General features: G+C 60.8%; 99 protein-coding genes and 3 tRNA genes. 59 read left to right on the forward strand and 43 right to left on the reverse strand.

All coding sequences use genetic code 11. The features are described from left to right. The 4 genes from Q7P63_12210 to Q7P63_12225 form a co-directional block, all read left to right on the forward strand. Positions 1-181 (forward strand): hypothetical protein (locus tag Q7P63_12210; GenBank protein ID MDP0500851.1); only part of this gene is annotated, 181 nt, incomplete at its 5' end. A 10-nt stretch (positions 182-191) separates the two neighbouring features. After that, positions 192-1,034, forward strand: coding sequence for a TIGR02391 family protein (locus Q7P63_12215; GenBank protein MDP0500852.1), 843 nt, complete (start codon positions 192-194; stop codon positions 1,032-1,034). Positions 1,035-1,387: 353 nt separating this feature from the next. Next, positions 1,388-4,198 (forward strand): MobF family relaxase, encoded by a 2,811-nt coding sequence (mobF, locus tag Q7P63_12220; GenBank protein ID MDP0500853.1) that lies wholly within the window; start codon positions 1,388-1,390, stop codon positions 4,196-4,198. Beyond that, positions 4,195-4,572 (forward strand): hypothetical protein, encoded by a 378-nt coding sequence (locus Q7P63_12225; GenBank protein MDP0500854.1) that lies wholly within the window; start codon positions 4,195-4,197, stop codon positions 4,570-4,572. Before mobF ends, Q7P63_12225 begins: the two co-directional genes overlap by 4 nt. Positions 4,573-4,582: 10 nt before the next feature. Here the strand turns inward: Q7P63_12225 and Q7P63_12230 are convergent, their stop codons facing one another. Genes Q7P63_12230 through Q7P63_12240 form a run of 3 tightly spaced genes read right to left on the reverse strand, consistent with a single transcriptional unit; the run spans position 4,583 to position 5,636 of the window. Next, entirely contained in the window at positions 4,583-4,765 is a 183-nt protein-coding gene (locus Q7P63_12230) for a hypothetical protein (GenBank protein MDP0500855.1), read from the reverse strand. Continuing rightward, the gene (locus Q7P63_12235; protein MDP0500856.1) at positions 4,762-5,058 is read right to left on the reverse strand and encodes a hypothetical protein; all 297 of its coding nucleotides are present in this window, start codon (positions 5,056-5,058) and stop codon (positions 4,762-4,764) included. The genes Q7P63_12230 and Q7P63_12235 overlap by 4 nt, the downstream gene beginning before the upstream one ends. Positions 5,059-5,117: 59 nt before the next feature. Beyond that, entirely contained in the window at positions 5,118-5,636 is a 519-nt protein-coding gene (locus Q7P63_12240) for an antirestriction protein ArdA (protein ID MDP0500857.1), read from the reverse strand. Between the two features lie 349 nt (positions 5,637-5,985). Between Q7P63_12240 and Q7P63_12245 the strand changes: the two genes are divergently transcribed. Then, positions 5,986-6,471 carry a hypothetical protein gene (locus Q7P63_12245; GenBank protein ID MDP0500858.1) on the forward strand — a complete coding sequence of 162 codons (486 nt, stop codon included), beginning with the start codon at positions 5,986-5,988 and terminating at the stop codon, positions 6,469-6,471. A 6-nt stretch (positions 6,472-6,477) separates the two neighbouring features. Here Q7P63_12245 and Q7P63_12250 read toward each other — a convergent pair whose 3' ends face one another. Both Q7P63_12250 and Q7P63_12255 read right to left on the reverse strand, forming a co-directional pair. Further along, a complete protein-coding gene (locus Q7P63_12250) occupies positions 6,478-7,089 on the reverse strand; it encodes a hypothetical protein (protein ID MDP0500859.1) in 612 nt (203 codons plus the stop codon). After that, positions 7,082-7,714, reverse strand: coding sequence for a helix-turn-helix transcriptional regulator (locus tag Q7P63_12255; protein ID MDP0500860.1), 633 nt, complete (start codon positions 7,712-7,714; stop codon positions 7,082-7,084). The genes Q7P63_12250 and Q7P63_12255 overlap by 8 nt, the downstream gene beginning before the upstream one ends. Before the next feature lie 163 nt (positions 7,715-7,877). Between Q7P63_12255 and Q7P63_12260 the strand changes: the two genes are divergently transcribed. The 3 genes from Q7P63_12260 to Q7P63_12270 are packed head-to-tail and all read left to right on the forward strand — an operon-like array spanning position 7,878 to position 8,660. Next, positions 7,878-8,090 carry a hypothetical protein gene (locus Q7P63_12260; GenBank protein MDP0500861.1) on the forward strand — a complete coding sequence of 71 codons (213 nt, stop codon included), beginning with the start codon at positions 7,878-7,880 and terminating at the stop codon, positions 8,088-8,090. After that, positions 8,074-8,301, forward strand: coding sequence for a hypothetical protein (locus tag Q7P63_12265; protein MDP0500862.1), 228 nt, complete (start codon positions 8,074-8,076; stop codon positions 8,299-8,301). The genes Q7P63_12260 and Q7P63_12265 overlap by 17 nt, the downstream gene beginning before the upstream one ends. After that, positions 8,298-8,660, forward strand: coding sequence for a helix-turn-helix transcriptional regulator (locus Q7P63_12270; protein ID MDP0500863.1), 363 nt, complete (start codon positions 8,298-8,300; stop codon positions 8,658-8,660). The genes Q7P63_12265 and Q7P63_12270 overlap by 4 nt, the downstream gene beginning before the upstream one ends. A 54-nt stretch (positions 8,661-8,714) precedes the next feature. On the opposite strand, the gene Q7P63_12275 is transcribed toward Q7P63_12270, so the two are convergent. From Q7P63_12275 to Q7P63_12285, 3 genes are all read right to left on the reverse strand, one after another. Next, a complete protein-coding gene (locus tag Q7P63_12275) occupies positions 8,715-8,915 on the reverse strand; it encodes a hypothetical protein (GenBank protein MDP0500864.1) in 201 nt (66 codons plus the stop codon). A 257-nt stretch (positions 8,916-9,172) separates the two neighbouring features. Beyond that, on the reverse strand, positions 9,173-9,325 hold the full coding sequence (locus tag Q7P63_12280) for a hypothetical protein (GenBank protein MDP0500865.1): 153 nt from the start codon (positions 9,323-9,325) through the stop codon (positions 9,173-9,175). A 46-nt stretch (positions 9,326-9,371) separates the two neighbouring features. Then, the gene (locus tag Q7P63_12285; GenBank protein MDP0500866.1) at positions 9,372-9,701 is read right to left on the reverse strand and encodes a site-specific integrase; all 330 of its coding nucleotides are present in this window, start codon (positions 9,699-9,701) and stop codon (positions 9,372-9,374) included. A 27-nt stretch (positions 9,702-9,728) separates the two neighbouring features. Between Q7P63_12285 and Q7P63_12290 the strand changes: the two genes are divergently transcribed. The 3 genes from Q7P63_12290 to Q7P63_12300 all read left to right on the forward strand — a co-directional run bounded on the left by Q7P63_12290 (position 9,729) and on the right by Q7P63_12300 (position 11,452). Then, positions 9,729-10,649, forward strand: coding sequence for a PEP-CTERM sorting domain-containing protein (locus Q7P63_12290; protein ID MDP0500867.1), 921 nt, complete (start codon positions 9,729-9,731; stop codon positions 10,647-10,649). 19 nt (positions 10,650-10,668) lie between these two features. Beyond that, on the forward strand, positions 10,669-10,890 hold the full coding sequence (locus Q7P63_12295) for a hypothetical protein (protein MDP0500868.1): 222 nt from the start codon (positions 10,669-10,671) through the stop codon (positions 10,888-10,890). A 115-nt stretch (positions 10,891-11,005) separates the two neighbouring features. Then, on the forward strand, positions 11,006-11,452 hold the full coding sequence (locus tag Q7P63_12300; protein MDP0500869.1) for a DUF6082 family protein: 447 nt from the start codon (positions 11,006-11,008) through the stop codon (positions 11,450-11,452). On the opposite strand, the gene Q7P63_12305 is transcribed toward Q7P63_12300, so the two are convergent. The 4 genes from Q7P63_12305 to Q7P63_12320 form a co-directional block, all read right to left on the reverse strand. Next, positions 11,341-12,900 carry a site-specific integrase gene (locus tag Q7P63_12305; protein ID MDP0500870.1) on the reverse strand — a complete coding sequence of 520 codons (1,560 nt, stop codon included), beginning with the start codon at positions 12,898-12,900 and terminating at the stop codon, positions 11,341-11,343. The genes Q7P63_12300 and Q7P63_12305 overlap by 112 nt on opposite strands. Before the next feature lie 359 nt (positions 12,901-13,259). After that, positions 13,260-14,201 carry a hypothetical protein gene (locus Q7P63_12310; protein ID MDP0500871.1) on the reverse strand — a complete coding sequence of 314 codons (942 nt, stop codon included), beginning with the start codon at positions 14,199-14,201 and terminating at the stop codon, positions 13,260-13,262. After that, positions 14,198-14,947, reverse strand: a complete 750-nt coding sequence (locus tag Q7P63_12315; GenBank protein ID MDP0500872.1) for a hypothetical protein — start codon at positions 14,945-14,947, stop codon at positions 14,198-14,200. The genes Q7P63_12310 and Q7P63_12315 overlap by 4 nt, the downstream gene beginning before the upstream one ends. Positions 14,948-14,950: 3 nt before the next feature. After that, positions 14,951-15,670, reverse strand: coding sequence for a hypothetical protein (locus Q7P63_12320; GenBank protein MDP0500873.1), 720 nt, complete (start codon positions 15,668-15,670; stop codon positions 14,951-14,953). Positions 15,671-16,053: 383 nt separating this feature from the next. Here Q7P63_12320 and Q7P63_12325 point away from each other — a divergent pair, with 383 nt between their 5' ends. The 6 genes from Q7P63_12325 to Q7P63_12350 all read left to right on the forward strand — a co-directional run bounded on the left by Q7P63_12325 (position 16,054) and on the right by Q7P63_12350 (position 28,394). Further along, positions 16,054-16,533 carry a hypothetical protein gene (locus Q7P63_12325; GenBank protein ID MDP0500874.1) on the forward strand — a complete coding sequence of 160 codons (480 nt, stop codon included), beginning with the start codon at positions 16,054-16,056 and terminating at the stop codon, positions 16,531-16,533. Further along, positions 16,517-18,973, forward strand: coding sequence for a hypothetical protein (locus tag Q7P63_12330; protein MDP0500875.1), 2,457 nt, complete (start codon positions 16,517-16,519; stop codon positions 18,971-18,973). The genes Q7P63_12325 and Q7P63_12330 overlap by 17 nt, the downstream gene beginning before the upstream one ends. Before the next feature lie 7 nt (positions 18,974-18,980). Then, positions 18,981-19,793: a hypothetical protein gene (locus Q7P63_12335; GenBank protein ID MDP0500876.1), complete on the forward strand. Its 813-nt coding sequence runs from the start codon at positions 18,981-18,983 to the stop codon at positions 19,791-19,793. A gap of 10 nt (positions 19,794-19,803) precedes the next feature. After that, complete coding sequence (locus tag Q7P63_12340) at positions 19,804-20,157, forward strand: hypothetical protein (protein ID MDP0500877.1); 354 nt, start codon at positions 19,804-19,806, stop codon at positions 20,155-20,157. Positions 20,158-20,187: 30 nt separating this feature from the next. Beyond that, on the forward strand, positions 20,188-27,342 hold the full coding sequence (locus Q7P63_12345; protein MDP0500878.1) for a glycohydrolase toxin TNT-related protein: 7,155 nt from the start codon (positions 20,188-20,190) through the stop codon (positions 27,340-27,342). A gap of 530 nt (positions 27,343-27,872) precedes the next feature. Beyond that, complete coding sequence (locus tag Q7P63_12350) at positions 27,873-28,394, forward strand: hypothetical protein (protein ID MDP0500879.1); 522 nt, start codon at positions 27,873-27,875, stop codon at positions 28,392-28,394. A 655-nt stretch (positions 28,395-29,049) separates the two neighbouring features. On the opposite strand, the gene Q7P63_12355 is transcribed toward Q7P63_12350, so the two are convergent. From Q7P63_12355 to Q7P63_12365, 3 genes are all read right to left on the reverse strand, one after another. After that, complete coding sequence (locus Q7P63_12355) at positions 29,050-31,326, reverse strand: polysaccharide biosynthesis tyrosine autokinase (protein ID MDP0500880.1); 2,277 nt, start codon at positions 31,324-31,326, stop codon at positions 29,050-29,052. A gap of 48 nt (positions 31,327-31,374) precedes the next feature. After that, the gene (locus Q7P63_12360) at positions 31,375-32,043 is read right to left on the reverse strand and encodes a polysaccharide biosynthesis/export family protein (GenBank protein MDP0500881.1); all 669 of its coding nucleotides are present in this window, start codon (positions 32,041-32,043) and stop codon (positions 31,375-31,377) included. Between the two features lie 110 nt (positions 32,044-32,153). Further along, positions 32,154-33,374: an outer membrane beta-barrel protein gene (locus Q7P63_12365; protein ID MDP0500882.1), complete on the reverse strand. Its 1,221-nt coding sequence runs from the start codon at positions 33,372-33,374 to the stop codon at positions 32,154-32,156. Positions 33,375-33,617: 243 nt separating this feature from the next. On the opposite strand from Q7P63_12365, the gene Q7P63_12370 reads away from it, so the two are divergent. Continuing rightward, the gene (locus Q7P63_12370) at positions 33,618-35,387 is read left to right on the forward strand and encodes a hypothetical protein (protein ID MDP0500883.1); all 1,770 of its coding nucleotides are present in this window, start codon (positions 33,618-33,620) and stop codon (positions 35,385-35,387) included. A gap of 15 nt (positions 35,388-35,402) precedes the next feature. Here the strand turns inward: Q7P63_12370 and Q7P63_12375 are convergent, their stop codons facing one another. The 5 genes from Q7P63_12375 to Q7P63_12395 all read right to left on the reverse strand — a co-directional run bounded on the left by Q7P63_12375 (position 35,403) and on the right by Q7P63_12395 (position 39,085). Next, complete coding sequence (locus tag Q7P63_12375) at positions 35,403-36,749, reverse strand: hemolysin family protein (protein MDP0500884.1); 1,347 nt, start codon at positions 36,747-36,749, stop codon at positions 35,403-35,405. A gap of 36 nt (positions 36,750-36,785) precedes the next feature. Then, on the reverse strand, positions 36,786-37,880 hold the full coding sequence (gene hisC / locus Q7P63_12380; GenBank protein ID MDP0500885.1) for a histidinol-phosphate transaminase: 1,095 nt from the start codon (positions 37,878-37,880) through the stop codon (positions 36,786-36,788). An 81-nt stretch (positions 37,881-37,961) separates the two neighbouring features. Next, complete coding sequence (locus Q7P63_12385) at positions 37,962-38,249, reverse strand: hypothetical protein (protein ID MDP0500886.1); 288 nt, start codon at positions 38,247-38,249, stop codon at positions 37,962-37,964. A 10-nt stretch (positions 38,250-38,259) separates the two neighbouring features. Continuing rightward, a complete protein-coding gene (locus Q7P63_12390) occupies positions 38,260-38,472 on the reverse strand; it encodes a hypothetical protein (protein MDP0500887.1) in 213 nt (70 codons plus the stop codon). Positions 38,473-38,569: 97 nt separating this feature from the next. Further along, positions 38,570-39,085 (reverse strand): N-acetyltransferase, encoded by a 516-nt coding sequence (locus Q7P63_12395; protein MDP0500888.1) that lies wholly within the window; start codon positions 39,083-39,085, stop codon positions 38,570-38,572. Positions 39,086-39,256: 171 nt separating this feature from the next. Between Q7P63_12395 and Q7P63_12400 the strand changes: the two genes are divergently transcribed. Next, positions 39,257-41,026: a glycosyltransferase family 39 protein gene (locus Q7P63_12400; protein ID MDP0500889.1), complete on the forward strand. Its 1,770-nt coding sequence runs from the start codon at positions 39,257-39,259 to the stop codon at positions 41,024-41,026. Between the two features lie 48 nt (positions 41,027-41,074). Here the strand turns inward: Q7P63_12400 and Q7P63_12405 are convergent, their stop codons facing one another. The 3 genes from Q7P63_12405 to Q7P63_12415 form a co-directional block, all read right to left on the reverse strand. Then, positions 41,075-42,073 (reverse strand): NAD-dependent epimerase/dehydratase family protein, encoded by a 999-nt coding sequence (locus Q7P63_12405; protein MDP0500890.1) that lies wholly within the window; start codon positions 42,071-42,073, stop codon positions 41,075-41,077. 39 nt (positions 42,074-42,112) lie between these two features. Next, complete coding sequence (locus Q7P63_12410; GenBank protein MDP0500891.1) at positions 42,113-43,765, reverse strand: FAD-dependent monooxygenase; 1,653 nt, start codon at positions 43,763-43,765, stop codon at positions 42,113-42,115. A 65-nt stretch (positions 43,766-43,830) separates the two neighbouring features. Continuing rightward, a complete protein-coding gene (locus Q7P63_12415; GenBank protein ID MDP0500892.1) occupies positions 43,831-45,450 on the reverse strand; it encodes a peptide ABC transporter substrate-binding protein in 1,620 nt (539 codons plus the stop codon). Positions 45,451-45,551: 101 nt separating this feature from the next. On the opposite strand from Q7P63_12415, the gene Q7P63_12420 reads away from it, so the two are divergent. The 6 genes from Q7P63_12420 to Q7P63_12445 all read left to right on the forward strand — a co-directional run bounded on the left by Q7P63_12420 (position 45,552) and on the right by Q7P63_12445 (position 49,405). Then, complete coding sequence (locus tag Q7P63_12420; protein ID MDP0500893.1) at positions 45,552-46,454, forward strand: cation diffusion facilitator family transporter; 903 nt, start codon at positions 45,552-45,554, stop codon at positions 46,452-46,454. Between the two features lie 269 nt (positions 46,455-46,723). Next, positions 46,724-46,799, forward strand: a tRNA-Ala gene (locus Q7P63_12425). Positions 46,800-47,054: 255 nt separating this feature from the next. Next, the gene (locus Q7P63_12430) at positions 47,055-47,345 is read left to right on the forward strand and encodes a hypothetical protein (protein ID MDP0500894.1); all 291 of its coding nucleotides are present in this window, start codon (positions 47,055-47,057) and stop codon (positions 47,343-47,345) included. A 381-nt stretch (positions 47,346-47,726) separates the two neighbouring features. After that, a complete protein-coding gene (locus tag Q7P63_12435; protein ID MDP0500895.1) occupies positions 47,727-48,518 on the forward strand; it encodes a hypothetical protein in 792 nt (263 codons plus the stop codon). Beyond that, the gene (locus Q7P63_12440) at positions 48,506-48,889 is read left to right on the forward strand and encodes a hypothetical protein (protein MDP0500896.1); all 384 of its coding nucleotides are present in this window, start codon (positions 48,506-48,508) and stop codon (positions 48,887-48,889) included. The genes Q7P63_12435 and Q7P63_12440 overlap by 13 nt, the downstream gene beginning before the upstream one ends. Before the next feature lie 153 nt (positions 48,890-49,042). Next, a complete protein-coding gene (locus Q7P63_12445; protein ID MDP0500897.1) occupies positions 49,043-49,405 on the forward strand; it encodes a hypothetical protein in 363 nt (120 codons plus the stop codon). A gap of 643 nt (positions 49,406-50,048) precedes the next feature. Here the strand turns inward: Q7P63_12445 and Q7P63_12450 are convergent. Continuing rightward, positions 50,049-50,468 carry a hypothetical protein gene (locus Q7P63_12450; protein ID MDP0500898.1) on the reverse strand — a complete coding sequence of 140 codons (420 nt, stop codon included), beginning with the start codon at positions 50,466-50,468 and terminating at the stop codon, positions 50,049-50,051. A 322-nt stretch (positions 50,469-50,790) separates the two neighbouring features. Continuing rightward, positions 50,791-50,867, reverse strand: a tRNA-Val gene (locus Q7P63_12455). 169 nt (positions 50,868-51,036) lie between these two features. Here Q7P63_12455 and Q7P63_12460 point away from each other — a divergent pair. After that, positions 51,037-51,113, forward strand: a tRNA-Arg gene (locus tag Q7P63_12460). Between the two features lie 698 nt (positions 51,114-51,811). On the opposite strand, the gene Q7P63_12465 is transcribed toward Q7P63_12460, so the two are convergent. From Q7P63_12465 to Q7P63_12475, 3 genes are all read right to left on the reverse strand, one after another. Continuing rightward, the gene (locus Q7P63_12465) at positions 51,812-52,237 is read right to left on the reverse strand and encodes a YciI family protein (GenBank protein MDP0500899.1); all 426 of its coding nucleotides are present in this window, start codon (positions 52,235-52,237) and stop codon (positions 51,812-51,814) included. Between the two features lie 139 nt (positions 52,238-52,376). After that, positions 52,377-53,912, reverse strand: a complete 1,536-nt coding sequence (locus Q7P63_12470; protein MDP0500900.1) for a HEAT repeat domain-containing protein — start codon at positions 53,910-53,912, stop codon at positions 52,377-52,379. A gap of 128 nt (positions 53,913-54,040) precedes the next feature. Then, positions 54,041-57,838 (reverse strand): pectinesterase family protein, encoded by a 3,798-nt coding sequence (locus tag Q7P63_12475; protein MDP0500901.1) that lies wholly within the window; start codon positions 57,836-57,838, stop codon positions 54,041-54,043. Between the two features lie 259 nt (positions 57,839-58,097). On the opposite strand from Q7P63_12475, the gene Q7P63_12480 reads away from it, so the two are divergent. Both Q7P63_12480 and Q7P63_12485 read left to right on the forward strand, forming a co-directional pair. Next, positions 58,098-59,381, forward strand: coding sequence for a class I SAM-dependent RNA methyltransferase (locus tag Q7P63_12480; protein MDP0500902.1), 1,284 nt, complete (start codon positions 58,098-58,100; stop codon positions 59,379-59,381). A 201-nt stretch (positions 59,382-59,582) separates the two neighbouring features. Beyond that, entirely contained in the window at positions 59,583-62,705 is a 3,123-nt protein-coding gene (locus Q7P63_12485) for an SNF2-related protein (GenBank protein MDP0500903.1), read from the forward strand. A 210-nt stretch (positions 62,706-62,915) separates the two neighbouring features. Here the strand turns inward: Q7P63_12485 and raiA are convergent, their stop codons facing one another. Beyond that, a complete protein-coding gene (gene raiA / locus Q7P63_12490) occupies positions 62,916-63,290 on the reverse strand; it encodes a ribosome-associated translation inhibitor RaiA (protein MDP0500904.1) in 375 nt (124 codons plus the stop codon). Between the two features lie 236 nt (positions 63,291-63,526). Between raiA and Q7P63_12495 the strand changes: the two genes are divergently transcribed. The 3 genes from Q7P63_12495 (at position 63,527) to Q7P63_12505 (ending at position 67,588) form a co-directional block, all read left to right on the forward strand. Continuing rightward, complete coding sequence (locus Q7P63_12495) at positions 63,527-64,360, forward strand: SDR family NAD(P)-dependent oxidoreductase (GenBank protein ID MDP0500905.1); 834 nt, start codon at positions 63,527-63,529, stop codon at positions 64,358-64,360. Between the two features lie 81 nt (positions 64,361-64,441). Continuing rightward, entirely contained in the window at positions 64,442-65,212 is a 771-nt protein-coding gene (locus Q7P63_12500; GenBank protein ID MDP0500906.1) for an RNA pseudouridine synthase, read from the forward strand. A gap of 87 nt (positions 65,213-65,299) precedes the next feature. Next, complete coding sequence (locus Q7P63_12505; GenBank protein ID MDP0500907.1) at positions 65,300-67,588, forward strand: ATP-binding protein; 2,289 nt, start codon at positions 65,300-65,302, stop codon at positions 67,586-67,588. Here the strand turns inward: Q7P63_12505 and Q7P63_12510 are convergent. The 4 genes from Q7P63_12510 to Q7P63_12525 all read right to left on the reverse strand — a co-directional run bounded on the left by Q7P63_12510 (position 67,539) and on the right by Q7P63_12525 (position 70,818). Next, positions 67,539-68,342, reverse strand: coding sequence for a M14 family metallocarboxypeptidase (locus Q7P63_12510; GenBank protein ID MDP0500908.1), 804 nt, complete (start codon positions 68,340-68,342; stop codon positions 67,539-67,541). The two genes, Q7P63_12505 and Q7P63_12510, sit on opposite strands and share 50 nt — an antisense overlap. A 48-nt stretch (positions 68,343-68,390) precedes the next feature. Next, on the reverse strand, positions 68,391-69,263 hold the full coding sequence (locus Q7P63_12515) for an NAD(+)/NADH kinase (GenBank protein ID MDP0500909.1): 873 nt from the start codon (positions 69,261-69,263) through the stop codon (positions 68,391-68,393). Next, the gene (locus tag Q7P63_12520) at positions 69,260-70,033 is read right to left on the reverse strand and encodes a TlyA family RNA methyltransferase (protein MDP0500910.1); all 774 of its coding nucleotides are present in this window, start codon (positions 70,031-70,033) and stop codon (positions 69,260-69,262) included. The genes Q7P63_12515 and Q7P63_12520 overlap by 4 nt, the downstream gene beginning before the upstream one ends. A 107-nt stretch (positions 70,034-70,140) precedes the next feature. Further along, complete coding sequence (locus Q7P63_12525) at positions 70,141-70,818, reverse strand: methyltransferase domain-containing protein (protein ID MDP0500911.1); 678 nt, start codon at positions 70,816-70,818, stop codon at positions 70,141-70,143. A 398-nt stretch (positions 70,819-71,216) separates the two neighbouring features. Here Q7P63_12525 and Q7P63_12530 point away from each other — a divergent pair, with 398 nt between their 5' ends. The 16 genes from Q7P63_12530 (at position 71,217) to Q7P63_12605 (ending at position 89,412) form a co-directional block, all read left to right on the forward strand. Continuing rightward, on the forward strand, positions 71,217-71,678 hold the full coding sequence (locus tag Q7P63_12530) for a hypothetical protein (protein ID MDP0500912.1): 462 nt from the start codon (positions 71,217-71,219) through the stop codon (positions 71,676-71,678). Positions 71,679-71,689: 11 nt separating this feature from the next. Next, on the forward strand, positions 71,690-71,887 hold the full coding sequence (locus Q7P63_12535; GenBank protein MDP0500913.1) for a hypothetical protein: 198 nt from the start codon (positions 71,690-71,692) through the stop codon (positions 71,885-71,887). A 74-nt stretch (positions 71,888-71,961) separates the two neighbouring features. Continuing rightward, entirely contained in the window at positions 71,962-72,882 is a 921-nt protein-coding gene (gene rsmH, locus Q7P63_12540; protein ID MDP0500914.1) for a 16S rRNA (cytosine(1402)-N(4))-methyltransferase RsmH, read from the forward strand. Between the two features lie 13 nt (positions 72,883-72,895). Then, positions 72,896-73,303 carry a hypothetical protein gene (locus tag Q7P63_12545; GenBank protein ID MDP0500915.1) on the forward strand — a complete coding sequence of 136 codons (408 nt, stop codon included), beginning with the start codon at positions 72,896-72,898 and terminating at the stop codon, positions 73,301-73,303. A 6-nt stretch (positions 73,304-73,309) separates the two neighbouring features. Continuing rightward, positions 73,310-75,097 carry a penicillin-binding protein 2 gene (locus Q7P63_12550; protein ID MDP0500916.1) on the forward strand — a complete coding sequence of 596 codons (1,788 nt, stop codon included), beginning with the start codon at positions 73,310-73,312 and terminating at the stop codon, positions 75,095-75,097. After that, a complete protein-coding gene (locus Q7P63_12555; GenBank protein MDP0500917.1) occupies positions 75,094-76,683 on the forward strand; it encodes a UDP-N-acetylmuramoyl-L-alanyl-D-glutamate--2,6-diaminopimelate ligase in 1,590 nt (529 codons plus the stop codon). The genes Q7P63_12550 and Q7P63_12555 overlap by 4 nt, the downstream gene beginning before the upstream one ends. After that, positions 76,683-78,140, forward strand: coding sequence for a UDP-N-acetylmuramoyl-tripeptide--D-alanyl-D-alanine ligase (murF, locus tag Q7P63_12560; protein ID MDP0500918.1), 1,458 nt, complete (start codon positions 76,683-76,685; stop codon positions 78,138-78,140). The genes Q7P63_12555 and murF overlap by 1 nt, the downstream gene beginning before the upstream one ends. Continuing rightward, positions 78,134-79,240, forward strand: coding sequence for a phospho-N-acetylmuramoyl-pentapeptide-transferase (mraY, locus tag Q7P63_12565; protein ID MDP0500919.1), 1,107 nt, complete (start codon positions 78,134-78,136; stop codon positions 79,238-79,240). Before murF ends, mraY begins: the two co-directional genes overlap by 7 nt. Before the next feature lie 76 nt (positions 79,241-79,316). After that, on the forward strand, positions 79,317-80,459 hold the full coding sequence (locus Q7P63_12570; protein ID MDP0500920.1) for a LysM peptidoglycan-binding domain-containing protein: 1,143 nt from the start codon (positions 79,317-79,319) through the stop codon (positions 80,457-80,459). Between the two features lie 54 nt (positions 80,460-80,513). Then, positions 80,514-81,641, forward strand: a complete 1,128-nt coding sequence (locus tag Q7P63_12575; protein ID MDP0500921.1) for a putative peptidoglycan glycosyltransferase FtsW — start codon at positions 80,514-80,516, stop codon at positions 81,639-81,641. 3 nt (positions 81,642-81,644) lie between these two features. After that, entirely contained in the window at positions 81,645-82,775 is a 1,131-nt protein-coding gene (locus tag Q7P63_12580; GenBank protein ID MDP0500922.1) for a UDP-N-acetylglucosamine--N-acetylmuramyl-(pentapeptide) pyrophosphoryl-undecaprenol N-acetylglucosamine transferase, read from the forward strand. After that, a complete protein-coding gene (locus Q7P63_12585) occupies positions 82,772-83,719 on the forward strand; it encodes a D-alanine--D-alanine ligase (GenBank protein ID MDP0500923.1) in 948 nt (315 codons plus the stop codon). The genes Q7P63_12580 and Q7P63_12585 overlap by 4 nt, the downstream gene beginning before the upstream one ends. 6 nt (positions 83,720-83,725) lie before the next feature. Beyond that, entirely contained in the window at positions 83,726-84,652 is a 927-nt protein-coding gene (locus Q7P63_12590) for an FtsQ-type POTRA domain-containing protein (GenBank protein ID MDP0500924.1), read from the forward strand. Between the two features lie 25 nt (positions 84,653-84,677). Continuing rightward, positions 84,678-85,901 (forward strand): cell division protein FtsA, encoded by a 1,224-nt coding sequence (gene ftsA, locus Q7P63_12595; GenBank protein MDP0500925.1) that lies wholly within the window; start codon positions 84,678-84,680, stop codon positions 85,899-85,901. A gap of 20 nt (positions 85,902-85,921) precedes the next feature. Continuing rightward, complete coding sequence (locus Q7P63_12600) at positions 85,922-87,256, forward strand: cell division protein FtsZ (GenBank protein ID MDP0500926.1); 1,335 nt, start codon at positions 85,922-85,924, stop codon at positions 87,254-87,256. 302 nt (positions 87,257-87,558) lie between these two features. Next, the gene (locus Q7P63_12605) at positions 87,559-89,412 is read left to right on the forward strand and encodes a TonB-dependent receptor (GenBank protein MDP0500927.1); all 1,854 of its coding nucleotides are present in this window, start codon (positions 87,559-87,561) and stop codon (positions 89,410-89,412) included. Between the two features lie 147 nt (positions 89,413-89,559). On the opposite strand, the gene Q7P63_12610 is transcribed toward Q7P63_12605, so the two are convergent. The 3 genes from Q7P63_12610 to Q7P63_12620 form a co-directional block, all read right to left on the reverse strand. Continuing rightward, entirely contained in the window at positions 89,560-90,189 is a 630-nt protein-coding gene (locus tag Q7P63_12610) for a hypothetical protein (protein MDP0500928.1), read from the reverse strand. A 125-nt stretch (positions 90,190-90,314) separates the two neighbouring features. After that, on the reverse strand, positions 90,315-90,959 hold the full coding sequence (locus Q7P63_12615; GenBank protein MDP0500929.1) for a 3'-5' exonuclease: 645 nt from the start codon (positions 90,957-90,959) through the stop codon (positions 90,315-90,317). An 86-nt stretch (positions 90,960-91,045) separates the two neighbouring features. Beyond that, positions 91,046-91,468 (reverse strand): thioesterase family protein, encoded by a 423-nt coding sequence (locus Q7P63_12620; protein MDP0500930.1) that lies wholly within the window; start codon positions 91,466-91,468, stop codon positions 91,046-91,048. A gap of 104 nt (positions 91,469-91,572) precedes the next feature. Between Q7P63_12620 and Q7P63_12625 the strand changes: the two genes are divergently transcribed. Then, positions 91,573-94,059, forward strand: a complete 2,487-nt coding sequence (locus Q7P63_12625) for a DEAD/DEAH box helicase (protein ID MDP0500931.1) — start codon at positions 91,573-91,575, stop codon at positions 94,057-94,059. Between the two features lie 343 nt (positions 94,060-94,402). Further along, positions 94,403-95,107 (forward strand): phosphate signaling complex protein PhoU, encoded by a 705-nt coding sequence (gene phoU, locus Q7P63_12630; GenBank protein MDP0500932.1) that lies wholly within the window; start codon positions 94,403-94,405, stop codon positions 95,105-95,107. A 61-nt stretch (positions 95,108-95,168) separates the two neighbouring features. Here phoU and Q7P63_12635 read toward each other — a convergent pair whose 3' ends face one another. From Q7P63_12635 to Q7P63_12650, 4 genes are all read right to left on the reverse strand, one after another. Beyond that, on the reverse strand, positions 95,169-96,389 hold the full coding sequence (locus Q7P63_12635; GenBank protein ID MDP0500933.1) for an APC family permease: 1,221 nt from the start codon (positions 96,387-96,389) through the stop codon (positions 95,169-95,171). A 27-nt stretch (positions 96,390-96,416) separates the two neighbouring features. After that, on the reverse strand, positions 96,417-97,133 hold the full coding sequence (locus Q7P63_12640; GenBank protein MDP0500934.1) for a serine/threonine-protein phosphatase: 717 nt from the start codon (positions 97,131-97,133) through the stop codon (positions 96,417-96,419). 72 nt (positions 97,134-97,205) lie between these two features. Then, positions 97,206-98,669: a response regulator gene (locus Q7P63_12645; protein ID MDP0500935.1), complete on the reverse strand. Its 1,464-nt coding sequence runs from the start codon at positions 98,667-98,669 to the stop codon at positions 97,206-97,208. Positions 98,670-98,810: 141 nt separating this feature from the next. Next, positions 98,811-100,898, reverse strand: a complete 2,088-nt coding sequence (locus tag Q7P63_12650; protein ID MDP0500936.1) for a helicase C-terminal domain-containing protein — start codon at positions 100,896-100,898, stop codon at positions 98,811-98,813. Positions 100,899-101,188: 290 nt separating this feature from the next. On the opposite strand from Q7P63_12650, the gene Q7P63_12655 reads away from it, so the two are divergent. Together Q7P63_12655 and Q7P63_12660 are read left to right on the forward strand one after the other, a co-directional pair. Continuing rightward, the gene (locus tag Q7P63_12655) at positions 101,189-101,902 is read left to right on the forward strand and encodes a C4-type zinc ribbon domain-containing protein (protein MDP0500937.1); all 714 of its coding nucleotides are present in this window, start codon (positions 101,189-101,191) and stop codon (positions 101,900-101,902) included. A 118-nt stretch (positions 101,903-102,020) separates the two neighbouring features. After that, positions 102,021-103,835, forward strand: a complete 1,815-nt coding sequence (locus Q7P63_12660) for a polysaccharide lyase 6 family protein (GenBank protein ID MDP0500938.1) — start codon at positions 102,021-102,023, stop codon at positions 103,833-103,835. Positions 103,836-103,928: 93 nt separating this feature from the next. On the opposite strand, the gene Q7P63_12665 is transcribed toward Q7P63_12660, so the two are convergent. Both Q7P63_12665 and Q7P63_12670 read right to left on the reverse strand, forming a co-directional pair. Further along, positions 103,929-104,924, reverse strand: coding sequence for a stomatin-like protein (locus Q7P63_12665; protein ID MDP0500939.1), 996 nt, complete (start codon positions 104,922-104,924; stop codon positions 103,929-103,931). A 19-nt stretch (positions 104,925-104,943) separates the two neighbouring features. Next, positions 104,944-105,399, reverse strand: a complete 456-nt coding sequence (locus Q7P63_12670) for an NfeD family protein (protein MDP0500940.1) — start codon at positions 105,397-105,399, stop codon at positions 104,944-104,946. A gap of 279 nt (positions 105,400-105,678) precedes the next feature. On the opposite strand from Q7P63_12670, the gene Q7P63_12675 reads away from it, so the two are divergent. The 8 genes from Q7P63_12675 to Q7P63_12710 all read left to right on the forward strand — a co-directional run bounded on the left by Q7P63_12675 (position 105,679) and on the right by Q7P63_12710 (position 112,426). Next, positions 105,679-106,320, forward strand: a complete 642-nt coding sequence (locus Q7P63_12675) for a hypothetical protein (GenBank protein MDP0500941.1) — start codon at positions 105,679-105,681, stop codon at positions 106,318-106,320. 65 nt (positions 106,321-106,385) lie between these two features. After that, positions 106,386-107,051 (forward strand): DUF433 domain-containing protein, encoded by a 666-nt coding sequence (locus Q7P63_12680; protein ID MDP0500942.1) that lies wholly within the window; start codon positions 106,386-106,388, stop codon positions 107,049-107,051. Then, on the forward strand, positions 107,048-107,449 hold the full coding sequence (locus Q7P63_12685) for a hypothetical protein (GenBank protein MDP0500943.1): 402 nt from the start codon (positions 107,048-107,050) through the stop codon (positions 107,447-107,449). The genes Q7P63_12680 and Q7P63_12685 overlap by 4 nt, the downstream gene beginning before the upstream one ends. Before the next feature lie 65 nt (positions 107,450-107,514). Beyond that, positions 107,515-108,525, forward strand: coding sequence for a DHH family phosphoesterase (locus tag Q7P63_12690; GenBank protein MDP0500944.1), 1,011 nt, complete (start codon positions 107,515-107,517; stop codon positions 108,523-108,525). A 64-nt stretch (positions 108,526-108,589) separates the two neighbouring features. Next, positions 108,590-109,309 (forward strand): tRNA pseudouridine(55) synthase TruB, encoded by a 720-nt coding sequence (truB, locus tag Q7P63_12695; protein MDP0500945.1) that lies wholly within the window; start codon positions 108,590-108,592, stop codon positions 109,307-109,309. Between the two features lie 15 nt (positions 109,310-109,324). Continuing rightward, a complete protein-coding gene (gene ribF / locus Q7P63_12700) occupies positions 109,325-110,323 on the forward strand; it encodes a riboflavin biosynthesis protein RibF (GenBank protein MDP0500946.1) in 999 nt (332 codons plus the stop codon). Between the two features lie 218 nt (positions 110,324-110,541). Beyond that, positions 110,542-111,342: a tryptophan synthase subunit alpha gene (gene trpA / locus Q7P63_12705; GenBank protein MDP0500947.1), complete on the forward strand. Its 801-nt coding sequence runs from the start codon at positions 110,542-110,544 to the stop codon at positions 111,340-111,342. A gap of 1 nt (position 111,343) precedes the next feature. Further along, positions 111,344-112,426, forward strand: a complete 1,083-nt coding sequence (locus Q7P63_12710; GenBank protein MDP0500948.1) for a sugar phosphate nucleotidyltransferase — start codon at positions 111,344-111,346, stop codon at positions 112,424-112,426. A 238-nt stretch (positions 112,427-112,664) separates the two neighbouring features. Here the strand turns inward: Q7P63_12710 and Q7P63_12715 are convergent. Then, positions 112,665-112,985: hypothetical protein (locus tag Q7P63_12715; GenBank protein ID MDP0500949.1), on the reverse strand; the 321-nt coding region annotated here is incomplete at its 5' end.

Here is a 112,985-nt window from a genome sequence, read left to right on the forward strand (position 1 = left end):
GCGGATCGGATGCTTCGCCGGAATCAACGACTCCAGGTTGATCAACGCCACCGCATCCAACTGTCTCGACACCTTACCGCGCATACCCACAGCTTATCTATGCCGCTGCCCCGGAAAAGGACTTTTTCAGCAGGGTGTTAAATCTCGCAATCATAAATTTATCAGCCGCCTTGCGGCATAGCTTCACAAATATGATTAACCAATCTGCCTCAGAAGATATCGAATACGTCGGACAATTTGGAATCACCCAAAGTTGTATCGATGCCATCTTACGCTACCTTCAGTTTGACGAGCCTATTCGTGAGGCAAAGCTTATTACGCATTCCGATCACCATGCTTTCTTGTTCTACACTGAGGAGCCCCGGAGCAAATTCGTAGTTCGGGCAGGTTTCGCATCTGGTTATTATGGTGAAGGTTCAGCTGGACTGGCCTACGTGCTCTCTCTACTCGAGGAATTCGAAATCAAGACGGAGGAATACGAGGTAGGCGACCGTCTCTTTCAGCAGCTCAACCGAGGTCAACTCACGGACAAGGACCTTGAGAGTATAGACTCCATGCGTCCAGTTCGCCCACTCCGAATTCACGATTACATTTACGAGTACGGCCGAGACCAGACTTTGATTAATCGAAGCATCCCAATTCCGATACCGCTAGGACTCATTGATAAGCGTATTCGCGATTTAGTGGTGAATTTTTGGACAGATCCAGATAGCCGAATCAACTCCGGCTTCAGACGCATTGAGGATGCCATCAGGCAACGCTGCAACTCGGATGAGCACGGAGCCGGCCTATTCCAAGCGGCCTTCATGGGGCCAAAATCGATTCTGGAGTGGGAAGGAGTCCATCAGAAGGAACAGGCTGCGCGCGCCGATTTATTCAAATCCGTTTACGGCAGCTTCCGCAACCCAAGAGCCCATAAGGAACTTGACTACTCGCGCGAAGAGCTACTCTCGGAGTTTCTCCTACTGAACCAGCTGTTTCGATTTGAGCGAGATGCTAGAGAGCGGCCAATTTGCGAGACAGAAGAGTCATGAAAACCGTGCGGCATCTCACCCGCTGAATTGCCTGGGCCCATCCTAAATACACGGCAGTATTCACTCTGCACCATCAGAGAAATTCCGTTGTTGGTGGAAGAACGAAGCTGCCTCCCCTGCAATCTGCTAAACCTTGCCCCCGTCCCCGTAAATCTCCGCCTCCGCCATGTATCCTTGTATGCCGGGCGTCACCTTACCCTAAGGAGAGACGTCTGGTAACTCACTGGGAATGCGGGAACGATGGACAATTCGGGGGCAGAAACTCTGTTGGGAACAAGCCGGACAGGGTATGGGTTCGAGTGCTATGACCGTCGGCGGATGGCTTTGGTCGAAGCCGTTCGGAAAGGGGGTGCGTGGTGCTGAGGATCACGGCCAGCAAGTCGGTGGATGCGGCGGTCAATTACTTCCGCGATGCGTTGTCGAAGGGCGACTATTATCTGGAGGGTCAGGAGGTCGCCGGAAGCTGGGGCGGCAAGGGTGCGCGTATGCTTGGGCTGGACGGCCCGGTGACGAAAGACGCCTTTCTGAATCTGCTGCACAACCGCCTGCCGGATGATAGTGACAAGCTGACCCCGCGCAATCCGCCGAACCGCCGTCCTGGCTATGACTTCACCTTTGATGTGCCAAAGTCGGTGTCGCTTCTGCATACGATCGCGGGGGATGAGCGGATTGAAGCGGCGATGAAGCGCGCGGTGGCCACCACCATGCAGCAGATTGAACAGGATATGCATACCCGCGTGCGTAAAAGTGGGGCTTTTCATGATCGGCAGACGGGTAACATGATCTGGGCGGACTTCACGCACTATACCTCCCGCCCGGCACCATCGGATGACAAGATGCTGGAGGGTTTGCCCGATCCACAGTTGCACATGCATGTCTATGCGATCAACGCGACCTATGACGAAGTGGAGACATGCTGGAAGGCAGGCGAGTTCAGCCGCATCAAACAGGATGGTCCTTATCACCAGGCGGTGTTTCATACGGAGCTGGCAGGCGAGCTGCAAAGAATTGGCTATGACATCACGCCCACGAAGGACGCCTTTGAAGTAAAGGGATTCGAACGCGACTTGCTCAACAAATTCTCCCGTCGCACACAGGAGATTGAAGCAAAGGCGCGCGAACTTGGCATTACCGATGCGAAAGCGAAAGCAGAACTGAACGCCCGCATTCGCAAGGTGAAGGACAAAAACATTCCGCTCTCCACCCTGCGCAAGGTCTGGAAAGCCAACCTGACGCCCAAAGAAGCGAACCTGCTGCAATCGTCTATGGCGAAGGCACATTTGCAAGAAGGGCGGGAAGCATCCAATGATCCCCGCGCGGCCAAAGAGGCGATTGAGTATGCGTTGTGCCACGAACTGGAACGCTATAGCGAAGTGCCGGAGCGCCGTCTCTTGGCCACAGCTTTGGCGCAGTCGATTGGATCGGCCAAGGTGGAAGCGGTAAAGGATTCCTGCGCCAATCGGCCAGATATGTTGAGGGCGGAGATTGAGGGGCGCACGCATGTGACGACGCAAGCGGTGCTGGCGGAAGAGACGAAGCTGTTCGATCTGGTGAAGGATGGGCGTGGCAGTGTGCGGCCTCTGACCAGGGGCAAATATGAGTTCCAGAATCCGCTCTTTACCGATCCGGCGAAGGACACGCGCGAACAGCAGGACGCCGTGCGGCTCGTGATGGAAAGCCAGGACTGGGCGGTGGGCGTGGTCGGCCGGGCCGGCACGGGCAAGACCACGCTGTTGCAGGAAGTGGCGGACGGCCTGAAGCGCGAGAACACCCCGCTGATACTGTGCGCGCCCACGGCGGAGGCCTCGCGCGGGGTGCTGCGGCAGGAAGGATTTCAGCAGGCGGAGACGGTGAAAAAGCTGTTGACCGATGAAGACCTGCAGAAGCGCCTGCGCGGTAGCGTGTTGTGGGTCGATGAAGCGGGCATGGTGGGCAATCAGGACTTGTTGCAGTTGCTGCGCTTGGCCAAGGGCAATGGCGCGAAGCGCGTGGTGCTGGCCGGAGATTCGCGCCAGATTCGTTCGGTGCCGCGCGGGGATGCCTTCCGTCTGCTGGAGGAAAACGGCCTGAAAGTGACGCGCCTCGACCAGGTGCGCCGTCAGAAAGACCCGCAACTGAAAGCGGCGGTGGAAGCGATCAGCAAGGGCGAGGTCGGTAAAGGCTTCCAAACGCTGGACAAGATAGGCGCGATTCATGAGGTGCCGGAACCGCAAGACCGCCACCGCGATCTGGCCCGCGACTATGTGAAGGCATCTTATGGCCGTCGTCCGGGGGCTTGCCTGGTGATCTCGCCGACCCACGCGGAAGGCGAACGGGTGACGGCGGCCATTCGTGAAGAACTGGCCGAACAAGGCATCCTGAAGGGCCGCGAACACACCTACATCCGTCATGTGCCGACCGGCTGGACGAACGCGGAAAAGACCAACCCCATCTCGTACGAGCCGGGCATGGTGGTGCAGTTTCAGCGCCACGCCAAGAGCTTCAAGGCGGGAGAGCGCCTGAACATCCGCAAGGTGTTGCCCAACAAGGGTTGGGTGATCGCGCAGCGCAGCGATCTCGCCCCGGTGTTGCTGCCACTGAAGCACGCGGAACGCTTCACCGTCTACCGCCCGCAGGAAGTGAAACTGCGTGAAAACGACACCATCCGCATCACCCAGAACGCCTACCTCAACGGCGGTAAGACGCAACTGACCAGCGGCGCGCGGCATCAGGTCAAAGGCTTCACCATGGACGGCGATATCAGGCTGCAGGGCGGACAGGTGCTGCCGCGCAGTTTTGCCCACTTTACGCACGGCCACTGCATCACGGCAGATGCCGCCCAGGCGAAGACGGTCGATCACGTGTTTGTGGCCATCGGCAGCGAGTCGACGGCGGCCACCGACATGCGCCGGATGTATGTGGCGGTCAGCCGCGCGCGGTATGGCGCTCACATTTACACCGACGACCGGGAGGAGCTTCTGCAGGCCGCCATGCGCGACCAGCCCCGGCGCTCCGCCACCGAAATCGCCCGGCTGGCGGAGAAGCAACAGCGGGGCCGCCAAGCTTCCTTTGAGCTGGTCCGCCGCTCGGTTGCGGAGCGCTTTCTGGATGGGCTGCGGCGTCAGAAACAGCGCCGCCTCATCCGCGACCGAGGTCTTGAACGTATCATGGAGATGGAACGATGAACCCAGACAAATACGCCTTCCTGCGCAAACCCGGCACGACCGCACCTTACTTGCCTTCAACGACTTCCAGCTGTCATGAGGAGGTTTCCACCGCTGAAGCGGTGGCCATTCGGCTGGTGCTGGTCCAGAAGAGCGGCCAGCGCTTTTCCTACCCCTATGGCCAGATCGGGCTGATCTCGATGCCGACCGCGGAAACGCTGGTGCTGCACTGCAACTGCGGGCTGCTGGATGCCATCACGATCCGGGGGCGCTCGCTCCAGCCCCTGGCCCACCTGCTGGACTTGCAACGCCTCGCGCTCGTGCGCGAGGCCGCGCATGATTTTTCAGGCGAGGGGCCGCACGTCAGCTTGATTGAGCTGACGGCGGCGGAGTGAAGTAGGTCCGCTATTGGACCTTCTCGCGGAGGGTTTCCAACGTCCAGCCGCACACATAGGTGAACGCGAGATTGACGGCGGCCTGTTGATCGTTGGGCAGAGAGTCGAACCAGTCGATCAGACGCTCGCTTTCGCGGTCCGTATCCACTTCATCGGTGGCCATTTCAGATTGGATCAGTTCGAGGATGTTCATGATACCACCTCCCAGCCTGCGAGATCTTCCCGCACCATCACCGTCGTGACGCCGCAGTCCAATTCAGTCATGATCCAGAAATGGACACCTTTTCGATCGATGAAGGCTGACATGGTGCGCCTATCCCCGGCTGACATAAGTGAGGCTGAATTGAGCTCAACATCTTTCTGGCAAACCAAACCCCAGTTGCCCGACCAATGGAGTTGCAAGCCCGCACAGAGGTCGTATGGATGTAGAGACATAGCCGCGCCTTCAGTTATATCTAAAAGTTTTCGTTTTGACTCGTCTGTCATAGTAAAGCTCCTTTCGTTAGGTTAAAGATGCCCCGCCGTAGCGGGGCGGTGAGGGTAAATCAATAGCTCAAGAAGATGTGAACCTTCTCGAAACCTTCTTCGATGGTCAGAAGGTCGCCGTTCATTTCCATGTCGCGGGCCATGGATTGGTAATCGATATAAAAACTCAGGTTGGCCGGAATCTCCGTGGTTTCTTCGGTCAGCTCCTGTGCGTAGTCTGCCAGCGAGGCGTATACACCTAAGTAATTTTCTATCAGACGCTCGGCATCTTCTAGGTCACCGCTGGTGTGCTCTAGCAACAGCACGCCTAAATCGGCATGTTTGGCAATGAAGGCGGCCAGCTTGGCGACGGTCTCAATGCCCGTGTATTCTTCAATGACGCCACGGCCCAAGCCTTCGTAATCATGAATCGCCCACTCCTCGGCATGGGGAATGGGCGAGGTCTTCAAGACTTCGCTTATCTCGGCTTGGATGTCTTCGGCATCTTGATTGGCATTGATCCATTCACCGTGCAAATAACCGGCGTTATAGGCGGCCAGACAGGCGACATAAATTCTAGGTTCAATATGGTGCGACATGGTCTGTTCTCCTTCTTGGTTCAGGTTGTCTGCGACAGCTCCTGCTGCTGCTGTAACCTTGCCCTTCGGCGAGAACGGGGGGTGAAGGGGCGCAAGGGAGGGGGATCGCCCGGCCTGCAGCGCGGCGCAGCAAGCGAAGGTTGGGGATACCCTTGTGCCACGGCAGGGGGAAGGCACCCCCTCTACTTCACGTGACTGAAGACAAGCCAGTAAGGGGCCTGTGGATAGCCGCTGCGTTATCCACGGCGTTTCGATGCGATGGCATGGAGTCGGCAGACCATCGCGCGTGGCGGAAACCCTGCCGGGAACATCCGTTGTGCAGCTGCGAACAGGCTTTCAAATGGGTGCCATGAAACTCTCTGAATACCTGATCCTGAACCGGATCGCGCCAGCCTCCTTCGCGAAGCAAGTGGGCCTGCGCAGCCGCACCTCCATCCACCGTTACCTGAGTGGGGAACGGTTTCCTAACCCCGAAGTCATGGCACGAATTACAACCTCTACCGGAGGCACCGTCACGGCGGAAGACTTCCAATACCCTTTGCCTGACAATGACAATGATGCGGACTATCCCTGGTCGCGCGAGTGGCAGGAGGAACTGCGGCGCTGCGACCACGTCTTCCGCCAGATGCTGCGCGAAAAGGCCGAATGGGACACGCTCAGCCCGCCGGTGCGCCGCGCGGTCAATATTCTCGGGAACCGCGTTCAAATGGACGTCAGCGAACGACACTTTCGCCTCGATGGCCGGCCGGCAGGGGCCCGCGATATTGTGCGCCTGGCCAATCGCTTCCTGAGCGAAAGCGGGCTGGAAACAATCAAGTATCCGGGGGTTGGATAGCGAGAGTTAGGCGGCAACGGCCTGCGCGAGGCTCGAGCCTGCCGCTTTGCGTCGGTAACTCAGGCGGCAGAAGGGTTTGTTCGAAACCAAGGCCATCGAATGCAATTGCCCGCCCGGATACAGCATGACGGCCTCGTAGGTTTCGTTGAAGATCAGCTCCACCGCCAGTTCTTCCAGCAGGAACGCGCGGCAGGCGGAGGCTTTGAGGCTGGGGTTGCGCGCGACAAAGTCGCTCAGATCCTGAGTGACGGCCTGCGCAAAGACGGGATCGACGTGCAGGCGGCGATCGATTTCGGCGCGGGCCAGCGGGTAGGTCGGATGATTTCGCCAGTCATCCCAGCGAATGAGCATCATCCGCCCCTCCAGCAAGCGCAGGGCGGCAGCGTTGCGCTCCAGCCAGGCATCGCCCGCCGCGCGCGCAGTCTCGGCACAGCCATCGGGCAGGTAATGACGCTGCAGGGTGTCGCCCACGTTTACCAGCACCTGCGGGAAGCGTTGGGCAGCCCATCGGCAGGTGTCTTCAAACTTGCGGCCCTCGTGATAGTCTTTGCCCACGCTGACTTCGAGGCTGCACATTCGGTAATTCTGCCAACCACCGGTCGATCTGATCTTATACATAAACTTCCTTTGCATCCGTTTCATTCGGCATCGATCCCTGTAACCAAAGCATTTCAAAGCTGTTGCGTAAAGCAACGGCTACGTTCGCATCATGGATCAACGTAATTTTCTCGCGTGTCTCGATCGCGGCCTTGCGACCATAGATCACGACCACATTGTTGATAAAGAAGCGCTCAGGAATATAACGATACTCCTGGATCGGGTAAATCAGGTTCTTTGAGCCATCCTTGACCAGCGAACGGAACTTGATGCCCGCTCGGCGCAGGCGCAATTCACGTTCGATCACTTCCGGGGCAGAGCAGGATTCGTCCACATACATATAGAGCAACTCATCGCCGTCCTGCAGGGTATTATAGATGTCATCCAGCAACTCCAGAAACGCTTGCTCACCATAGAAGAAGCTGACCGTCCTGGATGCCTGGCGCACGCCTCCATCCATGAACTCCACCCCCTCCGCCTCAAATGCCTGTACCAGAGCCGCCACCGTGGAACGGCGCGGCTGGGTCTTCTCGTTCTCCAGGTTGGAAAGGTTCGGCACGGCGATGCCGCAGGCACGGGAGGCTTGCTCCAGGCTCCAGCCTAAAAGCGCTCTAGCGGCTCGCAGTTGCTTGGCTTCGATCTTCATAATGATAAGTATCTTATCGAATCCATACTCCAGTACAAACGATATGGTCACATCTTTAATTAAATAGTAATATTATTCACGTAACTGTTGACATTGTGCCACAACAAGTATACAAAAGAGCACAATATAGATAGAGGAAGGAGACAGGATAATGATCCAGTCAATGACAGACGGGCAGTGGTGCAGCTACATGACCCGCAAATATGGGGAAGCCAAAGCGCTGGAATTATACGCGCAGTTTCCCGACCGCGACGGAACTGCCCCGGCACACTTTGCCGACTATGCCGCCAGCTTTGGCGCTAAACATAGCAGTGGCAGCGGACCGATTTATACCAACCGCCCACGCTGGGGTGCCGACCATGTCGCCGCCGCATGATCACGAGGAAGCGGTCTTCTATTATCGGTGGCTGATTCGGGCGGCGGTGCGCCGCAAGCGCGCGGGTGGAGACCCGCAGAAGGCGCGAGAGACGATTCAACGCTTCCTGCCAATCTATCGCCAGCGCTGGCGGGCATTGCTCGATTCAATCGCGACCGAAGGCGAAGCGCGGCCTGCGCACAACGACAACCAGAGAGGAGGCGACTCATGATCGAATTGGACGAATGGAACCGGCAGATTGCGCGGCAGCTGAGAGCGAAGCGCTATTTGCGCGGCGAATCCCAGCAGGACGTGGCAGAAGTGCTCGCGGTCACCTATCAGCAGGTGCAGAAATATGAGCGCGGGACCAATCGGATCTCGGCCGCCATGTTGCTTTACCTCTGCGACCAATGGGAAATCTCGCCGCTGGAGTTTTCACTTTCAGGGCGAAGCGGTCAGCGAGATGATCTGCAATTGACCGCGCGGGAAACCGCTCTGCTGCTCGCCCTGCGCGGCCTGGAGCCCAAGATGGCTTCCGCCATTCGCCGGTTGACGCACTTGTGTGCGGAAAGAGCCCAGCTTGCCGCGTAAAAAGAAGCGCCACCCGGTGGGGCGGCGCTCAAGTTACGTAGGATAAATCAGAGTTTAGGCCTGCGCTTCAGATTCCTTGGGGCGACGCAGGACGATTTTGCGCTCCATCGGCAGCGCATTCAGCACCAGATTGAAGCCTTGGCCGTCCTCGTGGGGGAACGCGACGCCGATTTCCGTCCAATGAGCTTTGCCGGTCTGGCTGTTCTCCCGCACGCTATTGGCGATGAAGTAAGGCTGTTTGTTGTTCTCGGTCATAAAAAGTCTCCTTTTTTAGGTTTGAGACCGCGACCTTCGCGGCCTGACGGAGACCTCTTCGCCACTGGATTCAGCGGGCAGCGTGTCCACCGAAAGACGGAAGCTTCGCCGCAGGTGAAAACCGTCTTGGCAGGTTGACCGCCCGCGCCGGGGGCCAACGTCACCGTCAACCAGGCCGCGGGTGCGCCGGGACTCACCTAAAAGGTTCAGACTCGTTCGAGAAAACAGATCGCCTCACGTTGCTTACCAGCGCGGGGTCAGTGCAGCTCGTCCGACTCGCGGCGTTCAGTCGAAAGCAGGCGTCCGTGTTCGGCCACGCACCACAAGGCGTAGCGCAAAGGGGTAATCGTGGCAAACGCCTCGGGGCGTTCGTCCTCCGCGTCATCCCAAGGGTCAGGCAGGTCGTTCATGACTCATCTCCGGGTTTGAGTTGTGCCCGCCGTGAAACAGAATTACCTATTCTGTTTCACGCTCAAGGCTAGATACTTCCGGCATCTTAGCAAGTTCAAAGTCGCGCCACAAGCGGCTTGCAAGGCGCCGTTCTTCTGCGCCGGTCGCGTTCAGGTAGATGCCGGTGGTTTTCACGCTCGCATGGCCCATCCAGGTGCTGATGATCGGCAGTGGCACCCCGGCCTCCACGCATGCAATCCCGAACCCGTGCCGCAGCCCCTTGGGACAGGCTTGCGGTCCTGCAATTTTCGCCTGCCGCATCACCTCTTTCACCAGCCGATAGGCCGTCGTGCGCGAAAAGCTCCAGAACCGCTTTTGCGGGTGGTCAGCGGCAATTTCCTCACTCTTACCTGCGATTCATTTATGAAACTCTCATCCGTTAGTAATAGTCTCCTTGGCCTGAGCATCTTGGGCCTTTGGCCTTCGCTTTGCGCCCAGGTCGTCGACGTCGAAATGGAATTGTCCGAGCTTGCGGGCGATCCTCAATGGCGCGCCATCGGTCCCCTCGATTCGTCCGAAGGCAGCACGTATTACCTGAGCGCCGACTACCAGTCGATTAACGCCAATGCCAGCCTGAGCGACGTCTACTACACGCTGAATTTCTCCCACGTTTGGCAAGGCACCAACGGGCGCGGATTTCTCGTCGAAGACAGCTATTTTCCGGATAGCCTGGGCTTCAATATCCATGTGCACGAGACCTCTTCCGACGCTACTCTGACGATGCGGAATGTCAGTGTCGGAACCTCTGCCAACGCGGTGTTTGGTCAAAACATTCTGACGACTGGTGGTGCGGATGCCTGGCTGGAAAACGTCACCTTTGACATCCGCACCGGCCTGGGTGTCGGCACCGCTCCGGGCTACTCCTCCGATACGTTTGAAAGCAAAGGCCACATCCAGCTCGTCAATAGCACCTTTACCTCCAATTACCTCGATAACAACAGCCTGCTCACTTTCTACACCGGCGCGGCGGGCATGACGATTGACCTGATCGGCGGCCACACCTTCGCCGACACCTTCAGCCTCTCCGGCTACGATCCGTCGGCATTCCTCGATACCTATGGCTTCGATCCTGACGCGAGCGACCTGAGCATCCACCTCGTGACCAACGGCACGGGAGACGGCTCCATCCGCGTCTTGGAAGACGGCACTATCCTCGGCGGCTCGGACGGCCTCTCGCCTTTCACCATCACCGCCACGGCCCTCGTGCCCGAGCCCGGCACCTACGCCCTGCTTGGCGGCCTTGGCGCCCTCGGCCTCATCCTCTGGCGTCGCCGCGCGGCCTGAATTCCTGCCCCTCCTCACCATGAAAATCACCCGCATCATCGGCGAAGACGGCCCGCGCACGGAACTCTGTGCCGGTTCGGCCTGTCCCGCCTTCATTCTCACGGAATCGGGCGAGGCCTTTGTGCAAGGCACCCGCCTGAGTGCCGACGAAGCCGCGCAGCTTTCCGCCCCGGCGCATGAGACCTTCGTCAAGATCCCTGTGGCCGTGCTGCAACGGCTCGCGGCTCAGTTGGATCAGTAGAGGATCTCGCGCTACAAATCCCCTTTCGCGGCACCTATATTTTGCACGCGAAAGGGGATTTTTTGTGCTGTTACCGTGGGCTGATCTTGTCGATTACGCGGCTGATCTGCTAACCGTGCTGGCGGTCCCCACGGTCGTGTTTCAGCTCCACTACGTGCGCAAGGATATGCGCCTCAAGGTCTTCACTCAAATTCAGGACACCAACCGCGCCTTGGTCGAACATGCGCTTGATGATACATCACTCGCCCGACTCCTGGAAGGCGGCCGACCTCGCCCGCCAGCCAAAGCCAAGGCCTACGCGCAGCTCTGGTTCAATCAAATCTACCTGATCCACCACGCCACCCGCGAAGGCCACATCACCCGCGCCCAAAGCCACGGCTACACCGCAGATTTCCGGCAGTTCCTGCAACTGCCCTTCATGCGCACGCACTGGCCGCAATTCCGCCCCACCTACGCCGCCTCATTCCAGCGATTCGTAGACGACCTGCTGAAGGACTCTCCCTCTTCGTCCAAGCCTTCGCCCAAAACCGCTGGGCTCGGCGGCAAGACGAAGTCCTCATAAGCGACTTTGGCTATTTCGTCATAAAGCCGCTTGAGCGAAAAGCCACTCCCATAGCTATCTCCAACTTTACCGGAGCTATGTCCCATCAAGGCCTCCTGAATCTCACGAGGGATTTCCGCCTCGCGGCAGGCGTCCTTGAAGGTATGCCTGAAACTATGGAAAACCTTGCTTTCATCACAAATGCCGCAGGCGTTGATCTGCCGGTTGATCCATTTTGAGAAACCGCGCGTGCATTTGTCGGTATGATGGGATAGCTCCGGAAACACATGCGTAGCGCCTTGCCTCTGCAAACGTTCTATCTCCAGGAGGAAGCCAGCTTCGATCAGTTTAGGATGCAGGGGCACTCGTCGGGCGCTGTTTGGATTCTTCAGCGATTTACCCGATTCGTGACAGTTGATATCTAAAAAATGGATACCTTGGCTATGACGAATATCCGTTAAGCGTAACTGCCCCAACTCTTCCAGGCGCGCGCCGGTGTAAAGCGCCAGCAAGGGCAGCCAGTATCCGGCCTCCCCGGCGCAGCCTCGCTTGCGTTCTCCAAAGCGATAGACGGGCGACCGGCTAAAGAACAGTTGCAGGTCTTGCGGCTCAAAGGGAAGACGAACCTTGCTGGGACTATCACACAAGTTTAAGCCCTGCGCCGGATTCTTCACCAGAATCTCTTCCTGCAACGCAACCTCCAGCACGGATTTCACCGCATTGACGTTCTTGTTGACCGTTGCGGCGCTCATCCGCTTCACTTCCCGCTTGCGATAGCGTTGCACAATTTCCGTCATCGGCAGCGCGCGCTCTGCTTTGGTGAGATGCAACGGCAGCAGACGGCACTGTTCCATATAATCGCGCACATCCTTGCGCGTGATCTCCCTCACATCCATATCGCCCTTCAGGTTGATAAAACGCTCTACGGCGGTGCGCCACTCGTTGATGGTCTGCTGGTGGCGCGGCTGTAGCGACTCCCATTTCTTCAGCATAGCGCTTAGTTGGTTCATGTTTTCCGACGGGGGCGACTCTTCGACCGGCAGGAAAACCATCTCGCGATTACCGGTGCGGTCGCGGCGCATCACTTCTTCACAAACCTGTAGCTGGGCTTGCATCAATTGGTAGGCCAAGTGCTTCCAGTCCATACTGCCGGGGTCGAGCTGAAGGCCGTGATCCTTTTTCACTTGCTCTACCAGCCCCGCGTCGGCGGAAAAATCCATCTGCTCCAGGGATTGCTGCAGACGGGCCGAAAGCGTGTGCAGGGGCCGGTCTGGCTTCTGACCGTTCAGGCGCTGTTCAAAATCTTCGTTCAGTGCCCGCTTGCGCCAGCGTTCGGCGATTTCAAGGGCTTGGCTATGCTGCAATTGTCCTGTCGTCAGTTCAACCTCCTCAAACAACGCTTGCACCTGCGCATGGACAACGAGAAGTCGCCGTCTGGCCTCCTGCTGGCACTTGGTCCGCAGCGACACCCCCACTGTCTTACGCCTGAAGTAGCCTTGTAGCGCAACCGGAATGCGCCGTCTATACTTGTACCCATTTGGGGTGAGTTGCAGATACTCCGAGCCCATTCGAATCCTCCTCTGTGTGCCAGAACACACGTTGATGTGTATCAGTGGCATCGGAGGGGCGGCTGCCCTACGCTCAAGTCCTTGAAAAGATGTGATTTTTTGACTGGATGGCGCACCCGAGAAGATTCGCCGCCAAAAATTACATACGTAAGCATTTCAAAGAGTTAGCGGCTTCGATGCCGTTCATCATTGGCTTCGAGTGTAGCAGTCGTGTGTATCAGTTTCCACTTGTATTCGGGAAGTGCGCCCGAGTTCGTCTATTACCGGTCGAGATCGCGATCCTGATCCTGCTGCCGGTCTCGTAATTGAGAGGGTGAACTCTTGCGGCTAGTCATGCGTTGAAAAAGGCTGCGTTTTTCTTCCAGTGATACACGCTTTTCAGGTTTTTGGACGGCCTCTTTTGAAAAGGCCTTGATGTTTTTTTTCAGCTGCTTGGCCTCGCGCTGATGATGTGCACTCCGCAGGCGATTATTTGCGTCAATCACCCGTTGAGCTTTCTGGGTGAAATAGCGGTTGCTGACGTCGATAATGTTCTTGGGCTCTTCCTTACTTTTATCCTTATCCTTTTCTTTCTCTTTCTGTTCGCGCTCCTTCGGCGGCGAGGCTTTGCCAAATCCATCGCGAGTGAGGATGTCCTTGGCAGCCATGCTGGCCAGACGCTGGTGTTCCTTATCCTTGAGGATTGAACGATCCGAAACGAGCAGCTTGTCGATTTTAGCTCCGTCGAGTCGATCAACCGTAGTCGCATAGCCATAGGTCCAGGCGCCGAAGCGTTCGTCCATCTTTTGACCTGCGGCTTTCAGTTCTCCCTTTTCGCGATCGTGATCTTCAATGGTGCGAAACGTGTTTTTGGAGAACACGTGCTCTTTCCGCTCGGTGCTGAAGCCGGTAAACGCCGCCTCGGGATGCCGATGGTCCTCGGTGAGCTGGATCCGCTCCCCCTTGCACAGCTCTCGCGTCGGTGGGCTCAAGTCTCCCGGAGCCCGCGGGTCCTCCTTTACGCCGAGCTGCTTGCCCTGCTTTTCCAGTAGGCCGAGCCGCTTCATCTCGGCCCGAGCCAAGGTGTCGAGCTTCATCTTGTGGTGCTCGTCCCGGGCCAGCATGACGGGAAACCGGCCCGACTGGAGCTGAGAGATATACTCGCGAACGAGCTCTTCGTCGTCGCGCTGCTGGCCGCGTAGATAAGGATGGTCAACCGTCATGGCAGGGGAGGTGGAGGTAGAGAGTTCAAGCCCCATGGAGCAGGGGCAGCGGAAACCGGCAACGAAACGCGGCCGGTGTAGCGGCCAAGGTCGCTGGTGCTGCTGCCGCCAAACTCCAGCATCTCCTCTTCGGCATCGAGGATGCGGTCCTTGCGGTCCAGCCACTTGCGGCGCTCAAGGGCGGCCTGGAATCCGTGAAAGAGCAGCGTGGCCAGAAAGGCGAACCAGAGGGCAAGGCTCAGTGCCGGGGCCGCATCTGTCACCAGCAGGCTTAGAAACAACAGCAGCAGCGGCTCGCCGATGGTCTTGATGAAGTCGCTCCGGTAGCGCAGGCGTTTTTGCAGGCGCGTCAGGGGCTCGAAAAACGGCAAGTGCTTGCCCGGGAAGCGGCTGTGCACGTAGATGTCCTGACGATCTCGCAGGTAGCTGCCCCAGCGGATTTGCAGCAGGCGGGCGACGAAAAGCAGGAGGATGGCCTGGAAGGTGAACACGCCCAGCAATTCGGAGGGGCCGGCGTGGTTTTCGGCCCAGAAGTAAATGAGGGCCGTGTAGAGCAGGAAGGTGGAAATGACGGTCAGGGTGCTGAAGTAGCGTTCGCCGAAGCCGGTGCGCAGAAAGCTCTCGAAGGGAGCCCGCGCGCCCTGAATCATGACGAACACGAGGGCGGTGACGATCTTCCCCACCGCCCCCAGCACCTTGTCGGGTGGGGGGAGCTTGGGGAACTTGATTTGGGTGTCGTCTTCCATGGCTCAGCGTTGGGAGAAGCGGGTGCGCAGGGCGTTGAGGCCGCTGCCGGCAAAGATCTTGCCGCCCTGGTGAACGATCGCTTCGACCCCGAAGTCGTGGAGTGGGCCACCCTTGGCGAGGTTGGTGAAGGCGCGCGGCGGCACGGTGTAGACCAGTTGCTGCGAGTTGTTGAGGTTGACGGAGGCCCCTCCGTCCTTGGGGCCAAGACCGATGGAATGCCCGCTGATCTGCTGCCAGTCCTGGGCGAAGAGTTCGGCGGCCCACTTGTTCGTCGTCGTGTCGGAATTGTTGTGGAAAAACTTGGTTGTGAGGTTGCCGACCAGCGAATCGACGAAGGCCCGCTTGGCGTCGCCGCCTCCGATCATCGCGTAGTAGTTGGGAATGTTCTGGGTCAGGAAGACGGTGCACGCTCGCGCCGAGCGCGCGGTGGTCTGGAAGGAGGCGTCGTGCTCATTGACGAAATACTGGCTCTCGTCGGCCCAGAGGAAGACCGGACGGCTTTGCGGGGTGATCTGCCGTCGCTCGACCCAGCGCTGCCAGAGATACTTGAACAGCACCTGCGCGGCGCGACCCGCCTCGTTGAACTCCTTCACCGGCAGGTCGAGGATGATGATCTTGCCCGCCTCACTGACTTCCGGGGTGAGGGTCGTTTCGGTGCAGAAGAGCTGGTAAAGCGGCGAGCGCAGAAAGCCGCTGGCGATGCCGGTAAAGGTGCTGATCACGGTGCCGCGCCTTATGCAAAAGCAGCCCCTTCTGCCTCATCTTCGCCTGCGGGAACTTCTGGTAAACGAACACCCACAACTGCTGCGCCAGGTCTTCCCCCAACTGGTAATCTCCGACTCGATCCGGAAATACTACAGGATCATTCCGCCAAACTCGTCAAACGCTTCCTCAAAGGCCCGGTCCCGAGCCTGACGGGCCGAAGATAGTGAAGTTTGTGAAGGCGCAGGCATCGCCTAGCACCTGAAGGCATAGAGCGGAGATCGTCAAGACTGGGAGGAGTCAAACGCTCAGACTGTTTGAGTTGATCGTAAGGCCAACGGCTTAGGAGATTATTGAAGAATAAGCTTGAAAAACGGCTGCGAAAACTGGCTATGTGGAAAACATGAAGCTTATCTCTCTGCGTTGTTGGTCGTTGCTGATATTACTTTCCAGTTTCGGAGTGCCTGGATTTTCACAGGTAAGCTCCGTTCAAGGCCAATCTGCACAGGAGGCAGACACGCCGGCGCGCACACGGCAAGTGCAATTGGAGCAACAAGCTCAGGTTCTGCAGCAGCAATTGGCGCAGGATAGGGCTCAATGGGACAGCCAGCTTCAGGCGTATCTGGCCACTGCTCCCGATGCTACCTATGATGAGTTGGGCGCGATGCAAGCGGCATTCATCCGTGCGAATTTTGAACAATACCTCGAACTCGAGTCGAAAGAACAAGAGGTTCGCATTCTCCAAAAAGCAGTTTCTCGTGCTGCCAAACGCTCTAGCATGGAGATTATTGAAGCCAACGCTGAAACTCAGCAACTTGGGAGCCTAAAGGAAGCTTATATTAACGCTTCTCGCAAACTGCTGCGCCTTGAATCTGAACAATAAAAACGCTTTCACAGTGAATCATTTCTCTAATCTCTTCACGCTTGCCTTGTTTACGCTTACCGGAGCTTCTTTGGCTGCGCAGACGCAAACAACGGTGGGTAGTTCGGGGCAGCCGACCGTCATCAACGGTAGCAGAATTGAATTAAACGATGATACGTTTCTAAAACAAGTTGAAGCGAGAGCTTTGGTTGTAGCTTCTGGATTTTTCTACACCGGATGGGATAATTTTCGGCACGCGGCAATCAACTACAACGGGTTGCAGTATACCGCGAATCAAGCGAACCCTTCCCAACTGCTGGGGAACTATTATAATCATCCTGTAAGCATGATGCACATGGTGATCAACCGGAGCACCGGGCAGGTTGAGGTTGTCGGCGGTTATCCCGTTCAAGTTCACAATAATGCGGCTCAATTGTTAGCAGGAATCAACTCGCGGTTCGATGACAACTATATCCATATCATTGTCTCTCGGGCGAAATCTATTGATTTTACTGCAGAAAGTGACCTCAAGGACCGGATGCTGTCTTTGGGTGCTAGCCGAGAGGCGCTGGAGTGGGTGCGCCAAGAGGTAGCCATTGATCCAGTTGATTCAACCCATGGCAATCGCTGGGCGTTTGGGTATGCCTTAATTGGCATTCCTGGATTGGGTGCTGGCAACGGCCTAGAGGCTACACAAGAGTTCTACGATTCCGAAATTGATACCTACGGTCTCCCAGTCATCACTACGATCCTCCTCAAGGGCTTTGGAACTGGATCTGACCACTATAATCGATACTTTACACCCTCTGGCTTGCAGAATAATTCATTGATACAAGATGACGGCGACCTTTGGGCCGCGCGAGGAATTGAGGCAGGCGCTGGAAGCCACACCAATAATAATGGTGGTATATCTATCGGTAGTAACGCCGTGGCCAGTGGACAATATGCGGCTGCATTTGGTAAGAATACGATGGCGGCCCCTGAAATGTCATTTGTCGCCGGCAGTAATGTAAAACTTGATGCCGCATATGCTGGCCCTGGTGCAGTGGCTTTTGGTCAGTATAACAAGGCGGGAGCAGTCGACCAAGGCGATCCTCGGAAGCCGATCTTCGTGGTCGGTTCAGGTAATTCTGGCGCCCGAAAGGACACATTTGTCATTTATTCCGACGGGACTTATCAACTCGGAGAGCAAAATGGAAACGAGGCGTCTTTCCGCCAAGATTGGGTCTGGTCCGATGATATTTCTGGAGGTGGAAATCGATCAACTACATTCGAAGGTGCGATTTCTCTTGGAGATGGGCATATTGAGAACGTAAATGGCGATGCTGGCGACCCGTATGACGGCGGATCAATGGTAGAGGATAATAAGACGCGCGGGGTGTATTTCAATGTTAGCAACATCAAACCATCTTCTGTGGTTAATGGAGAGGCGTTTTATCCGTTGCACGCTGGCGCACGTATTTATTCAACGAATAAAAATCCTGTAGCTGGTGATGGCTATCCAATGACTGCATTAATCTTGGAAGCTGCTAATAGCTGGAATGGCTATTCAGAGAATCAACTAGTCCTGCGGAGTAATGGAAGGGTAGGGATTGGAACTGATGAGCCAAGTGCACGCCTTCATATCAGTGGAAATGCGAGGATCAGCGGGCCAATCGCAATTTCAGGTGGTAATCCCGCCCCAAACCGAGTGCTGACGTCTATTGATAGCGCAGGTAACGCCGAATGGAGAACCCTAAATCTCAACAATATTTCAGGGAGTTGGTCGACAGCTCAAATATCCCAAATCGAGCCCTTCGTGATTAGAGGCTCAGGAAATGAGCGTTTCAACGTATCGGAATTGGTCAAAATTGGCAGCAATAACTACTCTAATTCCACTGGCAGAGGGCTGACGCTTACTATCCTTTCGAGGGTAGATCATAGCAGAATCGTGCCTTCGCCTTCGTCTTCACCTGTTTATGATGTATTTGCTTCCAATTCTGAATGTGAAAGGTTAGCCAGTGCTCTGGACGCATTGGATTCTACACAAATCGGAATTCTCACAAGCCGAGATGCATGGGAGGGTCAAGCAAAGCTCTCTGATAGGCTAAAGATGGCGTTCATTCGGTTGGGACTGTACAAGATCGCCAGTGTCGAGGCGTCGGACCCAGCCTATCGCCAACCCTACGCCGCTATATTTGAAGGAGTGGAGCCGGGAGGTGCCCCTACGAAAGCAGTCGAATCGCTCGTTCAGTGGGCAGGAAACTTAGGCCCCAATACTCCCAATCCAGCTCAAGCATTGGCTGAGATTAGAGGGTTCCTGATAGATGGCAGCATCGTTGCCACTGGCAGTGGAAGCTCGAACGTTCTTACGAACTTTGATGGATCCGAGCCGGCCGTTGTTGTCGACCATGAGGGCTATGTGTCTTCAATGAAGGTAAGGAAGCAAGGTGACATCTCCATGGGGGCGTTCAGCAATTAGGCATACCATGTGGATTTCAAATGCTCATACGTTGAAACGCATTGCTGGAACTGGATTGTGCCTTTGGGGGACTGCCATCGTTACCTACGCCGATTACCCCTCGTGGTGGCAGGAAATGGGGCTGGTCCTTCCGAGTGAAGAGCCAAATAACTACGGACCTGTCAATCAGGGGCAACTGAAGAACTTCGGCCTGCGGGCAGCGCACTACCTACGCTTCATGTTGGAGCTGGATCAGCCCGCTTGGAACTCACAGTGGCTTGCCGTTTATGGCGGTTCCGCACCCGACTTCCTCAATACCGGCAACAATTTTGCGGTGATGAATCAAGGCCAGGGCAAGTTCATGGCCAATGGATTCTATGAAATGATGGAACTGCACCCAAGCAAGCTGCCGGGTGAGTTTCCAAACGCTTCTGCGGCTATAGCGGTAATGCTGGATCTACATCACCCGGGAATCTGGACCTACGATCGCCCTTGGAGCGGGCAGGACACTGAGCACTATGCGCCTCTTTTGATCGGCCAGCTCAAGTTCATGTTCTCTTTCGACCTCGGCGCAATCGGCCCTTGGATGGATCTGGACGGGGATGGGATCGATGACCGGCTCGAATGGAAGGTATTCAACGGATTGGGTGCTATGAGCGATTCTGGTGCTTTGGTGGCAGATTCTACGGGTGATCTAACGCCGCACCTGATTGATGTGCTTGAATCGCAACCAGAGATTCAGGAGCAAATCGGTCATGCGATTGACGGAGTTACCATCGTGTTGCCTGACAAGGGCGTCTATGGGATTGCCCCAGATGACCTTGAGATTTCCAAACTTTAGCGCGTATACGATGAAAAGAGCTTTAATTGCGGGCCTGATCCTTGGAGTTTTAGCCCTAGGAGTTGGATTGCTTGTTTCTCTTTCCGATAAGGAAAGTGATGTTCCTGTTGCTGCTGAATTCCCTGTGAAGCAGGAGAAATCCAGCATGACTCCACCCCATGAGGCGGAAGTGCAAGAGGATTTTGGAAGCGCTGGTGCACCCGTTACGCCAAGGCTTGGAGAAGTCCAGTTGGAGAAGGAGGTGGAGGCTGATTTGAAGCCGAGCAAGCTCCAGATCATGCTGCAAGAAACTCGTGAAATGTCTTATGACACGAGTGAAGCAAGGCTCGAAAATAGAAGGCTGTTGGAGGTCTTCAAAGAATAACTGCTGCTGTAAGATCTAGATTTCCTTAATATGAAGCTCGCTGCTTTCTTTGCCGTCCTGGCGGCTATACTTTCTGTTGCTGTTAGCGCGGAGACGGTTCAAGTCCCTGGTGTTGTGCCGGGCGTGCATTCCGTCGACAACTATGGTGCCTTCAACTACTCGATTCCTATCGACGTGCCGCCGGGAATTAACGGCGTGCAGCCAGCCCTGTCTGTGAATTACAACAGCAATGCTGGAGAAGGCGTGGTCGGATTGGGATGGTCTTTAGGCGGGCTCTCGCAGATTAGCCGTGGCGGCGGGATTTATGCGCGGCAGGGTTATCTATCAGGCGTCAACTTTGACGCCAACGATCACTTCTATCTGGATGGCCAGCTGCTTTTGCTCATTAGCAGCGGCTACTCAGCATCTGAGGATGAGTATTTCATCGAATATCGGACAGAGATAGAGACCTTCGCGCGCGTTTTCGCCTATGTCTCGGCGGCCAATGCAGGCAGCGATGTTTTGGAGAAACTGAAATCGAATCCGGATTACTTCGTCGTCCATACAAAAGGAGGAATGATTCAGTATTATGGACGTGACGCGGCTGCGGGAGCCGATCAAAAGGCGAAGCAGCTCGTAGATCGAGGGACTGCCTCTTGGATGATCAGTTCAATCGAAGACCTTTGGGGCAACGAGCTCCGCTACTACTACGAAAAGGATGCATTTGGTCAGGAGATTCTGCTTTTGGACCGTGTTGATTATGCATTCTCGCCTGAAACGGATGCTCCTTTGTTTGGCGTCAAGTTAGTGTATGAAGAAAGGGTGGATCCGCTGCCCTCCGGTTTGTGGGGTAAGTCAATGGTCCTGGGTAGTCTCTTGGATGCGATTAGCGTCCGCAAGTATACGAGCGTAAATCAATTTACGGAGCTCAGCTCCTACGATCTTCAATACGAGCGCAAGCCTTCCGCAGAGGCTTTCGATCTGCTTTCTTCTGTCTCAAATATCCGGGATGGGAAAACGTTGGAGCCTATTCTGATTGATTACACGTATGAAAATCAAAGCCTCCCCCGTGAAGACGGATCCTTCGGAAGGTATGGTGGGCGTTTCTTGCCGGTAGCTGATAGCCGGGGATCTTTCCTGTTGCACTTTAAGTTGGTAGAAAATGAGGTCAGAATTCAAAGCAAGGCATCAGACAGCGAAGCTGTGCTGGTGGAAGACTCTACTTTTAATTCAGATGTCGAAAAATCTGCAGCGATTCTAGCTGGAGATATCAACGCAGATGGCTTGGCTGATATATACTATTACAACTACCAGAGTGGTGTTCGTTTTGTCTCAAATGGAGTGTTGGCGAATAACCGCCTTGGCTGGGATGATGGTCGAGCTGTATCAGTGGCGAGCACTTCTGTAACAGCTCTAGTTATCCCTGTAGATGTCGCATTGCTTGATGTCGACGGAGATGGAGCCTCAGAGTTGATTGAGTTGTTGGGCTGGCGGGTAGGAGCGCTCTGGTATTATAAAGTTCAGGTTTCAAAATTTATTGAGGGAGTAAGTGGAGGATTTGCTCTGAAGCAACAGTTTTTGTTGGAATGCGGCACAGATCTCGATTCCCCTAAGTCAAACTATCGGTTTGCGTCAAGAATGATATTTGCGGATGCTGACCACGACGGGCTAGCTGATATCTTTATACAGACTAGGAATAATTACGGGCCTTGGGCGCTATATCCGATCTTAATCAATCGCTTGGTTCCGGAGGCACCAGAGAGTGGAAGTGAGTCGCGATTTGAACTCAGTACAAATTTTGGCAATTCGCTAAAAACTGGATTGATTCCTGTAGATCCAGACTTTTCTCAAACCTTGGTTGGAGATTGGAATCAAGACGGAAATATCGATCTTGTTTTTGCGGAACCCAGAGAGGGTCTTATTAAATTAAAGATTTTTTCATGGATTACTGAGCAGTGGCAGGTTTTGAAAGAAGAAGACATCGCAGCGGAAGGTCTGGATTCCTCGAATTTACATACCTTCTCTCTGATGTGGCCTTCGTCGATGCGGGGTGAAGAGCTGCTGCTCGCTTGGTTAAAGAACGTCAATGTTCGGACGGGGTTCCAAGTGGAAGGCCACAATATCCGCTTTGAGAATTGGATCGCTAGTTATGATTGGGTAAAGATTTTAAATCCAGAGGACCGTTGTCCGCCTATGGAAGGCCCTGTGGTTGAGCCAATATGCGAAGAAGCTCGGTGTACAAGTAGGAGTTTTACCGCGGAGCAGTATGCAAGCAAATATAAGGCAGTAGTTTATAAGACGGATGATAATGTGGAAGCTTCCCGCACCGAATTGATTTGCTTGAAGGTCAGTGACGCAGGTGGTGGTGGCCTTTATATAGGCAACCAAAAACAAGTTTGGCATACTGCTCGTGGAGAAGCTTTGATAAAGCCTTTTATGATCGAAGATGGGGTTTTATATACGCCAACTCGTAGTATTGTATCCTTTTGGCAGAACATTGTGGTTCGTTTGAAATTTGAATATTTCCTGGAATGCGGAGAGGTTGAGGGTGCTTACGTGTTTGATGATTTCATAGTTAACTCGGTTCACCCGGACTATCAATACGGCAAAACCCTTCGTCTCTACCCCACGGGCGACGCTTTACCCCGCGTGTCAAAAATTGGTGCGGAGTCGGCGGGACGACTGCAGGTGGAAATGTCCAAAAAGAGCGATGGATACTACACTTCGAGTAACAAGAACGTCTGGCTAGGTGACCTGTTTGTGGTTGACCGTCTTTCTGCTCGGGTAGGTAAGAAGGGCAGCACCGAGTTCACCAATTCCGAGACGTATACCTACTTTAAGCCGACATACAACTTGGAAGGTCGCGGATTTCTCGGATTTGGCGGGATTGAAGTGAAGGACTCGGTCTCCGACACGAGCCTCTACACCGAGTATTACACCAATTGGCCGTTTCATGGCGTGGTGAAGAAGCAGGAACGCTTCCGTGAACTGGGTGATGGCGAGGCGACTCTGCTCAGTCAGGTGACGAATACGGCCACCTTGGATACCCTCTCAACTTTGGACGGTCTGCTATTCCCGATGTTACCGCAGACGGTGGAGAAGCAGTGGGAGTATGACGGGGTTTCGGATTTGCCACTCGAAGGCGGAGTCCGTTCGCTGGAGGGGGGCTTCAACTGGCTGACCGAGACGCTGGATAACCCGGTTTCTTCGACCACCACGCTTCGGTGGTATGACGCGCAGGCTGCAGTTTCAGATGTAGATACGGCTTTGCCGCCGCTTTCCTATGATGTTGATGATCTACCTGGTAATATTACACACGGCAATTTGACGCGCACGATCGTAAAAAACTCGGGTGGAAGCTATACCCGGAGTGACTTTGAATATTTGGGTAATGGCGTTTCCGTGAGGCTAGGACGGCCAGGACGTGTTACCACTAAAGCGGCTGAAAGTGCTGCTGATGCTGATAACGCACAGAAGCGGATCAAAGGTTTTTCCTATCGGGCTGACAACGGCGCGCTTCTTGGCGTAGTCGATCATGATGGCACGGCTGAGGAGCTGCTGACGACGATCAAATACACGCCTCAGGGTCACCCCTATGAGGTAATTGTAAATGGTGCATTTGGTGAGGCTACTTATGACGGTGCGGGGCGTCCCACGGAATTCGGTAGTCAAACCACCAAAGTAGTGTCCGCCACCTACTCCAGTGCTACCGGCTGGCGTTTTCCTGATCGAGTGGAGAACGCCCTGTGGACTTCAGGCAGCCAGACCTATGACGACTGGGGCAGGGTCCTTAAGGCCACTGATGCCAATGGACTTGTAACCGAATTTCTTTATGATGCTTTTGGCCGCCTGGAAAAGGTCACTGGCCCTGATGATCGAATTGCAGAGACGAAGCGCGAACTGGTAGGGAGCTCTACCAACTTGAGCTTCGACTTGACGTCGCTGCCTGAGAATATCAAGGCGGCGGCTCTCGACAACGCTGCCTACTATAAGGTTACGAGCACGGCGACCGGTGCACCTACATCTGTTAGCTACCAAGATGTATTTGGCCGCGCGATTCGCACTGAAGTGGAGAAGGCTGACGGCTCAGGCTGGGTATATCAAGACAGTGTCTACGATAAGCAAGGCCTGGGCTTGGCCAGTACGCAGGCTTACCTGAGTTCTGATCCGCTTCGTTGGAGCTACCTTGAGCGAGATCCGCTCAAGCGAGTCTCGACTACGACTGCCATCAATGGTCGCGTCGATACCTACCACTATTCGGGACTGACGGTGGGAGTGTTCAGTGGGACTGAGACTCCGGCTACGGCTCGGGGCACAGTGCTGCGCGACTCCGTTGATGGCCTGACTCGCGAAATCTGGAATGGGGTTTCGGGCGATTTCTCCACTTTCCTCACCAATCTACAGGCCGGCACGACGACGGCGGCGATGTCTTCGGTGAGGCAGGAGTATTCGGCATGGGGCGAATTAGATCAAGTTACGGCTGGCTCTGAAGCGGTAAATAAGGTCATCACGTCGGCTTACAATGCCATTGGAAAGCAAGAATCTCTTTCTGATCCCGATGCGGGCTTCCGCGAATACCGCTACGACGCGCTCGGGCGTCTGCGTTGGGAGGCATCGCCGGGCCAAAACTATACCCGCTACGAATACGACGTGCTGGGGCGGAGGACGGAGATGATCTCTTACCGTCCTGAAGGCACCAAATGGTCTTATTGGGCGGATTTCTACTTCTATGATGGAGAGCGCATGGGCAGCAAGGGCGCTCTAGCCCGTGAAGTGCATGCCGAACGCATTAATTCCGAAGATGTTCTCCGGCGGAGTAATTTCCTCGAAGGGGAGGTGCGGAGGCAGCGTGGGTTTTATTACGATCACCTGTCCCGACCGTTCTTGCGCGTGCAGTCGACCTATGGCACGCAGAACGGGTCCATGCTCTGGTATTACGAGTATAGCACTTTCGACGACCAGAGCCGCCTTTCCTCCGTCAGCTACTTCTGGCGCCCTCAGGGGCTGGAATACGATATGGAGTCGGATCCATACTCATGGCGAAGCTATCGTCTGAATTATTTTTACAACGATCACAGCTACCTGACCAAAATCGAGGATGCGATCGGTCGGCGCTGGTGGGAGTGCACCAGCTTCGACAAATACGGTCGTGCGTTGACGGTCGAACACGGTTTTGGCGCAAGTGCAACCACGACCTCTCGCACCTATGATCCGGTGGATGGGACTCTCAGTCAGATCGTGACCGGCTCTTTCCAGAATTCGATCTACGATTTCGACCGCTTTGGCAATCTTACGAGCCGCACCGACAATGGTGTGACGGAAACCTTTGGCTACGACCGACTCGACCGTCTGACCTATATCGATGGAGCCAAGCGGGCGGACTATGATGCGATGGGTCGGATCAAGTGGAAAGATGAGGTCGCGCACACTTACACCTACGGTGCCAGCCAGCCCAATGCGGTAACGGATGCGTATGGCTACACGATCGGCTACGACGGTCGGGGCTTGATGGTATCTCGTTCCAAGGATGGTGAAGCCTGGTCGTTTGGCTGGGCTCCCTGCGAAAAGCCCTGGTGGATCTTCAAGGGCGAAATGGGCCACGAATATGGCTATACCGCCAGTGGTGCGAAATACCGCCACGTGCAGGTCAACGGGCAGACCAATGGCCAGTGGAACCGCACGAAGGCGACCTTCTTTCTCGGCGATTTGGAGCAGGATTGGGAGAACGCCAACGGCACCTGGTCCGTCGCGGAGACACGTTTGACGATTTCGGGGCCGGGGGGCGCGATTGGCGTCTGCACGATCGCGGGCGATCATGTTCAAGGTCAGCCCAAGCGCCAATGGTATCACAAAGACCATTTGGGCTCGGTTGCCTTTGTCACGGACGAAGCGGGGAGCGTCAGTCGCTACAGCTACGACGCCTGGGGCCACCGCCGCGATCCGCAGACCCGAGAGCGCACGAGCATCGGCTATACGCCTCTGGCTGGCTACACCGGCCACGACATGCTCGACAACCTCGGCATAGTGCACATGGGCGGGCGCCTCTACGACCCGCTTCTGGGCCGCACCCTCTCGCCCGACCCGTTCATCCCCAACCCCTCCTTCTCCGAATCCTACAACCGCTACAGCTACGTCGAAAACCGCCCCCTCTCAGCCACGGATCCCACGGGGTATGCGGTAAATATGCATATCAGTAGTGGATATGGTGTGAGTGGGGGCTATAGTAATGGTGGATGGATTACGTCGCCTGATCTTGGAGTAGGTAAAGATTATAGCGGCATGTTTGGTCCGGGGCCTGGAAGGTGGAACCCGGGCACCATCACATATGTGCCGGGTTATAATTCTCCACCTTTTGACTTCACCTCAACGGGGACAGGGACTGTGTCGCCGGTGAAGAGCACGAGTGCTACTGTTTCAGCGCCCAAGCCGACGGTGGTTAATCAACGGTCGAATGGTCCCTCTACTTTAGATCATGCGAGGGCTTCATTGGACGGACTTAATAGATTTGGAAACCGCTTGGAGGGGAATATAGTGGATTCGCTAACTGGAACGTTAAACTACATTGGAGATGTTGGTAAAGCAGGCCAGCTTATAAACACAGATCCGGAGTATGTAGCTAGAGTCGTATTGCGCCCCGTGAGTGATGCATTCGTTGGTCTGTATGAGAGCGGAAAACTACTGATAAAGGATCCTGTTGGGGAATGGAACCGTACGGTGGACTTCATGCTTAGTCCTGAAGGCATGGCTGATGCGGTTTTTATGGTGGACTCGGCTTTATTAGGGAGGGCTGCTTCTGCTCCGGTTGGAAGGAGCTTGCCGGGAACCCCAGTTATTGGCCTCATTGATGAGGCTGTTGGTGATTTACAGCAAAAATCACTTGCGCCTGCTCTATATTATCCAATAAACAACGGCTTTTTATTCCCTCCGACAAAAACATATCTGTATCCAGGTAAATTAATTGACCGCTATGGTGGGAGTGGCTACTCTAGATTTTTTGCTCCAGTTGGAACGCCAGCATCTGCCCGAGCGTTGCCTCCTGGTGCTGCTGATCAACCATTAAGAACGTTCAGAGTCCTTAAACCTTTGGAAGTTGATTCCGGAATTATTGCGCCTGCATTCGGTCAACCGGGTCTCGGCCAGCAGTATGTGACACCGGTTCCCTTGGAGGTGCTGATTAAGCGTGGAATAATAGAGGAGATCGAGTAAATGATTAAAAAATTTTTTGAAACCCCTGGATGGGAATATAGGGTGGATGAAATCTCTGCATCTGTATACTGTGTGCTTGCACGAGATGACGTGGGTCGCACAGTTCAACGGGTAGGTCTGGACCCGGAAGCACTGTTGGAAGAGTGCAAAGCTGATGTATTGGCAATATTGAAAGATATTTCGTAAGCACCCGGTCTTCACTTTGGATTACTCATAGATGTTATGCCGCTGCTAATTGGTGGAACGTGTGACCGCTACCAAAAGATAATGAAACACCTAGCGAGCATCTTCGATTGTTAGAGTTTTGGAATCCAAACTTATCGACCTGGCACACTCGGAGAAAGACCTCTCCGCTTCCATGCCCTGTCCCCCTCAGCCTCGCTCCATCGTCTGCCTTTCGCCCGGCTTAGCTGTGACACAGGGTTGGGCGCGCGACCCGTCAGACTATATGTAAGGCGCATATCATTTCACTGGCACCCGTTCTTTGAAATAGGGCCTACGGTGCCAGCCAGCCCGATGCGGTAACGGATGTGTATGGCTATACGATCGGCTACGACGGTCGGGGCTTGATGGTATCGCGTTCCAAGGATGGTGAAGCCTGGTCGTTTGGCTGGGATCCTTGCGAAAAGCCCTGGTGGATCTTCAAGGGCGAAGTGGGCCACGAATATGGGTATACCGCCAGTGGTGTGAAATACCGCCACGTGCAGGTCAACGGGCAGACCAATGGCCAGTGGAACCGCACGAAGGCGACCTTCTTTCTCGGCGATTTGGAGCAGGATTGGGAGAATGCCAACGGCACTTGGTCCGTCGCGGAGACGCGTTTGACGATTTCGGGGCCGGGCGGCGCGATTGGCGTCTGCACGATCGCGGGCGATCATGTTCAGGGCCAGCCCAAGCGCCAATGGTATCACAAAGACCATTTGGGCTCGGTTGCCTTTGTCACGGACGAAGCGGGGAGCGTCAGTCGCTACAGCTACGACGCCTGGGGCCACCGCCCCGCCCCGCAGACCCGAGAGCGGGTAGTGTCCAGAATTTTTCGCACATGGGTTTAGCTGCGCGGGAATGTCGTGGTTTGATTTCGCTTAGGATTAACCGTTAGTGATAAAGGTGGTGATGGAGGAACCCGGGGCCTGCGGCGGGTGCCGCAGTGGGTGCTGGGGTAACGTATCCTATTTGCCAAAAATTTGCCAAAATCTCTACACAAGTGTGCTTTTGCGTTCATTCGCATGCAAAGATCGAAATCTACATCGTGCTGGTTAACAATATCTAGTGAAACCACGCGCAAATAGGTGAAATCCTTGTTCCGGTTCGATTCCCGCCACCCGCACCATACCTATGTCCCGTGACAGGGCGTGCCAATGCAGGATAAACCTTGTCACGGTCAACGGCTTCCGAAACTTTCGTTGACGCTTTCGGTGTGACAGGTAAAAACACGGTTTGACCGTCAAAGTCTGATTTTTGTGGGCCTATGTGTGGACCTGTTTCGCTATGCTCGTGCCATTCAAGATTTAGCCACGTCGGATGCAAACTTGCGGTCAGACGCGGTTCGCTGTGCTGCTCGAGTGACTCGGAGGGATTCAGAGTGTGTGGCCTCGCGTATAGTCAAAGCATTAAGCCACTCTTTTTTGTTGGGAATTAGCGGAGAGCGGTGCCAAAAAAGCCCGACCAAGTGGTCGGGCTGAAAAAGAGGCAGGGATGGGGGGGGGGCTAGACGCGCATCTCTTCGGAGGGCGGTGACTTCTTTTTGCCTTCGCGTTTCGCGTTTTCGTAGTCACGTGCACCTTCGTCATTGGCCGACGTATAGTAGCTTTGGTAGCTCTTGTCGTAGTAGTAGTGCGAGTAGTAGTAGCCGGCAACGTTGGTGTTGATGTTGTTCAGGATGGCACCAAAGATCGGCACATTGGACTCGCGGAGGCGGCGGATGTTGATGCTGGCGGTCTTGCGCTTCACCATCTTGAAGCGGATGACGTAAACCACGCCGTCGGCTTGCGGCACTACATTGAGCGCGTCGGAGACCGGGGCGAGCGGCGGGCAGTCGATAATCACCTTGTCGTAGCGCATGCGCAGCTCGTGGATCAGGTTCTCGAAGCGTTGGCTGCTCAAGGCCTGCGTGGGGCTCTTGCTGCGGCCGCCGGAGACGAGAACGTCGAGGCCGGGCTGGTAGTCGCGAATGATCAGGCTGTCGAGGTCGTCGTTGCCGTTGATGTAATCGATCACGCCCTTGTGTTCCGGCAAGTCGAGCGACTTCGCGACGTTCGGCATGCGCAAGTCGCAGTCGATGATGATCGTGCGCTCGCCGTGGTTGGCGAATGTGATCGCCAGGTTGGTCGAGACAAACGACTTACCTTCCGAAGACACCGTAGAGGTGGTGACGATCACCTTCGCGTTCTTGCTGTCTTCGTGCAGCTTCAGCGTGGAGTGCACGGAGCGGAAGGCTTCCACCGTGGGGCGGTCGAGATTGTCGGCCACAATACGTGCCTTCTCGAGGGCGTCGATTCGGGAAATACGGGGGATGAGGCCGATGAGCGGCAGGCCGAGGGAGCTTTCGATGTCGAAGGCAGTCTTCACCTTGTCGTCCATGACGGCAAGCAGCACCACAAGGCCGATCCCGAGCACGCCGCCGAGCACGAGGCCCAGCATCATGTTCAGGGGCACGTTCGGCTTTACTGGGCGGTAGGGGAGGGACGCACGGTCTACGATGCGTGCAGTGGGCGTCTCGACGCGATTGGCAACGGTAGCCTGTTGCAGACGGCTTTGATAGACGTCGTACATCTGGCGGCTGATCTGCAGGTCATTGACGAGCGCATTGTATTCTGGGCGCAGCCGGTCGAGGCTGATAATCTCCTGCTCCATTGCGGCCAAGCGCTGTTTGGAGCCATCGAGATTGTCCTTGGCAATTTCAAACTCCCTCTTAAGTCGCTCCACGGATTCTCCCGTTGCTTTGTCCAGCTCTGCTTGAGTTTCCTGCAGCGTCTGGCGCGCAGCGACCATGCGTGGGTGCTTCTCGCGATAGCGCTCCTGCAGGCCTGCCAGGCCAATCTTTGCGTCCGAGAGACGGCCAATCAGGCTGGTAACGGTGGGGCTGGAGCTGATGAAGTTCAAGTCGAGGAGGGTGCCGCCGCTGTTGCGAACCGACTCGACTTGCTGCCAGCGGGTGGACAGCAGGTCATAATTCTGCTGCGCCTGGATTTTCTGGGCGTTCAGGCTGAGGAGTTGTTCCCGCGCAATGTTCTGGCGCTCATCAACGGAGATGGTGCCATACTTTTCCTTAAAGTCTGCCAGGCGGCGCTCAATGTCTTTGATGCGTTCCATCTGCTTGGCGGCTTCATCGCGCAGGCTTTCCGTCGCCTTTAGATTCCCCTCGATCATCTTGGAGCGATTGAAATCCACGAACTCTTCGGCGAAAAGATTGGTGATCTCCTGTGCAACCTGAGGGTTGGGGTGCACAAAGCCCACTTGCACGATTAAAGATGAGGAATCGGGACGAATCGTCCGGCCACCTGCGAGATAGCCCAAGACGTCCGGTTCACCGTTGAGAGAGGTCTTGAGCTTGTCTTCGTAGGGCTGAAGGAAGCGTCGACGGAGGTCGCCTTTTACGCGTTCACCGACGCGGCGAACGATTTCGCTCGAGCCGAGCACCATCACCTGCGTGTTGTAGTCCTGGGTGTCGCGAATGTCCACGTTGACGACGTCCTTGAACGGCAGCACTTCGTCAGGGGACCGCAGCAGCTCGATTTGTGAACCAGACTGGTAAAGTTTGGGAGAGCTGAAGGTGTAGACCGCCATGGCGATGAACACGACGATTACGCTGATGATGAGCCACCAGATACGCTCGCGCAGCATCAGGAAGTAATCTTTCAGCGTGCGGGAGGGGGAAACTGTCGATTCGGCGTAGCTGCCGTAGCCATCTCCGTAGTAGTAGCCGCCACCGTAGTAGCCGCCGCCGCCGTAGCCATAGCCGTATCCGTTGCCTTCTTTGCTCATGATAAAAGGGGATGAGAGATTGATTGAGACGTGAGGGTGAAGGGCCCTCTACCAGAGGCGTTCCTTCACTTCGACCAGGTCGCCGTCTTGAAGCGGGTAATCTCGAGCCGTGAGGTTCGTGGCATCCACGACGATCTGAGTGGTATTGCCATTGGCATCTTTGCGGTAAATATGGACATTGTCCTTTCGTGCCATACGGTCGCTGCTCCAGCCACCGGCCGCCGCGATCGCCTCGATCAGGTAGAGAGGCTCTTCTGAAGGAAACGGGACCTTGCGCTGGCTGTTGACCTTGCCGATCACCGTCACCACCCGCGAGGCATAGGACACTACCTTCACGTCGATCTGCGGGTTAACGTAGTAATCCTTGTTGTAAGGCTCAAAAAGAGCTTCCCGGATCTCATCGATGGTCATGTCTTCAACGCTGATCGGTGCGAGGTAGGGCAGGGATATCTTCCCGTCGCCTCCAACTCGGACCTGGCTGGCAAACTGGAGGTCGTCCGCCACATACAAGCGGATCGTGACCTCGTCGAGCGGCTTGATCTTGTAGTTGCTCGAAACAACGAAACCTCCACGGTCTCCTCCGCCGGACCCGTCCAGGGAGAGAGAGTTAGAGTTCGTGGGGCCGCTGGGAGCGGAGAATCCACCGTCTTGAGCTACAAGCGTGCTTACGGCGGAAAGACAAGCGAACAAAGCGTATGTAGAAAATCTGCTGAACATGATGAGAGCCGATAGGTGCTTAAGCTCGTATTTTTCTTATGAACAAAAAAGAAGGTCAACACTCAATGTGCGACCTTCTTTAAGAGAAATGTGAAATTCAGAAATACCTTTTAGTAGCGCAGAGCCGCAGATACCGACAGGCGGTTGCTGTCGTAATCGCGGTAGTTGATGCCGCTACCATCGGTGATTTCGTAATTGTAGGTGGCGCCGAAGGTCCAGTAGTCGTTCGGCGTGTAGCGGTAACCAATGTTGGCGTAGACGCTGTCTTGTGAGCGATCGTAATCTTCGTAGTCGCTGTTGGCGTAGGTCAGGCCGCCCACCATGCGGTGCATAGAGTTGAGGGTGTATACCCCGCTCAGGCCGACCCGAGTGCCGATGATGGTGGAAGCAATACGCTGGCCGTTCACCGTGCTGCTGACGGCGGAATTACGGAAGTCGCGGGAGGCATTCAGCGAGATCGTTGCCTTGGGCGTCAGAATGTAGGACAGGCCAGCATCGAAGGAGAAGTTGTCCGTATCGCGGCCTTGGTCTGCTTCGCGCACTTGGTAGCCGATGGACGCGCTACCGGTCAGGGTCGGGATCAAGACTTCACCTTCGACACCCACGGAAAAGTTGTGGTCGTCGTAGCTATTGCTGAAGGTGTTGTTTTGCGTCTCGGTGTTGCGATAGCGATAGGTCGCGGTCAGTTGGGTCAGGGGACGCACCTCGTAGAGGAACGTCAGCGGTACGCTGACGGAGCGGTTGCCAACGAGGGACAGACCCGGGTAGATGCGACGCTGATAGGTGGCACCGCTGCGAACGGACGTGCGGTCGCTGAAGTTATAGGTGCCCAGAGCGCTGAGGTCGGTCGTCTCGATTTCGATCAAACGGCCCTGCAGCTCTTCCACGCCCGGATTGATGTCGACGAATTCCGAGCTGTTGGAGGCTTGCTCGCGCCAGCTGGCCTTCGTGACGATATTGGTAATGCCCGAGCTGTAGTTGGTGTTCAGGCTGATGCTCGGCAGCTCGCTGTCCAGACCATCATTCTCGGACTTGCTGTAGCGGGTGATCGCGACAGAAGCGTTGAGTTGGCTCTTCAGGGTGCTGCTGTCGGCGAGTTGCAGCTCGAGGCCGGGCGTAAAGACCAGAGCGTAATCCTCGTTAGCGTCTGCATCGTGAGCGTCGCTGTCGTCGTTGAGGCGGAACAGGTTGTCCTGATAAGTGGCGCGGGCGCTGCCGGTCACGAAGAGAGCGACATCATCGCCCAGCGACGCGAGAGGTGCCGCGTTCAGGCTGGCCAACGATCCCACGAGAGAAAGGCAGATTAACGATTTTTGGTTGAGCGACTTCATTTAACCTGAGGATTGTAGTTTGTATAGATGCAAGAGAGGTTCACCGAAGTGACTGGCCTACAACAAAGTGATCCTGCGTTTTTTGGCAATTACTTTTTTGGGATAGCAACCGTATGTAGATGCAGATTTAATAGGCCTTTTACGGCTGTTTTACAACCTAGTCGCTTCTCCCTTCGCCAATACCGTTGACTTTGGGGGAGCCTCCCGCAGCTTGGAGGCCATTCAAGCCCCACAATTCTCCTGATGAAAGACAAAAATTCCCAAAAAATTTGGCTGGGCTTTGCGGAGCGCCGTTCGTCGGGAGACGGGCGGGTCAAGATCCGCCTGCGATGGCTCCGCATCCTTGGTGCCACCTGTGTGCTCGGTATCGTTGGCTACGCCACTTTAATGGCTGGCGTTTATTGGTGGTTAAAAAACAAGCGTGGCTACCACCAGGTTACTTATGTGCAGACATTGATGGTCCCGCTGCCCTGGGAGTATCGCAAGGTCAAGCAGGAGCAGGGCGTGGCTCAGGTCGAGCGTGGCCTTGAGCTGGCCAAGAAGGCGACTTCGGCGGAAGAAATCATCCAGGCCGAGCGTTGGGTGCGGGCGGGCCTCACCCGGGCACCCGACCAATTGAAGGGGCGGATGTTTGTGGCGCAGATGCTGGAATTGCGCAAGCAACCGCCGGAATACTGGGTAAAGGTCTATGAAGACGGCCTCCAGTATGCGGACCGCGATGTCGAGTATCTGAAGGGCTACCTGCGCGCGCTGCTCAGCTCGCGTAACGACCAACAAATCCTGGACGTGGCCGAGCGCTACCTGCCCGAGCAACCCGATCGCTCGGATGAGCTCAACCGCGTGATGGCGCTGGCCGGCATGCGTGCGGCGACCGAGGTGGGCAACTTCGAGCGAGCCCATGAGCTTTACCGCCAGTATGGCCTCGACAACAACCCGGAGGCGGTCATGTCGGCGGCGGAGCTGCTCGACCGTGCAGGGCAGACGGACGATGCGATCGTGCTGCTGCAGAGCTTTATTGCGCGCTACAACGTGCCCCAGCTCGTCCGCCACGTCGACCCGGCGCGCAAGCTGTTGATGGCGCTCCACAATCGCGAGGGCAACTATACGGCGGCCGCCGAGGTTTGCCTCCAGCGGGTGATAGCCCAGCCGGAAAATCCGGCGCCGCGCATCGATCTCCTGAAAATTTACGACGAACAGGGCCGCGAGCGTGAGATCGAGCAACAGGTGGAAGACCTCTTGCGCAACTTTGGCGACGATCGCATGACGGTGATTTCGTTGGCGAACTTTGCAACTGATACTGGTCGCCTCGACCTTGTGCGCCGCGTCTATGAGACGGCCATCGAGAGCAATTTCGATCTCTCGGCCTTCGGCATGATCTACATCGAGGCCTACCTCACGTCCGGCCACTATAAGTCGGCGCTCGATTTCTGCGAAGAACTGGAGCGCGAAGCCCCTTCGTGGCTGGCCAGCTATCGCCCGGTAATCAGCGCCATGCGCTCGGTCGCTCACCATGGCCTCGGGGATGAGAAGCTGGGTGAAATGTATCTCACGGAGTTCCTGGGCAACACCCGCGTCAGCTCGAGCCTGCTTCGCACCGTGGCCAAGCGCTTCCGCAATATGGACCTCGACGAGCAGGCGCGTCGCGTGCTGCTCGATGCGCACGAGCGCCAACCACGCGAAGAAGACGTCTTGGCCGATCTGGTGGAAGTGGAGCTGGAGCTGGGCGAATCGCGCACGATTACGGACCACGTTGCCTCGCTGCTGGAAGTGCGCCGCCCGCGCTACAACCAGCTGCAGGACTTCTACAACGGCCTGAATAGCGACCGCTTCATCTTCTCGCCGGAGCGTCAGGTGCGGATTTCGAGCCTCGCCGACGCGCTTGAGGAGGCGCAAGTGGCCGCGTCCCTCGACTTCTCGCTGCGTTCGATCGAAGAGATCCGGGCCGACCGCGAGCAGTATGAGTCTGCGTCGGCCAACCCGACCGAAGGTGCCGATCCGATAGCCGCCAAGTAAGACGGCCACCCCAGTCTAGGACTGCTTTTTCTCGTCCTCTTCCTCTTCGGAGGGAGAGGATTTTTCGTCTTCGGCGACGCGCATGTCTTCGGGCAGCGGGCGCACTTCCGCCTCGATCACGCGCTTTTCGTCGACCGCCGTAACGCGGACCGCGAGGCCTTCGACGACCAGCTCTTCCCCTTCTTCGGGGATCCGACCCAGCTCGTTGGTGATCAAGCCGCCCAAGGTCGAAACTTCGTCGTTGTCCACTTCCACGCCCAGGCGTTCGGCCAGCTCGTGCAGCGGGGTGAGGCCGGAGACCACCGTTTCGCCCTCCACGGTATCGCGGATGAGCGTTTCCTCCTCGTTGTCGAACTCGTCGCGGATGTCGCCCACCAGCTGCTCGAGCACACGTTCGAGCGTCAGGACGCCCTCGGTGCCGCGAAACTCGTCGATCACCAAGGCCATGTGCACGTTGTGGCTCAGAAGTTGGGTCAAGGCCTCTTCCAAGGGCGTTTCGCCGTGGATGCGGATGATGTCGCGCTTGATCTTGCGCAGGTCCACGCGGCTCAGCTCTCCCTCGTAACGAAAGAGGTCTTTGATGTGGATCAGGCCGATGCAGCGGTCGAGATCGCCCTCGCAGAGCGGGAAGCGGGTATGGCCGCTTTCGCGCGCCATCTGCAGGTTTTCCTGCAGGCTCAGGTAGAGGTCGAAAAACTTGATCTGGTTGCGGGGCAGCAAGACGTCGCTCACCTCCAGGTCGCGCATCTGCAAGGCGTTGCGCAGGATCGTCTGGGCCACGACCGACATATCGGGCGCGTCCTTGCCCAGCATTTCGATCTGCTCCTCATAGTCGAGGGCTTCTAGCTCCGTCACTTCCTTGCCGCCGCCTGCCATGTTAAGGCTGCGGCCCAAGGGGGCGAGCGTGCCGAGAAACGGCTTGAAGAGGGCGGCCAGCACGCGCACCAGCAAGGCGGTGCCGCGCAGGACGGATGGCGCGGCCTGCAAGCCGAGCGAGCGCGGCATGTGCTCGACGGAAACGAGCTGCAGGCCGAGCAGCGCAACGACGGCTGCGGCGAGCGCCAGGTTGGCGGCGGCCGCCGGTCCAGGCACGGCATCAAGGATCATCCCGAGCGGCCCCCAGAGCAGCAGCCAGTAGCCGACCCAGCACAGGCCGGCGGTCAGGCGCAGCACCCGCAAGGTGCGGGTGGGGTGGTCGAGCAGCCACGCGACCGCCTTGCGTTCGCGCAGGTAGTCGAGCAAGTCGGGATTGAAGTGGCTGAAGCGGACCTTCACGAGGGCCGCTTCGCAGGCGACAACGGCGGCATGCAGGCCCATCACGGCCGCTGCGCCTACAGCTTTGAGCAAGAGCAGGGTGGTCACGCTTTATGTACGGTCCGGCCTCAGGACGTTTCCTCCTTAACGGTTGATGATCTCGCCCAAGGTCTTGAGCAGGCGTGCGTTCTGCGGCTCCGTGCCTACGGAAATGCGTAGGTGATGCGGGAGGTCATAGCCGGCGACGGGACGCACGATGATGCCCTGGCTTTGCAAGGTCTTGTCGACTTCGCTGGCCTTGGGCACTTGGGCGAGGATGAAGTTGGCGGCGCTGGGCACGGTTTCGAGGCCCAGCTCCTGCAGGCCCTGCTCCAGTTGACGCAGGCCGGCGGTATTCACGGTGCGGCTGCGCTCCACCCACTCGGCATCGGCAAGGGCGGCACGGGCTGCGACCTGGGCGATGTTGCTGGTGTTGAAGGGCGGGCGGACGCTGTTGATCAGCGCGGCCAGCTCCGGATCGCTGTAGCCGTAGCCGACACGCAGGCCGGCCAGGCCGTAGATCTTGGAAAAGGTGCGCGTGCAGATCACCTTGCGGCCTTCGCGGATGAGCGGGCGCAGGTCGGGCGGCGTCTCCTGGTATTCCGCGTAGGCCTCGTCGTAGACGAAGATCACATGGTCGGGGAGGGCGCGGGCAAATTCCAGCACCTCGGCCTCCGACAGCAGCGTGCCGGTAGGGTTGTTCGGGTTGGGCAGGTAGACGAGGCGGGTGCGCTCCGTCACTGCCGCCAGCATGGCGCCGAGGTCGTGCGTGTAGTTGGGCATCGGTACGCGGACTGCCTTGGCCCCGGCGCGCACGGTCGAGATCAGGTAGCTGACGAATGCCTGCTCACCCATCACGGCCTCCGAGCCCTGCCCGAGGAAGAGGCTCGCGAGGAGGTAGAAAATTTCATTGGAGCCCGCACCGATGGTAAAGCTTTCCACCGGCAGGCCCAGCCGCTCACCCAGGTCGCGGCAAAGGAAATACGCGCTGTTTTCCGGATACAGCCAAGCGTCCTTCAGGCTCGCCCGTGCGGCATCGAGGGCGCGCGGCGAGGCGCCCAGCGGGTTTTCATTGGAGGCCAGCTTGATCACGGCTTCCGGTTGGAGGCCGAATTCGCGGGCGACCAGTTCAATCGGGCGGCCCGGCTGGTAGACGGGGAGGCGCTGGATCTGCGGCTGCAGCAACGCGGTGTAGCTCATAGGCTTTCCGATGCTTCAGATTACGCCGGGCGCTGCAATGGCAAAGCGCGCGCAAAAAGCAAGTTGTCGCCACCCACCGCTTTACGCCCGCCCTTTCGAAGCCACGAGCAGACCCACCCAGATGGCGAGTGTCTCGCCGCCGAGGAAGATCGGGGGCAGCAGGGAAAAGAGGTTGGGCTGCGCGCGCCACACGATGTCGATAAAGATCAACATGTAGAGCAGGAGACAGGCGAGGCCGATCGCCATGACGATCTGACGGGCGCGGCGCAGTTGACGGGCGCTGGCCTGGCGGCAAAGCAGCTTGGCCACGCCGTAAGCCACGAAGCCGATCACCACGCACTGGAGCAGGAGCACGAAGAGAAATTCCATCGGGTGGTGGCTACGGCTGGGGTTCGGTTGCCGGGGCTTCCTTGGGCGGCAGCGGCACCTCTTCGGGCCGGTTCTCACTCGCGATCTTGATCAGCGTATACCAGGCCGCCGAGAGCGCGACAAAGGCGAACAGGACGAAGATCCACACTTTCCAGAAGCCCCGGGAGGTCTTGCGGTCCGGTTGTTGGGGCGAAGGGGCAGGGTTGGGCTGATGATCGGGCATGGCAGTGCGAACGTGAGCGTCTGTCCTAGGTGATGCCGAGGGATGGGCGGAAAGACAAGGCCCGTCTTAGCGGCCGGGACGGAAGATCGGCGCGCCCTCACGCCCGCCAGGCGGGGGCGTAGACCAGCATGCCGGGCGGGATATGGACGTCGTCCGGCCCGTGCCACAAGGCCTGGAAGGCCTGCCCGGCTTGGTACTGGCTGTTCCACTTCCAGTTGCTGGCCGGGCGGAAGCCAAAGCGGCTGTAGTATTTGGGCTCGCCCAGCACCACGACCAGCGGACCATGCTCACGGGCCGCGTGCAGTGCCGCCCAGACCAAAGCGGTACCGACGCCTTGGCGTTGCCAGTCGGCGGCGACGGCGAGCGGCACGATACCGAGCGCGACGGGGTGGGGGCCGATGCGTTCGTGCCAGACGGGCCCAAGGGCGACCATGCCCACGATCTGGCGCTGCACGGTGGTGGCGACGAACTCGTGGATCACATGACCGGCGCGGCGGGCGGTGGCGTGACTCCGTGCTTCATCTTCGCCCTTGAACGCGAGCAGCAGCAGGTCCTCAATCTCGCCGGAGTCTTGAGGGAGCGCGGGCCGAATCGACACTTCGTAGCCGCTCATGCAATTTAAATATAGGGGCACGATCCGTCTCTGTCTAGCCGTTGTACATAAGGAGTGGGCCTGGAGGCGGGATTTAACCTTGCTGACCGACGTCCGAAAGGTTGAATGACCGCTGGTTTGCCTATGATTCGTCTACTGTTGCTGTTGTTGGTGGGAGGAATCTCGCTGTGCGTGGGTTTATTCGCGTTTACGCCCCAGGTGAGCGTCGACGCCTTTACCCGCTCGGTTTACGGCACCCTCCTCAGTGCGCTGATCCTTTGTGTCTGCTTTTGGGCCCGCTTCGAGCGCAAGCCGGGCGGCATCCTGACCAAGGCTTTCTGGCTCGACCGGGCGCGACAACGGCGGCTCGGCATTGCGCTGCTGGCGGCGGTGGTGGGGACGCTCTTCATCGTCCGCACCCAGGATTACGCCTTCAAGACGATCTGGGATGAGCACGTGATCGCCAACACCGCTCAAAACCTTTACACCAAGCGCGTCGCCTTCAACTCCGGGCGCGTCTACAACTACAGCAACGCGCGCTTTGTCCTGAGCCCTTTTTACGACAAGCGCCCAGCGGCGTTCCCGTTTTTCGTGGCGCTGACGCATGACTTGTTTGGCTACGACCCCCATCGCACGATTCAGCTCAACGCCTGTCTCGCCTTTGGGGCGATGTTCCTCTTCTTTCTCCTGCTGCAACGCCTGTGGGGGTTGAAAGGAGCGGCGTTTGGCCTCGCCTGCCTCGTTACGGTGCCGGTTTTTGCCAGCGAGGCCTCCAGCGGCGGTATCGGGATGTCGTCGATCTTTCTGGTCCTGGCCCTGATCGCACTGCTTGCGCGCTGGCTGGAGCGGCCAGACAAGGACGGGCTGGCTGCGGCGGCCTTTCTCGCCGTGTTGCTGGCACAGACCCGCTATGAGTCGTTTCTCTACCTAGCGGGTATGGGGCTGGTGGTAGCTTATGTGTGGTGGCAGCAAAAGCGGATCATGCTGCCGTGGGTCGTCCTGCTGTGCCCGGTGCTGCTGATCCCGCATGTGTGGCAAAACCATGTCGTGAAGCTGAACCCCAAGCTCCTGGAGCTGGGCACGGTGGGCAAGGAGCAGGTGCTCAGTTTCGGCTACATCCCCGAGATGTCGGCCCGGGCGCTGCACTTCTTTTTCGATCCCGAGGTGCCGCAGTCCAACCATATCTTTCTGGCGGGCATTGCGGCAATTGCGGCGGTGGGTTGGCTCGTGCTGGCGCGTCGCAAGGCCAGCGACTGGTCGACGCTCAGCCCTACGGCCAAGGTGGCGGTGCTGTTCATCCCGGCCTTTTTGCTGCAACTGCTGCTGATCCTCTGCTACGCCTTCCCGCTCGACATGCAGATCACCAGTCGCCTCTCGCTGCCCCTGTTTCTGCCGATGGCGGCCTTGGCGGCCTGGCTGTTGATCGAGGTGCGGCATCGCTGGGTGCAGGGGGTGATCCTCGGCGGGTTCGTGCTGTTCTTCATGCAGTTCCAGATCACGAAGTTCAACCGCGTCAATTTCTACACCTCCGGCATGGTGGCTTCGGTTTTCGAGCAACTGGAGGATGAGCTGGACCGTTTCGACCCCGACAACACGGTCTTCATTTCCACCGACGTGCCGTTTTTCGACATCTTTGGTTACAATGCTGCCGGCGCAGGCAGTTTCCAGAGCCGCCTCCCGCAGGTGAAGTGGATCCTGGAGCAAAAGGAGCACCCCCGTTTTCTGGTGTGGGATATCGAGTCTTACAATGGCATGACTGGGGAGTGGGAAAAGTCTTTCGACACCACAAAGCTGACCGACAACGTGAAGACCGAGGTGGTCTGGACCGTTTACGAAGACCCTTACTACCGCGGCGTGCTCTCTGAGGTCATCGCGATTGAAGACGTCGAAGCGGCGGGCCCCGCTGCGCCTTTTGAGCACCCCGGCCAGTTCAAGGGTTTTTACTACAGCAGCCTGCCGTAGGCCTGAGAGCAGTTCCGTTCTAATCTGAATCAGCGAAGTGCTGGGGCTCTAGCGCGCCTGCTGGCGGTAGTGCTCGGCCCAATGCTCCACTCCTTCGGCGGTGGGGTGGTTTTCCGGGCGGTAGTCGAGGTCTCGGCGGGCGGCGGAGATGTCGTACCAGTGGTCCTTGGCCAGTTCGAGGGCGACGAATCGGGTCATCGGCGGCTCACCCTTCAGGCGGAACGTCTTCCAGATACTTTCTGCGACCGTGCCGATCGTATGGGCGGCCCGCAGCGAAATCTTGCGCTTGAGAGGCGCGACGCCGACTTGCTGCAGGACTTCGTTGACCCACGGCCATAGTGCGACGGGTTCCCCTTGGCTCAGGAAGTAGGCCTTGCCGCCCGCGCGCCCGGCTTGCAGGGCATCGAGCGCCAGCAGGTGGGCGTCGGCGGCATTTTCCACCCGGGTGATGTCGACCCGGTTCTGGCCGTCGCCCACGATGCGGAGCCTCCCTTGGCGCGCCCGTTGGACCACGCGCGGCAGCAGGTGCGGATCGCCGACCCCCCAGATGAGGTGCGGCCGCAGAGCGCATACCTCCAGCGTGCCCGGCGCATGGGCGGCGAGGGCCTCCTGCTCGGCCTGGGCCTTGGTCGGCGCGTAGGGGCTCAGCCAATCTCGCCCGTAGGGCAGCGATTCGTCGGCTCCGGCAAACGACTGGCGATTGAAGACCACGCTGGGCGTGCTGGTGTAGACCAGGTAGCGCGCCCCCTGTGCGCGGCACGCTCCCAGCACGTGGCGAGTCCCTTCGACATTGGCGGCAAAGTAGTCCGCATACGGCCCCCAGATCCCCGCCAGAGCGGCCACGTGGAAAACCGCGTCACAACCCGCCGCCGCGTCTGCCACCGCTTGGGCGTCGGTCAGGCTGCCACGGCGCACGTCGACGCCCTGGGCTCGCAGGTCGGGAGCGTCGGAGCGTTGAAACGACACGACCTGATAGCCGCGCGCGAGGCAACGCTCGACAATGTAGCGCCCGAGGAACCCCGCCCCGCCGGTGATGAGGACTTTCATGCGCGCAATCTGGCAAGCGCCGTGCCGCTTGACGAGTCCTTATCGCCCCCGCTGCAGGCGGCGCAGGTAGTGCACCCAATCCTCTTGCGTCACCGGGGCCTGGCGATAGGCGATATGCCCGTCGGGCCGGACCAGCACGAGGCCGCTCTCGGGGAAGCCGAGGCGCTCCTGCAGCTTTTCGCGCGCGTCAGTGAAGACCGGGCAGGGGAGTTGACGCAGCTCCGCCGGTACAATGCGCCCGCAGATCAAGGCCACCTGCATCCATTCGGGCAAGATAGAGGCGCTCGTAAGCTCCTGGATCGCCTGGATCGTTTCGCGGTCGGCCTGAGTGCGCACGACGAGGAACAGGTTCCAGAGCTGCGGGTTTTGCCAGTCGCGCAGGCGCAGGTGGGTATTGCGGCTAAAGTCGAGCAGGTGGGTGTCGGGCAAGAGGTCTCCCACCATGCTGCCGTTTTTGAAGCGTCGGTTCGCGACCGACCCAAGGCTCTTGCTGCGGCTTTCGACATGCAGGAAGTCATGCCCGGGCAGGCTCGGCGCGGTCTCCATGTAGTCCAGCAGCTGTTGCCGCGCCAGGTGCAAGCCGCTGACGGCGGGCAGGATCCAGTTGCGCAGGGTGCGCTTCAGCAGGCTGGGGGTGCCCGCGAGCTGGCTGAGCTGGGCGGTAAAGCCGAGGGTCCGTTTGGCGGCAGCCTTGCGCTCGGTCTCGTAAGTCTCCAACAGGCTGGGAGGCAGTTGCCCACGCAGTACCGCATGGAGCTTCCAGGCGAGGTTAAAGGCGTCCTGCACGCCCAGATTCATGCCTTGGTTGCCCATCACGGGCATTACGTGCGCGGCGTCGCCCACCAGCATCACGCGACCGCGATGAAAGCTCTCGGCCATGGCGGGCTGGATCTCGACCGTGCGGTTCCATTTCAGCTGTCGTACGCCAATCCAGCTCTGGGTGCGCTCGGCGAGCAGCATCTCGGCCTGATATTGCGATTCAGGCCCTTCCGCGTTGGGGGCCAGTTGCAGGATCACGCGAAAATCGGCCCCGCCCATCGGGAAGAGCGCGGCGCCGCCCTCGGGGTGGCAATAGATCTGCCATTCATTGAGGGGTGGGCCGTTGCTCAGCTCCAGCTCGGCCACCCATACACGTTCGGGCGCGCCCTGAGGCTCCAGCGCCAGGTCGAGCAGCTCCCGTACGGTGGAGTTCCGCCCGTCGCAGCCGACGAGGTATTCGGTATTGATTATGCGCTCTTCGCCGGCGTGCTCCAGCACCACTTCCGCATACTGGGGGTGGTAAATGAAGTCGTTGAGTTGCCAGCCGCGCCAGACCTGTGCTCCGGCGCCCAATGCCGCCCGCTCCAGGATCTGGATCAACAGGCCTTGCTGGATGTCGCGCACCTCCGGCCAAGGGCTCTCCAGATCCTTCAGGTTGTGGGCAAAGAGCTGGTGCTCCTGGCTGTGGACACGGATCTCGTGGACCGGGACGCCGTGTTTGCGAATTTCCTCCCCCAAGCCCAGTGCCGAGAGGATCTCGAGCATGCGCGAATGGAGTGCAAGGGCTTGGCCGGCAGGCTGTTGAGACGCTTCTTTTTCCACCACGGCCACGCGGATCCCCGCTCGGGCCAGTGCCAGAGCCAAGGTCAGCCCCACGGGGCCGGCGCCCACGATCAGGACCTGCCAGTCCGTAGCGGTTTCTTCACTGGCCATATCGTTGGAGGGTAAAGCGTTTGCCACCGTGGCCACAGCTTGATTCAAAGAGCGGGTGCATGCAATCAATCCTGCGCATCATTTTGCAGGCGAACGTATTGGTAGGGGTGCCAGTCGAGGGGATTGGCGGTCCAGCCCTTCACCTCGGGGCGGATCAGGTAGGCGGTGGTGTAGTGGTAGATCGGCAGCATGACAGCTTGCTGCTCCAGATATCGCTCGGCCTCGGCGTAGCGTTGGCGACGCTGCTCCGGAGTGGTGGCCCGCGCGGCTTCCTCCAGCAGGGCATCGTAGGCGGTGTCGCCCCAGCGGCTGTAGTTGTTGCTGTGGCCGCTGGTCCAGATTTCAAGAAAGGTCTGAGGCGAGACGTAATCGGCGATCCATACCGCGCGGGCCACCGCAAACTCGCCTGTACGTCGGCGCTCGTAATAGGTCTTGGCCTCGACGTTGCTGAGGTTGACGGTGATGCCGTAGGCCCGTTGCCACATGCTCTGGATCGCTTCTGCGATGCGCTGGTGCGTCTCCGAGGCGTTGTAGACCAGCTCCAGCGCCGGGAAGCCTTCACCGTTCGGGTAACCGGCTTCGGCCAAAAGCTGCTTGCCCTCCTCGATCGTGGGGAGGGAGGTTTCGGCGTCCAGCAGGCGCTCGGGCGTGAACTGCAGGGCTGGTTGCTGGCCGCCTTGCAGGATCTGCTCGGTGATCGCGCGGCGGTCGATCGCGGCGCTCAAGGCGCGTCGCACGCGCACATCGTCGAGTGGCTTCACCTCATGGTTCAGCAAATAATAATACGTGCCCAGGTAGGGATCGACGCGCAGCACCTCCGGCTGGTTCTGTTGGTAATACGGCACGCGGCGCGGGGGCAGGGCCTCCGTCACATGGAGTTGACCGGCCTGAAACGCGCGCTCCTCCGTGCTGAGGTCGGTAATCGGGAAAAAGCGCACGCCTTGCAGGCTCGTCTGGGCGTCGTTCCAGTAGTGCGGGTTGCGCTCCACGACGATGCGCTCGTTCGGTCGCCATTCGCTGAAGCGGAACGGCCCGTTGCTGACCATCCGGCCCGGGCGCGCCCAGGCATCCTGTCGTACAAACGCCTCGCCCGCAGCTTCAACCGTCGCGCGGGGCAGGGGGGCAAAGCTCGGGTGCATCAGGCGTTCGAGCAGGTCGGGCACCCGGTGGTCGAGCCGCACCTGCAGCGTGCGCGTATCGAGCGCGCGGACGCCCACCTGCGCAAAGTCGGTTGTTTGCCCTTGGTTGAAAGCCTCTGCACCATCGATCACGTAGAGCATGGCTGCGTTGCCCGCCGCTACCGCCGGGCTTAACAGGCGCTGCCAGGCATAGGCGAAATCCTGCGCCGTGAGCGGCTCCCCGTTGGACCACTTGGCTTCCGGGCGGAGGTGGAAGGTGTAGGTCAGCCCGTCAGGCGAAACATCCCAGCTCTCGGCGACGCCCGGCTGGGGAGAGAGGTCTTGCGGGTTGGGCGCGGTCAGCCCCTCCCAGAGCGCGAGATGCAGATTGATCGCATTGGCGCTGGTCGAGAGCTGCGGGTCGAAGCTTTCCGGCTCCGGACCGGTGCCGACAAGCAGATAGCCCTCCTGGGCGGCAAGGTCGACTTCGGCGGTGCGACGGCAACCGCCCGCCAGCAGCAGGCAAATGAGGGAGACGATCAGGCAAAAGGGCCGGAAAGGGCGCATGGCACGGCATCTTGGCAATTGCGCGCGCACAGGCAAAGGCTTTCTCGTTTCAAACAACCGCAGGCTTCACACCCGGCGCCCTATGGGCTAGCGTGCGGCCGATGGAATCGCCCTCCAATCTCGCCGGACGCTGGATCCGCCTTTCCCTCTTCGTGGGGGCGGCTACGCTGGCGGTCAAGCTGGTGGCCTACTGGGTCTCCGGTTCGGCGGCCATCCTCGGCGACGTGGCCGAGAGCGTGGTGCACATCGCAGCCGTCACCTTCTCGCTCTTCAGCGCGGCCCTCGCCGCCAAGCCGGCCGACGAGAGCCATCCCTACGGGCACGCCAAGATTGTGTTCTTCGCGGCGGGGCTCGAAGGCATGCTCGTGATGGCGGCAGCACTCGTGACGGTGGCCAACGCCGTCTGGGCCCTCTGGTCTGGTGCAGAGCTGGGCCAATGGCAGCTGGGCCTTGCCCTCAGCCTCGGCGCGGGTGGCGCGAACGGCCTGTGGGGCCTCTGGTTGCGGCAAAAAGGCAAGCGTGCCGATAACTACCTGCTGGCCGCGCATGGCGAGCACCTCATGGCCGATGGCTGGACGAGCTTGGGCGCGGCGGTCGGGCTCGTTCTGGCGGGGTTGACGGAGTGGCGCGCGTGGGACGCCATCGCCGCCTGCCTCGTGGGCCTGCACGTGCTCTGGAGCGGTCTGCGCCTCGTGCAAGGCAGCGTCGGCGGACTGATGGATCGCGCGGAGCCGGAGCTGCACAACCGCCTGTGTCGCCTGCTGGATGCCGAAGGCACGCGGCTCGAGTTTTCCTGGCACCGCCTCCGCCATCGGCCCCTCGGCGAAAGCTATTGGGTGGACGTGCACCTGCTTTTTGACGACGAGATGCCCCTGCGCGAAGCCCACCGCCGCGCCACCGAGCTCGAACGTGCCTTGCGCCGCGAACTGGGGCCCGGCACCGAGCTGAGCACCCATCTGGAGCCGCAGGAAGACCACGCGCTCCAACACCCGCCCAAACCCTAACCGTAAACGGCATAAAAAAAACGGCTCGCCCCTGAGACAAAGGGCGAGCCGCCAGCGAGTGCAAGCGAGACAGGACGCAGACTAGCGCTGATAAACGGCCAGCTGAAACCGGCCAAAGTTATTTGTATATTAGGCAACGCGCGCCGATGTACGGCAAAGGTTTTTTGGGCCTAGGTGATTTTAGTGGCGAATAGATTGTAAAAATCCGTAGCCCATTCTCTGCGCTTGACTTGGGGGAGAAATGCGCCCAGGGTTATCGTTTCTGTATTGGGGCTGTAGCTCAGTTGGAAGAGCGCTACAATCGCACTGTAGAGGTCGTCGGTTCGATCCCGATCAGCTCCACCAGATTTCTTTCCGCATTTCCGGCGGGTTTTTTTATGCCCGGCGAAGAGGACAGGGCAGCGGCGACCACCGTGGGGTCGTAGTTGTAGAAGGTAGACTGGCCACCGCCCACCGGTTGCAGCTCCAGGCCGAAGTCGTTCCGGGTAACGATTTCGCTATGCAGCCTGATGCTCGCGATGATTCAGCAGTCAAGGGCCAGGAACACGCTCAGAACCCGCACCGGTACACGAAAAAGCCCGCGACATTTGCGGGCTTGAAATGGTGGGCGCGATTGGACTCGAACCAAACGCCGAAAATTCGCAAAATGTTGAGGTTGAAATAGAACTCGATGTGAACTCCCCCCAGCGGGGCGGAATATGGGGCGTGATCAACAAAGAGGGGGAATTCTGCGGTAGCTGCGGGGCGAGCTTCGATTCGAGCATCGCCCCATTCCTCGAGTTTTGGCCCACCGTTCCAGAGCGTGAGCGTCGCCAGATCATCGAGCTGCTGAAGCAGTCAGACTTTCATGCTCGAGTTCGAGAAGAAGGGGAGGCCGCGCATGAAGGCTGAAGAGCAGCATTCCGAAACGGAACCCTGTGAACCCTGCCTGAGCGGCGAGCGAAAGATGGCAGGCGAAGAGCCTGAAGGGTCAAGGCGGGGACCCACCGCTACGCGGCGCGCAGCGTCATTTTCTGAAGCTGAGGCGGAAGAAAATGATGGGGGGGAAGCCTTGAGCCGCAGGGCCGAAGCCGCACAATCTGAGCCAGCTCAGGTAGAGGCACAGGGGGCGGAACGGCCACGAAACGAGAAGATCCGCGTTTCGTTCCTGGTGCGCGGTCGACAGGCGCAAAGGCTCCGCGATCTAATGTGTGAGCTTTGCACCGAGTCACCGGCCGACGCAGCTCGCCACGTCTTCAACCTCGGGCTGAAGGCTCTGGTAAAGGAGGAGCAATGAGCTTCGCACCTGGTGTCCTCAAGCAGTTTCACCCGGAATCGTGGTTTGATCCGGTCGGTATCAAGAAGGTGCTGAAGCGCCTGGAGCCGCGGCTCCCCGACGTTTCTGGCGCGCTCTTCCTTACGTTGACGATTGATCGGAAGCTTTTTGGCGATCCGGCCAGCGCATTCGAGTATACGCGCAATAGGCTTCGCAAGGTGTTCTATCGCCTGAGGAAGGGAGTCATGTGGAAGGGGAAGCTCGTGAAGATCGACGCGCCCTATTGTGTGAAGGTGGAATTCCATCACGACCTGGAGGGCTGGCCGCATTTCCACGTGATCTTTCTCACCCGGCGTTTCTTTGACGGAGAGCTTCTAAGGAAGCTTTGGGATTGTGGCCGTTGTGACGTGAAGCGGATCAGCAACGAGGATTTCCGTTACCTGCTGAAATACGTCGTCAAAGGAGCCGGTGAGGTGCCGGAGTGGGTAAAGCAGCGGAAGCGCATCCGTATTTTCCAGTCCTCCCACGGCTTTCTGAAGCCTCTACCAGAGAAAGAAGAGGATGAGGAGCCGGCTTCGGAATGCCCTCCCAGAAGGCGCGATACCTCCACGATTGGGGAGCGCCTGGAGAAGTGGAGGAAGACCGCGCTCTACATCACTGAAAACTGGGTTCAGCAATTCCGGCTGGAACGCCCCTTTCGGGAGATACTCGATGAAATCGTCTTGGATGTCGCTATCGCTGGGCGATACCTCGGGTATTTCCGTGTGCAAATCAATGAACCTCAACAACTACACGAATGGATAACATGAACGAGGCACAAAAAAGCCCGGCGGCAACCGGGCAAAGTCACAAGGGTGACGGCTTGACTGTATCGGGACTCTACTTGCTCGGATACGTGACGTCAAACACTGCGCGCGTCTTCACGCGCAAAGATGGTTCCGGCCGCTTTGTCATCGTGAGGCATGAGCTGGCACTTCAGCCGGGCACTGCTGTGCTCGAGCAGTTCATCGACGCAGCGACTCCTGCGGTCCAGGTGAGAGGGGACGAAGTGGTGACCTTCCCCCGTATGCCTGAGTTCAAGCAGGTGCTGCTGCGTGTGACTCAATGGAAAGAGGTCGAAAAGACGCTCTTTATCAAGCAATTCGAGATCATCCAGGTAGACGGAAAGGCTGTTGCTTAGCGGGTGGAGAGTGGCTGGCGGATGGGCGGCGCGAGCCGCCCGCCGCTAGCCACCTTCCCTTGTTTAAGGAAACGAGTAAGTGTCCAGCATAGGATTACACGATGTTACAAAATATGCGTTGACTACTGTAATTGAATGTCACATAAGGGACCAATGAATAAACAAGAATGGGAAGAGGTTCAGATGCGACTCCATGAACTTGAGCGTGATGCCCGGCCTGACAGTGATTATCACGAGGAAGGAAGGCCTAGCCCACGGGAGCTGTTGAAAGCAGCGATCGAATTCGATGAGGATCGACAGACCGAGGCCAATCTTCGGGAGTACAGTGACACGATCGAATTTCTTCGGCAGCAGGGGCATTCTTGGAGGAAGATAAGCGAGTTTCTTGCGAAACACGGTATAAAGGTTAGCCACAATAAGGTTTACTATATGTTCCGTGGTGAAGATCACGAAGAGTTTGCGCCGGGCCAAGTTGACGAAGAAGCGCCTGAATTTGAAGACGAGGATGACCGATGAATGATCGTCTTCTATCGCTTCAGGACGCAGCTAAGGTTCTCGGAATATCGGTTCGCTCACTCTATCGTCTGGTTCAGGCTGAGGAGTTGCCAAAGCCGTTAAAGCTCGGCCGTTCGTCACGCCTGCGTCATAGCGATCTTCAGGCATACATGGACCAACTCACCGCACGCCAAGGGTAATGCGAGTTTTCCGCCGCAATGAACGTGGGGCTTATTACGTTGAGTGGCGCCCGGCTTGGTCGCTGAAGCCTCGGCGTAAGGCTTTGTCAACGCGGGATAAGCAGGTGGCGCAGAAGCGAGCGTCTGAGTGGGTGCGTGGAGAAGAGCTGAAGCGCGAAGGCTTGCCTGTTCCGGTGGGTCTTTGGGGGCACGAGGTGGAGAAGCTTGTTGACCTGATAGAGCAGTATCTGACGGTGCGCAGGGGCAAAGGGACCGGGGAGAAGCAATTGAAGGACGTCCGGCAGCGGCTCCTGAAGGTGTCTCTGGCTTGTAGCTGGGAGACCGTGCAGAACGTTCAGCCCATGGCCTTTGAGAAGTGGCGTGCTGCTTACGATAGTTCCGCCAAGACCCGCAATGAATACCTGGCGGATTGGCGGGCGTTCCTCGGCTGGTTGGTGCGACAGGGCAGACTAGACCGTGATCCTCTATCGCCGGTCGAGCCGATTTCGCGAGTACAGAAGACGCGAAAGCGCCGGGCTTGGACTGAGGAGGAGGTGAACACGTTCCTTGCTCATGGGTGGCCTTACAGGGTCGGTTTCTGCCTGGCGCTGCTGGCTGGACTTCGGCGCAAGGAGATTGAGGCGCTTCAGTGGGGTGATGTGCACCTGGAAGAGGGAAGTGCCTTCCTCCGGCTCCGGGAGTCGACCACGAAGAACGGCAAGGAGAGTATGCAGCTGATTCCGGAAGAGCTTCGGACGCTCTTGCTCGATCATCGGCCTGTTGCATGTCGTGAGGACGATCCTGTTTTGCCTGAAGGGCTTCCTCGTACCGACACGTTCCGGCGTCACGTCGAGAAGGCCGGGCTGGTCTACCAGAATGCCCAAGGTGAGCGAATCGATTTTCACGCCCTGCGGCTGACGTATGGGACCTTGCTGCAGCGGTCAGACCTTTCCGTTCGCCAGGCGCAGGAACTCATGCGGCACTCGGATGCGCGGCTTACGACGGCCACCTACACGGACGTGAACCAGCTCGGCCTGACGGCTGCGGTCGCACGCTTGCCCTCGATCTTGCGGGGCGGAATACGGGTCGGAACTCCAGTCGCGACGGGCGACAACCTGACATTTTCAGACACTAAACCTACAATCGTAGATCGTATGAAAACCGTTCTTAAAGAGTATCTTAGTCCCGACGGGACACATTGTGTCGTAACCCGACACGAACACAAAATGGTGGGCGCGATTGGACTCGAACCAACGACCCCTACCGTGTGAAGGTAGTGCTCTAACCAACTGAGCTACGCGCCCTCGATTGAGGAAAAGATGAAGATTGGAGAATTGCGGTGATCCGTCAATTCCCAAATTGCGCGAAGCACAAAAATTTTCATGGGCGATCGACCGTGGCCAAGAAAGGCAGGGCGGCGCGTTCCGTAGTTGCGCTTTCGCCGTCCAACACCCACACTCTAGTTTTCTATGGGCGGGAGTAGCTCAGATGGATAGAGCAAGCGTTTCCTAAACGCTAGGTCATGGGTTCGAATCCCATCTCTCGCGCCATTTTTTAACCGGCCATGGTTCTCTTCTCGATTTTCAGCATAGGCGTGGGATAGATATGTAACTATTTCTATATGAATCCGAGCGTCCCTTTTTCTAAATGCAAAATGAGATCGTGGTTTTGTTTTTTGGCATTTGTCACTCTTTGCCCACATGCCTACGGAGATCCCAAGAATCATCCCGAGACTTCTGCTGCAATTGCCTTCTTTTATCAAATCCAAACGGCTGTTTCTAGTCAGAACGTTGACTGGATTGCTGATAACGTAGGGTATCCTCTACGCTGTTTTATAAACGGCGATCCAAAGTTGGTAAAAGATTCACAAGAATTTAAGGCGCATTAAGAGTTGATCTTCAATGACTTGTTATGTAAGTCAGTGGCGGGGTTCGCCGGAGGGGATGTTTTGGAGTCCACAGGCAGGTTCAGCTTTGGGAAAGGATCAATCTGGATTGCTGAAGTTTACGATCCGAAATTGGAAGTAGGAAGTAGCTCGGTATCGTTTAAATGGAAGATTATCGCTGTGAACAATCGCAAATCGAGGGGATAAGTGCTCGGGGGTAAGTATGTTGGCCTAGGGTGAAAGGGTTTTAACTGCAGGTATTATATCTTGGGAAATAATATTTTTTGGCGGCTTCCCGATGAACCAAAAAAGCGCCGGTGGAGCCTGTCCTCCCGGCGCATGATAACTGGTTGAATCGCGCCGCTACTGCTTGGGCTCCAGTTCGCGGCGGAGGCGGTCTTCCTGTTCGCGTAGTTCGGGAGTCATTTCGTCGCCAAAGTCTTCGAGCTCGAAGATGCGGCGGATCTCAATTTCCGTCTCGCCCTGCATGGGTTGTGGGCAGCGTTCGACCCACTCAATCGCTTCGTCGAGCGACTCGACTTTCCAGATCCAGAAGCCCGCGAGCAGTCCGGTGGGGTCTTCAAATGGTCCACGAATTACTGTGCGCTCGGTGCCGGAGAAGCACACACGCGCGCCCTTGGAGCTGGGTTGGAGGCCTTCGCCGGCCAGCAGCAGCCCGGCCTTGACCAGTTCTTCGTTGTAGTTGCCCATGGCGGTCAGCAGCTCGGTGTCCGGCATTTCGCCCGCTTCGCTGTGCTGGTCGGCCTTGATCAAAATCATTACTCGCATGGTCGTAGGGGATAGAGTTGGTGGCCAGTGGTGAGCCTGCCGTCGGTGGCGGGTAGTCGTGTCTGGCATCAACCTTTCGACGAATCGCTGCCGCTCCAAGGGACATTTTGCGGGGCTTTTCTTGGAAAAAAGTTGCGGCTCAAGTCCCGGCGTCCGCCTGTGCCGCTTCGATAAGCTGCGGCACACTCTGGCGCAGGGCCTGCCGCCACCCCTCCAAGATGGCTTCCAGCTGGCGGGACTCTTCGGGATACTCGCGCCAAGCCTTTTCTTGCTGCCAATCGTAGCTGGTATGCAGCGGGTGGCGCGCCTGTTGCAGTTCATCTTCTGTGATCGAGGGGCTGGGGAGCACTGCGTTGGTTGCTTTGACGAATAAACTCAGTTGTTCCCAGCCGCAGGATCCGAAGCGAGGGTCTTCAATCAGCGCGGCCAAGAGCATGCTGCCCTGTGGCCGTTGCACGATCTCAGTGATGAAAGATTCCAGAGCCCAACGAGACGAGGTGCCTTGATCGCGGCGGTAAAACCACTCCACGATAAAGTCGGTCTCCTCCTCGCCGACCATTTCCCACAAGGCCAGGCAAATCGTTGCGCGGTCTCGATCTGAAGCGCCCCGCATTCGGGCGAAGGCCGGGTGAAGGATCGCGCGAGCCTCAGGGGGATTAAGACGAGCTGCGGAGATAGCATACCAGGGGGAAGTATATTCACCGTTGGGATCCATCCCTTTTACATTCCATTCCTGCTCGATCGCCAGCAGCTCATCCGCGTCTTCCGGCTGTAGAATTTTGGCTGCGTTGTGCAGCACAAACAGACGGATGCGATCGAAGCGCGTGCGCTGCGATTCTTCGGCGAGGAGGTCGGGATCGTCGGTCAAGACTGCTCCCCGCAGAATCTCGAAAATCTTGGCCGAGCCCAGCTCGCGGCACATGTCGATGAGTTCCCGGTCATGCACCAGGTCGCGGCTGCTCCCGTGGGCCGAGCGAAGGTAAATCAGGGTCCAGAGTTTATCCTCGGGCGGCAGTTGCTCAATGCGCTGACGGACAGACCACGGGTTGTCACGCCCGGCCCGAAGCAGCTGCACCTCAAACCAGCTGGCACAAAACGTCCGGTCTTGGCGCGGTTGCCAGTAGGCGTAGAAATCTTCCTGCGTAGTATAAATGTGCAGGGTACGATACCCCCCTGTTACCATGTAAAAGGTGAGCATCTGCTGAACGATTTTACCAACCGTCATTTCATGGTAGATTTGCGTCCTTCCATCGGGCATCGGATAAGGCACGCTCATCAGGATCGGGTCGCTGAAAGTGCTGCTGGTGTCGTCCCAAAGCTCCGCCAGCATCGGCAGGAGCGATGGCTCTTCCCGGTCGAAAATCGCGACGGCGGCGAGCGTGCGCACCTTGGGGTCTTCGTGCTGCAAGAGTTCGACCAGCACCTCCACGGGGTAGGCGGGATTCGTCACTAGCTGCAGCAGGGCATTTTGCGCTTGCTGGTGTTCTCGGGGGATTAGGATAAACTGCGGCTGGTCGATCCGGTCGTAGAGGTAGGCTCCCGTATATAAATAAGCCACGCGCGACGCATAAAACTCGAAATCTGCGCGCGTTTCTTCGGGCGTTGGCTCCGTGATGGAGGCAGACAGAGTCGTGATGAAGAGAAGGGTAAGCAGCGGGAGCAGGCGGGCGATCATGTGATAACGCTCGTTCTGACTTCTCGAAACGTTGCATGCAAGTTTTGCCAGAACCGCCCCTTGCCAAAAAGAAAGAGGTGGAGCGCACGGGCCCCACCTCTTGCCTGATTCTGACTGGCGTAAACTGGCTACGGCTGCAGCACGAGGCGGGCGAAGAGCGGGGCCTGCGCGCTGGTCAGGTGCAGGGTGACGCGCTCGATACCGTTCGGCAGGGGCTCGATGGTTTGGGTGACGTCGTTTTCACCGGGGCTGGCGGGGGTCCAGGTGGCGAGGTCGGTGGAGACTTGCAGCTGCTCGGAATAGAGCGTCGCCGCCGCGAACGACCGCAGATAAGTAACCGTATGAGTGCCTTGGGCGGCGTTGAAGCCAGCGACAATTTGCGGCCGGTCGGCTTGGTTCGGGTGCGTGGCAAGTAAGAACTCCAGCGCGTTGGCCAGGCCGTCGCCGTCCGCATCGCTGGTCGCGAAGCCCGGCACCGAGGCGTCTAGGCCATACTGCGCGGCCCAGTCGGCCAGCGACGACTGTACTTCGAGCCGGGCGATGTGGCTTTCGGCAAAGCCTTCGTCGTTGGTGATCTCCACCGTGTAGTCGCCGCGATTGCCAAGCGAGGCCGCAGCGATGGTGTGTGTCGCGCCCGTGGCCTCGGGGATGATGACGCCGTCCTGATACCACTGGTAACTCAGCCCTTGGCCCACCGCCTCGACTGATAGCGTAACCGGGGCGTCGAGCGCGACGGATTGGCTGACGGGGTGGGTGGTGATGCGCGGCGGGTAGGCCGGCATCCAGCCGTTGAGCCCGTAGTAGCTATGGCCAAAGATGGCTTCCAGTGTGTAATCGGCCGGATCGACTTCTACCACCACGCGGTTGCCGGTGCCGGTGGCTGGGGCGAGCGAGGGGTGCGAGGGCTGCATGCCCGGCGTGTAGTCCGGGTCGAGGGTGTTCAGCCAATACGCGCCCGCTTCGTGGCGCTCTTCCGGGGTTACGATGCCGCCGCCGAAGAGGGTGGTGCCGTATTCGCGGGCGCGGCAGGTGACTTCCTTGCTGCCTTCCGCCGCCGACCATTCGCCCCAGCCCTTGGTGCTGAAGTGGGTGTCGACCACGCAGTTGATCACCGCCGTCGCGCCGTCCTGCCGCCACGGGCGCATGAAGGTGGTCGAGCCTTCGTTCACGTCGTAGGGGTAGCCGTTGGCGACGAGTGCGCGGGGGAAGTTCGATTGGAGGAACACCTCGCCGTAGGGCTGGTCGTAGGGCGTGTTAGGCGCGCCGACAGGGCCACCCACCGGGCGGATCTGCACGATGTCGCAGTGGTGGAAGACGCCGAGCGCCTCGCCATAGATGAAGTCGACGCTGCCCCAGATCTCGCAGTGCTGGAAGTAGGCGATGCCGCGGATGGTGTAGAGCGTGTCCTGCCCGCCCTTCATCAGCACGTTTTCGAAGACGAGGCGGCGGCCAGTAGTGGCCACCGTGTTGATTGGCCCGGCAAAGGCAGGGGCGGAGGCTGTCGGCTGTTCCAGATAGACGCCGTTGTCGACCGTCAGGTTTTGCACCGTCACGTCGTCCGATTCGATGCGCAGGGTGCCGGAGGCCCGGTTGCCGCCGTTGGAGAACGCGGCGTATGGGTAGTAGATTTCGACCTCGTCGCGGCTGTCACCCGTGCCGATGATCGTCACGTGATGGCGGTTCTGGGCCAGCGTGGCGTTGTCGCGATAGACCCCGGGGGCGATGCGGATGGTGCGGGGCAGGGTGTTGCCTTGCGGGATCCAGTCGAAGGCGGCCTGCAGCGTGGCGAAATCGCCCCGCCCATCGTGCGCCACCGTAATGGTGGTCGGGCCGGAATCGGGCGTCGGTGTTTCGAGTCCGTTCGCCTTCGTTGTAAAACGCCAGGCGTCCGGCCCCGAGATACCCGCAAAGGCGGCGTTTTCGGAGTCCAGGATCGTGCCTGGCTCGATCTCGACGTAGTAAGTCTTGCCGTAATCAAGGCGCTGCTCGGGGCTCAGCGTGATCCAGACTTCGTTGCCATGGATCGCGACCGGCTCATACCAGTAGTCGGAGCCTTGCACGCTGCGTTCGGCGACATTTGTGATCGTGGCCGACCAGAAGACGATCGTCTCGAAGGTCGAAACGTCGATGCTCGCCGCCACGGAATCGTCTGCCGCGTCGCGAATGGTGATGACGCCCGTTTGACCGATCTTGGGCTGGCTGGGGAAGGTGAGGCGCAGTTGCTGGTCGATGCTGATGCCCGTCATTTGACTGTGGGGCGCGTAGCTCACGGCTTGCGTCGTCGGCACGCCCACATAGACGGCAGCGGACGTAACCGATCCGGCCGGGTTGGATGCGGTGACGGTGTAGTAGCCGGAGAGCGCGGGGCTCATGCCCTGCAGTTGCAGCGTGGCGGTGTCGGCACCCTGCACATTGGTATCGTTGTTCAGCGTCTCGCCGTCGCGCGTCCACGTGTAGGTGGTGGGGTAGGGTGCACCTTCGCCGGCGTCGGCTTCGACGGAGACCGTGTGCGCGGTGCCGCGCTCCACAATCGCTTGCGTCGGCGCCTCGACGATGACGGGCGCAACGGTCAACGGTGCCGCCTCGCTAGTGGCCGAGCCGACGGAGTTCTGGACCTTTACGCGGTAGTAGCCTGCGTTCTCGGTCGTCAGATCATGGATCGTCAGCACGGCCGAGTTCGAATTCGGTACGTCTTCAAAATTCTCGTTGTCGAGGCTCTTCTGCCAGGTGAAGTTCAGCGGCGAAGTTCCGTTGGGCACCACGACAAAGGTCGCGTCGCCGCCGGTGGTGGCGTTGACGGCCATCGGCGCGGTGACAATGCTCGGCGCAATGGCTTCGTCGGTCACGGTCAAGACCGCTACGGAGCTGGTGACATCGCCGCCCGGGTTGGTGATCACCACATCGTAGTTGGCGGCGTCGCTCGGCTGGACGTCAGTCAAGACAAGGGTGGCCGTGATGGCGGTGGGGTTGTCCGGGATGGCCTGCCCGTTCTTGCGCCAGAAGTAGGTGAGGGTGCCGTCGCCGCTCGCAATCACGGGGATCGAGACCTCGCTGCCGTGGGTAGCTTGCGGGCTGGGCGGCGGCGCGACGTCGATGGTAGCCTTCGGGTAGGGCATCAGCTGAAAGCCGCCGAAATACTGCCCGTTGTTGGCATTCTTGCTCGTGGTAAAGAGCAGTTGGCCCGTCGCGTCGGTCTTGGCATGAACACGAATCCACGTGATGCCGCTCTCCACCGGCTCGATCTGGCTGGCATTTTCGACGAAAACGTTGCCGCCGTTGCCCCCGGTGGTTTCGACCGTGAGGACGTTATCACTGGGGCTGTTGACGGCAGGAAAGGTGTAGCGGCAGCCTTGGCCGTCGCCGCCGGTGGAACCGTAAAAATAGACGTAGTAGTGTGCGTTGGCGGGGAGGCCATCCAGCTCGTATTCGGCGCTGTTGCCGCCTCGGTAGATCCGCCAGACTTCGTTCATCAGGCCGTTGGGGCCGAGGTTGGAGCTGCCGCCGGAGCCGGAATTGGGCTCGGTGCGCGTCGTGTTACCGTCGAGGTCCTGGATGTTGAGCCGGACGGAGAGGCTGACGCCCGAAGGCTGACCGTTGGGATCCGCCAGCGCGAGGTTGGTCGCGGAATTGACGGGGTAGGTCCCTTTCGTGCTCAGGCTGTTCGAGCCAATCGCGGGGTTGGGCCGTTTGACGACGTTGAAGGTCTGCCCTTCGAGGGGCGCGACGGCCGAATAGGCCCAGCCGCCGCCGGGTGGGGCGATGGTAATAGTTTCGGCGGCGGTAGGCGTCTCCCCTTGCGCGATCTGCGCGGTCGAGAGGGTGACGGAGACGGCAGGGCGGGTATCTTGAGCGGCCAGGGTAGCGCAAAGCCCGGCTGAGGTGAGAGCCCCGGTCGCGAAACACCGGAGCAAGACAGATTGGGTCATGAGTTTTGGGGGTTGGGTAGACCCTCGACGATGCCCCGCCGCCCGCACCCGCTCAATGCGCCCCCTGTGCGCATCGTTGCGCTGTTTGCCTCCCGTTTGGTAGGTTTGGTTCTCGCCATTTCTGACCGACAAGGCGCGCGGAGCATCCGCGTGAATCCTCGTTTGATCCGCAGCTAAATAACACCCGCACCCACGCCGCTTTCCCGCCCCACATCCGCCTTGCCATGGAGGCGGGGAGGGGACATGGTGATGGGTTTTCATGTTGAAGCCGCCGAAGAATTTTGTCCCGACGCCGTTCGAGTATCACCAGGAAATCGAACTGACGATCCATGACCTGACGAACCTGGGCGAGGGCGTAGGCCGCGTCGACAACTGGGTCGTGATGGTGCCGTTTGCCCTGCCCGGCGAGCGCGTCAAGGCGCGCGTGTGGCGCAACAAGAAGAACTACTCCGACGCCGACCTCGTGGAGGTGTTGGAGCCGTCGCCCGACCGCCAGGACCCCCCATGCCCGATCTTTGGCCAGTGCGGCGGCTGTCAGTATCAACACTACAGCTACGACCGCCAGCTCGACTGGAAGACCAAGCAGATCGCCGACCTCATCCGCCGGATCGGCAAGCTGCCCGTCTACCCCAAGATCGAAGGCGCCGAGGCCCCCAACTCCCACGCACTGGGGGTCGAGCGCTGCCACGGTTCGCCCAAGCAATACGGCTACCGCAGCAAGATCACGCCGCACTACCCACGCCCCGAGCCGGGCAAGGATTTCCCCATCGGCTTCCAGTATGCCGCCAGCCGCGCGATTATCGACGTGCCGCAATGCCCGATCGCCAGCGATGCCATCAACGCGGCCCTGCCGGGCGAGCGCCAGCGTATCCGCGATGACGCCCCGTTGGGCAAGAAAAAGATGGGCGGCACCCTGCTGATGCGCGATGCCGAAGAGGGCGTGGTGACAAACAATCGCGCGACGGTGACCGAAGAAGTCTTCGGCAAGCGCTTCCAGTTTGTTGCCGGTGAGTTCTTCCAGAACAACCCGCACATCCTGCCCGACATGGTGCAGTATGCCCTCGATCAGGCCGCCGCGCCGCTCGAAAACGGCACCAGCCCGCGCTACCTCTGCGACACCTATTGCGGGGTCGGCGTCTTCGGGATCTGCGGGGCCGACCGCTTCGACCTCGTCTACGGGGTGGAGGTCAGCGACACCGCCGTCAAGCTGGCCCGCGCCAACGCCGCGTTGAACCAGGTGCGCAACATCTCGTTCTTCTCCGGCGAATCGCAGCGTATCTTTGCGAACCTCAACTCGCCTGCCGACCAGACCGTGATGCTGATCGACCCGCCCCGCAAGGGCTGCGACACCGTCTTCCTGCGCCAGCTCTTCCGCTACGGCCCGGCCCGCGTGGTCTACGTCAGCTGCGGCCCGGACACCCAAGCCCGCGACCTGGAGGACTTCGTGCGCGCCGGCTACATGCCCACCCGCATCCAGCCCTTCGACCTCTTCCCGCAAACCCGCCACATCGAGAACGTCATCACGCTCGACAAGGCGATGTAGCCAGAATTGAGCCGCAGATAGACGCAGATTTGCGCAGATGACGGAGACCGGTTTTGGAGATCTGGCTTTCATCCGCGAAAATCCGCGTGCATCTGCGGCTAAAACTCCCTCCTGCTTCACCTGGCACCCTGCCCAAACCGCCTGCCTCGATTAAAGGCTTGAAGGGCTGGCCGGGGTGGGCGAGGCTAATCGGCTTTGCTCATGTGGGACGGACTGCCGGATTTATCGAAAAACAGCCTGGTGGACCTGGCGGGATGGACCATTCTGCGGGCCGGGCAAGACCTGCGTCGCGAGGGTGCCGTGCGCCGCGTCGAGTGGAATGCGCCGCACCTGACCGGTGAGATCCGGCTGGGTGGGCGTGATTTTCGCCCGACGCTCAACTTGCGCTCGCTCGCGTTTGCCGAAAACCGCTGCACCTGCGGCGAAGGGCGACGCGGCTACATGTGCGAGCATGCCCTCGCCCTCTGCGTGGAGGCCGAGCGCCGTCGTGAGGCGGGCAAAGGCCCCGACAATGCCCCTGGCCAGTCCGCACCCGCTCCGAAGCAGGCCGCGATCCCCGCGAAGCCCGGCATCAGCCGCTCGGCCCCGCGCGCGCCCGAATCTGCGCCATCGGCTCCGGTTGACGAGGCGGAGGCGCCCCAACCGACGTGGCTGAAGTGGGAATTTGCGCACGGTCGCCCGCTGGAGTTGCAGGTCCACCTGCCGCCCAACCTCGCCGACTCTGCCCCGCGCGACGCCATCATGGTCAAGCTCGTGGTGCTCGACGTGAAGCGCCCCAAGCCGTTGGAGCAGATCGTGCGCTCCGAGCTTTACAAGCTCGACCCCCAGACCGCCGTCGCACTGGGCTGGCTGGAACGCTGGGCTCACGGTCGCCCCGCCAGCTTGTTGCAGCTCAAGCGCGACCAGCTCCGCACGCTTCTGCAGGCGCTGGCCGGTAAGCCCAACGTGTTTTTCGTCAACCAGCCCAACCGCCCGCTACGCTGGGACGGTGGCAAGCTGCCGGAGATCAACCACCACCTCGGCGAACCCGAGCGCGCGAAGGAGGCCCCGAAGGTCGTTTCGCGCTCCCAGTCCGCCCGCGGTCCGCTGACTTCCCGCGAGCGCGAGGAGATCATCGCTCGTAGCGCCAGCAGCCTGCCAGCCGTGCCGCGCGAGGGGGAAATCCGCCGCCCCGCCAAAGACCCGGTTGCGGAGCGCCGTCGCCGTCTGGCCCGCATCACCGGGCAGGCGCATGTGCACTCTCCCGCGCTGGAGGCCTACCGCGCCCGCGCCGAGATAGGGCAGGGCGCGGGAACCGTGCTGGAAGTCGACGGCAGCGAACACTTCCTCTCCGTCCGCCTGCCGAGCAAGGACGACCCGCGCCATTACCAGTTGGCCGAGATCCTCAAGAACGAAGGCTTCCGGCTGGAGGCGTCGAATGGCCGCTTTTGGCTGCGCGACCGCCACAAGACGCTCAATTTCCTCGCCCGCTACTGGGTGAAGCTGGAGAAGGAGTTCGACGCCACCTTCACGCAAAACTTCCAGGAGCGCACGGCCAAGCTGAAGCCTGCCAATGTCGCGGTCGATGCCGCCCGCGATGGCCGCGATTACCGGATCACGCTGCGCCTCGACGCCGGTGACGCGGGCGAGCTGGAGATCAACCGAGCCCTCAGCGGCGGGCGCAACTACGTCGAGAGCCCCAACGGTGACGTGAGCCTGCTCAATCCCGAGCAGTTGGAGCAGGTGGCGCGCGTGCAGCGCAAGTTGATGGGCCAGCAGGAGCGGCCTTTGACGCCCCGCGTTTCTACGACGGTCTCCAGTGCCGCCTGCCGCGACGTCGAGAGCATTCTGGAGGAGCTGGATGCCAAGCTCGACTTGCCGCAAGACTGGACGGAGCGCTCCACCGCGCTCAAGCAAGTCGGCGCGCTCAAGGCCCCGCCGCTGCCGCCCGAGTTTGCCCAGCGCCTGCGCGTCTACCAGCAGGTGGGCGTGGCCTGGCTCTGGCACCTCTACCGGCACGACCTCGGTGGCATCCTGGCCGACGAAATGGGCCTCGGTAAGACGATTCAGGCGCTCGGCCTTATCCTCTGCCGCTGGCAGCAGGAGCGGAACCGCCGCGACCGCACGCCCAGCGTCGTCGTGAGTCCCGCCGGCCTCACCGAAAACTGGAAACGGGAGGCGGCGAAGTTTGCCCCGCAGCTACGCGTGTTCCTGCACCACGGCAACTCGCGTCTGCAGTCGCCCGAAGAGTTTGGCAGTTTCGACCTGATTATCACCTCTTACCAGACGCTCGTGCGCGACCAGGAGCTGTTCAACGCCGGGCGGGTGGGGCTGGTGATCGCCGACGAGGCCCAGCACATCAAGAATCGCCGCACCATGGCCGCCACCGCGCTGCGCTCGCTGCAGGTGCCGGGCCGCATGGTATTGACCGGTACCCCGATCGAGAACAGCGTCGACGACCTGCGCTCGATCCTCAGCTTTATCCTGCCCGGCTACCTCGCCAAGATCCCCGACGGGCTCAAGGGCGACGACCGCGCGTGGTACGACCAGCGTCACCTGCAGCAGGCGGCCCCCTACATCCTGCGCCGCAGCAAAAAGCTGGTCGCGGCCGAGCTGCCCGAAAAGATCGAGCAGGTGGTGCCGTGCGACCTCAGCCCGCGCCAGCGCGAGCTCTACGAGCAGGTGCGGATCAAAACCGAGCAGGCCATCTTCGAGATGGAGATGAGCGGCGCGGCCGAGCAGAAGGTGCGCTTCGCCGCGCTCACGCAGTTGCTGCGGCTTCGGCAAGCCTGCGTCGACCCGCGCCTCGTCAACGAAGAGGCCAAGGCGGGCGATTCGGCCAAGCTCGCGGCCTTCCGCGAAATCCTCGAAGAGTGCCTCGACGGCGGCCACCGTATCCTCGTCTTCTCGCAATTCACCCAGGCGCTCAAGCTGCTCCAGCAGTTCCTGCAAAAGCGCGACATCAACCACCTCTACCTCGACGGCTCGACCAAGAACCGCGCCAGCCTCTGCGAGCGCTTCAACAAGGACGAGTCGATCCCCGTCTTCCTCATCTCGCTCAAGGCGGGTGGCACCGGCCTCAACCTCACCGGGGCCGACACGGTGGTGCACTACGACCCGTGGTGGAACCCGGCTGTCGAAGCCCAGGCGACCGACCGCGCGCACCGTATCGGCCAGACCCGCGTGGTGACGAGCTACAAGCTCATCACCACCAACACGGTGGAGGAGAAGGTGCTGGAGCTGCAGGAACGCAAGGCCGGTTACCTCCAGGACCTGCTCGACGAAAGCGCCGCCAGCACCGCCAAAGTCAGCCTTGATGACATCCGGGCGCTGCTTAAGGGCTAAAGGGGGAATGCCTCAGGGCATTGTTTAACCACAGAAAGCACATAAGCCACAAAAAGTTTCAGATGCGGTCCTCAAAGGAGGCCACCTCCAATCTTTTCTTGGTGTCTTTGTGCTTTGGTGAGATACATTTTCCTGTATGGGTCACAAAAAAGCCGCCCGGGCTTCCGGGCGGCGTAAAATGGCAAGATAATGCTGCGTTGCCGGGTGGTATCAAGCGGTCTGCACCTTCGGCAGGCCAGCGGGGATTTCCACCGCGTGGGTTTGCTTGCGCTTCACGCGGGCGAGGCGGTGGCGGCGGCGCAGCAGGCGATCCAACTTTTGGGTCATTCCGTCAATGGACTTGTAGAGGTCGTGGCTATGTTCGTTCACGATCATGTCGTTTCCGCGGATCTCGATTAGTCCCTTGGCGCTATATTCCTTTTCCTTACGGCCATCGGGGGTGTGCCCGAGCTCAACGCGGATTCGAATGATATTGGATTCGTGCTCAAACAGCTTGGCCACCTTTTCCTGCACCATGGTCTTGAGAGCATCGGTCAGTTCGAGGTGGTTGCCGGAGATAATCACATCATTCGCGCGGTTGTTCATGGGAATGCTCCTTTGTAGTTTTAGTATGCTTATTATTGGTGCGTTAGTATTCCTCCGTTAGACGGTAGGAAAGAGTAGAAAGTAGCCGCAGGCGGTTAGGCGTGCGCGGCGGTGTTGATGTCAGGGGCAGGGTGAGAGCTTGCGATCAACAACACCATCGCTGGCGGTATGCGCCGGAGGCTCGTTGTCGCGTAAAACTTCGTTGCCCCGCGCGTAGATTGCCACATTGGTAAGGCATGAACGCGCTCCAGAAAACACTGAACCCATATAGCACCGTGGTGCTGACCGGAGGCTCATCTGGAATCGGGAGATCCTTCATCGAAGCTATACAAGGTTTAAATCCGACCGCGTTCATTTGCAACCTTTCTCGGTCATCTCCTGAAAAAAAGTTGCTGTCCGAACGGGTGCGGCACATCAAGTGTGACCTCGAAAAACGCGACGCCGTTCAAACCCTGCTGCCGATTTTGGAGCCCTGGCTGGAAGAGCGCCTCAGTGCAGGTAAGTTATTGCTCATCAACAACAGCGGTTTCGGTAGCTTTGGGCCCTTTCCCGAGCCGAACCTGGGGCACCAGCTGGGCATGGTCGACCTTAACGTGCGCGCGGTGGTGGAGCTGACGGGCGCGCTACAACCCTACCTGGAGCGGCAGGGCGGGGCGGTGATCAACGTCGCCAGCACGGCTGCCTTCCAGCCCACGCCCTACCTCGCGACCTATGCCGCGACGAAGGCCTTCGTGCTGCACTGGAGCCTCGCGCTGCACACCGACTGGCGCAGCAAAGGCATCCAGGTGATGGCGCTCTGCCCGGGCCCGACCGAGAGCCGCTTTTTTGCGCGCGCCGGTTTTAGCCAGGCCCCCAATGCTGTGCGCGGGCAGACGGCCCCTCAAGTGGTGGAGGAAGCGCTGCGAGCCCTCGGCAAAGGGCGCTCGCTCTGTGTCACGGGCGGCACAAATCGCTTGCTCGCGGCGGTTTCCAGTCGCTTGCCCAAGGCCCTGCAGGCCCCGGTCGCGCAGTGGGCGATCCGCCGCAGCGGGATCGTTGAGCGTTCCGAGGCTCAAAAGCGGACGCAGTAGGCGCGCTATTATATAATAGAGGCGGCAACGCGTTGCATTTTCGGCGTGCAACTGCGCGCAATCTGGCAAGGCTGCCTCCTCATGCCCGCGCCCTCCCTATTGCTCGAGACCGAAGCCGCCTTGATCCAGCCCGAGTGGCTCGAAGAATGGATCGTGGTGGACGACAACGATGTGCTGGTGCTGAACAAGCCCGGCTGGGTCGTCTGCCACCCCTCCAAAAACGGCCCATGGTCTTCGCTCGTAGGGGCAGTGGGTGAGTGGCGGCAGCTCAAGCGCGTGCACCTCGTGGCCCGGCTCGACCGCGAGACTTCAGGCCTCGTCGTACTTGCCAAGCACCGCCTGGCCGCGCGCAACCTGCAGATGGCACTGGAGGCCCGAAGCGTCACCAAGCGCTACCTCGCCTTCCTCGAAGGCGTACTGGAGCAGCCGGTGACGGTCGATGAGCCGATTGGCAAAGATCCGTTCAGCGAAGTGGCCGTGATGCAGATGGTGCGCCCCGAGCGCCGAGGGCAGACCGCGCAGACCCATTTCGAGCCGCTCTCGAACAACGGGCGAGTTACGCTCGCCATGGTGACGCCGCATACGGGGCGCAAGCACCAGATCCGCGTGCACGCGGCCTGGCTGGGCCACCCAGTGGTGGGCGACAAGATTTACGGCGGGCACCCCCAGGCCTACCTCGACTTTATCCGCCAGGGCTGGACCGCCCAGATGGCCGCCACGCTGCGCTGGCCGCGGCAGGCGCTTCACGCTTATGAGGTGACTTTCGAACTGGCCGACGGCCCTCGCACCTGGCGCGCACCGCTGGCGCCGGATCTGGCAGATTTTGCGAGCATTGAGGGATTGTCCTTATAAAGCGCGCATTTGCACTGTTGGCGGAGCGAATATGGCCGATTTTTTGGCTAGGAGACCAAGAACGACTCCGTTTCCCTTCTTCCCCACGTGAAACTGCTGCCCAAATTTTCCCTCGTGCTGGTGGGAACAGCTGGCCTGATCCTGCTGTTGCTGGCGGCTGCGATTGTGCGCTGGGACCGCGCCTACGGAGAGTTGTTCGAGCACCTGCTGGCGGAAAAGGAGAGCCAGACGACGGGTGTGCTCGCCCTGAAGACCCAGAGCCTGAAAAACTTTGCCTACGACTATAGCTGGTGGGAAGATACCATCGATTTTGTCAAAAACCCGACTGATGAGTGGTGGACGGAGGAGATCGAGGGCGTGCCGGCGCTCTTTGAGGCCGACCTGACGTGGTTTTACAACAAGGCGGGCCAGCTCGTCTACGAGCGCAACGACCGCAATGAAATCGAAGTTGCCTCTTTTGCCATCCCCGACGGGCAGGTTCTGGAATGGATGCGCGACCTCACTTACCCCCACTTTTTCGCGGAAACGCCGTATGGGGTGATTGAATTGGCGGGTTCGCCCCTGCAGCCGGGCGAAGACCTGGAGCGCACCACGCCGGCCCAAGGCATGATGTTTGCCGGTCGCTTCCATACCGACGAATTTGTCTATCAGGTGGAAGAGCTGACGGGCAGCCGCGTCCACTATGCCCCGGCCACCGACGATGGAGGCATCGCATCGCCCGACATACCGCAACACCACGGCCGTCAGCTGCGGACCGTCGTCCCGCTGCAGGGGCTCGATGGGGAGGTTTTCGGTGCGGCGATCTACGAATACCAGACGGAGATTTTCGGACTTTTCGACCAGCACCTGCGCTCCGTCGTCTTTTTGGTGGCGGCCATCATCATCGTCATGGCGGTGGCACTGGCCTTTACCTTGCCCACGCTCGTGCTCAACCCCATCGCCCGCCTCCGTGCCTCGATGACAGAGCAGCAGGAGCGGCCGCTTTATCCTTTGCTCGATCGTGGCGACGAATTGGGCCAGCTTGCGCAGCTGGTGCGCGACTTTTTCCAGCAGAAGCGCGTGCTGACGCAGGAGTCTGCCGCCCGCGCGAAGGCGGTGAAGGAGGCCGAAGAAGCCGCCCGCGAGGCCCGTCGACTGGAACGCGTGAAGTCCGAGTTCCTCGCGACGATGAGCCATGAGATCCGCACCCCCATGAACGCCGTGGTCGGTTTTTCGGAGCTGCTGCGCGAGGGTAACCTGCCGGAGGAAGAGCGCGAATACGCCACCATCGTGGTCGAGAACAGCTATGCACTGCTTCACTTGCTCGACGATATCCTCGACTATTCGAAGCTCGATTCGAGCAGGCTGGAGCTGCAGCTGGAGTGTATCGACCTGCGCAAATTCGCCGCCCAGATCGTTTCCACCTATCAGGCGAAGGCGCGGACCCGTAACCTGTTGCTGACCCTGCAGCTCGATCCTCGCCTGCCACAGCATGTGGAAGTCGATAGCGCCCGCTTGCGGCAGATCCTCAACAACCTGGTCGACAACGGGATCAAGTTTACCGAGCGCGGCTCCGTGCGCCTGAGCCTGGAGCCCGAAGGGGAGTGGCGGCCGGGCGAAAAAGCTTCGATCCAGTTTACGGTGCGCGATACCGGCATCGGTATCCGCGATGAGCAGCAGCGCCAGATTTTCGAGCCCTTTACGCAGGCCGACAGCTCCACCACGCGTCGTTTTGGCGGCACCGGCCTCGGGCTGGCGATCAGCTCACGGCTCGTGTCGCTGATGGGCGGCCTGTTGAAGGTCGACTCTGCTTATGGCCGCGGCTCCACCTTCAGTTTCAGCCTCGCCCTGCCCACTGCGGGCGAGAAGTCGACCGAAAAGGCGGGCGAGCAGGAAAACGGGCGCGCCAATCTTCGCCTGGCCGATACCGTGCCGCTGCACATCCTGGTGGTGGAAGACAACCCGACCTCGGGCCAGTTGATCCACATCCACCTGCGGCGCCTCGGCTACCAGCCCGTGCTCGTGATGGACGGCCTGGAGGCTTTGGAGCGGGTGCAGAAGGAGCGGTTCGACCTCATCCTGCTCGATTTGCAAATGCCACGTATGGACGGCTGGACCTTTGTCAACCAGCTCCGCACCTTGCCCCGCTGCCCGTGGGTGCAGCAGGTAAAGCTGATCGCCGTTTCCGCCAATAAATTACGCGTCGAGACCTCGGCGCTGGTCATCGCAGGCATCCACGGCTTCGTCAGCAAGCCCTACACCTTCGGCGCGCTGGTCAACGAAATCCGCCGGGTATGCGCGCCGGAGATTACCCCGCCGGAAGGCCCGCCGCGCAGCCGTGACGACGTTACTCTTGGGTCTTCGGAGCTTCCGCCAGCTGGCGAATCAGCCAATTGACGGCCGCCTCGACCGCTGCGCTCTGGCAGGCCACGCGGTCGACAATGTTGGCCGAGGTACTCGGGGTCTCAAAGGTATAGCACCACGGGGTGTGGTGCCGCATGAGGTGGATGGCTTCGGGCAAGTCGTCGCGCCAGTCGGTGGTGTGCTCCAGCGGCGGTTGCATCAGCCCCTCGTTGGCGGGCATGCCGTCGATCTCCGGGCTCATGTCGAGCGGCAGGTGCTCGGCCCCGGCGGCCAGCAGATCGCGGGCGGGGGAGGCAAAACCGTGCGTGCGGCGGCGCGCGTCATTGTCGGCCAGGTGCTGCGGCCCCAGCTCGTAGAGATAAAAGCCGGAGCTCTCGAAATCTTCGTGCAGGCACAGCGCCAGGTCGAACGTGCGCTGGCCCAGCCATGCCTGGTGCGCGACGGCTTCGGGCGTGCTCGGGGTGGGGCCGTAGCTGCGGTTTACGTCCTGGCCCTTGTCGTTTTCGCGCGTCTTGGCCTCCAGCCCCAGCGGGTTGACGAGCGGCACGATGTAGTAGGCCACGTCGTCGCGAAAGGCCTTGCGGCGCAGCAGGTCCAGCACTGCCAGCGGTCCGGCGGGCTCGTCGCCATGCACCCCGGCGGAGATATAGACGTGGGCCTTGGGCTGCTCCGGCTCGCGGACCAGCGCAATCAGGCCATGTTCTTCTCGCTGGCCATAAAACTCTGCCTTGAAGCCGGCCCGGCGGGCGGCGTCCTGCAGGCGTTCGCTCAGTTCCTTTACGCGCATGATCCCGAATGAAGGGCAGAACGGGCGTTCTGGCAAGCTGCGGCTGCGCTAGCTGCCCTGATGCCCATCGGCCTGTTGCAGGCGCGAAGGCGTATCGCCCGTCCAGCGCAGCTTGTTGCGCAAAACCTCAAAGTGCGAGTGGCCTGCGGGCTGGACGAGGTCGAGCGTGCAGCTGGTGCAGATGTGGACCTCCACCGGAAAGCTGTCCGGATCGCGCGAAAGTTCGCGGCCATCGGCGGAAATCTGCATCCCCGTCACCGGGCGCTCGATATTGACCGTCACCACCCGGCTGTGGGGCAGCACGATGGCGCGGTTGGAAAGCGTGTGGGGGTTGATCGGCGTGAGCAGCAGCCCGTGCGTCTCCGGGTGGACGATGGGGCCCCCTGCCGCGAGGTTGTAGGCGGTGGAGCCGGTGGGGGTCGAGAAGATCAGCCCGTCGGCGTGGTAGTGGTTCACCAGGCGGCCTTTTTGCGCCACTTCCAGCCGCACGAGGCGCGAGGAGTAGGTCTTGATCACCAGATCGTTGAGCGCCAGCATCGGCTCGCCGTTGTGCAGCTTGCACTCGATCATGGTGCGCGGGCTCAGCTCGAACTCGCCTCGCAGCACCAGCGGCCAGTGCAGCGTGATCTCCTGCGTGGTAAAGTGGGCCATGAAGCCGAGCGTGCCCAGGTTGATGCCCATGACGGGCACCTTGGCCTGAGCGGCGGCGCTGGCTACGCCGAGGATCGAGCCGTCTCCCCCGATCACCACCACCAGCTTGAAGCCTTCGAGCGATTTCGGGTTGCTGGGGTAGTTGGGCATGATGCTGCCCTCCACCCCCAGCTTCTGGGCGTTCTGGAGCAGGGTGCGAGCAAGCTCTTCCGCTCCCGGCTTGGAAATATTGGGGACGATGGCGATGGGCGAGAGCAACGGTTGGGTCATGCGACGGGCGCAATTTCAACCACTTCTCCGTCCGACGCAACCTTCTTCCAACCCAGCAGGAACTCTCGGTTGCCGTCCATGCCCTCGATCGGGGATTCGCACTGGCCGATCAACTCGGCCCAAGGCATGTGCTGCTCGGCAAAGTCCTTGATCTTGTCGATCACCGCCTCGTGGATCGCCGGGTCGCGAATGATGCCGTGGCCCATGTCGACTTCCTTCTTGCCCGCTTCGAACTGAGGCTTGACGAGCGCCACGAGAAAACCGTCGGGCCGCACGCGGTTCCAGGCCGGGCCGAGGATCAGCGTCAACGAGATAAAAGAGAGGTCCATCACCACGAGGTCGTAGGTTGGGTAGGGCAGCTCCATCTCGTCGAGATGCCGGGCATTGACGCGCTCGAAATTCGTTACGCGCGGGTCCTGCCGCAGCTTGTAATGTAGTTGACCGTGCCCTACATCCACGCAGGTCGAGTCGGCCGCTCCCGCCTGCAGCAGGCAATCGGTAAAGCCGCCGGTGGAGGCGCCCACGTCGAGGATGTGCCAGCCCGTGACGTCCATCGGGTAGCGCTCGAAAAAGCCGGCCATCTTTTCGCCCCCGCGGCTGACGAAGCGCGGCGGCTGGATCACCGTCAGCTCCAGATCGCTCGGGTAGGTCTTGCCCGCCTTGTCGAGCACCTCCGTGCCATGGCGGACTTTGCCAGCCATGATGAGGGCCTTGGCCTGTTCGCGGGAAGTCGCCAGCTCCTGCGCAACGAGGAGGGCGTCCAGACGCATCTTACGGGGTTTGCCGGCAGTCGCCATGCCGTAATGAGGTCGCTTCAAAAGCCGGTGTCAACGCCGAAGCTCCCGGCTTCAAGGGGCGTAACGTCACGACCCCCGGCTTACCCCTTGTAGCCGACCCAGCCCTTGAAGGTAAAGGCGGCGTAGAACAGCTCGACCCCGGTAAAGCCCGCCGCGGCGAGCAAGGCCGCATCTTCTGGCGGGGAGAGCACGGGCAGCCGCTCCTTCATCGCCGACACGCTCGCCGCGCCGGAAAACGCCGCATAGCGCGCGAGCCACCGGTCTTTGCCCACCTCGTCGGTAGGGAAGCTGTGGTGCACCACCACCAGCGGTGCCCCGGGCTTCAGCCGGCGGTGGATCTCGGCCAAAGTGCGCTGCCGTTCCACTGCCGGGAGGAAATGCAACGTGAGCAGGCAGGCCGCGCCATCGAACGGGCCCTCCGGGGCATCGTCGATATAGCCTTCGCAAAATGCGACCCGCTCCGCTTGATCGCCCAGCGTCTCTTTGGCCTGCTGCAACATGGAAGGCGAAGGATCCACGCCATGGAAGCTCCAGCCCGGCTGCTGCTCGGCGAAGGCCTTCAATTCCAAGCCTCCACCCGCTCCGAGCACCAGCACGCGCCCATCGGCCGGGACACGTTCGGCAAGCAGCAGACCGCACATCCGGTGCAGATCCCATAAACCGGGCACCTGCTGGGCCACCTTTTCCGAATATCCGGCGGAGGCTCCGGCAGGGGATGCACCCGAGGCAAAATCAGGGGTATGTGGGCTGGGTTTCAAGGCTCTTGAGCGAAAGCTCTTTCGGTAGGGAGGGGTGGAGCCCGGTCGATGTCAACGCCGAAGATGGTTGAGCCTGTACCGTCGTAACGTCATTTCACCATAGGTTCGCATTTCTTGTTTAGTTCGAAGTGTAAAAACGCATACAATGATTGTGGATAACTCGTGCAACTTATTTGAAATCAGAGGGATAAATATTTGCGTATTTTGGCGATGAGTAGTTGAATGAAGTTAGCATGGGGGTGTTCCCTAATGTCGGCCATCACGCTAACGGCTAGGCGCGCAGATAAGCGGCCTGCGGCTAAGAATTTAGCGCGCGTGTTTTCAAGCTTTTTCTACCATCCGCCCTTGACCGCGTGGGGAGAAGATGGCAAGAAATGGGAGGAAGTGGGAGACATCGGATGGTGGATGATTTGGCCAGTGCGATAGATGCCAACGTGTATGTGGGGGAATTCTCCCACCGCTTGGACGCGCGCGGTCGGGTCACAGTGCCGTCGGATTTCCGGGTCGAGGGCGATGAAGGTAACTACTACTTCGCCTGGCCGCACCCGGAGGGCTATGTGGCGGTCTTCCCTCCCGCCATGCAGCAAGAGCTGCTCGAGAAGACCCGTAGTATCAAACAGAGCGACAAGGCCGGCCAAAAGATGCTGCGCCAGCTTTTCGGAAACGGATGCAAGTTCGGCTGTGACAAGCAGGGCCGCATCCTGATCCCGCAAAAGCTGCTGGAGAAGTCCGGCATCGACAAGGACGTCACCTTCGTCGGGGTGGGGCGCACCTTTCAGATCTGGTCGACCGAGCGCTTCGCCGCCGAGAACGAAGAAGAATTCGATTTTAACTCCACCATGGAGTCCCTGGGCATCTAACCATGAACCTCATGATCACCAGTCATCCGATCAATCGCCGCCTGCACCACTCGGGCGCGCTGTTCGACGGCAGGATCCGCCACTACAACCGAGGAGACTTCCCCGGTTGCGGACGTCTGCGCCTCACCGGTGAGGTCGACATGTCGCCAAACCCGGCTCGCCTTCCCCGCATCTTCAGCGGGTGGATGAGCCTGTTCCGCCTCCGCTGAGCCATCGGGCGCCCTCTGCGCCCCATCGCCCCGCGTGTATAGATTCCCTCCCTTCTCATTTTGCTTTTCGTTTCATGCCGTCGCATGTGCCAGTCCTGTTTCGCGAGACACTCGCGGCCTTAGAGGTCGCGGAGGGGGGACGGCATGTGCTCGACGGTACCTTCGGTGGCGGCGGCCACACACGTGGCATGCTCGAAGCCGCGCCCGACAACCGCGTTACCGCTTTTGACTGCGACCCTCAGGCGGCCGAACGCGCCGCCGAGCTACAGGCCGAGTTTGGCGACCGCCTCGCCTTCCACCCCGTCAATTTCGACCGCCTCGACGCATTCGTCGACGGGCGCGTCGATGGTGCCCTCTTCGACCTGGGCCTTTCCTCTTTCCACTACGACCTGCCGGAGCGCGGCTTTTCCTTCCGCTTCGACGGGCCGGCCGACATGCGCCTCAACACCCGCGAGGGGCGCACTGCGGCCGAATTCCTGGAACACGCTTCCGAAACTGAGTTGGTTCAAGCCATTCGCGACTTCGGTGAAGAGCCGCGATGGAAGCCAGTGCTCCGGGCGATCCTATCCGCCCGGGGCACTGGTAAACTCCAGCGCACCGCCTCGCTCGCCGCCGTCGTCGAAGAAGCTGCCGCCCCTCGCTACCAGAAGGCCAGCCGCATCCACCCGGCCACCCGCACCTTCCAGGGCGTGCGCATCGCCATCAACGACGAGCTGGGCGTGATCGAGCGCATGTTGCCGCAGGCCTTCGCCGCACTTCGCCCCGGCGGCATCCTCGCCGTCATCAGCTTTCACTCCCTCGAAGACCGCATCGTCAAACGCTTCTTCCGCCGCGTGGCTGGCCAACCCGAAAGCCGGCGCGACAACCGCCCGCAGCAAGAACGTCACGTGCAGGCCGAGATCCTGACCCGCCGCCCCCTTGAGGCCGGCGAAGAAGAAATCGCTCTCAATCCTCGCTCCCGCTCCGCCAAACTCCGCGTTTTGCGCAAACTCTGATCCCGCTGAAACCATGAAGCAGCCCTCCAGCACTTTCGCCAGTTCCTACGGTTCCACCATCCTCGGCCTTGCCATCGCCATCGTCGTCACGGCGGGCATCGGCGGCCTGGGGCAACTGTGGCTGCTCCAGCAGCGCAGCGAGATGGTCCGCCGGACCGAAGAAGCGCAATCCCAGATCACCCAAGTGGAGCGCAAGCTGCGGTATCTGGACAGCGAGATCGCCCGCGTGCACCGCCCGGACAACCTGCAGAACCGCGTGGTCGAGCTGGGCCTCAACCTGCGCCCCCCGACCTCGGGCCAGGTCGTCTACCTTTCCCGTGACCCGCTCCCAGATCAGACCGATCCGGACATCCCCAACCTCTTTGCTCAACTGCCGGAAGCCCCCGCTGCCTGGGGCGCGACCGGTGTCGCGAGTCGTTGATCCATTATGTCGCGCGCATTTCTCCCAGTCTGGCGTTTTTGGCTGATCGTGGCGGTGGTATTCGCCTCGTTCGGAGCTGTCTGGGTCCGCCTGTACTTACTACAGGTCGTATATGCGCCGGAGTTGGCCGCGCAGGCCGCCAGCTCGCGACAACGCACGCTGCAGGTCGAGGCCCGCCGGGGAGACATTACCGACGCGCACGGCAACCTGCTTGCGACCGCCCGCCCGGTGATCGACCTCGGCGTCGACCCGCAATCGGTGACGGCTCACGACGCCGAAAAGCTGCCGGAGCTGGCCGTGATCCTGAAGCGCCCCCTGCCAGAGGTGCGCCGCGCCTTTACGGACCTCACGCGCACCAACAGCGAAGGCGAGCAAGTGCCGATCCGCTGGACCAAGCTCGCTACGTTGACTGAAGACGACTACCAGCAGGTGCTCGACCTCGGCCTCAAGTCCGTCTACGGCAACCGCCGCTACGAGCGCTATTACCCGGCCAACGAAATGGCCGCCCATGTCGTCGGCTACATTAATAAAGAGGGCACGCCGGTCATGGGCATCGAGCGTTACCTCGACTTTTACCTGCGCGGTCAGGATGGCTGGCGCGATACCGAGCGCGACGGTCGCCGTCGCGAGCTGGCCATGTTTACCCAGCGCGAGGTGAGCCCTACCGACGGCCTGACAGTCGAGCTGACGGTCGACTGGGTCGTCCAGAGCATGGTGGAGCGTGAGATCGAGCGCATCGTGGGGGAATACAACCCCGAAGGCGTCTCGATCATCGTCAGCGACCCCAAGACGGGGGCCATCCGTGCGATGGGCAACTACCCGAAGTTCGACCCTAACACGTTCTGGGACTTTCCGCTCGAAAACCAGCGCAACCGCGCAGTGACGGACATCTACGAGCCGGGCTCGACCTTCAAGATCGTGGCCGCCTCTGCCGCCCTGCAGGAGAAGATCGTCACGCCCGATACGCTGATCGACTGTGCGGAGCCGGTGGCCGAATATCAGGGGCGCCGCATCCGTCTGCCCAACGACGACCACCCGCTCGGCGAGATCCCCGTCTCGACCGTCATCGCCAAGTCCAGCAACCGCGGCGCGGCACAGCTCGCCATGATGCTGGGCGACCACCGCATGCACGATTATGCCGCACGCTTCGGCTTCGGCAGCATCACCGGCTGGGGCCCGGCGGGCGAAGTCGGCGGCATCCTGCACGACGTCAAGGACTGGGACGGCCTCACCATTTCGCGACTGCCCGCCGGCTATGCCGTATCGGCCACACCGCTACAGGTGCACTTTGCCATGGCCACCATTGCCAACGACGGCGTTTTGATGCACCCGCGCGTGGTCAAGAGCGTGAAAGACCGCCAAGGCAACGACGTGCTGGAATTTACGCCCCGCCCGCGCGACCAGGTCGTCTCGCCCGAAGTCGCCCAGGAGATGCGTGCGATGCTCAACCAGGTCGTGAGCCGCGAAGGCACTGCCCGCCGCGCCATGATCGACGGCTACTCCGTCTGCGGCAAGACAGGCACCTCGCGCAAGATCATCAATGGGCGTTACTCGCACCAGCTCCACGTCGGTTCGTTCTCCGGGTTCTTCCCGGCGGAAGACCCCAAGGTCGTCATCACGGTGATGGTCAACGGCGCCCGCTTCAAAGGCATCGGCTACGGCGGCGTGGTGGCCGCGCCTGCCTTCAAGGCGATTGGCGAGCAACTTGCAGCATATTACGCGATCCCGCGCGATATCGACCCGGAGAAGCCCAGCGCGCTCTACGCGGCCAATCGGCAGGAGGGCGCCCAATGACGCCCTTTTCGCTCCTGGCTCCAACCTCCGCCCAAGCTGGCGATCAGCGGTGGCAACAGGCGAGCGCCCTGTTGCTGCAACGCCTCTCGCCGCCTACCCATGCCACAATGATTACTTTGGCCCGACTCTTTCACGACCTGCCCGGGGTAGAATTCAAAGGCCCTGAAGACGTGTCGGTGCGGGCCCTCTGTATCGACAGCCGCCGCGTGGCCACAGGTGCCGTGTTTTTCGCGTTGCCCGGCCGCCGCACCCACGGTCTCCGCTTTATGGAAGAGGCGATGGACCGCGGGGCCGCCGCCATCGTGACCGATCAGGACATCTGGGTGCCGCGCAAGATGACCCTCGTGCGGGTGCCCGATGTGCGCGCCGCCCTCGTCACCGCTTCCCGCCGATTTTACGACGAGCCGCAACGCCACCTGCACCTCGTCGGTGTCACCGGCACCAGCGGCAAGACAGTCGTTACCAGCCTTTTGCACGACTGGTGGAGCGCCCAGACCCCCACCGGCCTCCTCGGCACCATCCACTACGCCCTCGGCAATCGCACCCTGCCGGCCAACCGCACCACGCCCGAGCCGATCGACCTCTACGCGATGTTTGCGCAGATGCACCAGGCCGGCTGCAAGCGCGCGGTCATGGAAGTCAGTTCGCACGCGCTCGACCAGGAGCGGGTGCGCGATCTCGCCTACGAGACGGTCGCCTTCCTCAACCTCACGCCCGAGCACCTCGATTACCACGGCTCGATGGAGGGTTATTTCGAATCGGTCGCGCGCCTCTTCGATGGTCGCAACGGGCCGGCCCCGCGCCAGGTCGTGATCAACCTCGACGACCCTTACGGCGATCTCCTGATTTCGCGCTTGCCGCAGGAAGCACGCGCAGTGACGTTTGGTCGCGACGAGCGGGCCGACCTGCGCCTGCACGACGTGCAATGCACCCGCCACGGCGCCACTTTCAAGCTGCAGACGCCGAAGGGTGCGCTGACGGTGCATTCGCCGCTGGTGGGCGAGTTCAATGTCGACAACGTGGCGGCGGCCCTCGCCGTGGCCTATGCCGAAGGCACCGACTTGAACCACTGCGTGCGGCAATTGGCCCGTTTTGCTGGGGTCCGTGGCCGTCTGGAGCTGGTCAACGAAGGGCAGGACTTTTCGGTCATCGTCGACTACGCGCACACGCCGCAGGCCTACCGCCGCGTGCTCAAGACCTTGCGTGCGATCACCCCGGGCCGCCTGCTGGTGGTCTTTGGCTGCGGTGGCGACCGAGACCCGGCCCGTCGCCCGGAAGTGACCCGCGTGGTGGCCGAAGAGGCCGACCTCGCCTGGGCCACTGCCGACAACCCCCGTAGCGAGCAACTCGCCGACATTTTCCGCGACATGCGTGCCGGGCTGCCCGAGCGCCATGCCCTGCGCTTCCTCGACGACCGTCGCCACGCCATCAGCCAGGCCCTCGACGCCGCTCAGGCGGGCGACACCGTGCTGATCGCGGGCAAGGGCCACGAAACCTTCCAGCAACACGCCGATTCAGTCGTGCCGTTCGACGACCGAGCCGTCGCTCGCCAACTGCTCCGCTACCGGCGCGAGCTTTCCAACTGATGCCTCGCTTTACTGCCAGTCAACTCGCCGCTGCCACCGGAGGTCATTGGGTCTCCGGGGAACCCGCGTCGGTCGACGGTTTCCACTTCGACTCCCGCATCGTGGCGCCGGGTGAGATGTTCGTCGCCTTGCTGACGGGGAAGCGCGACGGGCACGACTTTCTGGAGGCCGCTTTGGCGCGTGGGGCCACCGCCGCGCTGGTGTCGCGCATCCAGCCCGTGGCCCTGCCGCAGCTGGTGGTGCCGGATACGCTGGCGGCGTTTCAGGCCATCGCTCGGGCACACCGAGCCGCGTGGCCGCACCCGGTGGTCGGCATCACCGGCAGCGTGGGCAAGACCTCGACCAAGGACATCCTCGCGCACCTGCTGGGGCGCGAAGACTGCGCCGCCACGCCGGGCAATTTCAACAACCACATCGGCGTGCCCATGTCGATCCTCCGGGCCGATCCGGCGCGGCATCGCGCGATGGTGCTGGAGGCCGGCACCAACAGCCCGGGCGAAATCGCCTTTTTGGCCGATCTGATCCGCCCCACGGTGGCGATTGTGACGGCGGTAGGCCCGGCGCACCTCGACCACCTCGTCAATCTCGCGGGTGTGGCGGTCGAAAAGGCGGCGCTGCTGCAAGGCGAGCCCGCGCTCTCGATCTTCCCCGCCGAGGTGATTTCCTACGAGCCTTTTCAAAACGCGCCTGGGCAGGTCTGGCCGGTTTTTGCCGGCGACGGACCCGCCGAACCGGGCCGCGTTGTTTACCAAACGACCAAACTGGAAGCTGAAAACAACGAGGATGTCCCGACCAGGCATCCGGATTCACAGGTTAGTAACTATAGCTCGCTTCAGACCACCTCGGCCCCGGCAGTCGGACTGACCATCTGGCTGCCGGCCGAGGTCGCGAGCGCCGAACCTCTTCGTGCGCCCTTCCAGTCCACCAGCGAAGGCATGGCCCGCAATGCCGCTCTCGCCGTGGCCGCCGCCACCTATATGGGTGTGCCCGCCGCCCAAATTGAGGAACGCCTCGCCACCTGGCAGCCCTTGGCCGACCGCGGCGGCTGGGTGCAAGCTGAAGGCCGCTCGTATTATGTGGACTGCTACAATGCGAACCCCAAATCGTTCGTCGACTCGTTTCAGGCCTTTCACCAGCGCTGCCCGCAAGCCCCGCGCGTGTTTGTGCTGGGCGCGATGTTCGAGCTGGGGGCCGAGCGCGCGCGTTGGCACCGTTGGGTCGCTGAGCGTTGCCCCGCCCAACCGGGCGACCGCATCATCCTGGTAGGGGAGGGCACCGAGGCTTATTTGCCGGGCCTGTCTGCCTTCCAGCGCGCGGGCGTCATGGTCACGCACGTTTCCAGTGCCGAGGCTGCTCGCGATTTGCTCAAGGCGACCGACTACCCCGTTTATCTCAAGGGCGGCCACGCGGCGCGCCTCGATATCCTCGCCCCGCAGCCGCAGGAGGTGTCATGCTGACGGAACTCGCCAATTTCCAGGAACTGTGGGGGCCGTTGCGCCTCTTCAACTTCATTACTTTCCGCAGTGTGATGGGCGCGGCGACGGCATTGTTTGTCGGTATGCTGCTGGCCCCGATCCTCATCCGCCGCCTGCGTGCGTTCAAGCTGGCCCAGGTCTTCCGCAACGCCAAGGAAGTGGGCAAGCTGGCGGAGCTGCACGCGGGCAAGAAGGGCACCCCCACCATGGGCGGGCTGATCATCTTCTTCAGCGTCACGATCAGCACGGTGCTCTGGGCTGAGTGGAATGTCTTTATCGCCACCGCGCTTTTGGTCTACACCGGCCTCACGGTCATCGGCTTTCTCGACGACTACCTCAAGATCACCAAGCGCAGCTCTGGCGGCCTCAAGGGGCGCTACAAGCTGGCCGGTCAGTTGGTGCTGACGGCAGGTGCGCTGGCCCTGCTGTTGAGCGACCCGGTGACGAGCGGGGCGATCCGCGAGCTGTGGCTGCCGTTCCTCAAGGCTCCGCTCATCACCACAATGCCGCTCGCGTTGCTCTTCGTCTTTGCCTTCCTCGTGCTGGCCGGCTCCAGCAACGCCATCAACCTCACCGACGGGGTCGACGGGTTGGCAATCGGCTGCACGCTCACGGTCGCCATGGCTTACGGCCTGATGGCTTATGCGACGGGGAATTTTAAATACGCCGACTACCTGTTGCTGCGCTTCCTGCCCGGTGCGGGGGAGCTGACGGTGATGTGCGCCATCCTCTGCGCCGCCTGTCTGGCCTTCCTGTGGTTCAACGCCCACCCGGCCTCGGTCTTTATGGGCGATACCGGCTCGCTGGCCCTCGGCGGCCTCGTCGGCGTCATTGCGCTGATGATCCTCCAGCCGTTCACGCTGATGATCGTGGGCGGCGTTTTCGTGGCCGAAGCCCTCTCGGTCATCATCCAGGTGGGGGTGTTCAAAGGCTCGGGCCGTAAACATCGCTTCTTCCGGATGGCCCCGATCCACCACCATTTCGAGCTGGGCGGGTGGGCCGAGACACAAGTCGTTATTCGTTTCTGGATACTTTCCCTCATTTGCGCCATCGCGGGCCTCGCCACCCTGAAGCTTCGCTGACGCAGATCCCTCACTACGCAACTTTCCTGTCACCTTTCCATTGCTCATCCGACGCGGTCCGTCACACTCAGATACCATGGAACCTGAAGCCTCCCGCCCGCCCATGAAATTTCCGCAATTGCTCGGGCTGATCGTGGCCGTTCACGCCGGCCTGATCGGTATCCTTTTCTTCCAGCCCGGCTGCCAATCGTCGTCGCAGGACGCTCCGCCACCGCGTAGCTCCCTGCCGCAGACGCAGCAGCCCGTGTCCGGCGTTCGCCCGGCTCCCACTTCGCAAGTTCAGCCGATGCAGGCCCAGCCGACGCCCACGCGCCAGCAGGTCGACCCGGCCTTCAACGCCAACCTGCCGACGAGTTCCGGCGCCAGCTATGGCACCAACACCGCCAGCTCGGGCAGCTCTTCCAGCCGCCTGGCCCCGCCGACGCGCCCCAACAACCCGGCGCCGACGCAAAGCACCGCCCCCGCGCCCAGCACGCCCAGCCGCTCCACCGGCTCGACGGCCGCCAATGAAGGCCGCCTGACCCCGCTGATCAACCCGGAGGTGGACCGCACGCCCTCCAGCTCGTCCAGCACCGCCAGCAGCCGCCCCGACTCGGCCCCGCGCACCTACGTGGTGAAAAAGGGCGACAGCCTGAGCCGCATCGCGACCCAGAACGGCACCACCGTCGCCGCCCTGCGTGCCGCCAACAACCTGAAGGGCGACGTGATCTTCCCCGACCAGGAGCTCTTCATCCCCGAAGAAGGCTCGACCGTCTCCACGGTGCCCTCACAGACCCAGGCCCGCCACGCGAACGAGCCCAAAAAGCAGCTCGCCAACGGCCAGGAATACACGATCCAGAAGGGTGACAGCCTGAGCCGTATCGCCAGCCGCCATGGCACCACGGTGGCCGCGATCAAGCGCGCCAACAACCTCACGAGCGACCTGATTCGTGCAGGCGACAAGCTCGTGATCCCCGCCGCTGGCTCCACCGCTTCCGCCGCGCCTGCGGCCAAGCCGGCCCCCAAGCCTGCCGCGATCCCGGCGCCAAGGCCCTCCGCCCCGGCCCAGACGACCACTTCCAGCCAACCCACCCGGATCCAGCCGGAGAGCAACCAGCCGCTCATCATCGGCGGTGGCACCACCACCGACAGCTCGTCGGACGCCGACGAAGATGCGCTGAGCGATCTGGAATTCGACGACCTGCCCCCGGTGCCGGTCCAGTCCGAAGAAGGCAACTAATCCTCCACCTTGATGCTCGCCAGCACCCGAGAGCCCACGCTTGAGCCCACCCGCATGAACCTGGTTCGTCGCGGCTGGGTGGAGCTGGTCATCGTGCTGCTGGTGGGCTGCCTCTGCTGGCTCGGCCTGCTGATGCTCTACAGCATCGGGCGCGGTGCCCGGCCGGGGCTGGAGATGTATTACTTCACCCGTCAGGCCATCTTCATGGGGGTGGCGCTGATGGGGATGCTGGTCGCGTGGCGGCTCAACCTGGAGCATTTGCGCAGCTTGGCCTGGCCGATTGCAGCCGCCGGGCTGTTACTGCTGGTGATCGTATTGATCCCCGGCATCGGCAAGCTGACCAATGGCGCGCGTCGCTGGATCATCGTCGGCCCGCTCACGCTGCAGGCGACGGATATAGCGAAGATTGCGCTGCTCTTTGCGCTGAGCCACTTCCTTGCCATCAACCAGCGCTACAGCGGCACTTTCCTGCGTGGCTTTGTGCTGCCCGGCATCATCATCGGGCTGCCAGTCGCCCTGATCTTTCTGGAGCCCGATTACGGGACGGCGGTGCTCTTTGCCGTCGTGGGCGGCATCCTGCTCTTCCTGGCAGGCGTGCGGCTTTACTACCTCATCCCGGCCGGGATCGGCGGCGCGGCGGCGGTGGCTTACCTCATTTCCCAAGACCCCGTGCGTCTGGCCCGCATCACCGCCTTCCTCGACGTGCAGGGTAACGCGGCCGACGGCACCTACCAGCTGCAGCAAGGCATCATCGGCTTTGGCGTGGGCGGGCTCGAAGGCGCAGGGCTGGGGCAGGGGCGCCAGCAGTTGTCCTTCCTCCCCGAGGCTCATACGGACTTTATTTTCCCGATCATCGGCGAAGAGCTGGGCCTGCTCGCGACCTGCCTGGTCGTCACCGGTTTTGCGCTTTTCTTCGCCCTCGTCACCACCCAGCTGCGGCGCGCGCCCAACCTCTTCCAGTTCCTGCTGGTGACGGGCGCGATGCTGTTCATCACCCTGCAGGCGCTGATCAATTTCGGCGTCTCCACGGGCCTGCTGCCCACCAAGGGCATGTCGCTGCCCATGATCAGCTACGGCGGTTCCAACCTGTTGGGTAACTTCATCCTCATCGGCCTCATCCTCAACTGCCTGCACGAGTGGCGACGCCCGCTCCGCAATGTGGCAGGGGAGGTGGCGAGCTGAGCCATGGCCAAGGCCTACATCGTATGCGGAGGCACTGGCGGACACCTGGCCCCGGGCATCGCGCTGGCGCAGCGTTGGAGGGCTCGCGGGCATAGCTGCCGTCTCGTCGTGAGCAACAAGGATGTCGACAGCCGGCTGGCCAAGCACTATCCGGATTTCGATTTCCTGCGCGCCCCCGGTCGCCCGTTTTCGTGGAACCCCTTGCGCCTGACGCGCTGCCTGTGGGCCTACACACGAGCCTTCGTCATTGCGGCTACGCTGCTCAAGCGCGACCGGCCCGATGTGGTGATCAGCTTTGGCGGCTTTCTGGGCCTGCCCTGGGCGCTGATGGCCAAGATGTGGGAGATCCCGCTGGTGCTGCACGAGGCCAACCGCGTGCCCGGGAAAGCCACCCGGATGCTTTCCGCCTTTGCCTGCCGCGTCTACCTGCCTGCCGGCGTGCGTCACCCGCGCGTGCCCAACCACCTGGTGCGCCCGCTGGGTCTGCCGTTGCGCGAAGAAGTGCAGCACATCAAAAAGGCGGAAGTGCGCGAGCGCTGGGGCATCCCGATCGGCGTCAAGCTGGTCGTCGTGCTCGGCGGCAGCCAGGGCGCGACCTCTCTCAACGACTGGGTGGAGGAGCACCGACACACCCTTATCAACGAAGGTATCTGGGTCATCTGCGTTACGGGCCCCAACAAGGGCGAAGCGCGCACGGCCGATTACGACTCGCCGGAGGGTTTCAAGGTCCGCTTCCAGTGGATCCCGTTTACGGACAAGATGGCGGAGCTGCTCTCGGTGGCCGACATCGCGATCACACGCGCCGGGGCTGGCACGTTGGCCGAGCTGGTGCGCTGCCTCACGCCCTCGATCCTGATCCCTTACCCGCACGCGGCGGACAACCACCAGGCGGCCAACGCCAAGTATCTGGAGCAGCGCGGCGGCGGCATCGTCGTCCCGCAAAACAAGCTCGATACCCTGCTGACGGAGGCGCTCGACCTTGTCTTCAACGACTGGCTGCTCGGGCGCATGCGCGAAAATCTGCGCCTGCTCGCCAGCGACGATGCGGGCCTCACGATGGTGCAAGATATCGAATTCATCCTCTCCGCCCGGCAGGTGGAGCAGGCCACGGCTTCTACCGGCTCTGCCACATGACCTCCAACCTTTCCCAGTCGCAGCCCCGCATCACCGTCCTCCACGGCGGCACTTCCGACGAGCGAGAAGTCTCCCTTGTTTCGGGCCGTGCTGTGGCCGACGCCCTGCGCGGGCTCTACGAGGTGGATCTGGTCGACTGGCGCGCTGATACGTTGCCGGAAGGGCTCGACCCCAAGCAGACCGTGATTTTCCCGGCCTTGCATGGTGGGGCAGGGGAAGACGGGCGCCTGCAGGCTCAGTTGGAGGCGCAAGGTTTTGCCTACGTGGGTAGCGACGCGGCTTCCAGCGCCTTGTGCATGGACAAGCAGCGCACCAAGGAGACGGTTTCGCGCGTAGGTGTGCCGATTGCCGCCGGCGTCGCCTGGCACACCAACGAAGGCCTCGACTTGGCCGACACGCTCGCCCGCCTCGGGCCAAAGCTCGTGATCAAGCCCCGCTTTGGCGGCAGCAGCATCGGGCTGGTGATGGTCAGCAACCTGGTCGAGCTGCAAGAGGCGGTCGAAACCCTGCCGGCGGGCGATTACGTGATCGAGGAGCGCATTGCCGGGCGCGAGCTTTCCATCGGCGTCCTGAACGGCGAACCGCTGGTGGTGGTCGAGATCGTGCCCCGCAGCGGCGTGTATGACTACCAGAGCAAATATACCGCCGGCGCCACCGAATACCGCTACCCGGCCGAGCTATCGGCCCCCGTTACGCAGCGCGTCCGCGCCTTGGCCAAGGCGGCCTTCCACTCGTGCCACTGTCGCGATGTCGCGCGGGTAGACTTCCTCCTGCGCGAAGATCAGCCCTACTTCCTGGAGGTCAACACCTTGCCGGGCCTCACGCCCACCAGCCTGCTGCCCAAGAGTGCCGCCGCGCACCTCGGCCTCGATTTTCCGACTCTCGTCAACCGTCTCCTGCAACCCGCGCTGCTGCGTTTTTCGCGGCAGGGCTCTGCCGAATAACGTCTCATGCCGCGCCTTACCGATCCCGCCTCCGACACCGTCGACGCCCGCAACTGGAGAACGCTCCAGCAGCAGAAGGCGCGTCGCAAGGTACGGCCGCAGACGGAAAAGGCCCGGATGCGCCGCCGCCTGCGCGCCATGCGCATCGCCGCCTACGCCTTCCTCGTGTGCGCGCTGTTGGGCGGCACGGCCTGGACGATCTGGTTTGCGGGCGAAAACTGGGCGGTCGTGACCAACCCGACGCCCAAGGGCACGCTCGATCACATCCAGGTGACGACCGATGGTGTGCTGACGCGCGATTGGGTCATCCGCCAGCTTGCACTGCCGGAAGACGTCAAGCCGCTCGACCTCGACCTGTTTGCGCTCAAGGCCACGCTTGAAGACCAGCCCCAGATTTCCGGCGCGGAGCTGCGCCTGGAGCTGCCCGGCACGCTCCATATCGATGTGCAGGAGCGCGAGCCGCTGTTGCGTGTGCGCACCCAATGGCCCGATGGCCGCTACGGCGTCGCCCTCATCGCGCGCGACGGCACCGTTTACGAAGGCTACAACTACTCCCGCGAGCGCCTGATGCGCCTGCCCGGGGCGACCGGAATCCCGCTCACCTCGACGGGGCCGGGCCGCTATGCGCCGGTCTACGGGATGGATGTGGTGGCCGAGTTCCTCGAAACCGCCGCCAACCGCACGCCCGAGCTGTGGCAGGACTGGCGCGCAATCTCGCTCGAACGCTTTTCCGGCGATGTGAATGCGCCCGACGCGCTCATTACCGTCTACGGCAACTACGTCAAGGAGTGGGTGTTCTCACCCTCCGGAGATTTTCCCTCGCAACTGGCGGCGGCGCGTCAGCTCTACCTCCGCGCCAAATCGAGCCGGGTCAACACCCTGGCTCTGGTCGACGTATCCTACCCGGAGCACGCCGTCGTCCGCCTGCCCTAATTACCACTTCCCTCTGTAAATTCCTATGTCTCTCCCGCGCAGCAAGATCATCGGTGCCGTCGAAATGGGCACCTCCAAGATCGTCGTCCTCGTCGGTGAAGTCCACCAAGGCCGCAGCCTGAACATCATCGGCATGGGCCAAACCAGCTCCAACGGGATCAGGAAAGGGGAGATCGTCGACATGCGCCAGGCCAGCGACGGCACGCATGCCGCCATCCTGCAGGCCGAGAAGCAGGCCGGCGCGCAGATCGAAGGCATCTACCTCTCGCTCAGCGGCAGCCACCTCCAAGGCTTTTCCAACCCCGGCATGGTCACCGTGGCCGACCCGGACAACTTTGTGACGCGCGACGACCTGCGCCGCGCCGCCGCCAACGCCAAGAGCAAGGCGCTGCCCCCCGGGCGCGTCTACATCCACCACGTGCGCAGCGGCTTCGTGCTCGACGGGCGCGAAGTGGGCGACCCCATCGGGATGCAGGGCCAGCGCCTCGAAGCGCGTTACTGGCACGTGCATGGTGACGAGCGAAAGGTGAGCGACGCCCTCCACGTGATCAACGGTTTCGGCATGGACGTGGACGATGTCGTGCTTTCCAGCATCGCCGCCGGCAGCATGGTGGCCACCGATGCAGAGAAGCAGGCGGGCGTGCTGGTGGTCGACATCGGTGCGGGCTCGACCGACTACGTGTTGTATCGTCACGGGCACATCGTACGCACGGGCACCCTCGCCGTGGGGGGCCAGCATATGTCCAACGATTTGAGCCTTGGACTGCGCCTGCCCGCGCAGGTGGCCGAGGCCCTGAAGCTCCGCGTAGGCCGTGCGATCTTCACCAAGGACGACCGCGAGACGACGACGATGGCTTTTAACGACATGTCGATCGGAGACCGCCCGATCCCCATGATCTCGATCTCCCGCATCCTGCATGCGCGCTGCGAAGAGATTTTCACGATCCTCAAGAACCGCCTCGGCAGCCAGGTGAGCCCCGCGCAACTCGCCGGTGGCGTCGTGCTGACGGGGGCCGCCACTCAGTTGCAAGGCCTGCCCGAGCTGGCGGAACACGTGCTGGGTGTCGACGTTCGGCGCGGGACCAACCCGGACTGGGTGGTGCACAAGGAGCTGCGCACCCCGGAATACAGCACTGTGCTCGGCCTGCTCAACTACGGCCTGCGCAACCAGCAGCGCCCTGCCGCCCCGGCGGAGACGCAAGTCCGCAAGCCGCGCCTGCTCACGATGGTGAGCCAACTCTTCAAATAAGCCTCCCGCTTTTTCGACCGATGAACAATTTCACTTCAGACAGCCCGCTGCAGTCGGCCGAACTCGACTCCCACGGCATCCGCGTCAAGATCGTCGGCGTGGGCGGCGCGGGGAACAACGCCGTCGACCGCCTGAAGATCGACCAGCTCGACCAGGTCGACCTGGCGGTGGTGAATACCGACACCAAGACCCTTTCCGTCTCGCCGATTGGCGAAAAGCTGATGATTGGCCGGGCGTTGACCCGTGGCATGAGCGCCGGAGGCGAAGCCGAGATCGGTCGCCAGGCTGCCGAGGCCGACCGCCGCCTGATCGAGCAGATGGTCAACGGCGTCGATCTGGTCTTTCTCCTCGCCGGTTTGGGTGGGGGTACGGGCAGCGGTGCCGCTCCGGTGGTGGCCGAGACGGCGGCAGCTTCGGGCGCGATCGTCATTGCCTTCGTCACCATGCCCTTCACCCGGGAGGGCAGCCGCCGCCAGCAACAGGCCGATGAGGCGCTGATCCGCCTGCGCGAGCACTGCCACGCCGTGATTTCGCTGCCCAACGACCTTTTGCTCCAGCAGATCGACGAGCAGGCTACCGTGATGGAAGCCTTCGCGCTGGCGGACGAGTGGATCAGCAAGGGCGTGCGTTCGATTTGGTCGATGCTTTTCCTGCAAGGCCTCATCAACGTCGATTTCGCCACCCTGCGCAGTGCCTTTACCTGCCGCGGGGGCAAGACGCTCTTCGGTACCGCCGAGGGGGCAGGGGAAGACGCCGTGGCGCAGGTGATCCGCAACCTCGACCTCTGCCCTCTGCTCCACTTGCCGGAAAACCGTTACCTGCGCAAGGCCGACCGCCTGATCGTGAACATCACCGGCGGCACCTCGCTTACCATGACGCAGGTGCACGAGATCCTGCAGTATGTGACGGATCGCTTTGGCAGCAAAGAACATACGGTGCTCGGCGCGGTGATCGACTCCGAGCTGGGCGACCAGCTTTCGCTCACCGTCATCGGCACCACCGATGTGGGCAGCCCCGCCAAGAGCAACCGCCGCTTTATCCCCGTGCCGGCCGCCAATGCCGCTGCACAGGCCCCGCAGGTGCGTGTGAAAGGGGAGAAGACCCCGCCGCCGGTGCAAGAGCCGGAGCCAGACCTTTTCAACCTGGTCGTGCCGCCAGAGCTGGATGAAAACGAAGTCGAGCCCTTTTCTCCGCACGACCCGGGTAAGCAGTCCGAATTCGATTTCCCCCGCCTGGAAGACAACCGCGGACTTTTCGAGCGCACCGAGGCCAACCTGTACGAAGGCGAAGATCTCGACATCCCCACCTATCTGCGGCGGGGCATCAAGATCGCGGTCGAGTCCCGCAAGGCCTAGCGTCGACCTTTTGCAAAGAGAGGATCCGTGAAGGATAGAAGCTCACCCGCTCTCGGGTGAGCTTTTCTTTTGGCGCACGCTACATCACGAGCAGCCCGATCAGGGCCAGCGTGCTCAGGATCAGCAGCACCACCAGCGCGCGCTTTTCCTGCTTGGTCAGCTCGAAGGGCATCTCGGGAGTGTGGGGCGCACATCGCTGGTTGGCGAGTTGGAAGCGGTTTGTTAACTATGTTAACTAAATCGGTAACATTTGATTAACATATTGCCTTCGCGGTTCTGTACCCTGAAAAGGGCTACGCATCATGAAAAAGCCTTTCATGCCCCTTACCTTGATCCCCCTGCTGGCGCTGCCGGTCTGGGCGGAAGAACCGGAAGTGTTCGAGCTGGCGCCGATCGCCGTCACGCCCAGCCTGACGGCCAACGAGACGCCGGCCAGCGGGTTTGAGCTACCCGTCACGCTCTTGCGCTACGAGACGCGGGTAGACGTGCAGTCGCGTGGTTTGGCCGAAACACAGGCCGATGTGTCGATCCGGGGTGGCATTTTTGAGAACACCAGCTTTACCCTCGGCGCGCTGCCGCTTTACGATCCGCAGACGGGGCACTACTTCGCCGAATTGCCGGTCGACCCGCACATGCTGCGTCGCCCGACCGTGATGACGGGGGTCGCGCACGCACTGGGCGGCTTCAACGCCACCAGCGGCACGGTCGCCTACCAATTTGCGCCCATCGACACCCGGGGTGAGTTGAGCCTCGGCTACACCTTGCCCGATGGGAACAGCCAGTCGCTCTACCAAGGCTATCGCCTGGAACAGCCCGTATTGGGTCGGCAACTGGCGGTCGATTTTGGCGCCGCGCGCAGCCTGGGGGACGGCACGGTCGATCGGGGAGACTACCAGATGGAGCGCCTCAGCGGTCGGGTGCAGCTACGCGGCGAGCAGGGGCAGACGGACGTCTTCGCTGCCTATATGGACAAGGAATACGGCTGGCCCAACATGTATACGGGTGGTCTCTACGGCACGGCTAACGAATACGACGCCTACGAGGTGTTCCTGACGGGCTTCAACCACCAGCAGCGTTACGGCGAGGGCAGCGAACTTGCCGTGGGTGGGTATTACCGCAGCCTGCTCGACGACTACGAATTCAACCGCGACGCTCCCAACAATGCGTTTGAGCACGAGACGCGGGTATGGGGTGGGGGCGTGCAAGGTCGCCATGTCTTTGGCCCGGCGTGGGCGCTGGTCTACAGTAGTTCGCTGCTGGCCGACACCTTGGAATCGACGGGGCTCACGCACGGCAAATTCATGAGCCGCACCTATTGGAGCGTCGACGCTGCCGCCGAATACAGCCATCACCTTTCGGCTGAGAGCGATTTGAGCCTGCTGGCAGGCACCAGCTATCTGGAGACCAATCGTGACAAGGGCACCGTTTCGCCGCTCGCCCGGGTGGCTTGGCAGCATCGGGGCGACCAACGCACCCAGCAGGTCTATGCCGAGGTGGCGGGGGACAGCCAGGTCATGGGTTATACCGCCCTCAACTCCAGTGAGACGGGCGGGCTCTTTCGGGGTAACCGCGCGCTGGGGCCCGTCCGCACCACCAATTACGAGTTCGGCTACCAGATCGACACCGAAACGCTTTCGGCCCGGGCCGCCATCTTTTACCGCACGGCGCAGGACTTTGTGGACTGGGTCTACATCACTGGCGGCACGGGGGCACGCTACGCCCGCGCCTTCGACGTGGATACGACCGGCGTTGAGCTGATGGCGACCCGCCGCTGGGAAGCTGCCAGCGCCACCCTCGGCTATGCCTATCTGGACAAGGATCCTGAGCTGGGTTCGCTGGAAGGCGGGTTCGATGCCTCGTTTTACGGCCTCAACTACGCCGAGCACCGGCTGACTCTCTCGGGCGTGTTGAACCTGCCGAGCTTCCTGGAATGGCGGGCCGATGTCGAAGCGCGCGAGCAGGAAGAAAACGCCCTGCGTCAGGATGGGGACCGTGCTCTGCTGATCTCGCTGGGCCTGACCTGGAACGTGCAATGGGTCGAACGACTTTCGCTCGACCTGGTGGTCGACAACGTTCTGAACACAAATTTTCAGGACCTGCCGGGAACCCCGGGGGAAGGCCGCTCAGGCAGCCTGCGTGCGATCTACCGCTGGTAAGATTTTTCCGCTCAGGGCATCCTCAAGCAAATGATGGGCCCCACGCCTGTTATGGTGTGGGGTTCTTCTTGTGCTATCTAAAGGTGCACAAAAAAGCCCGTTGCTTTTGGGCAACGGGCCGTAAAGTCATTGAAACCTGAAGGCAGCTTAGCTCTGAATGCCTTCGAGGGTCGAAGGAAGGTCGATCGGGTCGATATCGTCAGGGCCGTCACCTTCGGGATCCAGAGGCCCTTCCACGTCGGTGCCACCACCGGTTTCTTCGGTGGGAACCGGATCGGGTTCGATGTCAGGCAGGCGTTCGATTGCTTGCGCTTCGGTCAGGTTCGCGTCCGGCGCGGCATTGCGGGCAAAAGTTTCGGCGTTCTGGCGGCCAGTGGTGCCGGCGCTGCTTTGGGCGGCTGCGGCGGTGTTGGCGATCTTGGCCAGGATCTCGGCGCGCGTCTGCACGTTGGATTCACCCGAGGTGGCGGCGGCCGTGGCAGCCTTGACGGCGACGGTGGCCTTTTCCGGGCTGTAAACGGCGACGGAGGCAGCAATTTGGGCGGCGAGACTCGGGTTTGCGTTGACCGCATTGATGATGGCGGTGCGCAGTTGAGCGTCGGAAGCGGTCTCGATCGTGACGCCGGACGGCAGTTGGGCAGTCACAAGGGCACGAAGCGAGGATGCTGTCGGGGTCGAAGATTGCGTGGTGGTGGTGCCTTGGGCGGAGACCGAGACCACGGTGATCGGAGCCAGCGAAGCGATCAGAAGTGCGATCAGTTGCGTTTGAAGTTTCATAGCGTCCAAGAGAGGATGGTTAAGAGGATCAAATGATGGGAATATGGAGAATCCTCGGGATGACAAACCTTTTCTGTGCTGCCAACGTGGCCAAGTCTAACTAAAAGGCAAGAATTCTCCTGGTTTTACAACTCATTTAAGGTGTCGGACTTGCCGGAAAGCTGGGTCCATCCCAGTGCCTCCATGCGCAGGTACAGCTGTCGGCTGGTCCATGCATCGGTGGCGGCGTAGGTCAGCTGGCTTTCGCTCAGGTCGGGCCGAGCCCAGTTGGAGACTTGCGCGCCTTTGGAGATGCGGAAGCCCAACAGGAGGGCGGTCAGGCTACGCAGGCCCGTATTGACGATGCCGGCTGCCTGGCTGATGTCGGCCAGCTCGATGAAGCCCGCGGGCTTGAATTCGTAGTGCTCGCGCAGCTTGCGCACGTCGTCGTGGATCGCCACGCCCACTTTCTTGATCGCGGGATTGGAAAGCAGATCGAGCACGGGCTGGAGCTCGGTGAGCTGCAGGAGCTGGAAGAGGTAGATTTCTTCGGGGCCGCCCAGTTGGAGGACGGCAGGGGGGTAGTTCTGGCCGCGCTTGAAAGAAGGGCGGCTCTCGGTGTCGAAACCGAGGAGGGACTGGTGGGAAAGGGCTTCGGCTGCGGCGGCAACCTCCTCGTCGCGGCTGATGAGGCGGATGGGGCCTTCGTAGCGCCCGAGCGGCAGATCGTTGATCTGATCTTTGGAAATCGTGCTCGCGATCTGGTGGCTTATGGTAGCGGGTTCACTCACAACGGCTTTAACTTCGACTATTCGTGCGTTGGGCTTAACCTTACTCCCGGCAAGTTCCTTTCTGCAAACTCTTTTTCCGTTCTGCTTCAGCCTGCGAGGTAGGGTGTCAGGCGGTCTCGCAGTGCATCGGGCAGGATGGACGGGGCGATCCCCAGGCTGCCCGGCTCCCGACGGGCATAGACGGTCGTGTATTGCCCCACCGCGTGGACGGCCTCTCCTCGGCGCAAAGTGAATTCCCAGCGCAGGGCCGAGGAGCGCATCTCCAAAAGGCGGGCCTCGATGGTAAAAACATCGTCGAAATAGAGCGGTCGTCGGTAGTCGCACTGCACCGCGCGCTTCGGGAAGCCCGCCAGCGCTTCGCCTCCCCGGAAGACCGGCCAGTCGATGCGGCGAAAGAGCGCGGCCTCGGCTTCTTCCATGTAGCGAAAGAAGTTACTGAAGTGCACGAGCCCGGCCGCATCGGTCTCTGCAAAGGCCACACGGCGCTCATGGACAAAGGTTTCCGGCATGCACCCCAAGGTGGCGGGTGTGGGTGTTTTGGCAAGCCGCATGCGCAGGGGGTGGAGATTCGCGCTTGCTCGGATGTCCCTGAGCCCTTCAAGATGATCGGTTCATGACTGCGCGTCGCGCCATCCGCCGTCACTACACGCGAGCCGCCCTCCAGCGCTGGCTGGAGCGTCTGGCTGTGCCCTGGGAGCAATACTTCGAGCGTCACGAGCTGCAGCTGGGGCGCGAATGGTATCGCAGCGGCGTCCTGCAATCGGTCGAACTGGAGCCGGAGCTGGCCGTCGTCTCCCGCAAGCACGACCGGACGCCTACTTACGCCACCCTGGAGTGGGATGCCGAGCGCCTGCGGGTGCGCGCCTCGCACGAAGATGCGATGCAGGGCCGGGCCCTGGCCGTGGCGGGGCTTTACGAGATCGAAGAGCTGGTGGGCGACGAGCTGACCCCGCTGCCGGAGAAGCTCGACGACGCGGAGCCGGAGGATGACGAAGAGACGGCTCCGGCCGATGTCAACCGGCGTTCCTCCTTGCAAGCCCCGGAGCCCGCAGGCCCTCCGCCGGTGGAGCTCGACTGGAGCCTCACGCCCAAGGGCCTGCGCCTGCGTGCCTTCTGGCGCGAAGGGCTCGATGGGCCGCGACGCCCGATCAATGGCGAGGCGGTGCTCGACCGCCCGGCGCGGGAGGCTTTGATCCGCTTGACCGCGAAGGTGCACCAAAGCTCCCTTCAGCCCCGCAAGCACGGCGAGTTTGTGCTCGAAGATTCGGACCGACTGGTCGATTTCGTGCGCGTGGAGCTGCCGCGCTGGCAGGAAGCCTTCCCCTCGCAAGTTTCGCCCGAAGTCGAGCGGCTCGCGCGTGGGGTGCAGGTGGTGCGCGGCTGGCTGGAGGCTCACATCGAGCAGGGCGAGGTGCGGCTGGGCTGGCAACTGCGCGTGCAGGGCAAGGTGCTGCCCGAAGATGTTTTGCGCCGCCTGCTGGCCCGCCCGAACCAGGTGCTGGTGCACGCCGAGTGGGGGCTACTGGCTTGGCCTTCGTCCTGGCAGGGCTGGTTGACCGGCGGGGTGGCGGCCGAGGCGCTGAAGGGTAACCGCCCGTGCCCGCGCTACCTCCTGCGCGCCTTGCTCGACCAGAGCCCCTTCCGCGTGGAGCTGGGGGGCGAGCTGCACGAGTGGGAGGCGCTGGTGCGCGGAGGCCCGCAAGAGCTGGAAGGCTTGCCGCCGGAGCTGCGCGATTACCAGAAGCAAGGCGTCGAATGGCTCCACCACGTGTTGCAGGTAGGCGGGCATCCGCTGCTGGCCGACGAGATGGGCCTCGGCAAGACGCTCCAGACCCTTTGCCTCCTACAGCGGATCTGGGCGCAACAGCCGTCTCCGCTGCTCGTGGTGGCCCCGGCCAGCGTCGTGCCCGTATGGCAACGCGAAGCCCAGCGCTGGTTCCCGGAACTGCCGGTGCGCATTGTCGATCGCCAGTTGCGCGAGGCATTTGCCGAAGAGCCAGCGTTGTATCTTTCGAGCTACGCCCAGGTCCGCCGGCGCAAGGCGTGGTTTACCCAAGGGCGTTGGCAGACGGTCGTGCTCGATGAGGCTCATACGATCAAGAACCCGGGGGCGAAAGTCACCCAGGCCTGCTGGGATCTGAAGGCCGATCAACGCCTCGCGCTGACAGGTACCCCGGTGGAAAACCGGCCTCTCGACCTGTGGTCGATCATGCGCTACCTCATGCCGGGCCTGCTCGGCAGTGCCCAGCGCTGGGAAGAGGGCGCGGCGACGGCGGGAGACACCACGGCAGTGGCCGAACTACGGCAGCGCTGCGAGCCCTTTATGCTGCGGCGGACGAAAGACCGCGTGGCGCAAGAGCTGCCGCCCAAGACCGAGATGGTCGAATGGTGCCCGCTCACGCCCAGCCAGCGCCACCTCTACCAGCAGCTGACCGAAGGCAACACGGTCAATGCGGAAGGTGGATGGTCGCAAGGGCGCATGCAGGTGCTCAGCCTGCTGACGCGCCTGCGTCAGGTCTGTTGCGATCCTTCGCTCTTGCCGGGCGAAAAGCACGCGTGGGCGCACAGCGCCAAGATCGTGCGCCTGCTCGAACTCTTGGAGCCGGTGGTCGCCAGCGGCCACAAGGTGGTCATCTTCAGCCAGTTCACGCAGTTGCTCGACCGCGTGGGCAAGGCGCTGGGGGCCGAGTTGCCCAACCTGCGCCAGTTCGAGCTGACGGGCCAGACGCGCAAGCGGGGCCAGCTGGTGGAAGACTTCCAGGAGCACGCGGGCGCGGCCGCCTTCCTCGTCAGCCTCAAGGCCGGTGGGGTGGGGATTACGCTGCACGCGGCCGATTACGTGTTTCTGCTCGACCCGTGGTGGAACCCTGCCGTGGAGGCGCAAGCGATCGACCGTGTCCACCGCATCGGCCAGGAGCGCCCGGTGATGGTTTACCGCCTGGTGACGCGTGGCACTGTAGAGGAGCGGGTGGAAGAGCTGAAGCAACAGAAGTCGGCCCTTCTGGCCGAGATCGTCGACGACGTGTCGGGGCCGGCGGCGCTCGAGCGTGAATTCGACTCGTTGTTGGAGCTGATTCGCTACCGCGTAACGGCCGACTAAGGGGTTTAGCCCGGTTGCGACGCCCTTGTTTAGGGGGACGTTCAAAAAAATCACCAAAAATTCTTAAAAGTACTTTACACGTGTCGTGGCATTTAAGATACTACGATGAGCAAAGCAGACTCTGCTTTCTCCTACTACTCATAGCATCCTTATAGTTCCCCCCAATCCCTAAAAGACCCGTCTTGCACCCACAAGGCGGGTCTTTTGCTACTCTCCCTTGAAGTAGAGGGAACCGCAGGCCTTGCGTCGCGATCTTCCGCAGTTTGTGACAATCGTACGCAAATCCTTGGTTAAGGTTTGCTTCACCCGTTTTCTGTCCGATATTCAAAGTAAAGTCCGTAAAATGCGTCGTTTCTATCACAGTGAATTAGAGTCCTTTCGCAGCAAGCTCGTGCTGATGGGTGAAAGGGCCATCGAGCAAACCCGTCTCTCCCTCAAGGCTTTGACGGAGCAAGACCCCGCTTTGGCTCGACGTTCGCTTGAACTCGACGACGAAGTGGACGAGCTGGAGAAGGACATCGACAACGAGGGGATTCGCTACATTTCGCTGCGTTCGCCCGTCGCTTCGGACTTGCGGCTCATCACCACGGGCATGAAGGCCGGGCACGACCTCGAGCGCGTGGGAGACGAAGCCTGCACCATCGCCAAGCGCACTCTGCGCGTGCTCAACCAGGCCCCGACGCCGCCTCTTTTCCTCATCCCCCAACTCGGGGAGCTCGCGCTCGAAATGCTGCGCGACTCGATCGACTGCTTCCTGACTGAGAATACGGAGAAGGCCGCTCTGATCCCGGGCCGCGACGGTGAAGCCGACGCCATGCACCGCGACATCTACCAGTCGTGCGCGCAGTGGATGGCCAAGAACCCCACGCAGGTAAATACCGCGCTCGACCTCGTCTTTGTGGCCAAATCGCTGGAGCGTATCGCCGACCACGCGACCAACCTGGCCGAAGAGGTGATCTACCTCTACCGCGCTCAGGACCTGCGCCACAACGAAGACATGAAGCGCCAAAAGCGTCAGCACCGCGACGAAGTGGCCTCCAACCTGTAGGCGCTCTACAAACCGATTTTTCCAAGGCGTGCCGGGACCCGATCCCGCACGCTTTTTCTTTTTATTTACGGATCGCGAAACGGCTGAAGGCGAGGCCCGGCAGGCAGATGCCGACCACCAGCGGCCAGGCGTAGAGCGGCACTTGGGTTGCCAGCAGGAGGCATCCGGCACCGCCCGCCAGCGCGAACCACGGCAGGCGGCGGCGCTGTTGCCAGCTATGGCCGATGCACACCAGATTAGTCAGCCCGTAATAAAGCAGGACGGCGGCGGCACTTTGAGCCCAGGCCAGGCGTACATCGCCCCACGGGATCAGGAGCAGCAAGGCGAGGGCTACCGCCAGGATCGCCCGGCGCGGCTCGTGGCGCGCGTCCAGTTCGGCCAGCCCGGCAGGCAGGTCGCGGTGGCGCGCCATGGCCAGCACCACCCGGCTGAGGCCGAGGATCAGGTTGAGCAGCACCCCGCCCACCGCACAAAGCAGGCCGAGCGTGAGCGCTCCGACTTGCCAGACGGGTAGGTCGGCACTCAACGCCAACTCCGGCAAGGGCAGGGCATGGTCGCCCGCCGCCAGCCCGTAGCGCGGGGTGGCCCAGACCAGCGCGCCGTAGAGCAGAGCCGTCGTCACCACGGTGAGGAGGACTGCCTGCGGGATGTTGCGCTGCGGCTCGCGAATTTCTTCCCCCAAGGTGGCGATGCGGCCATAGCCGGTGAAAGCCACGAAGATCAGCGCCGCCAAGGTCAACCCGGAGATGGGTTCGAAGGTGGCCGCCGGGCTGGCGTCGACAAAGACCCCATGGGTGGCCCATAGCCCCAATCCGATGATCCCGACTGCTACCAGCACGAGATTCACGACCGCCGTACGCCGCAGCCCGACCAGGATCAATGCCGTCCAGATGACCACCGCCAGCATCGCGAGCGCACCGGAGGCGGCCGGATGGGGCAGGCCGGCCATCGCCGCGAGGCTCTTGGCGGCGGCTACGGCAGTGAGAGACTTGGCGATGAGGAAGAGCCAGCCTGCGAGTTGGCCTACCAGAGGCGTCGCAAAGGCACGCCCGTAGGCGTATGTGCCGCCAGCTACCGGGTGGGCGGCGGCAAGTCGGGCGCTCGACAGCCCGTTGCACCACGCGACGAGGGCTGCCACGGCCAGCGCGGCGAAAACGGTCGCCGGTGCGTGCCGCAAAGCCAGATCGGGGATGACGACGTAGGCACCTGTGCCGAGCATGGCACCAAGCCCCAGCAGAACGGCTCCGGGCAGGCCCACGGTCCGCTGCAGAGGGGAAGCCATACGCGTGGGCAGCAGCGGGGAGAGGACTTAGACGTCTTGCACGTAGAGCAAGACGAGCGACACGTTGTCGGGAGCGCCTGCTTCGAGGGCGTCTTCGATCAGGCTGCGGCCAGCGGCTTCGGGCGAGAGGTGGGCCTCGATCGAGTTGAGGATCTGCTTGTGGGTGAGCACCTTGGTCAGCCCGTCGGTGCTGAGCAGGATGCGGTCGCCCTTTTGCAGCACCTCTTCGCAGGTAAAGACTTCCACCGCGTCCTTTTGCCCGATGCAGCGGGTCAGCGTGTGGAAAAAGTAATCCGGGATTTCGTCCCAATGCTTGCCCATGCGGGCCTGCAGCTCTGCGGCGAGCGTATGCTCCTCCGTCAGTTGCGAAAGGTAGCCGCGGCGGATGAGGTAGACGGCTGAGTCGCCCACGTGGCCACAGTGCAGGGTATTGCCGAGCAGGCGGATGCTGGTGAGGGTGCTGCCAATGCCCACGTTGGGGTGAAGGCGCTGCCCTTCGGCGTAGACGACTTCGTTGATGCGCTCGAATATCTCCGGGAATTCGATCTTGTCGCCCACGAGGTGTTCGCGTGCCCAGTCTTCCAGGTTGCGCACCGTCATTTCGGCGGCGAGGCTGCCGCCGGGGAGCCCTCCCAGGCCGTCGGCGACGGCGTAGACCTGCAGGTCGTCCTTCAGGAGGATGCGGTCTTCGTTTTGGGCGCGGACGTGACCGATGTCGGAGATGCCAAAGGAGGTGAGCTTCATGCTGCTTTCACCGTCATAAACGATCGCACAGGCATGACAACCGTTTTAACGTGGAGGCCGTAGACGGTTCTTTTACTTTTTGCGCGCGACGTGGGTCAATACCTCACGCAGGGTGTCGGGCTTGAGGGGCTTGGTGATGTAATAATCCATGCCGCAGGCCAGGTAGCGCTCTCGGTCGGCCGTCATGGCAAAGGCGGTCACGGCAATGATGGGGATGTCTTCGTTTTTCTCACCCGCCGCGCCGGCGCGGATCTTCTCGGTGGCTTCGACCCCGCCCATCACTGGCATCTGGATATCCATCAGCACGAGGTCGTAGTCTTTCTCGCGCAGGGCATCGAGGGCTTCCTGTCCATTTTCGGCAAAGTCGCTCTCGTGACCCATCTTCTTGAGCAGGGCCATCGCCACCTTGCGGTTGGCGGCGTTGTCGTCGACCACGAGCACCTGCTGGCTGTAGAAGCTCTTGGCCAGGGCCTGCTTGTACATGCTGGGCTTGGGCTTGTTGGCCGCCGCCTCCTTGATCGGAGCGCCGACAAAGCCTGCGACTTCGACGGTGGCCTTGAAGCGCATGCCGCGTGGGCGGTTGGGCTCGATCGTCGCCTCCCCGTCCATCGCCTCGATGATCCGCTTAGAAAGGGCGAGGCTCAGGTGATTGGAAAACTGGTTGGGCGCGCTGGTGTCGGTCGTCTGCTGGTAGGGGTTGAAGACCTGGTCGCGCTCTTCGTCGCTCAGATCCGGCCCGGTGTCGGCCAGCACGATGGTGAGGCGGTAGTGCAGCTTCTCGCCCAGCGTGGTCTTTTCGCCATTCTGGAGGCGCTGGCGGTAGACGGCCATCGCCACGTCGCCACTGTCGGTGCGGTTGATCGCGTTGCTGACGATGTTGACGAGCACGCGGCGGAAGTGCTCGCGGTCGGTCTGGATATTGATCGAGCCCTCTTCGGCCAGCCGACAGGCAAAGCGCAGGTTTTTGCGGCGTGCCTCCACGCGGAACATCGACTCGACTTCCGCCACCAGTTCGCCGAGGTCGAAGCGCGAAGCCTTCAGCTCCAGCCGGCCCGTTTCGAGATTGGCGTAGTCGAGGATGTTGCTGATCACGTTGAGCAGCGTCTGCCCACTGCCCTTGATCGCCTGCATGTACTCGGTCTGCTCGGCGTTGAGCTCGGTCGTCAACAGCACTTCGGAGAGGCCCAGCACGGTATTGAGCGGCGTGCGCAACTCGTGGCTCATGTTGGAGAGCAACGTATTCTTGGCGCGGTTGGCCGCATCGGCTTCGAGGGCCTTGCTCTTGGCGGCGGCGAGCAGCTGTTGTTGCTTCTGTTCGCTTTGCCGGCGTGCCTCCTGTTCGCGTTCAAGGTCTTCCTGCAGCGTGCCGACCTTGGCGGCGGAGCCCTTGCAGCTGCTCTTGGCCCAAAAGACCGCGCCGGCGGCGACGAGCGTCATCAGGCCGGCCAAGGCAAAACCGATAGCTCCGGTATCGCCCAGGATCGGATGCGGCAAATGGGTGAGCGTGGCGGAGGTGGCGGCAGAAATGAAATCCATGGGCGCTGCAAGGGGCATGGATGAAGCAGTGGGAGTCAATCGCTCCGGTTCCAAACACAAATTCATCGGGTCGACTACCGCAACTCTCAAATCGCCCGGCAACACACTATCGCCGCGCCGCTTGCGTTGTTTAGGTGGAATTTATTGGGTAGTTAACCTCGATGCGATGCTAAATGCTTCAACTCTGGTATGTCGGTCGAAACGACGTATATCATTTTGAGGTATAACATCCAGAAACTGTCTCCCGTATGGTTTTTGCAGGATGCGGGGGTCGAGGATTGTGATGATGCCTTTGTCGTCGGACCGTCGGATCAGGCGGCCGATGCCTTGCCGGAATTTGACCAATGCTGCCGGCAGCATGAGCACGCCAAAAGGTGAGTAACCAGCTGCCTGGACCCGCTCTGCCCGCGCTTGTGCGACCGGGTGGGTCGGGTTTTCAAAAGGCAGGCGCGTAATGATGACCTGCTGGAGCGCGGGGCCGGCAATATCCACGCCCGTCCAGAAGCTTTCGGTGCCGAAGAGCACGCCGTTGCCCGCGTCGCGCAAGCCCTGCGCCAGCGCGCCGCGTGAGCCGCCGACACCTTGGCGAAAGAACGGGCGCCCGGCGGCGTGCAGCTCCGGCTCGACCTGCGCGGCGACGAGGTCGAGGTCGCGGTAGCTGGTAAAGAGCACGAGGCTACCGCCCGGCACCGCCTGTACGGCAAACGAGATCGCTTCGGCTAGCCACTCGTTGTCGAGCCGGGCGTTGCGGGGGTTGGGCGCCGGGGCGTCGGCCGCGATCAGCACCTGCATGTTGCGCTCGTAGTCGAAGGGGGAGGGCGTCTGCTCCGCCCGCTGGCCCTGCGCGCCGATCTTTTGCTGGAACGAGCGCATGTCGACTCCTTCGGCGAGGGTCGCGCTGGTCACAATCACGCCCGTGTCACGGTGAAAAAGGCGTTCGCGCAGGATCGGGGCGACCGAAAGCGGGGCCGAGCGCAGGGTCACTATCTGTTCGCGCTGCCCGGTCTGCTCCAGCCAATAGACGCTGCCCTCCTCGGCGCACTGCAGGCAATTGAGCAGGCTCACGCGGTAGGTATTCAGCAGGTCGCGGGCGCCCTTCAGCTCGTCGCGGTCGGGCCCGTCCTGCATGCGGTCCCAATTCTGGTCGACCGGCTTCAGCACCGCCGTAAGCACATGAAAGAGGTGATCCTCGGCCCAGCCGCCGTCGCGCAACCGGATGATCTTGTGGTCCTTGAGGTGCGTGTCTTTCAGTTGGTCGAAAAACATGTCCGCTTCGGCCAAGGCCAGCGTCACCTCGTCCTTGCCGCGCGAGCCGGGCCACTTGGCCATCAGACCCTGCCGCTTCTCCGGATACCAGAGCCGCCGCAGCGCCCGCTTGAGCCCATAGGAGCTGAGGTGCTCGCCAAAGTGCTCGGTGGCCACGTTGTAGATCGTGTGCCCTTCGTCCAGCACGAGAGCGTCTTCGGGGAAGAGCACGCCCGTCTTCTCACCCTGCGGGTAAAAGCCAGCCGCCAGTAGCGCGAAGAGCAGGCTGTGGTTGACGATGCGGATGTGCGAGGCGTCGATCCGCTGGCGCGCCTTACGGTAAAAGCAGGTCTCCGGCGTGCAGTTGCGGTTGTTGCAGGCATGGCCATCGGCGCTCACCCACTCCCACACATCGCTGCGCGGGGCCGGGTCCATCTCCTGCCGCATCCCGTGTTGAGAAGTGGCAGCCCACGCGGCAATGCGCTCCAGCTCCATCATCTCCGGGCCCTTGAAGAGCTCCTGGTGTCGGGCTTGGGCCTGTTTCAGCCGCGTGCCGCACAGGTAATTGCCTTTGCCCACGAGCAGGGCCGACCGGAAGTCGGCGTAGTGTTCCAGCGCGGGCACCTGACGAAAGAGCGAGCGGCACAGCTCAAGGTCTTTTTGCAAGATCTGCTCCTGCAGCGCGATGGTGTGGCTGGAGACGACAAAGGGCCGCTTGGTCTCCTGTGCCCAGATCAGCCCCGGGATGAGGTAGGCGAGGCTTTTGCCCACGCCCGTGCCTGCCTCGAAGAGCAGCGGCTCCAGCCCGCCCAGGCTTTCGGCCACCGCCCGGGCCATCTGGGCTTGCGGCGCGCGGTGTTCCAACCCCAGTTGACGCACGAGGTAGCCCTTGGGCCCGAAGATGCCGTCGACCAGCGGCGGCAACTGGCGTGCGGCATTGAAAGCCGGGGCCGATTCGGTGGGTGTCTCGTGAAAGCCGATCATGGTGCAAGTTAGGCGCGGGTGGGGCAGCCGCAACTGCCTCAGCCTTGTGATCTTCTGTTCATCATCGCCCGAGTCCAAGCAAAAACCGTCGCGTCCCAGCTCAGCCCACCGGGATTTTCCGCCTCCGGAGGATGCCAGCAGTTAGCCGAGGCGTCGGAGCATAGCGCAGACCCCCCGGTTGCGTCGAAAAGGATCAGCACCCCGGAGAGGGCGCCACCCATGCGGGAAATCCTTGTGCCGCCCCCCTTTGGGATTGCCAGTCGGTTCGGCTGCGTAAGACTGAGGTCCGCATGGACCGGCAAGAAATTGAGCGCCTTCTTATCTGGCAGGACCGCGACGTCCGCGTCGACACCCTCCAGAAACAACTCTCGCGGCTGCCCCAGGAGATCGCCGCCGCCGAGGCCGGCATCAAGCAGGAGCAGGCCCGTCAGCACGCCGCCGAGCAGGCGCTCAAGGCCTCGGAGCTGAAGCGCCAACACACGGAAGGGCAGATTGCAGACCACGAGACGGCCATCGTGCGCTACAAGACGCAGCAGCTCCAGGTGAAGAAAAACGAGGAATACGCGGCCCTCACGCACGAAATCGAGCTGCAGGAGCAGAAAATCAGCGACCTCGAAGACAACGTGCTGGAGATGCTCGACCAGATCGAGAGCGAGCGCGCTGTTCTCGACGCACTGAAGGAGGAAGTCGCCGCCGAAGTCGACCGCCTCCGCCGCCAGATTGCTGCCCTGCAGGAGCAGCAGGCCGCCGCCGAAGCCGAGCTGGATGAGGCGCGCGCCGATGCCGAAGAAGCGGGCGCCGTGCTGACCCCTGCCACCCGCAAGGCCTACGACTACGTAAAAAGCCAGGTGCGCCGCGCTCCCTTTGTGGTGCCCTTGAGCGAAGACCGCAAGTGCCCGGGTTGCCACCTGCGTGTGAGCGGCGAAGTCGAGAGCCAGGTGCGCCGCCATCTCGACCACCCGCGCTGCGATAGCTGCGGTCGTCTGCTCTACTGGGAAGCCTGAGCCGTAAAACAGTCTCTTAATTTTAGGATTGCCGGCGATGGTGTCTAATTTTTATTAGACAGGCATGCACTACCCCTGCTCCCCTGCTGTTACCCCCTCGCCTGTACTATTTCCTGCTTTGCGCTCGCTCGCCGCGCTATGTCTGGCGGCTTCGGCCCTGACTGCCGCGACTTTTCCGAATGCGGTAGAGGTCGAAGACTGGCGCTACGACCCGTCGCTAGGCTGGTTTGTGGACGATTTTGGCGGCTGGCTCTGGAGCCACGACAACGGCTGGATCTACCCCACCGATGGCAACTGGGACACGGAGGGCGTTTACTTTTACGACCACGGGATGCAGCGCTGGATGTGGTCGCAGAGTGAGCACTATCCGCTCATCTACGCCTGGGGCGAAGTGGAGGGCTGGCAACGCATCTCGTTCAGCGACCAGCGGGGCCAGCGCCGCTTCTACGACTGGGCCAGCGAGCGCACGCTCTTTGAAGACGGCTACGTGGTGGAAGGCACGGTCTTCCCGGTGTCGACCCGCAGCCAGTTCGACAACGCGGTGGCCAATGCCGGGGCAGGGGACGTGATCGAATTCACCGCCTCCCTCCCCACCACCAGCCTTTCGGTGAAGAACAAGCAGGTGGCCGACGGTTACGTGCGCATCCGTGCCGCCCAGCCGGGCGCGATTGAGCTCAAGTCGCTCAATGTCGAAAACAGCAGCGGCATTATCGTGGAGGGCTTTGCCTTTGGTCCCAACACCTCGTCGATCTATTGCAAGGTAGTCAATTCCCAGCGGGTGCGCATCCTTCGCAACACCTTCGACTGCAAGGACGTGACGAACAACCAGAACGCGATCGTCACCACCCAGGCCTCAGAAGATATCGAGATCGCCTACAACGACTTCGACAACAAGAACGTCAGCACGACCGAGACTCAGTCGAAGATCACCGGCAGCTACCTGAAGGTACAGTACGACGCGCCCGACATCACGCGCCGTCTGCACATCCACCACAACCACTTCAAGAACATCGTGCCGCTGCCCAATGGCTCCAGCTTTGCGGGCGACTCCGACCGCGAGTGTATCGTCTTCGGCGTCAGCGGCTCGCAGGATGAGCTGACCGACCACGTGGTGGAATACAACCTCTTTGAAGACTGCGACGGCGAGAACGAGATCATTACGGTCAAGACTTCGCGCAATACCATCCGCCACAACACGTTTTACAACTCGCTCGGGTCGATCTCGATCCGCTTCGGCACCGAAACCAAGGTCTACGGCAACGCCTTTATCGGCGACGAGCACAACCAGAACGCCTACAGCAACGATCTCGGCGGCGTGCGGGCCTACGGCAGCCATCACCAGATCTACAACAACTACTTCCAGGGCCTCAACGGCAACAGCTACCGCATCCCCATCCTGCTCGACTCTGGCGACACCTCCGACAGCACCGGTGGCGACGGCCACGAGCGCGCCACGCACTGCGTTGTCGCGCACAACACCATCGTCGACTGCGCCTGGGGCATCGCGCTGGGGCTCAACTACAGCCTCACGCCAAAGGAAAATCTCATCGCCAACAACCTCGTGCAAAACCGCACGAACAACCTTTACCACCTCGGCTCCAACGCCGCCGCCGAGAGCAGCAACACCTTCGCGGGCAATCTCGGCCACCCGCTCGGCAGCGCGAACCTTGGCCTCGACCGTCCGGAAAATGAAATCCGGCAAGCCGACCCGCTGCTGGTGGCGGCGGAGGTCAATGGCTGGCCGCTCTACCGGCTGGGGCAGGGCAGCCCGGCGGTCGATGCTGCGACCGCGCTGGAGCTGGCGGTCGCCGTCGATCTGGAGGGCCAGTCACGCGATGTTCCCGACGTCGGCGCCGACGAAGTGGGGCAGCCCGCCACCGCCATGCGCCTGCCCGTCAACCCGGCTGACGTAGGGCCGAATCCGCTGAGATAGGTATATCGTTGTGCCGCCAATTCTTCCTTATTTGATTTTATACAGAAGACCCGGCTGGTTTGGCCGGGTCTTTTTTGCGTCCTGAAACTGGAACTACCACTGGCCTTGGAAGGGCGGCGGGGTAGGGCCTTGCGGATGGGATACGGGAGCGTCTGTCGCCTTCGACTTGGCGGGGAGAGACTCGATGGTCTTCATCGCGGTGGCGACGACCGAGCTGATGTCGGCGAGGTTGGCCGGGATGATCATCGTGTTGTTGGTCTTGGCCAGGTTGCCAAACTCGCGCACATACTGTTCGGCCACGCGGAGGTTGACGGCCTCCTGCCCGCCGGGCTCGTTGATGGCCTCGGCTACCTTGCGGATGCCTTCGGCGGTGGCGGCGGCCAACAGCTCGATTTCGCGTGCCCGGCCTTCGGCTTCGTTGATCTGCTTGATCTTTTCGCCTTCCGAAACGTTGATCATTTCCTGCTTGTTACCCTCGGAGACGTTGATCTTGGCCTGCCGCTCGCCTTCGGATTTGGCGACCACGGCGCGGCGTTCACGCTCGGCACGCATCTGCTTTTCCAGCGCGTCGCGCACGGAGTCGGGCGGCATGATGTCCTTGATCTCGTAGCGCAGGATCTTGACGCCCCACGAGTCCGACGCCTTGTCGACAGCTTCGACCACTGCCGCATTGATCATTTCGCGCTCCTCGAAGGTGCGGTCGAGCTCGATCTTGCCGATCTCGGAGCGGAGGGTAGTCTGCGCGAGCTGGGACGCGGCAAAGAGGTAGTTTTCGATCCCGTAGCTGGCGCTCTTGGCATCGAACACCTGGAGGTAGAGGATGCCATCGACCGACACCGAGATGTTGTCCTTGGTGATGCAGGTCTGCGAAGGCACGTCGATGGCGATTTCCTTCAGCGAGTGCTTGTAGGCGACCTTGTCGATAAAGGGGATGAGGATGTGAAAACCGGCGTCGAGCGTGCGGGCGTATTTACCCAGGCGCTCGATCACGAACTGCTGGCGCTGGGGCACTACGCGGGCGGTCTTCATCAGGGTGACGATCACGAGGATCGTCACTACCAGGGCCATCACGAGAGAGAATTCAAACATGGGTAGCAGGAGACGGAGGTTAGTCTAAAGTAATGACGAGGCTGGAGCCCTCGCGGCGCACGATCTTCACGCGTTGGCCGGGCTGGGCAGGCTCGCTGCAACTGGCCGACCACTGGGTGCCGCGAAACGCGATCCGCCCGTGGTAGGTGCCGGTGGCGTCGCGTTCGAGGCCGAAATCGGAAGCGGCGGTGGCGGCCCGCCCGGTAAAGTCGTCGTCCTCCGGCTGGCCGTTTTCCGCAATGTCGCCGCGGAAGATGCGCTTGAACTGCCCGCGCAGGGCCACGATCTGGAGGATCGTCAACGCGCTGAACAGCAGGAACGGCAGCCCATGGCCTCCGGGGAAGCCAAACCACAGGGCCACCCCTGTCACCAGCGCGGAGGTGCCGAAAAACACGATCACAAAGCCACCCAGCAGCAGTTCGCCAAGGATCAGCAGGAGCCCGAGCACCACCCAGATGATTTCCACCAGTTCCATGAAAAATGCAATGCCGTGCCTGACGAGGCTTCACAAGCTCATTCCTCAGCGGTGGAACGTTTTAGGGGTACACGCGAACGGCAGGAAAGGTGTGGACCTTCCCTGCCGCTGTTTGTAGAGCCGGGGGGCTTGCTCTAGTCCACAAAGTAAACTCGTCCGAGGCTTGTCTGGGTGCTGGCGGAAACGCCGTCAAGGGAGGGAAGACGCTTTGTTGCGCGCATCGTTGCGCATGCCGCCGCCACGGTTTGATTGGAATGAAATCTGCACAAGGGCCACCCCATGTTCGGCGGAATATTCCAGTGGATTTCGTCTCACCACAACCTGCTCACGGTGCTCACCAATGCGGCCATGCTGGCCGTGTGGGTCGTGTATGCGCAACTGCTTCTTCGGACCTATAAGCAGCAGCGTAAGCCACGGATGGTGATCAGCAGCTCGACCGGCAAGAAGGGGGGCAGTCGTATCCTTGCGTGCAACCTCTCCGCCCGCGCCGTCTTTGTGGAAACCGTCATGCTGCGCCTCTCTCTGGAAGGGGACAAGAAGACCGAGCGCTTTATCGACGAGAGCGTCGTCGGCCAGGAGGAGCTGGACGGCCTGTTCGGCTCGGTTCAACCCGGCAAAGCCGTAGAGCTGGGACCTATTCTCGGCCTGATCGCCAACGCTTGGCAGGAGAAAAAGGAATCACTGCCGGTCGAGGACTACCGGGAGGTGGAGATTGTCGTGATCGGCTTTTATGCCGAAAATCGAATCCCTTTTGCCGCAGGCCGTCGCTTCAACTTCGCCGAGATCCATCAAGACCGCTGCACGCTGAACGCCAAAAGCGTTTACACCCACCACTGGGTCACCCCGCGCGAACGTAAGGAGGTCTGTTGCTGGCTGGAACGCTACTACAGCCTCAAGGCCAGCGGCAGCGGAGACGAGTGAGGAGGTAAATGATCGCAGTGCTGATTGAGCTTGAAACCCCGCGCAGGTGAAATGATTTTCATATAGTGATTTTGCTCAACACAGGCATCTATACCGTTCCCGAAGCGTCGCGCCTCAGCGAGGTTGCGCCGTCGCGGATTCGGCGCTGGATGTCAGGCTATCGCTGTAAAGGAAAGACTTACGAGCGCTATTGGGTGGGGCAGCTGCCAAAAATGGAAGGAAAGCAGGCCGTCGGTTTCCTCGACCTTATTGAGCTGCGCTTCATGCACTTCTTCCTGGCCCAAGGCGTTTCACTGCAACGTATCAAGCAGGTGCATCAAGCATTGCAGCATCGCCATGGCATCTCACATCCGTTCTCGACGGGGCAATATGGCACCGATCGCGTCAACATTCTGGAGCAGGCTGCGGATGAACTCGGAGAGCGGCTGTGGGTAAATGTTACTTCAGGCCAGGCAGAGCTTAAGTTTGTGGAGCAGTTCATCCATCAGCTCGATTTCGGCAGCGATTCTCTTGCTGCTCGCTGGTGGCCGCGAGGGCGCGATAATCTCGTGGTGCTCGACCCGCAGCGCAATTTTGGAAAACCGATGCTCGCAAGCTGCGGGGTGCCGACCCGGGCTATCATCACCGCACTCAGGGCAAACGATACGGTGGAGGCGGTAGCCGAGTGGTATGAAGTATCCATAGCGGAGGTTCAGGCTGCACTAGAGTTCGAGCGCTCGTTGGCGGCATGAAGTTCTTTCTGGACAACAACCTTCCTCCGCGCCTGGCCAAAGCCTTGAACGAATTGTTGTTGCCCAACGACTCCGCCCAGCACCTCAAAGATACTTTTTCCGCTTCTGCGACGGATATCGAGTGGCTTACTCAACTGGATCGGACCTACTGCTGGGTGATCATCACCGGAGACCTGCACATTCAGAGGAGGCCGCACGAGCGGCTCGCTTTGCAAGAGGCCGGGCATTCTGTCATCTTTCTCGGTAAATCGTGGGCGCGATTGGACTTTTGGGCCACGGCTTCCCGGCTCATTCATTACATGCCTGAGGTCCTGCAACTGGTTAGAAACCAGAGCGGACAGATTTTGGCAGAGTTGCCTGCCCAAGGGCGCCTGCGCGTTTTGGGGAGCCGGGCTTGAGGAGCGCCCCCCTTGCCTTCCGGCTTGCCATGGGGGCCGGGCTGTGCGTGCATGACCGCTTGATCATGACGTCGACGAATCGCTATTACCCGCAACTCTCCGCGCAACTGGCCGAGGGCATCGAACAGCTCAAGGGCCGCAAGCTGGCCGTGTTGGGGCATGTGCGCCCGGATGGCGACTGCATCGGCAGCACGGTGGGCCTCGTTCGTGCGCTGCGGGCGCAGGGCTTCGACGCCATCGGCATCAACCACCATACGGTGCCGGCCAACCTCAAGCTCTTCGTGGCCGACACCCCGCTCTTTCAGGATCATGAGGTGGCCGACCTCTCCGAGCGTGTGGCCATCGCGGTCGACTGCGCGGGCAAGAAGCGCCTCGGTGAGCCCGTGGCGGCAGCCTTCCCGCAAATCGCGATCAACATCGACCACCACATTTCCAACGAAAACTACGGCGAGCGCAACCTGATCGACGGCGACGCCTCGGCTACGGCCGAGATGCTGGCCGCGCTGTTCCTCGACCTCGGCTGGGAGATCGACGCCGTTGCCGCGCAGGCCCTCTACATCGGCATCGCGACCGATACGGGGCAGTTCCGCTTTTCCTCGACCACCAAGCGCACGTTCGACCTCGCCTGCCATCTGCTGGAGCAGGGTGCCGACCCGGCAGTGGCCGCGCACGAGCTCTACGCCAACGAGAGCCGCGCCAAGCTGGCCCTGCTGCAGCGCTTCCTCTCCAGCTTCCGCTACCTCTGCGGCGGCCGCGTATGCCTCGGCGTCGTCCACGACGAAGACTGGGGCCTCACCGGCGCAAACAAGGACGACACCGAGGGCCTCGTCGACTACGCGCGCGACATTGAGGGCGTCGAGATCGGCGTGCTCCTGGAGCAACGCGACGGCCAGCTCAAGGGCAGCTTCCGCGCCAAAGACGGCTCGAAGCGCGTCGACCTGCTGGCCAAGCAGTTCAATGGCGGCGGGCATGCGGCGGCCGCAGGCTTCAACCCCCAGTGCTCCCTCGAAGAACTGCTGGAGCGGCTGGAACCGGCGCTCGAAAAACACTTTGCATCGCTGGACTCGGGCCTCTAAACAGTCGATTTATACCTTTTAACCCCTCGTGCGCCCTGCAGGCCCCGGGGGCGGATGTGTTGTTATGGCAAACGGAGATTTTGAAGGCGTACTGCTGATCGATAAGCCGTCGGGGATGACCTCGCACGACGTGGTTGACCGCGTGCGGCGCAAGCTGAAGATGAAGCGCGTGGGCCACGCGGGTACGCTCGACCCGAGCGCCACGGGCCTCATGATCGTGCTCGTGGGCAAGGCCACCAAGCTGAGCCAGTTCCTGATGGGGCTGGACAAGGTCTACGAAGGCGTGATCCGCTTCGGCCAGGCCACCACCACGCAAGATGCCGACGGCGAAGTCGTGAGCGAGCAGGAGGTGCCCGACCTGAGCGAGGAAATGCTCCAGGGCTACCTCAAGTCGTTCCTCGGCGACCAATACCAGACGCCCCCGATGTTCAGCGCCAAGAAGGTCGACGGCGTGCCGCTCTACAAGCTGGCCCGCAAGGGCAAGGAGATCGAGCGCGAGCCGCGCGTGATCCGCGTGATCGAGTTTACCCTCGACAGCTGGAACCGGCCCGACGCCGAAGTCACGGTCGCCTGCAGCAAGGGCACCTACGTCCGCACCCTCGCGCACGATCTGGGCGAGAAGGTGGGCTGCGGCGCGCACCTCAAAGACCTCCGCCGCGTGGAGATCGACAAGTTTGTGATCGAAGACAGCCTGGAGCTGGCCGACTTCGAGGCGCTGGAGCCTTCGGAGATCCGCCGCTACCTCATCCCGCCCTACCAGGCCGTCCCCAGCCACGTTCTTTAAGCGAGAGCCAAGCGCATGCAACGCTACGACAGCATCGGTGGGGCCATGGAATTACCGGCAGCGGAAATCGACGTGGCCCCTCAGGTGCCGCTGGAGCGCCTGCGTCAAAAGCCGCTCTCGCTCGCCGTCGGCATGTTCGACGGCGTGCACCGGGGGCACATGGCGGTGATCCAGGGCGCCCTCGAGACTGCCAAGCGGCAGGGTGGGGTGCCGGGGGTGCTGACCTTCTGGCCGCACCCGAGCCGCCTCTTCCGCCCGCAGGACCCTACGCGCATGTTGCAGCCCGTCGCCCAAAAGCGGGCGCGCCTCTACCGCGCCGGAATCGAATTTATTATTTGGAAGGCGTTCGATAACGCATTTGCGGCAATCCCGGCCGAAGACTTCGTGGCGCTGGTGCTCAAGTCGGTGCCCGGGCTCAAGAGCCTGCATGTAGGCAGCAATTTCCGCTTTGGCAAAGGCCGCCTGGGCGATGCCGAGCTGTTGGCTGAGACGGGGAAAGCTCACGGCGTGGAGGTCGTCATCACTCCCCGCCTGCAGTACGACGACGCTGCTATCAGCAGCTCGCGAATCCGCGATTGCCTGGAGCGGGGAGACATGAAGACGGTCAACGAGCTGCTCGGCTACAGTTACCGTAGCCAGTCGGCCCTGCAGCCGGGGCGTCGGCTCGGTCGGATGATCGGCTTCCCCACGCTCAACCTCCCCTGGGCGCCGGAGCTGACCCCACGGCTGGGCGTTTACATCGTGGCGTCGCGCCGCCCGGGCGAATCCGCCTGGCGTCCGGCGGTCGCCAACTACGGCGTGCGCCCCACGGTTGAAAACGCCCCCGTTGAGCCGATCCTAGAAGTTCACCTGCTCGACGGCGAAGACGTGGATTACGTCGCCGGGGAAGAACTCGAAGTGGCCTGGCACCGTTACCTGCGCCCGGAGAAGAAATTCGACGGTCTGGACGCCCTCAAGACCCAGATCGAAGCCGACTGCCATGCCGCCCGCGCCTGGTGGAAGGTCCAGCGATAGGACTGGAAGATTGGAACAGGAGTAAAGGGAGTAAAAAGAGGCTTTTTAAAAACAGAAGAGGACAAAGACCGCAAAGACAGGACCAATAGCGAATCCAGTCCTAATCTTCGTGTCCTTTGTGTTTCTATAAATATTTCTGAACTCCTTTTAACTCTTTTTCCCTCCTGTTCTTATCCTTATCCCTTGCTTCAATCTGCGGGCGGGATTTAGCTGATCCCATGAACCGCATTGCGCGACAGTTCGCCGAGGGCAAGGCTGCCGATCGGGCACTCTTTATTTCCTACCTCTGCGCCGGTGATCCGACGCTGGAGCACTCCTTCCAGGCCTGCAAGAGCGTGCTCGAGGCCGGCACCGACCTGCTGGAGCTGGGCGTGCCGTTCTCCGATCCGCTGGCCGACGGCCGCGTCAACCAGGAGGCCGCCACGCGCGCCCTGGAGGCCGGTGCCACATTTGACGGGGTGATGGATTGCATCGCGAAAATCCGCGAACGCTCTGAAATTCCGATGATTTTTTATGCGTACATGAACCCGCTGCTGGCCCGCGGATTCGATCAGTCGATCGCCGCGGCGGCGCAGGCCGGCATCGATGGATTCCTGCTGCTGGACCTTCCGCTGGAGGAGGCGAAGCCCTACCGCGGGGCGCTGCGCCGCAATGCGCTCAACGGCATTCAGCTGGTCACCCCGACGACGCCGGATGAGCGGATCGGTAAAATCGTGAAGCAGGCCAATGGATTTATTTACTGCGTGTCCCGCGAAGGGGTCACCGGCGTACAGGATAAAATTGCCGATGGGGCCGGGGCACTGGTGCAGCGTATTAAAGACCACAGCGACCTGCCGGTGGCGCTCGGTTTCGGAATCGGAACCCCGGAACAGGCGCGTGATGCGGCGGCATTGGCCGACGCCGTGGTGGTGGGCAGCGCCATTGTGAATGCTTTTCATAACAACCCGCATACCGCCGAGGGCCGTGCCGATGCCGCCGCGTCCGTCGGCGAAATGGTTAGAGCAGTAAAGGAGATTTAGGATGTCCGGTCGTTACGCAGTCATCATGGCAGGGGGAAAAGGGGAGCGGTTCTGGCCGCTCAGTACGTCGAAGCACCCGAAACAGCTTCTGGCACTCGTCGGCGATAAACCGCTGATTGCCCAGGCCGTGGATCGCCTGGAAGGCATCGTTCCGCCGGAAAATGTCTTTGTGGTCACCAATGCCGACCTGGTCGATGCTACACGCGCCGCCGCGCCGCTGCTGCCGCCGGAAAATATTGTCGGCGAACCGATCGGGCGCGATACCGCCGCTGCCGTGGCCTGCGGCGGGGCACTGGTGAAAGCCCGCGATGAAAACGGCGTCTTTGCCGTCCTGACCGCCGATCAGGTGATGGGGGACCTCGATATCTTTTCCAACACGCTCAAGGGCGGCATGGACCTCGCCGCTGAAAACGACATCCTCGTGACCATTGGAATCAAACCCACCTATGCGGCCACCGGATTCGGCTACATTGAATCGGGTGCGGATTTCCGGACGGCGGAAGGGGTGGAATTTAAAAATGCCGCGCGCTTTGTGGAAAAACCCGACGAAACCACAGCGGCTGAATATCTGGAAACCGGGAAATTTTTCTGGAACTCCGGCATGTTTATCTGGTCGGTCCAATCCCTGGAAAAAGCCTTCGGCGCCCATTGTCCGGAAATGCTGGAGCTGATGCATACGCTGACCGGCTATGCGGCCGGCGGCCGGATGGTCGAAGGCATGGATGCAACCTATCCGGACCTTGGAAAAATTTCGGTCGACTATGCGCTGATGGAAAAAGCGGACAATATCGTGATGGCCTGCGGCACGTTCTACTGGGACGATGTCGGTGCCTGGCCGGCGCTGGAAAGCCATTTCGATCAGGACGACGCCGGCAATACGCCGATCGGAACCGTGGAGACGCTGGACGCCGAGAATAACATTATCCTGTCCAAAGACCACCTGACCGCCGTCATCGGCGTGAAGGATCTCATTGTGGTGCAAGCCGAGGGTGTGACCCTGGTCTGCCCGAAAGACCGCGCCCAGGACATCAAGAAAATGGTCGTCGCTCTCCGCGAAAACGGCGCCTACGACGAACTGCTTTAAACGAACCACAAAGGCACTAAGGACTCGAAGGTTTAGGACGGTCGTCGTTGTGGTTGTCGGGATATTCCTCGCTGAGGCGCGGAGCACACAGAGGTTATGCAGATTTATAGATGCGGCGGTTAAATGGTGTGAGTTGCGTGGAGGGACGATGTCCTCATCGTCCACGGACAGCGGGGACGCTGTCCCTCCAGAAAAATCGACATTCCCGATATTTAGTCGCCGAAGCAGTAAAATCCGATCATTCGCGGGATTCGTGTGATCCGTGATCCTTTTGTAAATTCCGTGGTTTAGTTTCATTTCCTGAATCCGAATTTTCCGGGTCGGAGCGCGGGGTAGAGATGTACTTCGTGTGAGGTGAAAAAACCGGGTTCGCGGGGCTGTTATCGGGATCGCGGATTCCGCGAATCGCACGAATTTTAGATGCGGCGGTTAAAGGTTGTGCGTTGTGTGGAGGGACGATGTCCTCATCGTCCACGGACAGCGGGGACGCTGTCCCTCCAGAAAAATCGAAATTCCCGATATTTAGTCGCCGAAGCAATAATTCCTCTGAGAACCCAGT

The organism is Verrucomicrobiota bacterium JB022, from assembly GCA_030673845.1.
Lineage (GTDB): Bacteria > Verrucomicrobiota > Verrucomicrobiia > Opitutales > Oceanipulchritudinaceae > WOUP01.

Bases quoted from the DNA above. Each gene is read 5' to 3' on its own strand.
- Q7P63_12610 (MDP0500928.1), bottom strand. From the start codon at position 90,189: ATGAAACTTCAAACGCAACTGATCGCACTTCTGATCGCTTCGCTGGCT.
- mraY (MDP0500919.1), top strand. From the start codon at position 78,134: ATGCTGACGGAACTCGCCAATTTCCAGGAACTGTGGGGGCCGTTGCGC.
- Q7P63_12580 (MDP0500922.1), top strand. From the start codon at position 81,645: ATGGCCAAGGCCTACATCGTATGCGGAGGCACTGGCGGACACCTGGCC.
- Q7P63_12240 (MDP0500857.1), bottom strand. From the start codon at position 5,636: ATGTCGCACCATATTGAACCTAGAATTTATGTCGCCTGTCTGGCCGCC.
- Q7P63_12675 (MDP0500941.1), top strand. From the start codon at position 105,679: ATGTTCGGCGGAATATTCCAGTGGATTTCGTCTCACCACAACCTGCTC.
- Q7P63_12465 (MDP0500899.1), bottom strand. From the start codon at position 52,237: ATGCGAGTAATGATTTTGATCAAGGCCGACCAGCACAGCGAAGCGGGC.
- Q7P63_12420 (MDP0500893.1), top strand. From the start codon at position 45,552: ATGGAATCGCCCTCCAATCTCGCCGGACGCTGGATCCGCCTTTCCCTC.
- Q7P63_12265 (MDP0500862.1), top strand. From the start codon at position 8,074: ATGTCGCCGCCGCATGATCACGAGGAAGCGGTCTTCTATTATCGGTGG.
- Q7P63_12245 (MDP0500858.1), top strand. From the start codon at position 5,986: ATGAAACTCTCTGAATACCTGATCCTGAACCGGATCGCGCCAGCCTCC.
- Q7P63_12440 (MDP0500896.1), top strand. From the start codon at position 48,506: ATGGATAACATGAACGAGGCACAAAAAAGCCCGGCGGCAACCGGGCAA.
- Q7P63_12530 (MDP0500912.1), top strand. From the start codon at position 71,217: ATGGTGGATGATTTGGCCAGTGCGATAGATGCCAACGTGTATGTGGGG.
- Q7P63_12340 (MDP0500877.1), top strand. From the start codon at position 19,804: ATGAAAAGAGCTTTAATTGCGGGCCTGATCCTTGGAGTTTTAGCCCTA.
- Q7P63_12590 (MDP0500924.1), top strand. From the start codon at position 83,726: ATGCCGCGCCTTACCGATCCCGCCTCCGACACCGTCGACGCCCGCAAC.
- Q7P63_12555 (MDP0500917.1), top strand. From the start codon at position 75,094: ATGACGCCCTTTTCGCTCCTGGCTCCAACCTCCGCCCAAGCTGGCGAT.
- Q7P63_12485 (MDP0500903.1), top strand. From the start codon at position 59,583: ATGTGGGACGGACTGCCGGATTTATCGAAAAACAGCCTGGTGGACCTG.
- Q7P63_12325 (MDP0500874.1), top strand. From the start codon at position 16,054: ATGAAGCTTATCTCTCTGCGTTGTTGGTCGTTGCTGATATTACTTTCC.
- rsmH (MDP0500914.1), top strand. From the start codon at position 71,962: ATGCCGTCGCATGTGCCAGTCCTGTTTCGCGAGACACTCGCGGCCTTA.
- Q7P63_12410 (MDP0500891.1), bottom strand. From the start codon at position 43,765: ATGGCCAGTGAAGAAACCGCTACGGACTGGCAGGTCCTGATCGTGGGC.
- Q7P63_12550 (MDP0500916.1), top strand. From the start codon at position 73,310: ATGTCGCGCGCATTTCTCCCAGTCTGGCGTTTTTGGCTGATCGTGGCG.
- Q7P63_12470 (MDP0500900.1), bottom strand. From the start codon at position 53,912: ATGATCGCCCGCCTGCTCCCGCTGCTTACCCTTCTCTTCATCACGACT.
- Q7P63_12620 (MDP0500930.1), bottom strand. From the start codon at position 91,468: ATGCCGGAAACCTTTGTCCATGAGCGCCGTGTGGCCTTTGCAGAGACC.
- murF (MDP0500918.1), top strand. From the start codon at position 76,683: ATGCCTCGCTTTACTGCCAGTCAACTCGCCGCTGCCACCGGAGGTCAT.
- Q7P63_12480 (MDP0500902.1), top strand. From the start codon at position 58,098: ATGTTGAAGCCGCCGAAGAATTTTGTCCCGACGCCGTTCGAGTATCAC.
- Q7P63_12690 (MDP0500944.1), top strand. From the start codon at position 107,515: ATGACGTCGACGAATCGCTATTACCCGCAACTCTCCGCGCAACTGGCC.
- Q7P63_12310 (MDP0500871.1), bottom strand. From the start codon at position 14,201: ATGACGGTTGACCATCCTTATCTACGCGGCCAGCAGCGCGACGACGAA.
- Q7P63_12445 (MDP0500897.1), top strand. From the start codon at position 49,043: ATGAATAAACAAGAATGGGAAGAGGTTCAGATGCGACTCCATGAACTT.
- Q7P63_12495 (MDP0500905.1), top strand. From the start codon at position 63,527: ATGAACGCGCTCCAGAAAACACTGAACCCATATAGCACCGTGGTGCTG.
- Q7P63_12510 (MDP0500908.1), bottom strand. From the start codon at position 68,342: ATGCGCGTAAAGGAACTGAGCGAACGCCTGCAGGACGCCGCCCGCCGG.
- Q7P63_12370 (MDP0500883.1), top strand. From the start codon at position 33,618: ATGAAAGACAAAAATTCCCAAAAAATTTGGCTGGGCTTTGCGGAGCGC.
- Q7P63_12395 (MDP0500888.1), bottom strand. From the start codon at position 39,085: ATGAGCGGCTACGAAGTGTCGATTCGGCCCGCGCTCCCTCAAGACTCC.
- ftsA (MDP0500925.1), top strand. From the start codon at position 84,678: ATGTCTCTCCCGCGCAGCAAGATCATCGGTGCCGTCGAAATGGGCACC.
- Q7P63_12270 (MDP0500863.1), top strand. From the start codon at position 8,298: ATGATCGAATTGGACGAATGGAACCGGCAGATTGCGCGGCAGCTGAGA.
- Q7P63_12385 (MDP0500886.1), bottom strand. From the start codon at position 38,249: ATGGAATTTCTCTTCGTGCTCCTGCTCCAGTGCGTGGTGATCGGCTTC.
- Q7P63_12545 (MDP0500915.1), top strand. From the start codon at position 72,896: ATGAAGCAGCCCTCCAGCACTTTCGCCAGTTCCTACGGTTCCACCATC.
- Q7P63_12655 (MDP0500937.1), top strand. From the start codon at position 101,189: ATGGACCGGCAAGAAATTGAGCGCCTTCTTATCTGGCAGGACCGCGAC.
- Q7P63_12260 (MDP0500861.1), top strand. From the start codon at position 7,878: ATGACAGACGGGCAGTGGTGCAGCTACATGACCCGCAAATATGGGGAA.
- Q7P63_12275 (MDP0500864.1), bottom strand. From the start codon at position 8,915: ATGACCGAGAACAACAAACAGCCTTACTTCATCGCCAATAGCGTGCGG.
- Q7P63_12235 (MDP0500856.1), bottom strand. From the start codon at position 5,058: ATGACAGACGAGTCAAAACGAAAACTTTTAGATATAACTGAAGGCGCG.
- Q7P63_12250 (MDP0500859.1), bottom strand. From the start codon at position 7,089: ATGTATAAGATCAGATCGACCGGTGGTTGGCAGAATTACCGAATGTGC.
- truB (MDP0500945.1), top strand. From the start codon at position 108,590: ATGGCAAACGGAGATTTTGAAGGCGTACTGCTGATCGATAAGCCGTCG.
- Q7P63_12500 (MDP0500906.1), top strand. From the start codon at position 64,442: ATGCCCGCGCCCTCCCTATTGCTCGAGACCGAAGCCGCCTTGATCCAG.
- Q7P63_12635 (MDP0500933.1), bottom strand. From the start codon at position 96,389: ATGGCTTCCCCTCTGCAGCGGACCGTGGGCCTGCCCGGAGCCGTTCTG.
- Q7P63_12670 (MDP0500940.1), bottom strand. From the start codon at position 105,399: ATGGAACTGGTGGAAATCATCTGGGTGGTGCTCGGGCTCCTGCTGATC.
- Q7P63_12665 (MDP0500939.1), bottom strand. From the start codon at position 104,924: ATGTTTGAATTCTCTCTCGTGATGGCCCTGGTAGTGACGATCCTCGTG.
- ribF (MDP0500946.1), top strand. From the start codon at position 109,325: ATGCAACGCTACGACAGCATCGGTGGGGCCATGGAATTACCGGCAGCG.
- Q7P63_12640 (MDP0500934.1), bottom strand. From the start codon at position 97,133: ATGAAGCTCACCTCCTTTGGCATCTCCGACATCGGTCACGTCCGCGCC.
- trpA (MDP0500947.1), top strand. From the start codon at position 110,542: ATGAACCGCATTGCGCGACAGTTCGCCGAGGGCAAGGCTGCCGATCGG.
- Q7P63_12335 (MDP0500876.1), top strand. From the start codon at position 18,981: ATGTGGATTTCAAATGCTCATACGTTGAAACGCATTGCTGGAACTGGA.
- Q7P63_12685 (MDP0500943.1), top strand. From the start codon at position 107,048: ATGAAGTTCTTTCTGGACAACAACCTTCCTCCGCGCCTGGCCAAAGCC.
- Q7P63_12520 (MDP0500910.1), bottom strand. From the start codon at position 70,033: ATGCGTCTGGACGCCCTCCTCGTTGCGCAGGAGCTGGCGACTTCCCGC.
- Q7P63_12280 (MDP0500865.1), bottom strand. From the start codon at position 9,325: ATGAACGACCTGCCTGACCCTTGGGATGACGCGGAGGACGAACGCCCC.
- Q7P63_12600 (MDP0500926.1), top strand. From the start codon at position 85,922: ATGAACAATTTCACTTCAGACAGCCCGCTGCAGTCGGCCGAACTCGAC.
- Q7P63_12315 (MDP0500872.1), bottom strand. From the start codon at position 14,947: ATGGAAGACGACACCCAAATCAAGTTCCCCAAGCTCCCCCCACCCGAC.
- Q7P63_12535 (MDP0500913.1), top strand. From the start codon at position 71,690: ATGATCACCAGTCATCCGATCAATCGCCGCCTGCACCACTCGGGCGCG.
- Q7P63_12710 (MDP0500948.1), top strand. From the start codon at position 111,344: ATGTCCGGTCGTTACGCAGTCATCATGGCAGGGGGAAAAGGGGAGCGG.
- Q7P63_12645 (MDP0500935.1), bottom strand. From the start codon at position 98,669: ATGGATTTCATTTCTGCCGCCACCTCCGCCACGCTCACCCATTTGCCG.
- Q7P63_12390 (MDP0500887.1), bottom strand. From the start codon at position 38,472: ATGCCCGATCATCAGCCCAACCCTGCCCCTTCGCCCCAACAACCGGAC.
- raiA (MDP0500904.1), bottom strand. From the start codon at position 63,290: ATGAACAACCGCGCGAATGATGTGATTATCTCCGGCAACCACCTCGAA.
- Q7P63_12345 (MDP0500878.1), top strand. From the start codon at position 20,188: ATGAAGCTCGCTGCTTTCTTTGCCGTCCTGGCGGCTATACTTTCTGTT.
- Q7P63_12225 (MDP0500854.1), top strand. From the start codon at position 4,195: ATGAACCCAGACAAATACGCCTTCCTGCGCAAACCCGGCACGACCGCA.
- Q7P63_12585 (MDP0500923.1), top strand. From the start codon at position 82,772: ATGACCTCCAACCTTTCCCAGTCGCAGCCCCGCATCACCGTCCTCCAC.
- Q7P63_12650 (MDP0500936.1), bottom strand. From the start codon at position 100,898: ATGATCGGCTTTCACGAGACACCCACCGAATCGGCCCCGGCTTTCAAT.
- Q7P63_12365 (MDP0500882.1), bottom strand. From the start codon at position 33,374: ATGAAGTCGCTCAACCAAAAATCGTTAATCTGCCTTTCTCTCGTGGGA.
- Q7P63_12295 (MDP0500868.1), top strand. From the start codon at position 10,669: ATGAAAATCACCCGCATCATCGGCGAAGACGGCCCGCGCACGGAACTC.
- Q7P63_12570 (MDP0500920.1), top strand. From the start codon at position 79,317: ATGGAACCTGAAGCCTCCCGCCCGCCCATGAAATTTCCGCAATTGCTC.
- Q7P63_12360 (MDP0500881.1), bottom strand. From the start codon at position 32,043: ATGTTCAGCAGATTTTCTACATACGCTTTGTTCGCTTGTCTTTCCGCC.
- Q7P63_12575 (MDP0500921.1), top strand. From the start codon at position 80,514: ATGAACCTGGTTCGTCGCGGCTGGGTGGAGCTGGTCATCGTGCTGCTG.
- Q7P63_12475 (MDP0500901.1), bottom strand. From the start codon at position 57,838: ATGACCCAATCTGTCTTGCTCCGGTGTTTCGCGACCGGGGCTCTCACC.
- Q7P63_12430 (MDP0500894.1), top strand. From the start codon at position 47,055: ATGGTGGGCGCGATTGGACTCGAACCAAACGCCGAAAATTCGCAAAAT.
- Q7P63_12605 (MDP0500927.1), top strand. From the start codon at position 87,559: ATGAAAAAGCCTTTCATGCCCCTTACCTTGATCCCCCTGCTGGCGCTG.
- Q7P63_12415 (MDP0500892.1), bottom strand. From the start codon at position 45,450: ATGCGCCCTTTCCGGCCCTTTTGCCTGATCGTCTCCCTCATTTGCCTG.
- Q7P63_12435 (MDP0500895.1), top strand. From the start codon at position 47,727: ATGAGCTTCGCACCTGGTGTCCTCAAGCAGTTTCACCCGGAATCGTGG.
- Q7P63_12515 (MDP0500909.1), bottom strand. From the start codon at position 69,263: ATGACCCAACCGTTGCTCTCGCCCATCGCCATCGTCCCCAATATTTCC.
- hisC (MDP0500885.1), bottom strand. From the start codon at position 37,880: ATGAGCTACACCGCGTTGCTGCAGCCGCAGATCCAGCGCCTCCCCGTC.
- Q7P63_12255 (MDP0500860.1), bottom strand. From the start codon at position 7,714: ATGAAGATCGAAGCCAAGCAACTGCGAGCCGCTAGAGCGCTTTTAGGC.
- Q7P63_12625 (MDP0500931.1), top strand. From the start codon at position 91,573: ATGACTGCGCGTCGCGCCATCCGCCGTCACTACACGCGAGCCGCCCTC.
- phoU (MDP0500932.1), top strand. From the start codon at position 94,403: ATGCGTCGTTTCTATCACAGTGAATTAGAGTCCTTTCGCAGCAAGCTC.
- Q7P63_12215 (MDP0500852.1), top strand. From the start codon at position 192: ATGATTAACCAATCTGCCTCAGAAGATATCGAATACGTCGGACAATTT.
- Q7P63_12230 (MDP0500855.1), bottom strand. From the start codon at position 4,765: ATGAACATCCTCGAACTGATCCAATCTGAAATGGCCACCGATGAAGTG.
- Q7P63_12405 (MDP0500890.1), bottom strand. From the start codon at position 42,073: ATGAAAGTCCTCATCACCGGCGGGGCGGGGTTCCTCGGGCGCTACATT.
- Q7P63_12290 (MDP0500867.1), top strand. From the start codon at position 9,729: ATGAAACTCTCATCCGTTAGTAATAGTCTCCTTGGCCTGAGCATCTTG.
- Q7P63_12355 (MDP0500880.1), bottom strand. From the start codon at position 31,326: ATGAGCAAAGAAGGCAACGGATACGGCTATGGCTACGGCGGCGGCGGC.